Genomic DNA, 112867 nt, shown 5'->3' on the forward strand with positions numbered 1-112867 from the left:
AGCCCGTCCTCGTTGATGTGCACGCGCAGCTCGACGTCGAGGCGCTCGGGCACCTGGTCGCGGAAGGCGTAGGTCTGGCGGAACTCGAAGGTGCTGTCGATGTGCAGCAGCGGGATCGGCGGGCGCGCGGGGTAGAAGGCCTTCTTCAGCAGGTGCAGCAGCACCGTGCTGTCCTTGCCGATGGAGTACAGCAGCACCGGGTTGCGGAACTGCGCCGCCACCTCGCGGAGGATGTGCAGGCTCTCCGCTTCGAGGCGGTCGAGGTGGGACAGGGCCATGGGGGCGTCGAGGAAGGGGCCACGGCCCCGAGGACCGCAGTATCGGAATGCCGGCGCGAGCGCCGGAAATGCCCCACCTGCATGACGTGATGCCCGGCGAGCAGCGTCCTCAGGCGGGCTGGCGCCCGCGGAGCACCACGAGGGCCAGCACGCCCGCCACCACGCCCCAGAACGCGCTGCCAACACCGGCCAGCGTGACGCCGCTCAAGGTGACGAGGAAGGTGATGAGCGCGGCTTCACGATCCGCCTCGTCCTTGAGCGCCGCCTGCAGCGAGCTGCCGATGGTGCCGAGCAGGGCGATGCCGGCGATGGCTGCCACGAAGGCCTCCGGGAAGGCCAGCAGCACGCCGGCAACCGCGCCGCCGAACAGGCCGATGCCGATGTAGATGGCGCCGCAGGCCATGGCGGCCACGTAGCGGCGGCCCGGGTCTTCATGCGCCTCGCGGCCCATGGCGATGGCCGCGGTGATGGCCGAGAGGTTCAGCGCGAAGGCGCCGAACGGCGCCAGCAGCAGGGTGGCCGCACCGGTCATCGTGATCAGCCGCGAGATCGGCAGGCTGTAGCCGGCCGCGCGGATGGCCGCGACACCGGGCAGGTTCTGCGAGGCCATGGTGACGATGAACAGCGGCAGGCCGAGGCTGATGATGGCGGCGAGGCGCCACTCGGGTTCGACGACGACCGGCACCACGAGCGCGGCATCGATGCGCGGAAAACGCATCTGCCCCTGCGCGACGCAGAGGGCAACGCCGACGGCCAGCACGAGAAGTACGGCATAGCGCGGCATCCAGCGCCGCCCCAGCAGATAGGCGAGCAGCATGGCAACGACGAGCAGCGGCGCCTCGCCCGCGGCGTCGAAGGCCTGCAGCCCGAAGCGCGCGAGCACGCCGGCCAGGAGCGCCGAGGCGAGCGCCATCGGAATGCGGTCCATCAGTTTTGCGAACAGCCCCGTGGTGCCGGCGAGCAGGATCAGCGCGCCGGAGACGAGGAAAGCCCCGGTCGCTTCGGCCAGCGTGAAGCCGCCGGCCGCGGCCCCGGCCGCGAGCACGGCGGCGCCGGGCGTCGACCAGGCCACCATCACCGGCATGCGCAGCCACCAGGACGGCACCAGGCTGCACAGGCCCATGCCGAGGCCCAGCGCCCACATCCACGAGGCCAGTTGCGCCGGCGTGGCGCCCAGCGCCGTGGCGGCCTGGAAGACGATGGCCACCGAGCTGGTGAAGCCCACCAGCACCGCGACGAAGCCCGCGGTGAGCGCCGAAGGCGAGGCGTCGGCGAGGAGGTGGCGGCGCGCGAGGGCAGGCGGCGTGTCGTCAGGCATGGGCCGAGGATAGCCCCGTCGGCACATGCGCCGGGGTTATCACCGTATGCCGGCTTTCGCTTTCCGGCCGAACGCCTGCGGGTCGGAGACTGCCTCCTCGCTCTGGCCCACTGGCGCGCCCATGTCGCTTCCGTTGTCCCCGCCCCCCTCCGCCTTTCCCTTGCCGTTCGACGCCGAGCGCCGCGTCCTGCTGCAGCGCCTGACGGAGGGGTTGGACCCGGCCGCCCTGTGGTGGGCGTCGGGCTATCTGGCGGGCCTCGCGGCGCCGCAAGCCCGCGAGGGCGACGGCGTGCTGGCGGGCGCCACCGCCCTGCCCGGCCTCCCTGCGGCGCTGGTCCCCGCGGCGGCCGAGGTCGACACGCTGACCATCGTCTACGGCAGCCAGACCGGCAATGCGAAGCGTGCTGCCGAGTCCTTGCTGTCGGAAGCCGGTGCCCGAGGCTTGAAGGCCCGCCTGCTGCGCGCCGACGCCTATCCGCTGGCCGAGCTGAAGCGCGAGACGCAGCTCGTGGTGGTCATCAGCACGCAGGGCGACGGCGATCCGCCGGATGACGCGCGCGGCTTCGTCGAGCATCTCGTGGGCCGTCGCGCGCCGAAGCTCGAGGGCCTGCGCTTCGCCGTGCTGGGCCTCGGCGATTCGAGCTACGCCAAGTTCTGCGAGATCGGCCGCGTGCTCGACGCGCGACTGGCCGAACTCGGCGGGACGCGCCTCGCGCCCTTGGGCGAAGCCGATGTCGACATCGACACCGTGGCGGTGCCGTGGCGTGCGGACGTGCTGCGCGCGCTGGAGGCGCTGCGGCCGGCGCCGAAGGCCGAAACGCAGGGGCTTCAGGGCCTGCACGTCACCCTCGTCGATGGCGGCACATTGCCTGCGCTGGCAAGCACCGCCGCGACCCGCGATGCGCCCGTCTTCGCCGAGCTGCTGGCCAACGTGCGACTCACCGGCCGCGGCAGCGACCGCGACACGCGCCATCTCGAGTTCGCCATCGACCCGACGACGCTCGACTACACGCCCGGTGACGCCGCGGGCGTGTGGCCGCTGCAGGCGCCCGCGCTGGTCGAGGCGATCCTCGACGCCGCCGGCCTCGATGGCGACACCGTGGTGACGCAAGGCACCGAAACCCTGCCGCTGCGCCGCTGGCTGGGCGAACGCCGCGAACTCACGCGCCTGAATCGCCCGCTGCTGAAGGCGCACGCCGAGCGCAGCGACAGCGCGCGCCTCGCGGCAACCCTCGCGGATGCGACGGCGAGTGCGGCACTGCTGCAACGCACGCCGCTGCTCGACCTGCTGGCCGAGCACCCGGCGTCGTGGACAGCCGACGATCTCATCCGCTCGCTGCGCCCCTTGGCACCGCGGCTCTATTCCATCGCCTCCAGCCGCGAGGCCGTCGGTGACGAGTTGCACCTCACCGTGGGCCACGAAGTCTTCGAAGGCCGCGACGGCCTGCGCTACGGCGCGGCCTCGCACTACCTCGCCACGCTGAAGGAAGGCGACACGGCGCGCCTCTTCATCGAACGCAACGAGCGCTTCCGCCTGCCGGCGGATGCCTCGCGCGACGTGATCATGATCGGCCCTGGCACCGGCGTGGCGCCGTTCCGCGGCTTCGTGCAGCAGCGCGCGGCGACCGGCGCGAGCGGGCGTAACTGGCTGGTCTTCGGCACTCCGCGCTTCCGCAGCGATTTCCTTTACCAGGTGGAATGGCAGAAGGCGCTGAAGGCCGGCCAGCTCCATCGCCTCGACCTCGCATTCTCCCGTGATGGCGCCGCCAAGACCTATGTGCAGCACCGGATCGAAGAGCAGGGCGCCGAGCTCTGGCGCTGGCTGCAGGAGGGCGCCCACCTCTACGTCTGCGGCGACGCCACGCGCATGGCCAAGGACGTGCACGCCACCCTGCTGGCCATCGCCCAACACCACGGCGGCCTCGATGCAGACGCCGCCGCCGACTACTTCACCGGGCTGGAACGCACCGCCCGCTACGCCCGGGACGTCTACTGATGGCCACGCATTCCGTCGAAGAGATCAAGCGCCAGAGCGCCGGCCTGCGCGGCACGCTCGAGGCCAGCCTCGCCGATCCGGTCACCGGCGCGCTGCGCGATGACGACCAGATCCTCATCAAGTACCACGGCAGCTACCAGCAGGACGACCGCGACCTGCGCGAGGAGCGCCGCGTCGCCAAGCTCGAGCCCGCCTACAGCTTCATGATCCGCACCCGCACGCCCGGCGGCGTGCTGACGCCCACGCAGTGGCTGAAGCTGGACGGCGTGGCGAACGAGTTCGCCGAGCGCGGCCTGCGCATCACCACGCGCCAGGCCGTGCAGTTCCACGGCGTGATCAAGCGCGAACTGAAGGCCACGATGAAGGCCATCAACGCCGCGCTGATCGACACCCTCGCGGCCTGCGGCGACGTGAACCGAAACGTGGCCGTCGCGGCGAACCCGCAGGTCTCTGCCGCGCATGCCACCGTGTACGCGCAGGCGGCGGCGCTTTCGGAACACCTGCTGCCGAACACCCGCGCCTACTACGAGATCTGGCTGGACGAGGAACGCGTGGCCGGCGGCGACCCGGCGGCCGAGCCGATCTACGGCAGCACCTACCTGCCGCGCAAGTTCAAGATCGGCTTCGCCATCCCGCCAACCAACGATGTCGACATGTTCGCGCAGGACCTCGGCTTCGTCGCCCACCTCGAGGGCGATGTGCTCACCGGCTACACCGTGCTGGTGGGCGGCGGCATGGGCAGCACGCACGGCGACGCCGAGACCTACCCGCGCCTGGCCGATCCGCTGGGCTTCATCACGCCGGAGCAGCTGATCCCGGTCGCCACCGCCGTCGTCACCGCCCAACGCGACCTCGGCAACCGCACGGTGCGCAAGCACGCGCGGCTGAAGTACACGATCGACCGCGTCGGCCTCGAGGCCTTCCGCCGTGAAGTCGAAGAACGCAGCGGCATCACCCTCGCGCCGCCGAAGCCGCTGGCCTTCACCCACAACGGCGACCGCTTCGGTTGGGTCGAGGGCGAGGACGGCCGCGCGCACCTGACGCTGCGCATCACCGCCGGCCGCGTGCAGGACGGCGACACCGGCCTGTGGCAGACCGGCCTGCGCGCCGTCGCGCAAGCGCTTATCGAGGCCGGGGAAGGCGAGTTCCGCCTGACGCCGAACCAGAACCTCGTCATCGCCGGCCTCTCGCCTGTCGGGCGGGAGCGCGTCGATGCGCTGGTCACCACGTACGGCCTCGATCACTTCCGCCGCGCCACGCCGCTCGCCCTGAATGCGCTGGCCTGCGTGGCGCTGCCGACCTGCGCGCTGGCCATGGCCGAGGCCGAGCGCTACCTGCCGCGCGCGCTGGAGCAGGTGCAGGGGCTGCTGGACCGCCATGGCCTCCGCGAGGCCGACATCCACCTGCGCATCAGCGGCTGCCCCAACGGCTGTTCGCGCCCTTTCCTCGGCGAGATCGCCCTCGTCGGCAAGGCGCCCGGCCGCTACAACCTGATGCTCGGCGCCGACCATCGCGGCGCGCGCCTCAACGCGCTCTACCGCGAGAACGTCGACGAGGCGCAGATCCTCGCGGCCCTCGAACCGCTGGTCGCGTCGTATGCCGCGGATCGCCGAACGGACGAGCGCTTCGGCGACTTCCTCGTGCGCACCGGCGTCGTCGCCCCGAAACCCGGCCCCATCCCGCTGGTGCTGGCATGAGCGCGGACGGCGGCAACGCACGGCACCCGACACCACGAACGGAGCCCGTTGGTCTGGCCACGGCATGGGCTGACGACGCCGCGCTCGACGCGTTGAACGCCTGGCTCGAATCGCTCGACGCCGAGGGCCGCCTCGCCTGGGCCATCGCGAACACGCCCGGGCGCGCCGTGTTGTCGACCAGCTTCGGGGCGCAGTCCGCCGCGCTGCTGCACCTCGTCACCCGCCACGCAGCGGAGCTGCCGGTGGTGCTGGTCGACACCGGCTACCTGTTCCCCGAGACCTACCGTTTCGCGGATGAGCTCACCCGGCGGCTCGCCCTGAACCTGCACGTCGCTCGCGCCGAGGAGTCGCCGGCCTGGTTCGAAGCACGCCACGGCAAGCTCTGGGAGCACGGCCTCGACGGCATCGAGCGCTACAACCGCCTGCGCAAGCTCGAGCCCATGCAGCGGGCGCTCGACGGCTTGGGCGCCACGCTGTGGATCGCCGGCCTCCGCCGGAGCCAATCGAGCACCCGCGAAGACCGGCGCGTGCTGGAACGCGCCGGCACGCGCTGGAAGCTGCACCCCATCGTCGACTGGACCGACCGCGACATCGGCGTCTACCTCAAGACGCACGCGCTCCCGTGGCATCCGCTGTGGGAGCGCGGCTATGTTTCGATCGGCGACGTCCACACCACGCGTCCGCTATCGGCGGGCGTGGATGCCGAGGCCACGCGCTTCTTCGGCCTGAAGCGCGAATGCGGGCTGCATGAGGCCGCATCCGCCCCGGTCACCGGCTGATCAGTTCGCCGCGCATCCCTGCAGCCCACCCAGCGGCACCACCGCATCGTTCGCCACCCACGTCCCCGGCGTGCCGTTGGTGAATGCGGCATCGACGTTGATCCACGACAGCTGGCCGTCCACGAACTCGCGCCGAAGCACGCCCACCGTCGTCCGCTCCGGTGCTCCCGTCCGCACGCACAGCGGGCAGAACCCGCGCAGCTGCTGCAACGGTATCGCATCGTTCGCCGCACCCACGCCGCCGCGCTCGGCCACCAGGAAACGCGGCACCCCACGCGCCGAGTACGCGAACACCGCATGGAACTCGTAGTTCGGCAGCAACTGCACGCTGTAGCCCGTCCCCGATCGCGACGGGTCGAACCAGTGGCCGCTCGCATCCACCACGCGACCTCCGATGCTCGGGCAGCCGCGTCCGAAGCTCGAGAAGGGCTCGCTGCCCAACTCGCCATCCAGCACGTACGTGAACTGGAACGCATCGTTCGCCGTCGGCGTGATCGTCGCCCGCCCGACCTCGGTCAGGTGGTTGCGGCTGCCGTTCCAGCCCGAGCGGAAGATCGGCGCCGTCCAGATCCCGGTCGCCCCCGGCTTCGCGCCCTGCAGGTAGTACCAGACCGGCGCCCCGTCCTGCGTGTACGTGTACCAGAGCCCCGCCCAGTCCTCGCCCGCCGGATACAGGAACAGCCCGTGCCCCGAGCGCGACGGGTTGAAATAACCGCCCGGGCGGACCACCGGCGCCGGGGTCCCGATGAGGGTCTGCGCAGTGACCGTGACGGCGACCGGCCTGCCGCTCGATACGCCTGCCGTGAGCACCACGTACCACCGCCCCGGCGCCGGCGCATTGACGACGATATCGAGACTGTTGCCGCCGTCCCGGACGATCGATGCCGCATCTTCCGGCGGCGCGCGGGGGATGTTGGCCACATCGCCACTCGCTGCCGTCGGCACGCGACGAAGGCTCGCCCTGAGCGAGCCGCTGATGCCCGGCGGAAGCGCGGCGGAAAGGATCAACTGCGCGGTTCCGGGCGCAATGTCGACGAACATCCGATCGTGTGGCGCGAAGCTGCCCATGAGTGGCGCGTGCGACACGCCGGGGATGAGGGCAAATGGCGTCGCGGCGAACCAGTAAGACGACAGCGCCCCGGCCTCGGGCAAACGCAGGGCCATCGGAACATCCCCGAGCGACGGGCCATCGGCATTGCGCAAGCGAAGCCAGCCCACGGCCCCCTGCCCCAACGGCGTCGAATCGGCGCGCCAAGCCAGGCGAACCGGAAACGCTTCGCCCTCGGCGAGACGCGTGGGGCTTGTGGCCGTCACGCCGGGAGCGGCGCGGACGCCGTCGATGCCGCCGCGCAGCAGGGCGTAGCGCTCGGGGTTGGCACCGGGGTTCGACACCGCGATCAGGACCTCGCGTGGGCTGGTCGCCGTCTGGCGGATCGTCGTCACGCACGTCTCGCTCGCCCCCGTCGACGCCGACGAGCAGAGCAGCTCGTTGTCGCTGATGACGCCATTGGCGTCGGCGTCATACGCGACGTGCAGATCGAGGTCGGCGAGCGGGCTACCTTCCAGATGGGCGAGGATCGTGCGCGTCAATTCGCCGGTACCGGGGTCGAGTGCGGTGAGGGGCAAGCGCTCGTTCCATCGATAGGCAAATCGCGTCGGTGTGTTGGGCGCGACCTCGCCCCCCACGACTTCGCTGGGGTCGATGGCCCGCCACAGCGGCTCAACACGCGCGTCCGGCAAGGCCGGCAAACCGGAGAACACGACATCACGAAAGCCCGACGCGCTGTCGGCAAGCAGCGCTGTGGATGGCGAGGCCACGGGGCGGATCGGGATGTCGACCCTCGCCGCGATGCAGTTCTCGTCGAGGGTGCCGCACAGGCGATAGCGAAGGCGATCCACCTGCCCACCCCGCCCTGCGTGCGGCGTGTAAAGGATTCGATCGTCGGCTGGAGAGGCCGTGCCGCGGGTATCGACATCGGCGGTTCCCAAACGCGGGCCTTCGGTGATCTCGAGACGTCCGCCGGCATAGCGCGACGCCACGACCACGTCGTTGGCCAACACGTCGAGCGCGTTGGCACGGGGCAGCGGGGGCACGGGAAGGAGATCCGGCCGCGCCGCCGGGCTGAGGTCGACTTCGTCGTTGACGATGCGAAGTTCGACCGTCGGACTGCGCGCCACCAGCTCGCGCGGATCGGTGAAAGTCAGGTAGAAATAGCGCTCGGGATCCACGCGATCATTGCCGATGCCCTCGATGCGCACGGTGGCCGATCGGCTTCCGGGCAGGAAGACCACGCGCTGGCTCAGCGGCCGGAAATCCACGCCCTCGACGGCCGCGCCCCGCGGGAAACGAGGATCGAGCGCTTCGAGATCGGCGACCGTGTCGACGGTGATTTCCGAACCCCCGGGCGGTGCAGGGCGATCCAGCTCCAGCGTGATCGTCCAGCCCTCGCCCGGGGCACCCTCCAAGCGCCGAAGCATCGTCTCCGTCCCGTTGCAACACGGGGCTGGCGTCACGCCAACCACGGACAGCACGGGCACCGTCACGGCCGTCTCGTCGTCGAGCACGGTGAGGGCCACGTCGGGCGCGGGGGGAAGCCACGTCGCCACGCCGGTGAACTGAAGGTCGGCCGTGCGCGTGCCATTACGCTGGCGGTCGTCCCGAAGGCTGCTCCGAAGAAAGCCGATCCTCTGCCGCCGGCCCGTTTCGACCACCGACGATGACCAGACGGAAACGGCATCGTCGAAGCCCGGCCCCGAACGCAGTGACAGCGTGTAGGGCAAGGTTCCGCCGCCGGTGGACGAACGCTCGGCGAGCACGATGGGAATCCGCAACGATCCGGTCAGGCTTCCGGCGATCTCCCGCCCTTCGAGCAGCACGACGCGCTGCGGGACCGGTCTCGGCGGCGGATCGATGTCGACGATGACGCTGTGCGCGATGGACTGCGCGGGAAACTCGACGCGCACGTTCCCGAACCCCCTCGGCGAGGCGGAAATCGTGTAGGCCGAGCCGCGCCGCGCGAAGAAGTTGAACTGACCATTGGCCACTGGCACCGGCGTGAACCAGCGATCGCCCACCGAGCGGCGAACGCTGGCCTCGAGCGTCGGCGGGGCCACCGTTCCTGGCGGGTAACGGAAGGTGGCCGTGACCGCCACCCCCACCTCGGATCGCAGCGTGATCGACTGCGCGGCCTGGACGCGGGACAACGCGACGGCGCGATCGTTGAGCCAAGGCCCCGGGAGGCCGAAGAGGGAGAACTCCGGGGACAGGTTCCGTGGAATCCGGGCTTCGAACCGATACTCCGGCGCCGTAGCGCGCATGTCCAGCTGCTCAAGGCCTTCAAGGGACTCGAAATAGGCGCGGACCCCGACCTCGACCGGCGGAGTGACGCCCGCCTCGAACACGACGTTGCCGGCGATGGGGACGCAAACGACACCGGAGCTGCCGCAGTATCGGGAGTCTGCAGAGGACTGCGCCACCGCACTCGGCGATACCGCGAGAAGGGCCAACGCGCCCGCAAGCGCGATCAGGGGGGAACGCCAGTCCATGGACGCCATCACTCAGGGGGAAATGCGACCGGAACCTTAGCAGCCCCCGCCGCAAGGCTCTAGCGCGCCGGCATCACCCAACGGAACGTCAGGTTGACCCGCTCGCCCATCACGCCCGCCATCTTCGGCAAGGCGTGCTGCGCCACGCGCTGGCAGTCGCCACGCATCACCAGCAGATCGCCGTCGGCGAGGCGCCATTCCGCCTTCACGGCATGGTCGGCCCGCATCCGCAGCAGGAAGCGCCGCTCGGCCCCCAGGCTGAGCGACGCGATCACCGGTGCCGGTCCCAGTTCCGGTTCGTCATCGCTGTGCCAGCCCATGGAATCGCCGCCCGTCCGATACCGGTTGATCAGCACGCTGTTGAACGACGCCCCGCACGCCGCTTCGAGGCGCGGCAACAGGTCATGGATCGCGGGATGCCAGGGCTCGGGCTCGAACAGGGCACCGGAATAGCGATAGCGCGCCTTCGGATCGCCCATCCAGCAGCTCAATCGCGGCGAGTCGACCCAGCGCCCGAACATCCGGATGCGATGCACGGTCCACGGCACCTCCGCAACCAGGCGCGCCCGCAGCGCTGCGGCGGCGTCGCCCGCCAACCAGCGGCGCTCGAGGCGGACGCGCGTCGCCCAGCGGGCCTCCTCAGGCCCGGGCGGTGCCGGCTGATGTGGGAACAAATCGGCGATGGTCACGCCACGATCATCGCCGATGCCGGCGTGAACCCCGCGCGGTCGCGCGCCGCCGGCGCCCTGCCATGACAGCCCCCCCCTCCCCCGGCGACAATACGGGCCTGAATGGCCCAGCGCCCCACGGAATCCCCAAGGTCCCGCTTATGTCCGAACGCGATGTGATGGAGTACGACGTCGTCGTCGTCGGTGCCGGTCCCGCCGGCCTGTCCTTTGCCATCCGCCTGAAGCAGACGTCGCCCGAGACGACCGTCTGCGTCATCGAGAAGGCCTCGACCATCGGCGCCCAGGTCCTGTCGGGCGCCGTGATCGAACCCGGCCCGCTCGACGAGCTGCTGCCCGGCTGGCGCGAGAACCCGCCGCCGATCTGCGTGCCGGCCACCGACGACGAGTTCTGGTTCCTCACCAAGACCGGCGGCGTCAAGTTCCCCGTCGTGCCGCCGCAGATGGCCAACCACGGCAATTTCATCGTCTCGCTCGGCGCCACCTGCGCCTGGCTGGCCCCGCAGGCCGAGGCGCTGGGCGTCGAGATCTACCCGGGCTTCGCCGCCTCGGAAGCGCTGGTCGAGGACGGCCGCGTGGTCGGCGTCCGCATCGGCGACATGGGCGTGGCGAAAGACGGTTCGCACAAGCCGACCTACACGCAGGGCATCGACATCCGCGCCAAGCTGACCGTGCTCGCCGAGGGCGCGCGCGGCCATCTCGCCAAGCGCCTGATCAAGCAGTACGCGCTCGACGCCGAGTGCGACCCGCAGAGCTACTCGATCGGCATCAAGGAGCTGTGGCAGGTGCCGGAAGGCCGCGTCACGCCGGGCAAGATCGTGCACAGCCTCGGCTGGCCGGCCGATTCGAACACCTACGGCGGCAGCTTCCTGTACCACCTGACGGAAAACCGCATCGCGCTGGGCTACGTGTCGGGCCTCGACTACCGCGACCCGAACTACCAGCCGCACGAAGCGTTCCAGCAGTGGAAGCACCACCCGACAGTCAAGCCGCTGCTCGAAGGCGGCACGATCCTGTCGGCCGGCGCGCGCGCCATCGTCACCGGCGGCTACCAGAGCCTGCCGAAGACCGAGATGCCCGGCGCGATCCTGATCGGCTGCGATGCCGGCCTCGTCAACGTGCCGAAGATCAAGGGCGTCCACCAGGCAATCCGCAGCGGCATGCTGGCGGCCGACCACGTGGCCGCGAAGGGCCCAGTGGCGGATGGCTTCGACGCCGCGCTGCGCGCATCAGAGGCCTACGCGGAGCTCAAGAAAGTCCGCAACTTCAAGCCGGGCTTCAAGAAGGGCCTGTGGTTCGGCCTCCTGAACTCGGGCTGGGAAACGATCACCGGCGGCGCTTCGCCGTGGACGCTCAAGGTCTCGCCGGACTGGAGCAGCCTGACCAAGCTCTCGCAGCAGGAGTCGCCGAAGCGCGATTATGTCGAGCGCAGCCTCGCGCCGCGAGACCGCTTGGCGGGCGTGTACTTCGCCGCGACCGAGCACGACGAGGACCAGCCCGTGCACCTGCGCGTGGCCGACACCAACGTCTGCATCACGACCTGCGCCGAAGAGTACGGCAACCCCTGCACACGCTTCTGCCCGGCCGGTGTCTACGAGATCGTCAAGGACGAGGCCGGCTCGCGCCTGCAGATCAACGCCGCGAACTGCGTGCACTGCAAGACCTGCGACATCAAGGACCCCTACCAGCTCATCGACTGGGTGACGCCGGAAGGCGCCGCGGGCCCCAACTACCAGAACCTCTGAAGACCCCCCGAATGCCCACTTGGCTTGTCACCGGCGGCGCCGGCTTCATCGGCGGCAACTTCGTGCTCGAGGCGCGCCAGCGCGGCCTCGCGCGGATCATCAACCTCGACGCGCTGACCTACGCGGGAAACCGCGACACGCTGGCCTCGCTCGACGGCGACCCCGACCACGTGTTCATGCACGGTGACATCGGCGACCGCGCGCTGGTCTCGCGCCTGCTTGGCGAGCACGGCGTCGATGCGGTCATCAACTTCGCCGCCGAAAGCCACGTCGACCGCTCCATCGACGGCCCCGCCGCCTTCATCCAGACCAATGTCGTCGGCACGCTGGCGCTGCTGGAAGCCACGCGCGACTACTGGAAGGCGCTGCCGGCCGAGCGAGCCGCCGCGTTCCGCTTCCTGCACGTCTCGACCGACGAGGTCTACGGCTCGCTGGGCGAGACGGGCTACTTCACCGAAGAGACCCCGTTCGCGCCGAACTCGCCCTACTCGGCGTCGAAGGCGTCCTCCGACCATCTCGTCCGCGCCTTCCACCACACCTACGGGCTGCCGGTGCTGACGACGAACTGCTCGAACAACTACGGGCCGTTCCAGTTCCCCGAGAAGCTGATCCCGCTGATGATCCAGAAGCTGATCAAGGGCGAGCCGCTGCCGGTCTACGGCGACGGCAGCAACATCCGCGACTGGCTGTTCGTCGGCGACCACTGCGCCGCGATCCGCGACGTGCTCGCCCGCGGTCGCGTCGGCGAGACGTACAACGTCGGCGGCGATGCCGAGCGCCGCAACATCGACGTGGTGCACGCCCTGTGCGACGCCATCGATGTGCGCCGTCCGCGCGCCGACGGGCAGTCGCGCCGAGTGCAGATCACCTTCGTGAAAGACCGCCCCGGCCACGACAAGCGCTACGCCATCGACGCCAGCAAGCTGAAGCGCGAGCTGGGCTGGGCGCCGACGCTGAACTTCGAACAGGGCCTCGCGCGCACGGTCGACTGGTACCTCGCCAACGAGGCCTGGGTCGGCAAGATCCTCGACGGCAGCTACCGCCTCGAGCGCATCGGCACGCAGGGCTGAGGAGGCCGCCATGACGCAACGCAAGGGCATCATCCTCGCCGGCGGCTCCGGGACGCGGCTGTATCCGATCACCAAGGGCGTCAGCAAGCAGCTGCTGCCGGTGTACGACAAGCCGATGATCTACTACCCCTTGAGCGTGCTCATGCTGGCCGGCATCCGCGAGGTGCTGATCATCAACACGCCGCACGAGCAGGCCATGTTCAAGGCGCTGCTCGGGGACGGTTCGCAGTGGGGCATGCGCTTCGAGTACGTCGCGCAGCCGAGCCCCGATGGCCTCGCGCAAGCGCTGATCCTCGGCCGTGAGTTCCTCGACGGCGCGCCCAGCTGCCTCGTGCTCGGCGACAACATCTTCCACGGCAGCGGCTTCACCGAACTCTTGAAGCGCGCCGATACGCGCGAATCCGGCGCGACCGTGTTCGGCTACTGGGTGAAGGACGCCAAGGCCTACGGCGTGGCCGAGTTCGATGCGCAGGGCCGCGTGGTTGGCCTCGAGGAGAAGCCCGCGCGGCCGAAGTCGAACTACGCCGTCACCGGCCTGTACTTCTACGACGGCCGGGCGCCCGAGTTCGCCGCGGCGCTCACCCCCTCGCCGCGCGGGGAGCTGGAGATCACCGACCTCAACCGCCGCTACCTCGAGGACGGCTCGCTGCACCTCGAGAAGATGGGCCGCGGCTACGCCTGGCTCGACACCGGCACGCACGAATCGCTGCTGCAGGCCGGCAATTTCATCGAGACGATCGAGCAGCGCCAGGGCCTGCGCGTGGCCTGCCCGGAAGAGATCGCCTACACCCATGGCTGGATCAGCGCCTCACAACTGGAAGCCCTCGCCGCGCCGCTGGCGAAGAACGGCTATGGCCAGTACCTGCTTTCGCTGCTGACGCACGGCCCAGTGGCCTGAGGGAACCCCATGAAATTCATCGAGACCGCCCTGCCCGGCTGCACGATCGTCGAGCCCGCCGTGTTCGGCGACGCCCGCGGCGCCTTCTTCGAGAACTGGAACGCCGCGAAGTTCGCCGCGGCCGGCATCCACGCCCAGTTCGTGCAGGCCAACGTGTCGACGTCGACGCGCGGCGTGTTGCGCGGCCTGCATTACCAGTGGCCGAATCCGCAGGGCAAGCTGGTTCAGGTGCTCGAAGGTGAAGTCTGGGACGTGGCCGTCGACATCCGCCGCGGCTCGCCCACCTTCGGCCGCAGCGCCGCCGTGGTGCTCAGCGCGGAGAACCGCAAGCAGTTCTGGATCCCCGAGGGTTTCGCCCACGGCTTCGTGGTCCTGAGCGAACGCGCCACGTTCTCCTACCTGTGTACGGCGCTGTACGACCGCGAAGCGGACGCCGGCGTGCGCTGGAACGACGGACAGCTGGCCGTCGACTGGCCGGTCTCGGATCCCTCCCTGTCGGAGAAGGATGCCAAGGCGCCCTTCCTCGCCGACATCCCGGAGGCACGCCTGCCGGTGTTCGGCGCATGAGCGCGCACGCGTCGAATCCATGGATGCGTGGACCGGTGCTGTTGATCGGTGCCGACGGCCAGCTCGGCACCGAGCTGCGGAAGGCCTTGGCCTCGCGCGGCATCGCGCCCGTGATGAGTTCGCTGCACGGCACCCTGCCCGACGGTGGAACCGCGCACGCCTGCGATCTGTCGGCACCGGGCGCGCTCGCAGCCCTGGTGCGTGACATCGCGCCGACCGTCGTCATCAACGCCGCCGCCTACACCGCAGTCGACCGTGCGGAGTCCGAACCGGCGCTCGCAGCCCGCATCAATGCCGAGGCGGTGCGCGAACTCGGCGAGGCGGCGAACGTCCTTGGTGCGACGGTCGTGCACTACTCGACGGATTACGTGTTCGCTGGCGACGGCACCCGACCCTATCGCGAGGATGACGCGCCGGGCCCGGTGTCGGTCTACGGCCAGACCAAGCTCGGGGGCGAACAGGCCCTCGCCGCCAGCGGCGCCGACGCCGTGACCTTCCGGCTCGCCTGGGTGTACGCCGCGCACAGCGCGAACTTCCTCCGCACCATGCTGCGCGTGGGGTCGGAGCGCGACCACCTGCGCGTGGTGGATGACCAGGTCGGCGCGCCGACGCCGGCGCACTGGATCGCGGAAGGCTCGCTGCGCGCGCTGGAGGCCGGTGCGCGCGGCCTCTACCACTTGGCACCGCAGGGCCAGACCAGCTGGCACGCCTATGCCGAAGCGATCTTCGCGGGCGCCGTCGCGCGCGGGCTGTTGGCGAAGGCCCCGACCGTCGAGGCCATCCCGTCCAGTGCCTACCCCACGCCCGCCGCCCGCCCCGCGTGGTCGGTGCTCGACAGCTCGAGACTCGAGCGTGACGCCGGCGTGCGCCTGCCGGACTGGCGCGTCGGGCTGGACGAGGTGCTCGACCAGCTCGTCGCCGCGCCTCGCTGAAGCCCCGGCACGGGAAGGACCACGCCATGCGCATTGCCCTCGCCACCGCCATCGCCGCCTTCGCCCTCGACGAGGACCTGCCGCCGCTGCTCGACGCCCTGCGTGAGCGTGGCCATCTCGCCGAGGCCGTGGCTTGGGATGACCCCACCGTGTCGTGGTCGCGCTTCGACCTCGTGCTGCTGCGCTCGACGTGGAACTACACGGATTGCCCGGTCGAGTTCCTTGCCTGGTGCGATCGCGTCGCGGGGAGCACGCGGTTGCTGAACCCGCCGGACCTCGTGCGTTGGAACACCGACAAGTATTACCTCGCCGATCTCGCCCGCCAGGGCGTCCCGGTCATCCCTGCGCACTTCCTCGCCCCGGGCGACGACCCGGCGTCGTTCCCGGCGCACGCCGAGTTCGTGGTGAAGCCCTGCATCGGTGCCGGCTCGCGCGACACCCAGCGCTACACCGCCCCGAACCGCGCCGCCGCCATCGCCCACGCGAAGCGCCTGCTCGATGCCGGCCGCCATGTGCTGGTGCAGCCCTACCTCGAGGCCGTCGATACGGCGGGCGAAACCGCGCTGCTGTTCTTCGCCGGCCGCTTTTCCCACGCCATCCGCAAGGGCCCGCTGCTCGTCCGCGACGGCGAGGCGACCAGCGCCTTGTTTGCGCCCGAGGCCATCACGCCGCGCGAGCCGTCGTCCGCGGAGATCGAGGTCGCGCACCGCGCCTTGGCCGCGATTCCCGGCGGCGCCCCGCTGTATGCCCGCGTCGATCTGCTGCCGTCACCCTCTGGCCCGCAGCTGCTGGAACTCGAGCTCACCGAGCCCTCGCTGTTCTTCGCCCACGCGCCCGGCTCGGCCGAGCGCTTCGTCGCGGCGATCGAATCGTCCCTCGCCGGCTGAGCCGGCGCGCGCTCAGCCGCCGATCGCGTCGATCACCCGCTGCGCCAGCACCTCGGGCGTCGCCGCCGTCGTATCGAGCCGCAGGTCCGGCGCCTCGGGGCGCTCGTAGGGCGCGTTGACGCCGGTGAAGTTCGGGATCTTCCCGGCGCGCGCCTTGGCGTAGAGGCCCTTCACGTCGCGGGCCTCGCAGACCTCGAGCGGCGTGTCGACGAAGACCTCGACGAACTCGCCCGGCGCGAACAGGCTGCGCGCGGTCTCGCGTTCGCGGGCGTAGGGCGCGATGAAGCTGACCAGCACGACAAGGCCGGCGTCGACCATCAGCTTGGCCACCTCCGCCACGCGCCGCAGGTTCTCGACGCGGTCCGCCTCGGTGAAGCCGAGGTCGCGGTTGAGCCCATGGCGCACGTTGTCGCCGTCGAGCACGTAGGTGTGCCTGCCCTGGGCCACCAGGCCGCGCTCGACGAGGTTGGCGATGGTCGACTTGCCCGAGCCCGAGAGGCCGGTGAACCACACGCAGCGCGGCGTCTGGCTCTTCTGCGCGGCACGCACGGCCTTGTCGACGCTGAAGGCCTGCCAGTGCACGTTCTCGCCCCGGCGCAGGCCATGGCGCACCACGCCGGCGCCAGCGGTGGCGTTCGTCAGGCGATCGACGAGGATGAAGCCGCCCAAGGCGCGGGACTCGGCATAGGTCGCCAGCGGGATCGGCGCGGCGAGGCTCAGCTTCACCAGGCCGACGTCGTTCATCGCCAGCTGCTTCGCGGCCTCGTGCGCCTGCGTGTTGACGTCGATGCGGTGGCTGATCTCGGTGACCGTGGCCGCCACTTCACGCGTGCCGATGCGCAGCCAATAACCGCGCCCCGGAACGAGAGGCGCCTCGTCCATCCACACCACGTGCGCAACGAACTGGTCGCTCACCGGCAGAGCCGACGCGGTCGCGCTGATCACGTCGCCGCGCGACACGTCGCGCTCGCGATCCAGCGTGACGACCACGGCCTGCCCGGCGTGGGCCGCGTCGACCTCGCGCCCCCCCACCGCCACCGAGGCAATGACCGCCTCCTGGCCGGAAGGCTGCACGACGACCGCATCGCCCTTCGACAGACGGCCCTGGGCCAAGGTGCCAGCGTAGCCGCGGAAATCCTGATGCGGGCGCAGCACCAATTGCACCGGCAAGCGCGCGGCGCCCTGCGTGTCGAGGGCGGGAATCGGTGCCGCTTCGAGGTGCTCGACCAGCGTCGGCCCGACGTACCACGCCGCGCCGCCGCGTCGCGTCAGGTTGTCACCGGCCAGCGCCGAGACCGGGACCGCCTGCACGCGTTCGATGCCGACGGCCTCGGCCAGCGCGGCGTACTCGGCGTGGATCGCGGCGAACACGCCCTCGTCCCAACCGACGAGGTCCATCTTGTTCACCGCAAGGACGACCTGCTTCACGCCCAGCAGGGCGCAGATCCAGCTGTGGCGGCGCGTCTGCGGCAGCACGCCTTTGCGGGCGTCGACGAGCACGATGGCCAAGTCCGCCGTCGAAGCCCCCGTCGCCATGTTGCGGGTGTACTGCTCGTGGCCGGGGCAGTCGGCGACGATGAAATGGCGCTTCGGCGAACTGAAGTAGCGGTAGGCGACGTCGATGGTGATGCCCTGCTCGCGCTCGGCGGCAAGCCCGTCGACCAGCAGCGCAAAGTCGAGCGCCTCGCCCTGGGTGCCGTGCTTCGCCGAATCGCGCGCCAGTGCGGCCATCTGGTCGTCGCTGGCCTGGCGGGTGTCGTGCAGCAGGCGCCCGATCAGCGTGCTCTTGCCGTCGTCGACGCTGCCGCAGGTGATGAAGCGAAGGCGATCCATCAGAAGTAGCCCTCCTGCTTCTTCTTCTCCATCGAATCACCGGGCGCGTGGTCGATGACGCGTCCCTGCCGTTCCGAGGTCGTCGCCTGCTCCAGCTCGGCGATGATCCTGCCGACGGTGTCGGCCTCGGATTCGACGCCGCCGGTGAACGGCCAGCAGCCCAGGGTTCGGAATCGCACTTTGCGCAGCACCTCGCGTTCGCCCTCGCGCAGCGGCATGCGGTCGTCGTCGCGCATCAGCAGCACGCCGTCGCGCTCGACGACCGGCCGCTCCTTCGCGAAATACAGCGGCGGCAGCTCGATGCCCTCGCGCTCGATGTAGCGCCAGACGTCCATCTCGGTCCAGTTCGACAGCGGGAAGGCGCGCACGCTCTCGCCGGGGTGGATGCGGCCGTTGTACTGGTTCCAGAGCTCCGGCCGTTGCGCCTTGGGCTCCCAGCGCAGGGCGGCGTTGCGGAAGCTGAAGATGCGCTCCTTCGCACGCGACTTCTCTTCGTCGCGGCGCGCGCCGCCGATGGCGCAGTCGTAGCCGCCCAGCGCGAGGGCCTGCTTGAGCCCCTGCGTGCGCATCACCTCGGTGTGCACCGAGACGCCGTGCACGAAGGGGTCGATGCCGGCCTTCACCCCCTCCTCGTTGATGTGCACGCGCAGTTCGACGCCGTAGCGCGCCGGCACGGCATCGCGGAAGCGGTAGGTCTCGGCGAACTCGAACGTGCTGTCGATGTGCAGCAGCGGGATCGGCGGCGCCGCCGGGGCGAAGGCCTTGACCAGCAGGTGCAGCAGGGTCGTGCTGTCCTTGCCGATCGAATACAGCAGCACCGGGTTGCGGAACTGCGCCGACACCTCGCGCAGCACGTGGATGGCCTCGGCCTCCAGCCGGTCGAGGTGGCTCAGCGCCATGCGCGGGCCTCAGGCATGCCGGCCGTAAACGTCGTCGAGGCGCACGATGTCGTCCTCGCCGAGGTAATCGCCGCTCTGCACTTCGATCAGGGCCAAGGGCTCGGTGCCGGGGTTGCGCAGGCGATGGACGCTGCCTTTCGGGATGTAGGTGCTCTGGTTGCGCTCAAGCACGAACACGCGCTCATCGCAGGTGACCTCGGCCACGCCGTCGACCACGATCCAGTGCTCGGCCCGATGCGCGTGCTTCTGCAGGCTCAAGGATGCACCCGGCTTCACGACGATCCGCTTGACCTGGAAGTGCTCCCCCTTGTCGACGCTGTCGTAGTGCCCCCAAGGGCGGTACACCTGCCGGTGGTTGACGTGCTCGCCGCGGTCGGCGGCCTTCAGCGACTCCACGATCGCCTTGACGTCCTGCACCCGGTCGCGGTGCGCGACCAAGGTGGCGTCGGGGGTGTCCACAATCACGAGATCGCGCACGCCGACGGTGGCGATCAGGTGGTCGCCGACGGCGTGCAGCAGGCAGTCGCGGGTGTCGCGGGCGACGACGTCGCCGGTGACGACGTTGCCCTGCGCGTCCTGCGGGCCGATCGCCCACAGCGCGCTCCACGACCCGATGTCGTTCCAGTCGCAGTCCACCGGCACGACCGCGGCGCGGCAGGTCTTCTCCATCACCGCGTAGTCGATCGAATCCGACGGCGAGGCGGCGAAGGCCTCGCGGTCGACGCGGATGAAATCGAGGTCGGCCTTGGCCTTGGCGAGGGCCTCGCGGGCCGCGGCCAGCATGGCCGGGGCGTGCTCGGCGAGCTCCTCGAGGTAGCGGTCGGCGCGGAACAGGAAGATGCCCGCGTTCCACACGTAGCGGCCGTCGGCGAGGTAGGCATGGGCGGTCGCCGCGTCGGGCTTCTCGACGAAGCGCTCGACGGCGAACACGCCTTCATCGAGCGGCCCGCCGCAGCGGATGTAGCCGTAGCCCGTGTGGGCTTCCGTGGGCGCGATGCCGAAGGTGACCAGCGCGCCGGCCGTGGCCTGCGCCCGCGCCTTCTGCACGGCGGCGACCCAGCGCTCCGGTGCGCCGATGCGGTGGTCGGCCGGCAACACGAGCAGCAAGGCGGCCGGGTCGCGCTCCGCCACCTGCAGGGCGGCCAAGGCGATGGCCGGCGCGGTGTTGCGGGCCAGGGGCTCCAGCACGATGGCCCGAGGCGTCACGCCGAGGGCCTGCAACTGCTCGCCGGCGAGGAAGCGGTGGTCGTCGCTGGCGACCACGAGCGGCGCCGCGGCCCCAGGCACGCCGGCGGCCCGCTTCACGGTCTGCTGGAACAGGGTCTCCGGGCCCGCGAGGGCGAGGAACTGCTTGGGCAGGTTCTGCCGCGACAGCGGCCACAGGCGGGTGCCGCTGCCGCCGCTGAGGATGACCGGGACGATCATGCGCGCATCACGTGATTCGGAGGCGGGAAGGATAACGCGCCGGGACGGATTCCCGGCCGTTCAAGTCCTGAACACGGGGGTTTCCGGCTAAAATCGGCGGGCTTCCTTTCCACCGGCCGGCGCCCTGCCCCGGCCCGACATGAGTGCCCCCATGAAGATCCTCGTCGCCTACAAGCGGGTGGTGGACTACAACGTCCGCATCCAGGTCAAGCCGGACGGTTCCGGCGTCGTCACCGAGGGCGTCAAGCTCTCGCCGAACCCCTTCGACGACATCGCGCTCGAAGAAGCCCTGCGCCTGCGCGAGAAGGGCCTCGCCACGGAAGTGATCGTCGCCACGATCGCGCCGGCCGACGCCCAGGCCCACCTGCGCAACGGCCTCGCCATGGGCGCCAACCGCGCCATCCACGTGGTCACCGATGCGGCCGTGCAGCCGCTGACCGCCGCCCGCACGCTGCTCAAGCTGGTCGAGAGGGAGCAGCCGGGCCTGGTGATCCTCGGCAAGCAGGCCATCGACGACGACAGCAGCCAGACCGGCCAGATGCTGGCCACGCTGTGGGGCCGCCCGCAGGCCACCTTCGCCTCCAAGGTCGAGGTCGCCGGCGACGTCGCCACCGTCACGCGCGAAGTCGACGCCGGCCTCGAGACCCTCGAGGTCGACCTGCCGGCCGTCATCACCACCGACCTGCGCTTGAACGAGCCGCGCTTCATCAAGCTGCCGGACATCATGAAGGCCAAGAGCAAGCCGCTGGAGACGCTGCAGCTCGCCGACCTCGGCGTGGAAGCCGCGGATTTCCTGCAGACCACGCACTACGCCCCGCCGCCGAAGCGCACCAAGGGCGTGATGGTGAAGGACGTCGCCGAACTGGTGGCGCTGCTGAAGCAGAAGGGCCTGGCGTAAGGAACCCATGACCATGAGCAAGATCCTGATCGTCGCCGAGCACCTCGACGGCAAGCTGAACCCCGCCACCGCGCGCTGCGTCACCGCCGCGGCCAAGATCGGCGGCGAGATCCACGTGGCCGTGCTGGCCGCCGAGCCGGCCGGCATCGCCGCCGAGGCCGCGCGGATCGCCGGCGTCGCCAAGGTGATCACCGTCGCCCGCGCCGAGAACGCGAACGCGCTGGCCGCCGTACAGGCCCCGCAGATCGCCAAGCTCGCCGCCGGCTACTCGCACGTGCTGCTGCCCTCGACCACGTTCGGCAAGGACGTCGCGCCCTGCGTCGCCGCGCTGCTCGGCGTGGCCCAGGTCTCCGACCTGATGGCCGTCGACGGTCCGCACGCCTTCAAGCGCCCGATCTACGCCGGCAACGCCATCATCTCGGTCACCGCGCCGAGCGACCGCACCGTCGTCGCCACCGTGCGTCCCGCCTCGTGGCCGGCCACCGGCAACGGCGGCAGCGCGGCGATCGAAGCCGCGACCGTCGAGGTCCCCCTGCCGACGCACACGCGCTTCAAGGGCCTGCAGAGCGGCAAGAGCGACCGTCCGGATCTGCAGAGCGCCAGCAAGGTCGTCTCCGGCGGCCGCGCGCTGGGTTCGGCGGAAGCCTTCTCGATCATCTACTCGCTGGCCGACAAGATGGGCGCCGGCGTCGGCGCGTCGCGCGCCGCGGTCGATGCCGGGTACGTGCCGAACGACATGCAGGTCGGCCAGACCGGCAAGATCATCGCGCCGGAGCTCTACGTCGCCATCGGCATCTCGGGGGCCATCCAGCACCTGACGGGCATCAAGGACGCCGGCACCATCGTCGCGATCAACAAGGACGGCGACGCGCCGATCTTCGAGATCGCCGACATCGGCCTCGTCGGCGACCTGTTCCAGATCGTGCCGGAGCTCGAGAAGGCGCTGGGCTGAACCGCCCTCCGGGTCGCCGCTCCGGCGGCGATCCGGACGACGCCTCAGCGATACACCCAGAGCCGCGAAGCGACGAAGGCCACGGCCGCGAGGCCGAGGTCGACCACCGGCTTCAACCCCCAGGCCCAACCAAGGCCGCCGAGACCGTCGATCAACGCCAGCGCGGCCGTGCTGGCGGCGGTGAGCACGAGCCAGAGCAGCACGAAGCGCGCCAGGCTGCCGCGGCCGAGCCGGTGCGCCCCCTCCGGTTGGCGGAAGGTGTACGCGCCGTTGCCCACGTAGCCGAACATCGCGCCGATCGCGCGGGCGCCGGGGTTGGCGACCCACGTCGGCACACCGAGCGCGGTGAGGCCGACGTAGGCGCCCCAATCGACCAGCAGTTGCAGCACGCCGACGAGGGCGTAGCCCGAGAGTTGCCGCCCGCCCTCGCCCGACCGGAGCCAGCGCGCGCAGCGCTCCACCGCCCCCCTCATCGCCGCGTTTCGAGACGACGGCGCGAGGCGGACAGCAGCGGATGCAGCGCCCGCCGCGGCATGGTCCCGATGTCGTAGGCGAGGAAGGCGAGCAGGAACTGCAGGCCGCTCACCATCGCCAGCGCGGGCAGCATCACGGTGCCCACGGTCGCCGGGGTTCCCGACTGGATGGACAACAGCCAGTGGTAGCTCCCGAAGGCGATCGCGAAGCCGATCAGCAGGATCGCCGCCACCAGCTCCAGCGACGCGATGGACAGGTCGCGCAGGAAATAGTTGTACGACACGCGCTTGCCGAAGTTGCGCAGATGCTTCGCGCCGAACTCGAAGACCGCGCGGCGCACGTCGAGGTGGCTGGTCTCGTCGCCGTAGAAGGCATCCATCGGCACGTCGACCACGGCCGCGCGCAGGGTGCCGAGGCGGAACAGCAGGTCGGTCTCGAAGAAGTAGCGCCGGCTCAGGCTGTCGAGCGGCAGCAGGGCCGCGACCGGCACGCTCAGCGCCGTGTAGCCGTTGGTCGGGTCGAACAGGTCCCAGTAGCCGGTGCTCGCCTTCGCCATGAAGCTCAGGCCGAGGTTGCCCCAGCGCCGCACCCGCGGCATGCGGCGGATGTGCCGCAGGTCCCAGAAGCGGTTGCCCTTCGCGTAGTCGGCTTCGCCGCGCAGGATCGGATCGATGAAAGACGGCAGCAGCGCCGGGTCCATCTGGCCGTCGCCATCGATCTTCACCACGACGTCCATGCCCTCCTCGATCGCCGCCCGATAGCCGGTGACGACCGCGGCACCGACGCCGCCATTCTCGGCGTGGCGGATCACGCGGACGCGCGGGTCCGTGCCGTGCGTCGCGACGTGGTCGCCGCTGCCGTCGGGGCAGGCATCGTCGACGACGTAGATGCGCGCGACTTCAGGCCCGATGCGCTCGATCACGCCGAGGACATGGCGGGTGACCCGGTAGCTCGGGATGACCACGGCGACGCGCGGCGATGCGGAAACAACCATCGGACTGACTCAACCGTAGTAGCGGGCGACGAGCACCGGCAGCGTCGCGACGAGGGTATAGAGCGTGACGAGGATCGTGAAGCCCACGCCCACGCCGTCCGCGAACCGCCCGCCGTCGCCCTCGCGTGGGGCGGGAATGGCCATCGCGAGAGCCAACGCCGGCAGCAGGAAGTAGCGACCCTGCACGCCGTCGATGGTCGGCGATTCGAACGGCGTCCACATCAACAGCAGAAGCAAGGGAACGAGCAGGGCCGACCCGACCGCCAGCAGCCCACCGGCCGCGTGGGTCCAGCGGGCCCGGCGCCAGTCCGCGACCGCGAGGCTCCACGCCACGGCGAGGGCGAGCAGCACGCCCCAGGCGGCGTAGACGGGGTGTGGCAGCGCCGTGTCGAGCCAGCCCAGCACGCCGACGAAGGAGCGCCCCCAGAAGTCGGTGATGAGCGGCGTCGTCGCCGTCGTCCAGACGACCTCGAACAGCCGGGAAGGGTCGTTGGCATACGCCAGCAGCTTGTCGCCCGCCGACATCTCGGCGGTTTTCGAATGCAGCGTGGTGGCCAGCGCCAGGAGCGTCCAAGCCGCGATCATGGCAAGCGGCACCAGCCCCAAGGCGACCCGCCGCAGGGTGAAGCGACGGGCCATCAGCAGCGGCACCAGCAGCAGCGGCGCCATGTGGAAGCGGCAGCCAACGACTACCACGAGCAAGCCGCCCACGACGGCGATGCGCCGCAGGCTGGCCTCGGAACCGCGCGCCTCCTGCTCACGCCACAGGGCAAGCGCCAAGGCCGTCGCGCCGATGGACAGGGCGTCGATGCCCGCCCCCGCCCACTGGAACAGCGTCATCGGCAGCAGCAGCAGGGCCATCGCGGCCATCGACGGCCGCCAGCGCAGGAACGCGGCGAACAACAGCAGGGAGGCGACGAGACCCGACGCCAAGCGGGCGGCGCGGTACGAGGCGTCGACGCTGACCCCCAACGTTCGGCCGATCGCCAGGGCGGCGGCCTGGGGCAGGTAGATGACCGGAAGGTAATAGCCGGTGCCCGCTGCCCCGCTGAAGGTTTCCGTGCCGCGCCAGCCGAGTTCGACCGCCGCACGGCGGGCGTCGTCGGCAAGCCGCTGCCCCGCGTCGAACGGCAGGTGTTCATGCAGGGCCATGTAGGCCAGCAGCCCGTCATCGACCCAGAGGCCGGACACCGGGCTCGTCTCCGCGTCGAGCAGCAGGCGGCCCTTCGACAGGGCGTAGGCGCGTTCGACGTGGTCGAACTCGTCCGGCGACTGGAACGGCGGAACGACCGCAGCGAGGACAAGGGACGCGGCGAGGACGATGCCCGCGGACAGGGCGGCCAGGCGGCAGCGGTCGTCGGCGGCTGCCGACGCGGGGACCGCGGACGCCCGCACGCGCCGACGTCGCCAGAACACGACCACGGCGCCCATCAGCAGGAGGGCGACCGAGCCAACGAACAGCCGGTGGCGCGCGGCGCCGGGCACCGCCCGCTCGCGGACGATCGGCATGGGCGCCGATGTCGCCAAGACCGCGCCCGAGGGGTCGAGGAAACGAAGGATCATTGGCCCAGTCGGTACCGGGCCCTCGACAGCACGTTCGAAACGCCACCCCGACTCGAGGAGATCGGGCCGGCCCAGCGCCACGACCACGTCGGGCCGGCGCACGGTCTCGATGGCCACACGGCGCGCAACGCCCGCGTCCACCAGTTCGATCGCGGCCAGCGGTCGGGCGGGGTCCGCGGGCGCGAACCAGCCGGCACCGCGAAGCGTGCTGCCCGACGCCTCGAGCACGAGCTCATCGACGGCATGGGGCGCGGCGACGGCCGCCGGGGACGACAGCAGGACGCCGAGCGTCGCGAGCGCGCGCAAGGCCGAGCGGAAGAATCCATTCATCCCGGCAGTCTATCGCCCGGGCGGTCGCCCAAGCGCCTCCGCGATGCGCCCGCCGTCAAGCGTTCAGCGGCACGCCCGTCTTCGCGGCGACCTCGTCGCGTTCGACGCCCGGCGCCAGCTCGACCACGCGGAGGCCCTGCGGGCCGACATCGAACACGCCCAGTTCGGTGATGACGCGGTTGACCACGCCCACGCCCGTCAGTGGGAGCGTGCAGGCGGGCAGGATCTTGTGCTCGCCGCCCTTGGCCGTGTGCTCCATCAGCACGACGACGCGCTTGACCCCGGCCACGAGGTCCATCGCGCCGCCCATGCCCTTCACCATCTTGCCGGGCACCATCCAGTTGGCGAGGTCGCCCTGGTCGGTGACCTGCATGGCGCCGAGGATGGCGAGGTCGATGTGGCCGCCGCGGATCATCGCGAAGCTGTCGTGGCTGCCGAAGAAGCTGGCACCGGCGCGCGCGGTCACCGTCTGCTTGCCGGCGTTGATCAGGTCGGCGTCGACTTCCGATTCGGTGGGGAACGGGCCGATGCCGAGCAGGCCGTTCTCGCTCTGCAGCCACACGTCCATGCCCTCGGGGATGTGGTTGGCCACCAGGGTCGGCAGGCCGATGCCGAGGTTCACGTAGGCGCCGTCGGTGAGTTCGCGGGCGGCGCGCTGCGCCATCTCGTCGCGGGTCCAGGGCATGTCACTTCACTCCTTCGCGGATCGTGCGCTGCTCGATGCGCTTCTCAGGTTCGGCGTTCACCACGATGCGGTCGACGTAGATGCCCGGCAGGTGCACGTGGTCCGGATCGATCGCCCCGACCTCGACCAGTTCCTCCACTTCGGCCACGCAGACCTTGCCCGCCATCGCGCAGGCCGGATTGAAGTTGCGCGAGGTCTTGCGGAACACGAGGTTGCCCGCCGCGTCGGCCTTCCACGCCTTCACCAGCGAGACGTCGGCGTGCAGCGCGGTCTCCATCACGTACCAGTGCTCGCCGAACTGCCGCGTTTCCTTGCCTTCCGCCACGACCGTGCCGTAGCCGGTGCGTACGTAGAACGCCGGGATGCCGGCGCCGCCGGCGCGCAGGCGCTCGGCCAGCGTGCCCTGCGGATTGAACTCGAGCTCGAGTTCACCGGCGAGGAACTGCCGCTCGAATTCCTTGTTCTCGCCGACATAGCTGGAAATCATCTTGCGGATCTGCCGCGTGGCCAGCAGCTGGCCGAGGCCGAAACCATCGACGCCGGCGTTGTTGGAGATCGCGGTGAGGTTCTTGGCGCCCGAATCGCGCAGCGCGGCGATCAGCGCTTCGGGGATGCCACAGAGGCCGAAGCCGCCGACCGCGAGGGTCTGGCCGTCGGCGACGAGGCCGGCAAGGGCCTCGGCGGCGGAACCGTAGAGTTTGCTTCGGCGCGGGGCCTGCGCCGGATTCGGGGGCGTCATGCAATCGACCTGTCGAAACGGTGGGGGCCATGATACCGGCGCGGCCTCTCGCCGAGGACGCCCGCGGACTGGACGTTCGGGCTAGGCCCGCGAGTGCCGCCGCCTACCGCGGCGCGCGCGGCGGCGCGGCGAGCGCGAAGGGCGTCGAGGTCAGACAGAGGTTGGGGTTGTAAGCGCGGTCGTCGGCAAGGCGCGCCCCCCAGCGCTGCAGCATGAAGTCGACCTCGGCCTTGAATCGCGCCTGCTTTTCCGGCGTGTCCTCTTTGCCCCGCGAGGCCGACTCGTGGTGGTAGAGCTCGGCATGCGGCGTCCAAAGGTTCGCGTGCCCTTTCGCGTCGAGGCGGAGGCAGAAATCGATGTCGTTGAACGCCACGCCGAGCTGCTCGTCGAGGCCGCCGACCTCGTCCCACAGCGCGCGGCGCACGACGAGGCAGGCCGCGGTGACCGCGCTCAGGCGCTGCACCAGCCGCGCCCGGCCCATGTGCCCCCCCGTGCCGCGCGGCCAGCCGGCGTAGAGATGGCCAGCCACGCCCGAAAAGCCGAGCAGCACGCCGGCGTGCTGGATGCTGTCGTCGGGGTAGTAGAGCATCGCGCCGACCGCACCGATGCCGGGCCGCAGCGCCTGGGCCACCATCTCCTCGAGCCAGCCGGGCGTGATCACCTCGATGTCGTTGTTCAACAGGCAAAGCACGTCGCCGCTGGCATGGCGCACGGCGAAGTTGTTGATCGCCGAGTAGTTGAACGGATGCGGGTAGCGCAGCACCGTCACGCGGGGCTCGGCGGCCAGCGCCTCGAAGTACGCCAGCGTCTCGGGCTCGACGCTGTGGTTGTCGACGACGAGGAGCTCGAAGTCGGGATAGGTCGAACGCCGCAGCACGCTGTCCACGCACTGGCGCAGCAGGTCGACGCGATCGCGGGTCGGGATGACGAGGCTCACCCGCGGCGCGGGCGACGGCAGCGGGCGGCGCACGGCGAGGTGGCCGCCCGCGAGCACCTGCACCTCGGCCGCGATGCCCGCGCGCGCGAGGTGGTCGGCCACCGCCCGGCGGCCGGCGTCGACCACGTACGACTTCTCGGAGACCGCCAGCGCGGTCGAGCCTTCGATCGAACGCCAGTGGTAGAGCACGTGGGGCACGTGGACGACGTTCCCGGCGCCGCAGCGCTCGATGCAGCGCAGGGCCAAGTCCCAGTCCTGCGAGCCCTCGAAGCCCCGGCGGAATCCACCAACCTCGCGCATCAGCGCGGTGCGGTAGACGCCGAGGTGGGACACGCAGTTCTGCCCGAGCAGGAGGTCGGGATCGAAGCTCGGCTTGAAGTAGGGCTCGTAGCGACGACCGTTCTCGTCGATCTTGTCTTCGTCGGAGTACAGCACGCCCGCCGACGGATGGCGGGCGATCGCCTCGGCGATGTGCAGCAGGGCATCCGGGTGCAACTCGTCGTCGTGGTCGAGCAGGGCCACGAACTCGGCATCGACCAAGGCGAGCGCGCTGTTCGACGCCTCCGAGATGTGCCCGTTGGCCTCGCGGCGGACCACGCGGATGCGCGGGTCCGACGCCGCGGCCTCGGCCAGCACCTGGGCCACGTGCGGCGCCGGCGAAGCATCGTCGGCGATGCACAGCTGCCAGTGCGGGTACGACTGCGCGCGCACGCTGTCGATCGCCCGGCGCAGCCAGCGCTCCGGCGGGTTGTAGACCGGCATCAGCACGGCGATGGGCGGCCGCGCCCCCAGGGCCGCCACGCGACGCTCGGCGTCGGCCGACGGCAGCGGCGCGGCGAAGCGCCGGCACCAGGCGGTGTAGTCGTCCTGCCCATCGGCCTGCAGCGAGGCATACCCGCGAAGCAGGCGCTCTCCGGCGGCACCCACGCGGCCACGGGCGAGATCGCGCACGGTCGCCATCGCCAGCCGCCACGCCATCCGGCGACCGCCCGAGGGTGAGCGCGCGATGTCGCGCAGCATCCCGGCCATGGCCGCGGGACGATGGCGGCGGCGGAGGCGGAAACCCGAGGCTTCGAAGGTCGCCTCGACGGCCGTCGGGTCGAGCCGCAGCGCGCGCACCGCGTACTTGAAGCGCACCAGCACGTCGATCCAGCCGTCGACGTCGGGCGATCCCAACGGGATGCGTTCGAGCTCGGTCATCCCGCCGCCGTAGTCGGGGTACAGGCAGGGCGCGAGGATGGCGCCCTCCCGCGCCACGAGGCGGACGCGCAGGCGGAACCAGCCACCGGCGCAGGCGAAGGGCTGGCCATGGCGGACGACCAGGAACTGCGGGTCGCCCCCCTCGGCGACCCACACGCCCGGCTGGCCGGGAGCGGCCGCGAGATGGGCCAAGGGCTGCAGCACGAGGCTCACGGCGTGCCCTCGGGCGCGTCCGTCTCGCCGCGCCAACGGCGCCACCAGTAGCCGAACGTGCGGCGTCGCGTCCAGGCCAGCGTTTCGGTGGACTGCCGCGAGAGACGCGCCAGTGTCTCGCCGACCTCGCGCGCCCACGCGCCCTGCGCGACGGCAAGGGCCTCGACGCGGGCTTCGAGGGCGCGCAATCGCGCCGCGCCGACCGCCTCCTGGTCCACCAAGGACCAGAGCAGTTCCGGCAACCCCCGGGCGTGCAGCTCGAATCCGACCTCCAGCGGCCCCGTCCCGGCCATCGTCGCGTCGAGGCCGAGCTCGATCCACGGATCGTCGTCGATGGCCACGAGCACCAGGCCCTCGGCGGTCGGCCGCACGACGCCATTCGAGGCGAGGACCGCCGCCCCAAGGTCCACGACCGGCACGCCGCCCACGGCCAATCCACGGATCTCGAACACCCCGGCGCGATCGTCCGGGTCGAGGCGCAAGCGGTCGAGGCGCCCCGCGGGGCCGCCGGCCGTCGCGACGAAGCCGCCCCCGGCCAGGGCACGGGCGGCGCAGGACCGGTCCTCCGAATGCGCGGCATCGAGGGGCCGCCAGTAGAGACGCGGCATCGGCACCCGCGGCGGCGGCCTGCCCCACGCGTCGGTGAGGGCAAGCCCATCCCGCACCTCGCGCAACAGGCGCAGGGCGTCCTCGCGGCTGCGACCATCGCGCGCCCGGGCATCGCTCAATGCGGCGCGTGCGCCCTCGGCGTCCTCGCGCCAGCGGGCGCGGAAGGCATCGAAAGCCGCAGCGACCGCCGCGCCCTCGCCCGCCGTGCCGAGGCAACGCTTGGCGAACGCGTACACGCGGTCGACGGCCGCTTCGGCTTCGCCACCATCCGCGCGCTGCCGCCGCAGCCGGGCCTCGACCCCGGTGCCGCGCGCGGGGTCCGGGCGCAGCACGTCGCCGAGCCCCAGCACGTCAAGCGCGGCGTCGAGGGTGGCGTCCGGCGCGCTGAGAAGGTCCGCGAAATCGATGAAGACGCGGGACGCGCCGCGGGTGGCGTGCTCGGCCTCCAGCAGGTGTTCCAGCCACAGCTGCGCCGCGCGGTAATCGGACATGCCGTCGCGGGCGCGGAGCGATGCCGCGACCTCTCGCGGATCGCGCAGCACGATCAGGTAGGCGGGCCGCAGGCCGGCCTCCGCCATCGCCTGCGACCACTCCGGAACGAGCCGGCAGGCGCGCGGGTCCTTGACGACGGCGGGCTTCGACCGCCCGCGCAGTGCGCCGAACACCTCGCGCATCGTCGCCTGCGCGGCTGGCGCCCCCAGTGGGCGCGGCAGTGGACCGGGTTCGTCCCAGGCCAGGCCGGCCGAGGCCAGCAATGCGTCGCTGGCGGCGACCAGGCGCGCGTCCTCGAAGTAGCCGTTGGCGTTGTCCGAGGTCGAAGGCAGCAGGGCGTCGCCAGCGTCGGCACCGCGCGCGACGAGCGCGCCCGCCACCGCCGACGTGCCGCTGCGATGCATGCCCAGCACCACGAGGGTGGTGGGACGTTCCGTCGTGTTCATGGGGCCGCTCCAATGGCGAATTCGCAGGCCGGCTCGAGCGCGAGGTCGAAGAAGCCCGAGCGTCGCGTCGGCGAGGCCGTGGCTTCGATGCGGAAGGCCAGTGCATCGACGATGCGATGCAGGTAGGTCTCCCCCTCGCCGTCCACCCAGCCCACGCAGCCGGCATTGAGGAAATACGTGCCGGGCAGCAGTGCGGCCCGGAAGGGGAAAGCGACGTCGACCACGCTGCCCGCCGGCACCGCCTCGATGCCCTCGCCGTGGCCGTGCGAGTCGACGCCGCAGAGCTCCACGCCGCTGGTGGACTTGATCAGCATGCCGAAATGCACGAAGCGGGCGGCCTGGTCGAAATGGACGCGGAAACGATAGCGGTAGCACTCGCCGGGGGCGAGCACGTTCACTGGCTGGCCTTCGGCGTCCACCAGCCCGGGGGACTCGATGCGGGCACCGCGCGATTCGTAGTGCACCGTGCTTTCCGGCAGCAGGCCGGGATCGAAGCGGGCGCTGGCCGCCGGGGCGCCCTGCCCGGCCTCCGGCGCCGCCGGGCCCTCGTCGAGCGTCCCCGCGCGCAGCTCGGCCAGCAGGGCCGCGCGCCGCTCCGGCGCGCCGTAAAGCACCTTCTGGAAGGCCGCGACCACGGCCTTCGGCGCGCCCACCGCGAGCACCTCGCCGGCATCGAGCAACACGGCCCGATCGCAAAGCTGCACCACCGCCGCGGTGGCATGCGAAACGAACAGGATCGCCGCGCCACGCGCCTTCATCTGCTCGATGCGGGCGAAGCACTTGCGCTGGAAGGCCTCGTCGCCGACGGCCAGCGCCTCGTCCACGACGAGCAGGTCGGGCTCCACGGCGACGGCCACGGCGAAAGCCAGCCGCACGAACATGCCGCTCGAATAGGTGCGCACCGGCTCGTCGAGGTAGTCGCCGATATCGGCGAAATCGACGATGGCCTGGAAGTGGCGCTCGGTCTCGGCGCGGCTCAGGCCGAGCATCGAGGCGTTGAGGTAGACGTTCTCGCGACCGCTGAACTCCGGGTTGAAACCGGCCCCGAGCTCGAGCAGGGCGGCCACGCGGCCGCGAACCTCGACGCTGCCCTCGGTGGGCTCGAGCGTGCCGCAGACCATCTGCAGGAAGGTGGACTTGCCCGATCCGTTGCGCCCCAGCAGGCCGACGGTCTCGCCGGGCCGCACCTCGAGGTCGACGCCGCGCAGGGCCCAATGCGCCTGCGACCGGCCCGGCCCGCCCAGCAGGGCGAACAGGCGCCGCGAGGGGCTGGCAAAGCGCTCGTAGCGCTTGCCGAGGCCGCGGGCTCGGACCACCGGCTCAGAGGACATCGGCGAACCCCCGGCGGAGGCGCAGGAACAGCGCCGCCCCGACCGCGGCCACGACGAGGCCGATCCCGCCCTGCACGGCGAGCGCCGACCAGTCCGGCATCGCGCCCTCAAGAGCGACGGCACGCGCGGCATCGACGACGGGGGTCAGCGGATTGCCCTCGAACACGACGCGCCAGGCCTCGGGCACGGCATCCGGCGGGACGATGACCGACGAGAGGAACATCATCGCGGTGACCAGCGGCGGCACCACGTACTGCACGTCGCGCACGTAGACGCCCAAGGACGCGAGCGCCCAGACGAGGCCGAGGCAGAGCAGCAGCATCGGCAGCAGGACGACCGGCAGCAGCAGCAGGGTGGGCGGCGGCGTGCGGCCGACGATCACCAGCATGGCCGCCAGCACCAGCGCATTCGCGAGGAAGTGGAACAGCGCGGAGGCCATCACCGGCCAGGCCAGCAGTTCCACCGGGAACACCACCTTCTTGACGTAGCTGGCATTCGCGGTGACCAGCGTGGACGCCTTGCCGAGGCACTCGGCGAGCACGCCATGCACCATCAGGCCGACGAACAGGAGGATGGCAAAGCCCGCCGTACCTTCGGCACCGGGCCAGCGCGAGCCCAGCACTTCGCCGAACGCCAGCGTCAGCACGCCGAGCATCAGGAAAGGCTGCAGCAGCGCCCACAGCACCCCGAACGAGGCGCCGCGATAGCGCCCCGCGATCTCGCGCTTGCTGAGCTCCCAGGCGAGGGAACGCTCCCGCGCCCCGAGGGGCAGCAGCGAGGCCGCAGCCCTGCTCACCCGAGCGCCCGCTCCAGCTCGGCGCGCAGGTCGACGAGGTCCTCGATGCCCACGCTCAAACGAACGAGGTTGTCCGTGACCCCGAGCTTGGCGCGGCGCTCCTCGGGCACCGAGGCATGGGTCATCACCGCCGGGTGGTTGGCGAGGCTCTCGACGCCGCCCAGGCTCTCGGCGCAGGCGAACAGCTCGGTGCGCTCCATGAAGCGCTTGGCCGCGGCGAAGCCGCCCTTCAGCCACACGCTGACCATGCCGCCCGGGCCCTTCATCTGCCGCTGCGCCAGCGCGTACTGCGGGTGCGCCTTCAGGCCCGGGTAGGCCACGCGCTCCACCGCCGGGTGGCGCTCGAGGAACTCGGCGATGGCCTGCGCGTTCTCGCAGTGCGCCTTCATGCGCAGGTGCAGGGTCTTCAGGCCGCGGAGTGCCAGGAAGCTGTCGAACGGCCCCTGCACGCCGCCGACGGCGTTCTGCAGGAAGGTCATCTGCTCGGCGAGGTCGGTGCGCTCGCCGACGATGGCGAGGCCACCGACGATGTCGCTGTGGCCGTTGATGTACTTGGTCGCCGAGTGCATGACGATGTCGGCGCCGAGTTCGATCGGGCGCTGCAGCGCCGGCGAGCAGAAAGTGTTGTCGACGACGACGATCAGGCCGCGCTTCTTCGCGCGCTCGGCCACCGCGGCGATGTCGACCAGCTTCAGCGTCGGGTTGGTCGGCGTCTCGATCCACACCATCCGCGTGTTCGGGCGGATCGCCGCCTCGAACGCCTCGAGGTCGGACAGGTCGACCCACGAGAAGTCGAGGCCGGCGCTGCGCCGGCGCACGCGCTCGAACAGGCGGTAGGTGCCGCCGTACACGTCGTCCATCGCCACCACGTGGCTGCCGGAGTCCAGCAGCTCCAAGATGGTCGACGTGGCCGCGAGGCCGGAGGCGAAGGCGTAGCCGTTCCTGCCGCCCTCGAGGGCGGCCACGCAGCGCTCGTAGGCGAAGCGCGTCGGGTTGTGGCTGCGCGAATACTCGTAGCCCTGGTGGACGCCCGGGCTCTCCTGCACGTAGGTCGAGGTGGCGTAGATCGGCACCATCACCGCGCCCGTGCTCGGGTCCGGGCTCTGGCCGGCGTGGATGGCTTTCGTGCCGAAGCCGTAGGGTTTGTCGCTCATGGCAATCCTCGCGTGGGGCGCGCGCCGCGCGCCCTCAGGGCACCTTGCGGCGCAGGTAGTTCAGGAAATCGATGCGGGTGATCAGGCCGAGGAACTTCGGCCCGTCCATCACGATGGCCACGTGGCCGCGCTCGAACACGCCCATCAGGCTGTTGATCGGCGAGCGCATGTCGACCAGCTCGAGCTTGGTGACCATCGCCGTGGACACCGGGTCGCGGAAGCGCGCCTCGTCGGCGTGCACGTGCATCAGCACGTCGCTTTCGTCGAGGATGCCGACGATCCGCTCGTTCTCGATCACCGGCAGCTGCGAGACGTCGTACAGCTTCATGCGCTGGTAGGCGACGGTCAGCAGGTCGTTCGGGCTGACCACGATGGTGTCGCGCGCCGCGTAGGGGCGCAGGATCAGGTCGCGCAGGTCGCCGTGCTGCGGGCGGTCGAGGAAGCCCTGGTCGAGCATCCAGTAGTCGTTGTACATCTTCGACAGGTACTTGTTGCCCGTGTCGCAGACGAACACCACCACCTTCTTCGGCGTGGTCTGCTCGCGGCAGTAGCGCAGCGCCGCGGCCAGCAGCGTGCCCGACGACGACCCGCCCAGCACGCCCTCCTTCGCCAGCAGCTCGCGGCCGGCGAGCATGCTGTCGCGGTCGCTGACGGCGTAGGCCTTCTTGACGCGGGTGAAGTCCGAGATGTCCGGCAGGAAGTCCTCGCCGATGCCCTCCACCAGCCAGCTGCCCGACTTGGTGTCGAGGATGCCCTCGTTGATGTACTTGGTGAGGATCGAACCCACCGGGTCGGCCAGCACCAGCTCGACGTGCGGCGCGGCCTTGGCGAAGAAGCGCGACAGGCCGGTCATGGTGCCGGAGCTGCCGCAGCCGAAGACGATGGCGTCCATCCCGCCGGCGTCCTGCATCTGCTCCCAGATCTCCGGGCCGGTCACCGTCTCGTGCGTGAGCGGGTTGTCCGGGTTGCCGAACTGGTTGATGAAGTACGCGCCCGGCGTCTCCGCGGCGATGCGCGCGGCGAGGTCCTGGTAGTAGTCCGGGTGGCCTTTGGCGACGTCGGAGCGCGTCAGGATCACCTCGGCGCCCATGGCCTTGAGGTTGAAGATCTTCTCGCGGCTCATCTTGTCGGGCACCACCAGCACGAGGCGGTAGCCCTTCTGCTGCGCGGCGAGCGCCAGGCCGATGCCGGTGTTGCCCGCCGTGCCCTCGACGAGGGTGGCGCCGGGCTGGATCTTCCCGGCCTTCTCGGCGGCCTCGATCATCGTCACGCCGATGCGGTCCTTGATGGAGCCGCCGGGATTCATGCACTCCAGCTTGAGGTACAGCTCGCAAAGACCGGTGTCGAGCTTGCGGGCCTTGACGATGGGCGTCTTGCCGACGAGTTCGAGGACGCTCTGGTGGACGGGCATGGCAAAGGGGGCTCGAAAGGGTGGCGGATTGTACCAGCCGGCCTTGGCCACCCCTCAGCGGTGCAGCGGCCACCGCACGCGCTGCAGCGGCCGCTCGAACAGCCGCCACGAGGCCCACGACACCGACGCGGTGAGCACGGCGAACACCGCCAGGGCCGGCGCGCCGGCGAGGCCCATCGGGCCCGTCACGGCAGCGAGCACCGGCATGTGCCACAGGTAGGCGCTGAAACTCACCCAGCCCAGCCAGCGCAGCAGCGGCCACTCGAAGGGCCGGCGCAGCCAGGCCGGGCCGTGCACCACGGCCAGCAGCAGGGCCGACCACGCCACGGCGAAGAAGGCGAACCAGCGGTGGTTGAGGTCGGGCTGGAAGGCCACGAGGCCGGAGAGCGCCGCCACCGCCGGCACCGTGGCCACGATGGCCAGCAGCGCGGCGACGCCCAGCAGGCCGAAGCCGCGCACGCTGCGGTCGCTGTCGGCACCGCCATGCAGGGACAGCACCGCCGCCAGCCCCCCGGCGAAGAACAGCACGAGGTAAGGCCCGAGGCGAACGTCGTTCACCGCCGAGGCCTCGGGCGGCCACAGCTGCATGGCCGCGACCGAAGCGCACACCGCCAGGGTGGAGGCCAGCCAACGCCCGCCGGCGCGCTGCGCGCCGGCCAGGGCCGCCGCGACCAGCGGCAGCCAGAGGTAGTAGTGGAACTCCACCGGGATGCTCCACAGCACGCTGGCGCCCTCCTGCAGCAGCAGGTGTCGCCAAAGGCGCTCACCGTCCATCGGGTAGGGCCACCACGGGGCCATGCCGGCGACGGTCAGCGCCGCGCTCGCCAGCAACACCACGAGGTACAGCGGCCAGATGCGCAGCACGCGACGCAGCGCGTAATCGGCCCACGTCGCGCCGCGCCGCCAGTCGGCCGCCGGCCGCAGCAACAGCAGGCGCGTGAGCAGGAAGGCGCTGAGCACGAAGAACAGATAGACGCCGCTCTTGCCGGTGCCCGACAGGCTCAGGCCCGGCAGCACCGGCAGGCCGGCGTTGGCGAGGTGCGACAGCAGCACCACGCCGACGGCGAACCCGCGCAGGCCGTCGAGGGCGGGCAGGGTGTCGGCGCGTCGCGGCTCGGTCATCACGTGAACAAAGGTGGCCTTGGGCCGGCCCCGCATTGGACACTATGGGCCTCGAAAACGCACGGACGTGCCCGATGGAACGACACACCGCCCCTCTCCCCCCCCGACTTGCGCATGCCCTCGAGGCCCTTCGGCGTGGCGACCTCGCCACCGTGGAGTCCTTGTGCCGGCAGGTCCTGGCCGAATCACCGGGCGAGTTCCGTGCGGCCAGCATCCTCGGCGCGATCCTCACGGATACGGGTCGCGCCGACGAGGCTCTGCCCTTCCTTGAGCACGCCGCGCCGCACGAGCGGATGGCGCGCTACAACCTCGGCATCGCCTACCATGCCCTCGGTCGCCTCGAGAACGCCGCGGCCTGCTTCGACGCCGCCGTTCGCGCGAACCCGGACTGGGTGGACGCCCGCAACAACCTCGGGGCCACGCTGCTTGACCTCGGCTTCGCCCGCGGCGCCGTCGATGTGCTGCGCGAGTGCCTGCAACGCCCCGGCCTGACGCCGGGCATCTTCAGCAACCTGTTGCTGGCCATGCAGTACCTCCCCGAGGTGGCTCGCGACGAGCTCGCCAACCTGCACCGGCGCTACGGCGAGGCCTTGGCGGCCGCCTTTCCGCCCCTGCCGCCCGCTCCGGCCCGCGAACCGGGGCCGCTGCGCGTGGGCCTCGTCTCGGGCGACCTGCGCCACCACCCGGTCGGCCTGCTGCTGGAGGGCCTGCTGCCCGCCCTGCGCACCCGCGGGTGGTGGCTGGCGGCGTACAGCGCTCGTCCCGGCCTGCCCGGCGACCCGATGCCCGCTCGGCTCCAGGGCCACGTGGACCGCTGGGTGGACATCAGCGGCATCGACGACGTGGCCGCTGCCCACCGGGTGCGCGAGGACCGCATCGACGTGTTGATCGATCTCTCCGGCCACACCGGGCATCACCGCCTCGGCGTCTTCGCGCTGAAGCCCGCGCCCACCCAGCTCAGCTGGCTGGGCTACGGCGACAGCACCGGTCTCGCGACCATCGATGCCGTGATCACGGATGCGGTCTCCAGCCCGCCCGGCTCGGACGGCGAATACGTCGAGCCGCTGCTCCGCCTGCCGATACCACGCCTTCCGTTCACCGCGCCGAACGATGCCCCGCCCGTCTCGGAGCTGCCGTATGCCGCCGATGCGCCGTTCACCTTCGGCTGCTTCAACACCATCGCCAAGCTCAACCCGCGCGTCATCGGCGCCTGGGCGCGCATCCTCGCGGCCGCCCCGGAAAGCCGGCTGCTGATGAAAGGCCGCCAGTTCGACCACGGGGCGGCGCGCAAGGCGATCACCGACGCCTTCGCGCAGCGGGGCATCGGCGTGGAGCGCCTGCTGCTCGAGGGCTACACCCGTCGCGCGGAGTACTACACCGCTTTCCACCGCGTCGACGTCGCCCTGGACCCCTTCCCGTTCAACGGCGGCATGTCCACGCTGGACGCCCTGTGGATGGGGGTACCCGTCCTGAGCCTGCCCGGCCAGGGCATGTGGGCGCGGCAGGGCGCCATGATCCTCGGCGCCCTCGGCCTCGAGGATTGGCTGGCGACGGACGTCGATGACTACGTGGCCAAAGCCGTGGACGCCACGCGCTCGATGGCCGAACTGCGGAAACTGCGCCGGGGGCTCCGCAAGCGCGTCGGCGACGCGGCTTTCGCCAAACCCGAGGTGTTCGCCGAAGCGTTCTGCACGGCGGTCGAAGGGCTGCACCAGCGGCTCGGGGCGGTGCAGCGGCGCTGAGCCCCGCCGCCGCCGGGCCTCGCGAGTCGTCGATCACGGCCTCCGCGGACGGCAGCAAAGAGGCCCGCAACGCGGGCCTCTTCTTGGATGACAGGCAACAAAAGCGGCGCGGAACGAAAAAAGAAAGGCCCGCTTGCGCGGGCCTTTCGGGTGCTGCGACTAACCCGTGAGGATTAGTTGGTGCCCGGACGGACGAGCGCCGTGTTGGCGATCGAACCGGTGGCGCCGTTGACGATCTGGTACAGACCCTGGATCTGGGTCGTCGGAGCAGCCACCGAGATGTTCAGCGTGCCGCGCGGCTGGCCGGTGAAGGTCGCGATGTCAGCGGTGTTCAGCACGATCGTGCCGTTCGCCGGGACGGTGCCCGTGGCCGCCGTGCCGAGGGTCGCCGTGACGCCGGCTTCCGTCTGCGCGGTGATCGTGTACGGACGGGCCACCGAGCCGGTGTTCGTCAGCACGATGCGGCTGGTCCAGCCGGCCGGAACCTGGGCGAACTGGGCCTGCAGCGAGGTGCCGTTGCGCACGATGCTGCCGACAGCCGACGGGCCTTCGCCCGAAGCCGTGTAACCCGTTTCGCTCTGAGGAACAAGCGTAATCGTGTAATCCGAAACCGGGACAGCGACGCCCGCGCGCGGGGTGAAGCACAGGAAACCGTTGACCGCAGCGTCGCCCGTCACGAACGTAGCCGAGCTGCCCGTCAGGGTGTTGGCGTTCGTGATCGTGCCGGTGCAATCCTGGGCCGAGGCAATGAAGACGCGAGTCAGGGCGGTGCCGGTGAAGGTCCCGTTCGAGTTCGCGGCGGCCGAGAAGTCGCCGTCGATACGGTGCGCGGTGTCGGCGCCGAGGATCTCGGCGAGCGTGATCAGATCACCGTCGTTGGCGAACGGCGTCACGATCGTGGCCGAGTGAGCCGCGTTCAGGTTGAAGCGGACCTGGCCGATCCGGGCCGTCGCCGTATTCTGCGGGCCAGAGCCCACTGCCGGCTGCACGAAGCCAGCGAACGACGGCGAGGCCTCAACGTTGGCGGTCGAGGTGTTCGTGAGGTTGGCGTAGCGGTAGCTGTCAGAGAACGTGAAGTAAGTGCCAGACACCGAAGCAATGCGGCCAGCGGTACCACCAGCAGCGGCCTGCGACGGCAGGTCGTAGAGGCTGTAGGTGCACGAAACGGTGTCACGCGAAGTCAGCGTGCGCGTGCCCGCGATGGTCACTTCGGTGTCGTCAGCCACCGCACCGGAAGCCGTCAGCGAGAAGCGGATGATGTTCGTGCCATTGCCGTTCACGTTGCCCGGCGAGAGGTTGGTGCCGGTGATGTTCGCGTCCGTGGCAGTGAACTCGATGTTGTCCGAGCACTCGATACGGGCATAACGCACTTCCTGGTCCGAGAAGGCGTACCCAGTCTCAAAACGCAGGTTGAAGTCGGCATCCGCAGCGAGAGCGAGTTCGCCGTCGGTGAAGTTCACTTCGTTCGCGAGCACGCGGGGAGCCGGCGTGCTGGCACTGAGGTTGACCTGCGCCTGGGCGGCCGTGGCAAACAGGCCACCGACGATCGCTGCGGCGAGAATCTTCTTGTTGAGGGTCATTACGTTGTTACTCCTAAGCTTAGGGTTTTGACGCATCAGAACAGCACAACGTCCGGGCACCACCTAGCGCCTGCATGCATCATGCCGGCGCCGGCACGGGAGGAAAGTTGCCGCCGGGCCTCACTATGACAGAGAGATCCCGGTTTTGGCACCCACCTTCTGCGCATGCAAGAGCACCACGCAGTCCCCAAACGCCGGCCGATAGTAGTACGCGGCTTTTCAGGGCGTCAACGATTGTGGAGAAATTGTTAGCCGCAACCGTCACACATTTGAAAAACTCTTCCCTCTCAGCCACTTAGCGCCACGCGCAGCGAGACAGAATCAGCGCGGGATCTCGCCCAGACGCGACCGCAGCGCCTCGGTGATCTGCCGCGCCTGGGCGGCGTCCTCGATGACGTAGGGCGTGATCAGCACCATCAGCTCGGTGCGGTTGCCGGTGCGGCTGCGGCTGCGGAACAGCTCGCCCACCACCGGAATACGCCCCAGCCCGGGGATCTCCGAGCCGCCGGTCGTCGTGGTGTTCGAGATCAGGCCGCCCATCAGCGTCGCTTCGCCGTCCGAGACGCTCATGGCGGTTTGCAGCCGGCGCGAAAAGATGCTAGGCGACGAGATCGAGCTGGATTCCGTCTGCTGGGCCTCGCTGACCTCCTGGCTCACGGTCAGGTCGACGCGCTGGCTGGAGTGCACGACCGGCTGGATCTCCAGCAGCACGCCGGTCTTGCGGTACTGCACCTGCTGCAGGATCGACGGGGTCACGCCGCCGAGGTCGGGCGCCGTCGCCTGGCTGGTGAGGATGGGCACCTCGGTGCCCACGTCGATGCTCGCGCTCTCGCCGCTGCGCACCATCAGGCGCGGCGTGGAGAGGATGTTCACCCGGGTGCTGTTCTGGAACAGGTTCATCACCGCGCGCACTTGCCCGCTCGACGAGATCGGGCGCCACACCACGCCGCGGTTCGCCACGCTGCCGCCGTAAGCGCTCAAGCTGCCGCCGAAGTCGCTGATGCCGGCCTCGCGCAGGGCCCATTCCACGCCGTGCGAGAACTCGTCGGTGAGCGTCACTTCGGCCACCGTCACTTCCACCAGCACCTGGCGCGCCGGCTGGTCGAGGCGCGCGAGCACGCTCTGCAGGGTGCGCCAGCGGCTGGCCTCGCCCTGGAAGATGATGGCGTTGCGCTGCGGGTCGACGACGATGCGGCTGCCGTCCGGCGCCACGCTCACCGTGGCTTGCGGCGCGCTGCGGTTACCGGCGGTGGCGCTGCTGCCGCCGTCGATTCCGCCACCGCCCTGCAAGCCGCGAGAGCCCGAGGCCTCGGCCGAGCCCGTGCCGCCCGCTGCCCCGGCGGAAGGCGTGCCGCCAATCAGCGCTTCCATCGTCGTGCGCAGGCTTTCCGCCGTGGTGTGGCGCACCTGGTAGATGTAGGCGCCCGCCTGCGTGCCGCCGTCGTCGGCGGGCTGGTCGAGGGTCTCGGCCCACTGCGCCACGGCCTCGAGCGCGGCATCGGATTCGCTGAACACCACGAGGGCGTTGGCCGAAGCCACGGGCACGAGGGTCAGCACGCCGCCGGTGCCGTCGGTGCCGCGAAAGGTGAAGCCCTGCCCCACCAGCAGTTCGCGCAGCTCCTTGGCCAGCACGTCGACGCTCAGGTACAGCGGCGTGATGCGCAGCGAACGCTTCTCGCGCAGGCCCGTGCGATCGAGCAGTTGCACGGCCTCCATCGCCGAATTCACCAGCGCCGGCGGGCCGCTGAGCAGCAGGGCGTTGTTGTCGTCGAGCTCCGTCACTTGCAGCCCCTCGACCCGTCCGAACAGCGTGCGCACCTGCGCGCTGATGCGCGCGGGATTGGCCACATCAAGCGGCATGAACACGAAGATCGGGCGCTGCCCCGCCGGCACCTCGGGCAAGGCGCGGCCGGTGAGCAGCTGCGGCGTGTCCACCACGGCGCCAGCCTCGGCGGTGAAGCGCAGCCGGCCCTGCTCCGGCACCACGGCCACGCCATAGCGCTTCAGCACCTCCTCGGCGATGGCGTAGAGGCGGTTCGGCGGCTCGGGGTCGACGAGGCGCAGGCTGACGAGGTCGGGCTTGTCGCGCACCGCCTGCTCCACCTCGATCGAGAAGCCGAGCTGGTTGGCGAACACCTCGTCGATGAACGCCGTCAGGTTCGCGCCATCGATGGCGAGCGCCACCGGGGCACCGCCCGGGGCCACCGGGCTGCGGCGCGCATCGAGCACGCGGGCGGGCGGGGCTTCGGCGCGCGGGCCTTCGCTGATGCGCGAGCCGGCGGCGTCCTCGGCGGGCGCCTCGGTCGAGGCTTCCGGCGCGGGCAGGGGCGCACGCAGCGGCTCGGGCAGCGAGGGCGGCGAGGTGGCGCAGCCGGCGAGCACCAGCGAGAGCAGCACGGCGACAGTGAGGCGGGCGGGCATCAGCGGAGAGGGCATGGGGTCGTCCGGGTCACGGCAAACGGTTCAGGGCTGTCGCGCGTCGAGCAGGCGGGCCTCGTGGGCCGCGCCTTCGGCGTCGCGCCAGGCGGCGCGGGTGGGCGCCACGGCGGTGATTTCGGCGCCATCGGGGAGGCGCTCGCCCTCGGCGGCGCGCACGCGGCGCCCGTCGGGCATTTCGAAGAGGGCACGCCAACGGCCGGCCGCGCGGACGGTGCCGAGCAGGCGCGGCTGCGGGGCCACGGCCGGGCCCACGGGGGCGTCGACCGGCTCGGAGGCCCACACCGCCATGCCCCAGGGCGCGACGGGGGCGGTATCGAGCACCGGCAGGCGCCACGCGAGCGCCTCGGCCGTGGGCGGCGGCAGGCGCGTGGGCGGCGTGCCCACGAGGAAGAACGCGAGCGCGCCGGCAAGGGCCGCCACGGCGATACGACGGCACGCCGGATGCCGCGACGCCGCGCGGAACCACTCGACGAGGCGCTCGGCAGGCGCGCTCATCCGGCCACCTCGGCCTTGCGCAGATAGGCGCGCACGATCAGCTGCATCGGCGCCGGCGTGCCGTCGCGCACCTCGATGCGTTCGACGCGCAGCCACGGGCGCTGCGCGAGCTCGCGCAGCACGACCTCGATGGCCGCCGGCGGCGCGTTGGCGTCGAGCCGGGCCACCACCTGCCACAGGCCGGGCACGCCCTCGACCTCGATGGCGGCCTCGGAACGCACGCGCGGCTGGCCCAGGCCGGCCGAGGTGGCGATGCCGCTCAGCATCGCCTGCAGCTCGGCCTGCGCCTCGCCGGCGCCCGCCGCGGACGCCATGGTGCCCTCCATCGCGGCGAGCGCGTCGCGCGCCTCGGCGGCGCGGGCCGTCCATCCATCGTCAGCGGCGGCGCCCTCCAACCGGCCCAGGAGGGTGCGGTCGTCGAGGTAGCGTTCGATGCGTGCGCCGCGCGCGTCCGACAACGCGACGGCGGCATGCAGCAGGGCCACCAGCAGCGCGAGGCCGACGGCGATGCGCAGACGGCGGTTGGCGCGCCACTGCGCCTGCACGGACGACCAGGCCGCGCTCACGGCGCGGCTCCTTCCGACGGCATGGCCGCGTCGAGATCGACTTCCAGGAGCATTCGGCCGGTATCGCTGGGGTTGGCGACGATGCCGGCCAGCAGCGGGTGCTCGCGGAACGCCTGCACGAACACGCGGGGGTCGGCGGTCGCCGACTGCACCTCGACGCGCAGGCGGCCGGCGTCGCGGTACCACGACAGCAGGCGGGCGTCGTCGGGCAGGCCGCGCTTCAGGTCGACCAGCAGCGCGTGGTCGACCGGCGTGCGCGTGAGCTCGACGTAGGCGGCCATCCGGGCGTGCGCGGCCTCGGCGGTTTCGCGCGCCTCGATCAGCGGCATCGACTCGCGGCGCACGCGATCGAGCTCAGCGTCCTGCCAGCGGCCGGCGATCGCCCAGGCGGCGGTGGCGACCAGCTGCCAGCCGAGCACGAGGCCCACGACGATGCCCAGGCTGCGCCAGAACGCGCGTTCCAGCTGCGTCGCGGACCATCGGAGGCGCCCATCGGCGCGCCCCCACGGCGCGTCGGCGAGCGGCGGTGTCTCGATCGGCGGTGGCACGACATCGTCGGCGGGCAGCGAGGTGGCCCGCAGGAAGCGGCCCCAGGCGGCCGCATCCGGAGCGGACGGCCACCAGCGCGAGGCCAGCAGACGCCCGTCGCGCCACACCTGCCCCTCCACGCCCTCGCGCGTCGCCATCAGGCGCACGGCGTCCGCCGCGGCGGGGGCCGGGCGCAGGCTGGACTCGGGCACGAGGGTGGCGGCCGGGTCGACGCCGTGCAGGGCGGCGGGATCGACCAGCCACACCTGGGCGACGTCGTCCTGCCAACGCGCCACCCAGCGCCCCCCGTCGGACGGGAGCGCGCGCGAAGCGGCGAGCCGCAGGGCGGCGGCGCGCTGGTCGGCGGCGAGCTGGGGGAAGGCCAGGCGACGGTGTTCGGAAACGCTGCGCGGGACGACGACTTCGACGGGCCCCAGCCAGCCTCCCGGCTGGATCGCTTCGGCCTCAGCCCCGATCCAGCGGCGCGTCGGCGAAAAGAGGGCTTGGAATCGTCGGCGGAGCGTCATCGGCATCAGGGCGAGGGGCGCGGTAGACGGCATCGACAGTCCACGGCGCCGCTTGATCCGCCAAGGGCGTCAATCGTACATGGATGCGCCATGCCCTGCCTGAGGCGCCCCAGAACGCCAGTCGCCACGCGTCCGACGGCGCGTTGCGGAAATCGGTGTCGCGATCGCCGAGGAGGCGTGCCGACGTCTCCTCCTCGAACTGCCGCCCGGAAAAGAACAGGGCCTCGTCGCGGCGCGCGAGCCGGGCGCGGCAGACCGTGCCGCAGCGGTCGACGAAGGCCTCGAGCAACGGCAGCGGCGCGGTGTTGAGGTTCAGGGCACCGGCGTAGGCGCTGGTGGACCAATCCTGCGCGCGTGCCATCACCTCGGGCGGCAGCGCCTCCCAGCCAAGCACCCGGGGCAACTCGCGAGGGCTGAGCAGCGGGCGTCCGGGCGGCGCGGGGCGGCCGGCCCGTTCGTAGTCGCGCGATTCGGCGCCGTTGAGACGCTTGAGGTCATCGGGGTCGGTGTAGTCGACAAGACGGTCGACGAGGCCGGGCACGTCGCGCGCCGGGGCGCCGGCAGCGGCCAGCAGGCGCGGCACCGGCGAGGTTTCCGGGAAGGCCACCGGCACCAGGCCGGATTCGTCCTGGATGGCGAAGGTGATTCCGCCGAGCCCCCGGTAGGCACGCCCGTCGAGGCGCAGCTCGCCGCCGCGCGGCCGCTTGTCGAAGCCACCGAAATCGTCGAGGCGCCGCGCCGCGAGCTCTCCCTCCGGCATCGGCGTGAGCGGCTGGCCGGCCTGGGTGATCGGCACCGTCGCGGCGAGGTAGAGCAGCGTTTCGCGGGTGGACAGTGCGGCGATGCGGTCCTCGACCTCGGCGCGATCGAGCGTGGCCTCGGCGACGCGTTCGCGGGTCCAGAGCATCAGGAAGCCCACGCCGACCGCGATCGCGACCAGCATCCACAGCACCATCGCGAGGATGAAGCCCTGCTCGCGGGCCTGCGCCTCAGAACGCGGCATCGACCTGCTCCAGGCGGTCGTTCAAGGCGGGCGGCAGGCCGGCGGCAGGACCCACCGACGCCCACCACAGCCGCGCCCCCTGCTCCGTGCGCCAGCCGAGGCGCACGGCGCGCGGCAGGATCTCGGCCGGCTGCTCGGGCACCGGCCAGGTCTCGTGCCAACGGCCCGCCGCATCGAGGTAGGCGAAGGCCGCGTCCTCGAGGCCGGCGCTGGCGAGCGGCCAATCGGTCGCGCCTTCGACGTACACCAGTTGCCGGCCGCGCTCCGCGTCGACGAGGCGCCAACCGACGCGCGCCGCCGTGCCGGAACGCAGCGCATCGAGGCTCAGGAAGTCCATCGCCGTGGCCTCGCCGCGGAAGGCGGGCACCTCGCCCGGGCGGTCCGCGGCGGCCGCGGCCACCGCATCGCGGAACCAGCGCTCGTGCAGCGCCGCGACCCGTGCATCGCGCTCGTGGCGGAGCACGCGTTCGCGCAGGCCGAGCACGTGGACGAGCGACTGCATCAGCAGCGTGGCCACCAGTGCGATGACCACCAGCGTGACCATGGCCTCCAGCAGGCTGAAGCCGCGCTGGTTCACAGCGCCTCCGGGTAGCGCACCTGGCGCCAGCCGGCCTTGCGCACGACGAAGCGGTGATCGACTTGCGTGCCGATGAGCAACTCCACCTCGACGCGATACAGGCCCACCTCGAAAAAGCCGGGCTGCAGGTAGTCGGTGAGGCCGTCACGCGGCGGCTCGATCGGCGTGGCGGCCCAACGCATGCGAACCTCGCCCAAGGCCTCGTCGCCGGTGGGCTGGAGCATCGGATTGAGCGTTTCGATGCGCGACAGGGCGCTCTGCGTCGCCGTGTCGCGACGCGACGCCGCATCGACGCGTTCGATCGATCGCAGCGAGGCGTTGAGCGCCGCGAACAGGGCCATGCCCCCGGCGGCGAGGATGGCGAGGGCCACGATGGCTTCCAGGAGGGTGAAGCCGCGCTGCTCAGGGCGCATCCGGCCGCTCCACCACGCGGCAGTCGGGCGCGAGGGCCTCGAGGCGCAGGGCGAACCCCGGCCCCTGGGCCTGCAGCTGCGCACCACCACACCAGCCGTTGGCCGCGAGGTCCAGCGGCGTCAGCGCGACGACGCGCCAGCCCGACGGCCAGACGAGGCCGGGGCGTTCCACGAGGCTGCCCGCCTCCCAGCGCAGCGGCCTCCCGGCCTGCCGCGCCATCACCGGCAGGCCCTGCACGCGCCGCAACACGTCGTCGCGATCGCCCGCCGCCTGCACGCGATCGGCGGTGCGCGACAGCGACGGCGCGACCAGGCCGGCCGCGAGGCCGAGCAGCACCAGCACCACCAGCATCTCGAGCAGGCTGAACCCGCGCATCCGCGACGCGGCGACCTCAGTTCGCCGGAGGCAGCACGCCGAGGTCGGCGTCGTTGCCCTCGCCGCCCGCCGCCTTGTCGGCCCCGAGCGAGTACAGCGCGAAGCTCTGGCCATCACGCCCCGGGATGCCGTACTGGTAGGGCGTGTCCCACGGATCGAGCGGAACGGCCTCGTCCAGGTAGGGCCCGCGCCAGCGCTCGGCGGCGCGCGGATCGGCCGGCCTGGCGTAGAGCACGCCAAGGCCCTCGTCGACGGTGGGCAGGCGGCCCATGTCGAGGCGGAAGGTCTCGACCGCACCGCGCAGCATCTTGATCTGCGTTTCGGCGACACGCACCTGCGATCCCTCGAGCTGCGTGAAAAGCCGCGGCCCCACGAGGCTGGCGATCAAGCCGATGATGACGAGGACGACGAGGATCTCGAGCAGGGTGAAGCCGCGGGCGGCGCGAGGGGCATGGGGCATGCGATGGCTCACAAAGGCAGGTCGTTGACGCTGGTGATGGCGAGGATGACGGCGGTGACCAGCAGGCCGATGGCGCCGCCGATCAGGATGATGGCAGCGGGTTCGATGAGCTTCAGCGCGCGCTGCATCCGCTCGCGCCCGCTCGTCTGGTAGAGCCGCGACAAGGCCAGCAGCAGCTTGGGCAGTTCGCCCGAGGCCTCGCCCACCGAGACGAGGTCGTAGCCGCTGGCGTTCAGCGCACGGTGTTCGCGCAGGGCATGCGAGAGCGTCGCGCCCCCCCGCACCGAACGGGTCACCTGCGACAGTCGTGCGCGCAGGAAGGCCAGGCCGACCGCCGCGGCGGACAGATCGAGCGCGCGGGTCAGTTCGACGCGATTGGCCAGCAGCGTTCCGAGCGTGCCCGCCCAGCGCCCCACCTCCGACTCCATCAGCCACGGGCCCAACAGCGGGGCCTTTGCACAGGCCTCGAGGATCCGCTGGCGGACGGCATCACGACGAAGCAGCACCACCAGCCCGGCGATGAGCGTCGCGGCGGCCAACGCGACGAGGCCCAGGTGGTCGGCGAACCAGACGCCGCCACCGATCACCCAGCGCGACAGCGCCGGCAGCTGGTCGGCGCGCTGCGCGAGCAGGCCGCCGAAGCGCGGCACCACCCAAAGGAACACGATGCACACGGCGCCGATGCCGGAGGCCACCAGCACGGCGGGATACACCAGCGCCGAACGCACCTCCGCCTGCAGGCGCAGGTCGTACTCGTACTGCCGCGCGCCATCCTCGAGCGCCGGCCCGAGGCGACCGGTGAGCTCGCTCGCTTCGACCAGCTGCTGGATGTAGGGCGGCAGGTCGAGATCGCTGGCCGCGAGGGCCTGGGCGAAGCTGTCGCCGCGGCGCACCGCCTTGGCCATCGCGGCGAAGGCAGCGGTGATCTTCGGGTGGTGGCTCGAGTTCGACAGCGAGGTCAGCGCGGTGGCGAGGCTCACGCCCGAATCGACCAGCGTGGCGAATTCCTGCAGCACGAGCTGGAGTTCGCGAGGCGCCGGCGGAAGGCGATCGCGCCAGCCGTCGGCGACGGGCTGGTCGGGCTCGAGCAGCACCGGGGTCAGCCCACGGCGCAGCACCTCGCGGTCGGCGGCGCGCAGGTCGGCGGCCTCCAGCAGGCCGGAGACCTCCTGGCCACGACCATCGATGGCGCGGTAGCGGAAATTCACGACGATGCCGCCCCGACCTCGTCGGCGGCCTCGAGCGCGGCACCGGTGATGCGCACCACTTCATCCACGGTGGTCAGGCCGCGGAAGGCCTTCAACAGGCCGTCCTCGCGCAGGGTCAAGCTGCCCTTGCTGCTCGCGTGCCGGCGCATCTCGCCGGCGCTCGCACGCTGCATGACGAGGCCCTGCAGCTCGGGATCGACGTCGACGAGCTCGTAGATGCCGACGCGGCCGCGGTAGCCCGTGCCCTGGCAGGCCGGGCAACCGACGGCCTTGCGCCAGCGCGGCGTTTCGCCGGGCGCGAGGCGCGCGGCCGTGGCGGCGATGTCGGGATGCACGTCGGCGGGAGCGGCGCAGGCGTTGCAGAGGCGGCGCAGCAGGCGCTGGGCCTGCACGGCGCGGACGCTGGTGGCGACGAGGAACGGTTCGACGCCCATGTCGATGAGGCGGGTGAACGCGCTGACGGCGTCGTTGGTGTGCAACGTGGAAAACACCAGATGGCCGGTGAGCGCGGCCTGGATGGCGATCTCGGCCGTCTCGCGATCGCGGATTTCGCCGATCATCACCACGTCGGGGTCCTGGCGCAGGATGGCGCGCAGCGCACGCGCGAAGGTGTAGCCGATCTCGGCATTGGCCTGGATCTGGGTGATGCCCTTGACGCGGTACTCGACGGGGTCCTCGACCGTGATGATCTTCTCTTCGCGGTCGTTGATGCTCTCGAGCGTGGCATAGAGCGTGGTGCTCTTGCCGGAGCCGGTAGGGCCGGTCACCAGCACGATGCCGTGCGGCTCGGTGGCCCAGCGGCGGAACTGCGCGAGGTCGCGCGGCTCGAAGCCGAGCTTCTCCAGCGACAGGTCCTCGCGCTCCTTCGGCAGAAGGCGCATCACGATGGATTCGCCGTGCACGCCGGGCACGGCCGAGGCGCGGACATCGACCTCCTTGCCGCTGACGCGGGCGGAGAGCCGGCCGTCCTGGGGCAGGCGTCGCTCGGCGATGTCCATGCCGGAAATCAGCTTCACGCGCGAGGCCACCGCGGCGAACCGCGAGAGCGGCAGCTGAAGCACGGGATGCAGCACGCCGTCGATGCGGAAACGCACGCTGAAGCTGTCCTCCTCGGGCTCGACGTGGATGTCGGAGGCGGCACGATCCATCGCCTGCGCCAGCAGCGAATTCACCAACTCGATGACCGGCGCTTCTTCGGCGAGTTCGCGCAGGTGGCCGACATCGTCGTCCTCGGATTCGCCCGCGCGGTTCGCGCGCTGGAAGGCATCGACGAGGCGCTCGACGTCCTGCGCCCGGGCCAGCCGCCACTGCCATGGCGCCGCCAGCCGCTTTTCGAGCACCTCGTTGACGGTGGCATCGAGCGGATCGCGGGCGACCACGCACAGGGCACCGCCCGCCATACGCCATGCCGCCACGCCCTGGTCGACCCACCAGTCGACCGCGATGCCCGACGCGAACGCGCCGAGGCGGAAGGCCTCGTTGTCCTGCGGCCAATCGGCGGCGGCGAGCACCGGCATCGCCAGCTGCTCGGCGAGCACCGGCATGAGCGCCTCCTCCGACAGTGCGCCGAGGCGGACGAGGATCTGCCCGAGGCGTCCCCCGATCTGCGGTTGCAGGGCGAGAGCACGGGCCAAGTCCGCGGGCACGACGAGCCGGCGCTCGACGAGCAGGTCACCGAGCCGTCGTGGGCTCGGCACGTCGGGCATCGGGGCGGCGGGGGGGCGGAGGGCGTCGGCATTGGGCATCCCGCCATCTTAATGCCCCGCCGCGCGGGAGCCACCGGCCCAGAACAACGCGGCCCGCACGCAGCGGGCCGCCGTCCTTCCGTCGCCGCCACCGTCAATGTCGGGTTCGGGCGAACAACCGGGTGAGCCGGTCCTTCGCCAGCAGCTTTTCCTTCTTCATCCGCGCCAGCGTCACGTCGTCGATCGGGAGCACACCGAGCTCCGCGTCCATCACCTTGCTGTTCAGCTGCTGGTGGTGGCGGTAGAGCTGGCGGAACTCCGGATCGGACTTGATCAAGGCTTCGACATCGGCAGTGGATTGACCTTCGAACATTTCAGCGACCTCCTCGAACGCGAACGCCCCGGCTCGGCGGCACGGGGCGTTGGGGTTGGACTGCGGTCAGGTCGGGAAGGCTGGCCGCCTCGGGCCGCGGGCCACGCGCATCCCGGGCGGGACGCGGCAGCGGGGGCGGGATGAGGTCAGCGGTCATCGGCCTGGCTCGTTCTCCCGAAGGGAACAGCCCCTCGGGAACACGACGCTACGCCCGCCGATCCGGGGCGACAAGGGCTTTTTGCGGCCCCGACGCATCGCTTAACAACAGCGCTCGAAAGCCCTCACCCACCCCTAACGGGGTTCAGCCGGGTGAAGGCGGACCGGGCTCAGCGCACGGTGATCTCGACGCGACGGTTCAGGGCACGGCCTTCCGCTGAACCGTTATCGGCCACCGGGTCGGCGGCACCGCGGCCATCGGTGCGGATCGAACCGCTGGCGCCCGACTCCTTGAGGATGGCGGCGACGGCTTCCGCACGACGCAGGGACAGCGCCTGGTTGGCCGCGGCGGCGCCCTGGCTGTCGGTGTAGCCGACGACCTCGACATTGCGGCCGCCGATCTCCATGGCGAGGCGCCGCAGGCTGGCGTTGGCCTCCGTCGTCAGCGTGGCTCGGCCGCTGGCGAAGGCCGAGCCGGCCAGCGTGTAAACGGTGGCCGGCCCCACGTTGCGCGACGGCGGCAGCGGGGCATCCGCGGCCAGCGCCTCGGCCACCAGCGAATTGGCCAGCTCCGCCTCTTCGCGGGCGAGCGCGGCCTCGCGGGCGCGGCTGGCCGCCAGGCGACGCGCCTGTTCCGCATCGGCCTTGGCCTGCTCCGCCAGCGCGAACGTCTCGGCCGCCGCCATACGCTCGCGCTCGGCCTCCTCCTGGCGCGCCAGGTTCTGCATGCGCAGGCGCTCGGCGTCGCGCCGGGCGGCCTCGGCATCGCGGCGCGCGGCCGCCACCATGATCTGGTCGCGCTCGCGATCGAGATCGGTCGACTGGCGAGCCAAGGCATCGGCCTGCGCCGCGGCGACGGCCGCACGCACCCGCCGCTCGGCCACGAACCGGGCCGAGGCGACCTCCTTCGACTTCGCGAGGGCGAGGGCTTGCACGGCCTGCTGGGCCTTCAAGCGCTCCACGCCGCCCATGCCGGCGAGCTGGGCGTCGCGGTCGAGCCGGGTGAGTTCGGCCTGCAGGCGGGCAACGACCGGATCGATCTCGTCATCCGCGGACAGGGCCGGCGCCGCCAGCGCGACGGCCGCAGCGAGGGCGAGGCCGCGGGCCAGGGCGTGGAATCGGACAGGGTGGAAAGCGCGCATCGGATCAGTCTCCCTGGACCAGCAGACGGCGGCGCAGCTCGGCGTTGCGCGCACCTTTGGAATCGACCTCGGCCTCGAGCGTGGCACGCCGGGCTTCGGCGGCGGCGACCGCGGCCGCGGCTTCGGCTTCCCGAGCGGCGACGAGGGCCTCCGCATGGCGTTTGCGCGATGCGGCATCACGCGCGATGCCAAGGCGCTGTCGAGCCTCGTCGAGGGCCTGCTGCGCGGCACCGCGCGGCTCGAGGGCGTCGGCCGCGCGGATCGCACGATCCGCCGCATCGAGCTCGGCGGTCGGGGGCGGGACGCTGGCGCAACCGCCCAGCAGCACCGCGATGAGAAGGCCAGCGGCAAGGCCGGCGGGGGCATTTCGGGTCATGGGGGACGGGTCGCTTTTGGTGACGGAACGCGGCTATTCTCAAAAGCCTGACCCGGTAACGCAATGGCGCGAGGAGCCCACCCCCCATGGACATCGGCTACTTCCTGAAGCTGATGACGGAGAAGAACGCCTCCGACATGTTCCTCACCACCGGCGCCCCGGTGTACATCAAGGTCGAGGGCAAGCTCTACCCGCTGGGCAATACCGGCCTCCCGGCGGGCATGGTCAAGAAGATCGCCTACTCGCTGATGGACGAGGGCCAGGTGCCCCAGTTCGAGCGCGATCTCGAATACAACATGGCCATCGCCGTGAAGGACGCCGGCCGCTTCCGCGTCAACGTGTTCAAGCAGCGCGGCGAAGTCGGCATGGTCATCCGCGCCATCAAGAGCACGGTCCCCACGCTCGAGCAGCTGCAGCTGCCCCACGTGCTGAAGGACATCATCATGGAACCGCGCGGCCTCGTGCTCGTCGTCGGATCCACCGGCTCGGGCAAGTCGACCGCGCTGGCCTCGATGATCGACTACCGCAACACCAATTCGACGGGCCACATCCTCACCATCGAGGACCCGATCGAGTTCCTGCATACGCACAAGAAGTCCATCGTCAACCAGCGCGAGGTCGGCCTCGACACCCACGCGTTCCACAACGCGCTCAAGAACGCGATGCGCGAAGCGCCGGACGTCATCCTGATCGGCGAGATCCTCGACTCCGTGACCATGGAATCGGCCATCGCCTTCGCCGAGACGGGCCACCTCTGCCTCGCGACGCTGCACTCGAACAACGCCGACCAGACGCTGGAGCGCATCCTCAACTTCTTCCCCGAGGCCGCGCACAAGAACATCCTGATGAACCTGTCCTTGAACCTGAAGGCGGTCATCTCGCTGCGCCTCGTGATCGGCAAGGACGGCAAGCGCCTGCCGGCCTCCGAGATCCTGATCAACACCCCGATGATCCGCGACCTGATCCGCCGCGGGCAGATCCACGAGGTGAAGGAGGCGATGGAGAAGTCGCTGGAAGCGGGCATGCACACCTTCGACCAGTCGCTGTTCAAGCTCTACAAGGACGGCAAGATCGACCTCGAGGAAGCGCTGCGGAAGGCCGACTCGCGCGATGGCCTGGCCCTGCGCATCCGCCTCTCGGAAGGCGCGACCAGCGAGCACGATCCCTACGCCGACGTGTTCGGCGGCGCCGGCGGCGCCTTCGGCTGATCAGCCCGGCGGCGGGGCATCCGGCTGGGCTTCCGGCATCGCCCGCTGGAAGGCGTCGAGCGTGAGGCAGTGCGCGTCGATGCGCCGCACCGTCGGATAGGGGGCCAGGTCGAGCGCGAAGCGTCGGGCGTTGTAGACCATCGGCACCAGCAGGCAGTCGGCGAGGCCCGGGGACTCGCCATCGCAGAAGGCGCCCGTGGAGGGGTGTTCGGCCAGCAGCGCCTCGATGGCTTCGAAGCCCAGGGCCAGCCAGTGGCGGATCCATCCCTCCCGCTGCTCCGGCGTGGCCTTGAACTCGCGTTCGAGGTACTGCAGCACCCGGAGGTTGCCCAGCGGATGCATGTCGCAGGCGATGAGCTGGGCCAGCCCGCGCACGCGCGCCCGCTCGCGGGCCGTCGCCGGCAGCAGCGGGTGCTCGCTGAAGGTCTCGTCGAGATACTCGATGATGGCCATCGACTGCCGCACCAGGCGTTGGCCATGCTGCAGCGTGGGCACGAGGCCCTGCGGGTTGACCCGGCGGAAGGCGGCGCCGTGCTGCTCGCCGCCGTCGCGCACCAGGTGCACGGGCGCCAACTGGTAGTCGAGGCCCTTGAGGTTCAGGGCGATGCGCACGCGGTAGGCGGCGCTCGAGCGCCAGTACGAATACAGCCGCAACCCGCCGCTCACCATGGCATCGCCCTCCCCGGTCCGTCCTGGCCAGCCTAGCGTGGCCGGCTCAATCCTGCCGCTTCATCACCTGTTCGATGGCACCGAAGATCGTGCGCCCCTCGGCGTCGAGCATCTCGATGCGCACGGTGTCGCCGAACTTCATGAAAGGCGTCGACGGCTTGCCATCGCGGAGGGTCTCGATGGTGCGCTGCTCGGCGAAGCAGCTCGCGCCCTTGTCGGTGCTCTGGTTCGCCACCGTGCCCGAGCCGACGATCGTGCCGGCCGTCAGCGGCCGCGTCTTCGCGGCATGGGCCACGAGTTGCGCGAAGCTGAACTGCATGTCCTCGCCGGCTTCCGGCGCGCCGAACCACTGGCCATTGATGTGGGTCAGCAGCGGGCGGTGCACCTTGCTGTCCTTCCACGCGTCGCCGAGTTCGTCCGGCGTGACGAACACCGGGCTGAGGGCCGAGCGCGGCTTGCTCTGCAGGAAGCCGAAGCCCTTGGCCAGCTCGTTCGGGATCAGGTTGCGCAGGCTCACGTCGTTGACGAGGCCGACGAGTTGGATGTGGTCGGCGGCCGCTTCCGCCGTGACGCCGTGCGGCACGTCGTCGGTGACGATCACGACTTCGGCCTCGAGGTCGATGCCGTAGGCCTCGTCGCGCACCAGCACCGGATCGCGCGGGCCGTAGAAGCCGGCGCTGACGGCCTGGTACATCAGCGGGTCGGTGTAGAAGCTCTCCGGCACCTCGGCGCCACGGGCGCGGCGCACGCGTTCGACGTGCGGCAGGTAGGCCGAGCCGTCGACGAACTCGTAGGCGCGCGGCAGCGGCGCGGCCAGCGCGGCCATGTCGAGCGCGAACACGTCGAAGCCATCGATGGTCTGCGCGTTCGAACCGTTCAGGGCTTCCGATACGCCGTTGAGGCGCGGCGCCGTGTTCGACCAGTCCTCCAGCGCACGCTGCAGCGTCGGCGCGATGTGCGGCACGCGGACGCCGCGGGCGAGGTCGCGGGAGACGACGATCAGCGTGCCGTCGCGGCCGCCTTCCTTGAGGGATCCGAGTTTCATCGCTTGTCCTGGTTGAAGTGCTTCTGCAGGCCCTGCCAGCAGGCCACGTAGTTCCGCTGGCGGTGGGCCGCGGCGACCGCTTGGGCCGTGGGGCGCAGCACCGCGCGCGACTCGAACATGAAGGCCATCGTGTCACGGATGTAGTGCGGCTTGGAGGTGTCGGCCGCGCTCGCCTTCTCGAAGGTCTCGGCGTCCGGGCCATGACCGGTGAAGCTGTTGTGCAGCGAGGCGCCGCCGGGCACGAAGCCGTCGGCCTTGGCGTCGTAGGCGCCATGCACGAGGCCCATGAACTCGCTGGCCACGTTGCGGTGGAACCACGGCGGGCGGAAGGTGTCCTCCATCGCGAGGATGCGCGGCGGGAAGATCACGAAATCCATGTTGCCGACGCCGGGCGTGTCGCTCGGCGAGGTGAGCACGAGGAAGATGCTCGGGTCCGGATGGTCGAAGCTGATCGAGCCGATGGTGTTGAACCGGCGCAGGTCGTACTTGCAGGGCACGTGGTTGCCGTGCCACGCCACCACGTCCAGCGGCGAGTGGCCGATCGCGGCGCGCCACAGCCGGCCGTCGAACTTCGCCACCAGCGCGAAGTCGCCCTCCACGTCCTCGTATGCCGCCACCGGCGCGAGGAAGTCGCGCGGGTTGGCAAGGCCGTTGCTGCCGATGGGGCCGAGGTCGGGCAGGCGCAGGCCGGCGCCGAAGTTCTCGCAGACGTAGCCGCGGGCCTCGCCATCGGGCAGGTCGACCGTGAAGCGGATGCCGCGCGGGATCAGCGCGATCTCCTGCGGCTCAACCTCGAGCACGCCGAACTCGGTGCGGATCACCAGGCGGCCCTGCTGCGGCACGATCAGCAGCTCGCCGTCGGCGTTGTAGAAGTAGCGCCCATGCATCGAGCGGTTGGCCGCGTAAAGGTGGATGCCCACGCCCGCGCCCGTACCCGGGCCGCCGTTGCCGGCCATGGTGTACAGGCCGTCGAGGAAGTCGGTGGGCGCGACCGGAGCGGGAAGCGGGCTCCATCGCATCTGCTCCGGCGAGACCGGGCCGTCGCCGAACACGTTGTGGAACGTCCCTTCCGGCAGCAGTTCGAACGGCCCATGCATCGCGCTCGGGCGGATGCGATAGAGCCAGCTGCGGCGGTTCTGGTGGCGCGGCGCGGTGAACGCCGTGCCGGAGAGCTGCTCGGCGTAGAGGCCGTAGGGGCAGCGCTGCGGCGAGTTCCGGCCCACCGGCAGCGCGCCGGGCAGGGCCTCACTGGCGAATTCGTTGCCGAAGCCGGACTGGTAGGCAAGCGTCATGGCCGCGCCCTCAGAGCACGCCGCGACGCATCTGGTCGCGCTCGATGCTCTCGAACAGGGCCTGGAAGTTGCCCTCGCCGAAGCCTTCGTTGCCCTTGCGCTGGATGATCTCGAAGAAGATCGGGCCGATCGCGTTCTGCGTGAAGATCTGCAGCAGCTTGCGCGACTTCGTCTCGGGGTCGGCGTCGATCAGGATCTTGTTCTTCGCCAGGCGCGCGACGTCCTCGCCATGGTTGGGGATGCGCGCGTCGATCACCTCGAAATAGGTGTCCGGCGTGTTCAGGAATTCCACGCCCTGCGCGCGCATGGCTTCGACCGTGGCGTAGATGTCGTCGGTGAAGCAGGCGATGTGCTGGATGCCCTCGCCGTGGTACGCGTCGAGGTACTCGTTGATCTGCGACTTCGGGTCCGACGACTCGTTGAGCGGGATGCGGACGATGCCGTCCGGCGCGGTCATCGCCTTCGACACGAGGCCGGTCTTCGCGCCCTTGATGTCGAAGTAGCGGATCTCGCGGAAGTTGAACAGCTTCTCGTAGTAATCCGACCACTTCTGCATGTTGCCGAAGTAGAGGTTGTGGGTGAGGTGGTCGATGAAGGTCAGGCCGAAGCCGGCCGGGTTCGGATCGACGCCGGGGATCGCGACGAAATCGCGGTAGATGGCATCGACGCTGCCGTAGTCGTCGACCAGGTAGAGCATGCAGCCGCCGATGCCCTGGATGACCGGGCGGTCGATGGCCTTGGTGGCCTCGCGGGCGACGTGCTCGCCGCCGGCGGCCAGCGCCGCGGCCTGCACCTCGTGCGCGTTCTTCTGGAAGCGGATGGCGAATCCGCAGGCCGAGGGGCCGTGGGCCTTGGCGAAGTCGGCCGCGAAGCTGTCCGGGTCCTCGTTGACGAGGAAGTGCACCCCGCCCTGGCGGTACAGGGTGATCGGGCGCGTCTTGTGCCTGCGCACCGCGGTGAAGCCCATGGCGCGGAAGTAGGCGTGCAGCCGCTCACCCTGCCCGGCCGGTGCCGCGAACTCGACGAACTCGAAACCGTCGATGCCCATCGGGTTCTCGAAGGTGGTGACGTTCATGCCGAGGTTCGGCGCGGCGATTGCGGGAGAAGCGTTCATGGCATGCTCCGGTGCTGGGGACGGGACGGCAGGGGGATGGTTCGCCGCCCGTTATAGTTTCATTTGAAACCACGCGCAACTTGCGCCGCATTGCAGCATCCGATGCTCGACCTCGAACGCTTCCTGCCCTACCGCTTGTCCGTCCTGTCGAACCGCATCAGCGCCGACATCGCCCAGCTGTACGAGAGTCGCTACGGCATGGCCATCCCGGAGTGGCGCGTGATCGCCGTTCTGGCCAAGCGACCCGGCCTGTCGGCCACGGAAGTCGCCCAGCGCACCGCCATGGACAAGGTGGCGGTCAGCCGCGCGGTCTCCTCGCTGCTCGATGCCGGCCGCATCCAGCGCGAGATCGACGGCGACGACCGCCGCAAGAGCGTGCTGCGGCTCACAGAGGCCGGCAAGGCCGTCTACGAGGACATCGCCCCTCAGGCCCTGGCTTACGAGCAGCGCCTGCTCGGCGCCTTGCGCACCGACGAGCGCCAGGCGCTCGACCGGCTGCTCGCGCGGATGGAACAGCTCACCGCCGAGGCGGACCGCGCCGAGCGGGCTGCGCGCGCCGCTGCCAACGCGGCGGCCTCGATGCCCTGAAAGCCAGACGGCCCGGATCGCTCCGGGCCGTCCGCATTCCACCGTTTGCCGCGGCGCCTACTTCACGCCGTGCATCAGCTTCTGGATCAGCGGGGCGATCAGGAACAGCAGCACGCCGGAGCCCACCAGGGCCCAGAAGCCGAAGGTGTAGCCGGAGAGCGCGGAGTCCACGCTCATGCCGCCCTCGCCGCTGACGTGGCTGGCGAAGATGCCCGACAGGTTGTTGCCGATGGCGGTCGACAGGAACCAGCCGCCCATGCCGAAGCCGATCAGGCGCACCGGCGCGAGCTTGGTCACCATCGACAGCCCGATCGGCGACAGGCACAACTCACCGATCGACTGGATCACGTAGACCATGAAGAGGGTCCAGAACGGGATCTTCAGGGTGGCCGGGTCGACGAGGCTCGACAGCGCGAACATCAGGAGGAGGAAGGCGAGGCCGTTGAAGATCAGGCCAAGGCCGAACTTGCGCGGGATGGACGGGTTGGCGCTGCCCATCTTCACCCACAGCCACGCCAGCACCGGCGCCAGGGTGATGATGGCCAGCGAGTTCACCGACTGGAACCAGCCCAGGGGGAAGACCCAGCCGCCAAGGTCGCGGTCGACGATGTTCTGGGCGAGGAAGTTGAACGAGCTGCCGGCCTGCTCGAAGAAGCACCAGAACATCACGTTGAACGTGAAGATGATCAGCATCGCGATGGCCATGTCGCGACGCACCGCGCCGTCCTTGAACCCCTCGCGCAGGATCAGCACGCACAGGCCGATGAACAACGCCGTGAGGATCCACTGCAGCGCGCCCGCGCCGATCGAGAGCAGCAGGTACACCAGCGGGATGGCGACGAGGGCGCCGAGCGCCGTCGCCAGCACGCGGCCCTTGCCTTCGGCGCCCCCGGCGGGGCGACCGATGCCCTTGAGCTGGCTGCGACCGAACCAGAACCACACCAGGCTGATCAGCATGCCGATGCCCGAGGCGAGGAAGACGACCTTGTAGGCCGGCATCTCCGGCGTGCCGAACACGTGCTCGGCGAACCAGCCGGTGAGGATCGGGGCGATGAACGCTCCCGCGTTGATGCCCATGTAGAACAGGGTGAAGCCCGAGTCGCGACGTTCGTCACCCGTGGCGTACAGCATGCCCACCATGGTCGAGATGTTGGGCTTGAACAGGCCGTTGCCGACGATCACCGTCGCGAGGCCGACGTGGAACACGGTCTCGTTCGGCACCATGACGAGGAACAGGCCCGCGGCCATGATCACCGCGCCGAGGAGGATCGAGCGCTGGTAGCCGATCACTTTGTCGGCCACGTAGCCACCGAACAGCGCCGCCGCATAGACGAGCGCGAGATAGGCGCCGTAGAGGCTGCTGGCCGGCGCTTCGCCGGCGCCGTCGCCCTGGTAGAACTGCGCGACGATGTAGAGCGCCAGGGCCCAGCGCATGCCGTAGAAGGCGAAGCGCTCCCAGAACTCGGTCATGAAGAGCATCCAAAGCGGCTTCGGATGCCCCATCCGCTGGTCGAACTGGGGCGGGGCCCCGGACGGCGTGGTCGTTGCTGCACCGCTCATGCGGCCTTCCCCCTATGGCGTGGACGGCCGGCGGCGCACGGCCGCCGGGGCCGCGACTGTGTACCTTTTGTGAACGCGGCGTCAATGTGCCGCGAAGACCACCCGCCCGGGGCAACCTCCGCCGACCCGGCCGCGCCGCACGCGGCCCATCAGCCGCGTGCGGTGATCGACTCGAGTCCGTGGGCGCGCGGGCCGGACTCCGACCGCCAAAGCAGGAACGCGAACAGCAGGCCCAACGACGACAGCCCGGTGTAGAACCACATGCCGCCCGCATAGCCCGCGGGGTTTTCGGGTCCGGCCCTGCCCATGTCGTTGAGCAGGCCCACGACGAACGGCACCGCCGCCCAGCCGAGCTGCTGGCACACCGTCATCAGGGCGTAGGCGGAACCGAGCCGTCGCTCCTCGACGATGTACGCGACGCTTGGCCACATCACCGCCGGGATCAGCGAGAACACGGCGCCCAGCGCGAGGATCACCAGCAGCAGCGTCAGGGGCACCTCGGGGCCCCAAACGAAGGGCACCAGCTGGACCATCGGGCCGGCGGGCAGGTAGGTGACGGCGAGGAACAGCGGCAGCATCACCACCGAGCCGACGGCCATGAACAGCGAACGCCGCCCCACGCGGTCCACCCAGAGGCCGAACAGCGGCGTGAGGATGATCGCCGCGACCGGCAGCATGCTGCTCAACAGGCCGGCGGTCTGCCGGTCCATCGCGTGCGCCTGCTGGAAGTAGTCGATGGCGAAGCTGCGGAACGGGAAGACCGTCGAATAGAACACCACGCAGAGCGCCACGATGTACCAGTAGGACGGACTGAAGCGGTAGAGCTCGCTGAGCTTGAGCTTGTCCGTGGCGCTGGCCTGCCCCATGTTGAAGCGCTGCTCGGCGCGGCGCTCGAGCATGAAGTACAGGAACGCCGCGCCGAGGCCGGCCGACATCACGCCGGTGGCCAACCAGAGCGGGTCGTTCCAGTTCGAGTACAGCGGCTCGGCGAACGAGGTCGACCAGTCCGTCGAGGCGGAGCCGAGGCGCGAGATCGACAGGTTCAGGCCGAAAGCGAAGCTCAGCTCCTTGCCCTTGAACCACTTCGCCAGCACGGCGGTCACCGCCACGATCAGGGGTTCGGCGCCCATGCCGAGCAGGAAACGGCCGCCGAGCAGGCTGTTGAATCCGGTCGCCGAGGCCGACACCGCCGCCGCGACCACGCAGACCGCCGCGAAGACCACGATCGCTCGGCGGGCGCCGAAGCGATCGACGACATAGCCGCCGACCAGCAGCATCAGCAGGGCGGCGATGTTGTACGCGGTGGAGAGCTTGCCGATCTGGGCGTACGTGAAGCCCTCCTGCTCACGGAGCAGGTCGACCACCGGATTGAGCGCGTCGTAGACATAGTAGTTGCCGAACATCGCCAGGCTGGCAAACAGCAGCGCCAGCCAGCGGTAGGTCGGCGTGGGGCTGGGCAGGGATGCGGCGTGGGTCATGCGCGGCGGGCTCGACGTGAACAGGACCGCGACTTTAGCCGTTCCGGCCGCGGTTAGGATTCCGGGTCCCCGCCTGGACCTCCTTGCCCATGCTCCGAGCCTTCCGCGTCCCCGACACCCTGGTCCTGCTGTTCCTGATGATGGTGCTGGCGCTGGTCGCCACCTGGGTGCTGCCGCAGGGCAGCTTCGAGATGGCCCCGAACGAACAGGGCAGGCTGATGGTGGTGCCGGGCACCTTCACCGCGGCCGAGGAGCGCGTCTGGCTGTCGCCGGTGGTGCTGTTCACCGCCATCCCGCGCTCGCTCGCCTTCGCGCAGGACATCATCTTCTTCCTGCTGATCGTCGGCGGCGCCATCGCCGTGCTGCGCGCCACCGGCATGATCGACGCCGTGCTCGGCCGACTGTTCGCCCTGATCGGGCACTCGCCGGCGCTGCTGATCGTGTTCGGCACCAGCGCCTTCGCCGCCGGCTCGGCGAGCCTCGGCGTGTCCACCGAGTACATCCCGTTCGCGCTGGTACTGGTGTCGCTGTGCGTCGCGATGCGCATGGACGCCATGACCGCGATGGGCATCATGATCTGCGGCTACGCAGTCGGCTTCGGCGTCGCCTGGACCAACCCATACACGGTGCTGGTGGCGCAGAACGTCGCCGGGCTGCCGCCGACGTCGGGCTGGGAGTACCGGCTGCTGCTGTTCCTTCCCTTCGTCGCCGTGACCATCCACCACGTCTGGCGCTACGCCGCGAAGGTGAAGGCCGACCCCTCCGCCAGCCTGATGGCGGGCATCGAGGACGAACGCCACCGCGCCACAGCGGACTACCCGCCGCTGGACGCGCGCCGGCTTGCGGTTCTCGGCATCACGATAGCCGCCCTGGCCGCGATGGTCTGGGGCATCGCCGTGCACCGCTGGTACCTGACCGAGCTCGGCGCGATGTGGCTGGGCGTGGCGTTGCTGGCCGGCCTCGTCGGCGGGCTCGGCGGCGAGGAGACCGCCAAGCGCTTCGGCAAGGGCGCGGCGGAGTTGGCGGTGGTGGCCCTGCTGGTCGGCTTCGCCCGTTCGATCGCGCTGATCCTCGAGGAGGGACAGGTGCTGCACACCATCGTGCACGGCGCGTCGATCCCGCTCTCGACGGTGGGCCCGGAGCTGTCCGCGGTCGGCATGCTCGCCATGCAGACGGTGATGAACTTCTTCATCCCGTCGGGATCGGGCCAGGCTTTCGCGACGATGCCGATCATGGCGCCGCTCGCCGACGTGGTCGGCATCGAACGCCAGGTCGCCGTGCTGGCCTTCCAGTTCGGCGACGGCTTCTCGAACATGATCGTGCCGACCAACGTGATCCTGATGGCGATCCTCGGCGTCGTCGGCATTCCCTACGACCGCTGGTTCCGCTTCGTGTGGCCGTTGATGGTGAAGCTGCTGGTGCTGGCGGCGATCGCGCTGATCGCCGCCGTGCACTTCGGTTACGCCTGACGCGGCGCCTCGGGCACCATCGTCCGGCGGGGCGGTCGATCAGCCCGCTGCCGGCACGTACTCGTAGGTCGCACCGACGCCGAGCGGAATGCCAAGGGCCCAGAACAGCATCAGGAAGCCTGTCCAAGCCACGATCAGCGTGATCGAGTACGGCAGCATCAGCGCCACCAGCGTGCCGATGCCGGTGCTCTTCACGTACTTGCGGCAGAACACGACGATCAGCGGGAAGTAGGGCAGCAGCGGGGTGACGATGTTGGTGCTGCTGTCACCGACGCGGTAGGCGGCCTGCGTCAGGTCGGGCGACACGCCGAGCTGCATCAGCATCGGCACCATGATCGAGCCGATCAGCGCCCACTTCGCCGAGGCCGAGCCCACCAGCAGGTTCACGCTGGCCGTGAGCAGCACGATGCCGGCGAGCGTGACGCCCAGCGGCAGGCCCATTTCGCGCAACGCGTTCGCGCCCTTGATCGCCAGCAGCGCACCCAGGTTCGACTGCCCGAAGGCGTAGATGAACTGCGCGCAGAAGAAGGCCATGACGATGTAGTAGCCCATCCCCGACATGGCCTTGGACATGCCCTGCACGACGTCGCGATGGTTCTTCACCGTACCCGCCGCGACGCCATAGGCGATGCCCGGCAACAGGAAGAACACGAAGATCAGCGCGACGATCGACTGCATCACCGGTGCATTCGCGACCATCAGCGCGCGCACGCCCTCGGCGTCCGCCGGGCCGCGCCAAGGCGACTCCGGGGAGACCAGGCTGAGGGCGAACAGGCCGATCGCCGCGGCCATCACCGCGAACGCGACGCCGATGCCGCGCTTCTCGTGGGGCTGCAGCGGGTCCTGCGTCGGCAGCTCGGCCGGGTCGCCATCCACCGCGGTCGCCTTCAAGCGCGGCTCGATGTAGAGGTCGGTGAGCGCCCAGCCGACGAGGATGATCAGCGCCGACGAGGCGGTGGTGAAGTAGAAATTGTTGAGCGGGTTCACCGTGACCGAGGGATCGACGAGGTGCGCGGCGGTCTGCGTCAGGCCGGCCAGCAGCGGATCTAGGCTCGACGGAATGCCCATCGTGGCGCTGAAGCCACCCGACACGCCGGCGAACGCCGCGGCGATGCCGGCCAGCGGGTGGCGGCCGGCGGCATAGAAGATGACCGCACCGAGCGGGATGACCAGAACGTAGCCGGCATCGACGGCGATGTGGCTGAGGATGCCGACGGCGATCAGCGCCGGCGTGAGCAGCATGCGCGGGGTGATGGCCATCGCGCCGCGCAGTACGGCGTTGATGAAACCGGTGTGCTCCGCGACGCCCAGGCCAAGCATCGCCACGAGCACCACGCCCAACGGCGGGAAGCTGGTGAAGGTCGCGACCATCGTCGCGAAGAAAGCGGTGATCGAATCACCGGCCAGCAGGTTCTTGATGGCGATCGGCTGGCCGGTGCGCGGATCGAGCTCGCTGAAGGCGACGCCGGAGAGCGCCCAGCTCACGGCCCAGGCCGCGAACATCAGCAGCAGGAACAGCACGGCGGGGTCGGGGAGCTTGTTGCCGACGCGCTCGACGACGTCCAGCGCGCGGGTAACGAGGCCGCGCGACGGCGCGGGAAGGGCGGTATCGGTCATCCGGAACTCTCTGCTTGCAGCGGAGCTGCCGATGCTAGCAGCAGGCCCGGGCGGATGACGGACGGGCTCAGCCCTCGCCCAGTGCCGTCCGCACGTCGAACAGCTCCGGGAAGAAGGTCAGGTCGAGGGCCTGCTTCAGGAAGCCGGCGCCCGAGCTGCCGCCGGTGCCGGGCTTGAATCCGATGATCCGCTCGACGGTCTTCAGGTGCCGGAAACGCCAGAGCTGGACGTTCACCTCGAGGTCGACCAGCGACTCGCACAGGTGGTAGGCATCCCAGTGCGTGGCGGTGTCGGTGTAGATGCCGACCAGCACGGGAACGAGGTCGGGGCGGCGGGCATGCGGTTGCCGCACGTCGCGGGCCAGCAGGTCGGGCGGGACGGCATGGCCGCGGCGGGCGAGGAAGCGCAGCACTTCGTCGTACAGGCTGGGGGACTCATGGACCGCCACCAGTGCCGCGTGGTCGGACGGCGAGTGGGCGAACACCGAGAGCATCGCGGCGTTCTTGTTGCCCAGCAGGAACTCGATCATCCGGTACTGCAGCGACTGGAAGCCCGACGACGGCCCGAGGTGCGGACGGATCCCGGCGTACTCGCTCGGGGTGAGGGTCTCCAGGACGCTCCATTGCTCGATGAGCTGCTTCTGCACGTGCTTGACGCGGGCGAAACCCTTCAAGGCCCGGTCGAGGCGGTCGGCCCGCAAGTGGACGATCGCCGCCTTCAGCTCGGCGATGACCAGCTTCATCCACAGCTCCGAGGTCTGGTGCTGGACGATGAACAGCAGCTCATCGTGGTTGTCCGGCGCACTGCGGGGCTGCTGGGCGGCGAGGAGGACATCCAGCTGGAGGTAACCGGAGTAGCTGAGCCGATCGCGCAGGTCGGTGGTGATGCCGGCTTCCAGCGGACGCTGGTCGAGGGGGCGGTGGTGGTCGGGCATGCGGGCGTTTCGTGTGAAGGCGTGAAGTCTAGGCCTTGCGCAGGCTGGACGCCGGTCGCGGCGACGACCGCGGATGAATCATGGGTAAACAAAACGTCATCACGATCCGTAAACTGCGCGGCTCCGGCACGTTCCGGCGCCCCCCCTCACAGGACCCCATGATGCGGCCCACCCGCCTTCGTCCGCTGGCCGCGCTCTGCGCCGCCATCCTCGCCCTCTCCGGCCCCGCCGCCGCCCAGGTCGTCATCAGCCAGGTCTATGGCGGTGGCGGCAACAGCGGCGCCCCGCTGCGCAACGACTTCATCGAGCTGTACAACGCCGGCCCGACGGCGGTCAGCCTGGCCACCTACTCGGTGCAATACGCGAGCAGCACCGGCTCGACCTGGAACCGCACCAACCTCACCGGCACCCTGCAGCCGGGCCAGTACTACCTGGTCCAGCAGGCCGCCGGCACCAACACGGCGGCCGCGGCCCTGCCGACGCCGGACGCCATCGGCACGATCGCCATGTCCGGCACCGCCGGCAAGGTGGCTCTCGTGGGCAGCCAGGTGACGCTGGCCGGGACCTGCCCGGGCGCCGCCGACGCTGTGCTCGACTTCGTCGGCTTCGGCGGCGCGAACTGCTCGGAAACGGCCCCGACCGCCGCGCTCTCGAACACCACCGCGGCGATCCGCAAGGCGGCGGGCTGCACCGACAGCGGCAACAACAGTGCCGATTTCGATCTGGCCGCTCCCGCGCCGCGGAACACCGCGGTCGCCGCGTCGTCCTGCGGCGGCGCCGCCATCCCGGTGCTGACGATCGCCGACGCCGGCATCGAGGAAGGCGACGCCACCGGCAGCACGCTCCGCTTCACGGTGACCCTGAGCGCCCCGGCCCCGGCCGGTGGCGTGCGCTTCGACATCGCCACCGCGGACGGCACCGCCCTCGCCGGCAGCGACTACGCCGCGGCCTCGGCCACCGGCCTCGTGATCGCGGCGGGCGAACGCACGGCGACCTTCGACGTCGCGCTGGCCGGCGACACGGTCGTCGAGCCGGACGAAACCTTCCTCGTGCGCATCACCAACGTCACCGGCGCGGAGGTCGGCGACGCCGAGGCCACCGGCACCATCCGCAACGACGACATCGTCGTCGTGCCGATCCACGCCATCCAGGGCAGCGGTTCGATCTCGCCGCTCGACGGCCAGGTGGTCGTCACCGAGGGCGTCATCACCGCCCGCCGCAGCAACGGCTTCTTCGTGCAGACCGCCGATGGCGAGGACGACGGCAACGCCGAGACTTCGGAAGGCCTGTTCGTGTTCACCGGCAGCACGGTGATCCCGGCCGTCGCCGTGGGCAACCGCGTGCGCGTCTCCGGGCGCGTCGTGGACTTCACGCCGAGCAGCAACCCCAACCAGCGCCCGCTCACCGAGATCACCGGTGGCGGTGGCGTGACCGTGCAGGTCAGCCTGCGCGCCAGCGGCGTCGCGCTGCCGGCCCCGGTCGCCATCGACCCGTCGCTCGCGACGCCGACCAGCGCGCTCGAAGCCCTGGAGCGCTACGAGGGCATGCGCGTCAGCACCGGCCCGCTGGTGACCGTCGCCGCGTCCGGCGCGTTCCTGAGCGAAGCGAATGCCACCGTCACCGGCACCGACGGCATCTTCCACGCCGTGCTGCAGGGCGTGCCGCGCCCCTTCCGTGAGCCGGGCATCGCCGTCACCGACGTGATCGCCGCCACGGCTCCGCCCGGCGTGCCGCGCTTCGACACCAACCCGGAACGCCTGCGCATCGACAGCGACGCCCAGCTCGGCGCCGCCCGCGTGGCGGCCGATGCCGGCATCGCCCTGCCCTCGCTGACCGGCGTGCTCGACTACGGCAGCGGCGTCTACACCCTGCTGCCGGATCCGGGCCAGCTCGCCGGCGACGCCACCGGCCTGCTGCCGGGCGGCCCCGCGCCAAAGCCCGTCGCCGACGCGCCGGCCGACGCGATCAGCGTGGCCAGCTTCAACCTGCTGCGCTTCTTCGACAACGTGAACGACCCGGCCATCGGCGAGCCGGTGCTGACGACGGCGGCCTTCGAAGCCCGCCTGGTCGACACCAGCGAGGCGATCTGCCGCTTCCTCAAGACGCCGGACGTGCTGGGCGTCGTCGAAGTCGAGAACCTCGCCACCCTGCAGCGCCTCGCCGACGCGGTGAACAGCAACGTCTCCGGCGCCTGCGGCAGCAACCCGCAGTACGCCGCGCGCCTGCTCGAGGGCAATGACGTCGGCGGTATCGACGTCGGCGTGCTCGTCAGCGAGCGCGAGGTGCGTCCGGGCACGCCGCGCGTGACCGTGCTCGACGTCGAGCAGGTCGGCAAGGACGCCCGCTTCACCAACCCCGACGGCAGCAGCGAACTGCTGAACGACCGCCCGTCGCTGGCCGTGCGCACGCGCATCGCCTCGGCGAACGGCAACAGCGCGCCGCTGACCGTGGTCGTCAACCACCTGCGCTCGCTCAACGGCGTCAACGATGCCGCGCCGGGCTCGGCCGGCTGGACCACCAGCGGCCAGCGCGTGCGGGCCAAGCGTGCGGCACAGGCGGTCGGGCTCGCCCAGTGGATCGAAGCGCGCCAGCAGGCCGATGCCAGCGAGCGGATGGTCCTCGTCGGCGACTTCAACGCCTTCGAGTTCAGCGACGGCCTCGTCGATTCCATGGGCATCATCACCGGCCGTGAAGCCGGCCCCGGCACCGTGCTGGAGTACGCCGACAGCCCGGTGTCGCGCCCGCTCACCACGCTGACGACCCTGATCCCGCAGGCCGACCGCTACTCCTTCAGCTTCGAAGGCAATGCGCAGGCGCTCGACCACGTCGTCGCCAACGACGCGGTGTTCGCCTCGGCGCTGGCCGTGGTCACCGAGCATGCCGCGATCAACGCGGACTTCTCGGAGACGCGTTTCGGCCAGTCGGCCATCCGCACCTCGGACCACGACCCGGTGGTGGTGCGCCTCGTCGAAGGCGTCTTCCGCACGGCGGACCTCCACGTGACGGCCGAGGCCGCGGCCCTGGCCGCCACCGGCAGCGACCTCCCGGTGCGCGTCACGCTCGGCAACCGCGGCCCCGACGCCGCATCACGACCGCGCCTCCGTTTGGCGTTCGATGCCGCCCTCGACGGGGTTCGCGTCGCCGCGCCGCCGGCGTGGACGTGCGGCGCCTTCCGGACCGTCGGCACGACGACGGAAGCCGAGTGCAGCGCAGGCGCCCTGCCCAGCGGGACCGCGGTCACGGTCGAACTCATCGTGCCGGGGGCGGCGCTGCGGCGCCCGGGCGCGCTGGGCCTCCGTGCGACGGCCGACGCCGCGAGTGCAGACCCGGTGGCGGCGAACAACATCGCCGATGCGCGCACGACGCTCGCCCCGCCCGCCGATGTGGGGGTGACGGTCCAGGCCACGCCCCGGGGGGGCTCGCCGGTGGCGTTCTTCTCGGTGCATCCGGCGAATCGCGGCCCCGCCACCGCCCACGATGTGCGTCTGTCCCTCGCCTACCGCGGCCCGGCTCGCGCGCTGAATCCGGTCACGGCGGTGGGCTGGACGTGCGCGCGCGGCCCGCTGCCCGGCGGAGAGGAGGGCGTCGCGCTCGACTGCCGCCTCCTCTACCCGGCCATCCCTTCGCTGCTGCCGCCGATCCTGCTTCAGGCCGTGCCGCGAGACGGCCTCGCGGCGACGCCGGTCACGCTTGAGGCACGCATCCGCTCCAGCAGCCCGGACGTGGTGCAGGGCAACAACGTCGGCCGCGCCGAGTCGAGCGTGGGCGTCACGCGCCGCTGAGGGACTGCGGCGATGCAACACACGACGTCCGGCGATGCCGGGCGTCTTTCTTGCTGCGGCCGCGAGCGGGCCTTGTCCACCGCGCCTCCGTCCTGCTATCAAGCCGGTTCCTTGACGCGGGAGCCCAGCGGATGCGCACGGCGGCGACGTTCGAGATCGATTACGTCCAGTTCCTCGGCGAAGACGGACGCCTGCTGCGCGAGGACCTGCCCGAGTTCGCGAAGGACCCGAAGGCACTGGTCGCGCTGTTCAAGCAGATGCTGCTCGTGCGCGCCTTCGACACCAAGGCGGTGGCGCTGCAGCGCACCGGCAAGCTCGGCACCTACGCCAGCTGCCTCGGCCACGAGGCCACCCACATCGGCATCGGCAGCGCCATGCAGCTCGACGACGTGCTGGCGCCGAGCTACCGCGAGTACGGCGCGCAGTTCGTCCGCGGCGTGAAGCCGCGCGAAGTGCTGATGTACTGGGGCGGCGACGAACGCGGCAACCATTTCTCCGGCCCCGCGCACGACTACCCGTGGTGCGTGCCGATCGGCACGCAGTGCCTGCACGCGGCCGGCGCCGCGCTCGCCTTCAAGCTGCGCGACGAGCCGCGCGTGGCGGTGGCCTGCGTCGGCGACGGCGGCAGCTCCAAGACCGACACCTACGCCGCCATCAACTCGGCCGGGGCCTACGGCCTGCCCTTCGTGCTCTGCATCATCAACAACCAGTGGGCGATCTCGGTGCCGCGCAAGGCGCAAACGGGCGCGCGCACGCTGGCGCAGAAGGGCCTGGCCGGCGGCCTCGACTGCGTTCAGGTGGACGGCAACGACCTGATCGCCGTGCGTGCGGTGATGGACCACGCGCTGAAGCGCGCGCGCACCGGCCACGGTGGCAGCGTGCTCGAGTTCGTCACCTACCGCCTCGCCGACCACACCACCGCCGACGACGCCCGCCGCTACCGCCCCGACGAGGAGGTGAAGGCGGCCTGGACCCGCGAACCGCTGGTGCGCCTGCGCACCTACCTCACCGCGCTCGGGGTGTGGAGCGAGGCCGAAGAGCTCGCATGGCGCGAGGTCTGCAACGCCCGCGTCGACGAGGAGGTGAACGCCTACCTCGCCGTGCCACCGCCGCCCGTCACCGACATGTTCGACCACCTCTACGACACGCTGCCGCTGGATCTGGCGGCGCAGCGCGAGGACGCCATCGACTGGGAGAGCCGCCGATGAGCGCCGCGCCCACGATCACCCTCATCGAAGCCATCACCCAGGCCCTCGCCTACGAGATGACCAACGACCCGAGCGTGCTGGTGCTCGGCGAGGACGTCGGCGTCAACGGCGGCGTGTTCCGCGCGACCGCCGGCCTGCAGATGCGCTTCGGCATGGACCGCGTGCTCGACACGCCGCTCGACGAAACGACGATCGCCGGCCTCACCGTCGGCCTCGCCACGCAGGGCATGAGGCCGGTGGCCGAGGTGCAGTTCGACGGCTTCGTCTACCCGATGCTCGACCACCTCGTCTGCCACGCCGCGCGCTTCCGCAACCGCACGCGCGGCCGCCTCACCTGCCCGATGGTGCTGCGCGTGCCCTGGGGCGGCGGCATCCGCGCGCCCGAGCATCATTCCGAAGCCAACGAGGCGATGTTCACCAACGTGCCCGGCCTGCGGGTGGTCATGCCCTCCTCGCCGCAGCGCGCCTACGGCCTGCTGCTGGCCGCCATCCGCGACCCGGACCCGGTCGTGTACATGGAGCCGAAGCGCCTCTATCGGCAGTACAAGGAGGAGGTGCCCGATGACGGCGAGGCCCTGCCGCTCGACGTCTGCTTCGTCCTGCGCGACGGCACCGACGTCACCCTCGTCACCTGGGGGGCGCAGGTGAAGGAATGCCTCGAGGCCGCCGAGACGCTGGAGGCCGAGGGCATCAGCGCCGAAGTCGTCGACGTCGCCACGCTCAAGCCGCTGGATTTCGACACCATCCACGAATCGGTGCGCAAGACCGGCCGCTGCGTGATCGTGCACGAGGCCTGCCGCACCGCCGGCTTCGGGGCGGAGATCGCCGCGCGGCTGGCCGAACACGCGATGTACGACCTCGTCGCGCCGGTCGAGCGCGTCACCGGCTACGACGTGCCGATCCCGCTGTTCCGCCTCGAGATGAAGTACCTGCCCTCGGTCGACAAGATCGTGGCCGCCGCGAAGCGAACGCTCGCCGTCTCCTGACCCAGGACGCCCCCGCATGAGCACCACGCAGCTGTTCCTGTTGCCCGACCTCGGCGAAGGGCTCCCGGACGCCGAAATCGTCGAGTGGCATGTCGCCGTCGGCCAGGTCGTCCGCCTCGACGATCCGCTGGTGTCGATGGAAACGGCGAAGGCCGTCGTCGACGTGCCGGCGCCCTGTTCGGGCACCCTGCTGCGCGTGGCCGGCAAGGCCGGCGACGTCATCACCACCGGCGCGTGGCTGGCCGAATTCGAACTCGACCCGACCCTGCCGCAGCGCGCGGCGGGCCACGACACCGGGCATGCGCATGGCGGCGGGCACGCGCCCGCGCCGGTCGCGCCTGCGCCGAGGCCCGCCGCGGCGACCGTTCTGCCACCGATGCCGTCGCTCTCCGCGGCGGACCTGTCGAACGATCTCCCGGAAGGCGTGACGCCGGCCTTCGGCGGCGGCTTCACGAACGCCACGCCGGCGCTGGCCGCACCGGCTCCGGCCACCACCGCACCCTCGCCTGCCGCGGCGCGCGAGGACGCCGGCACCGTGGTCGGCGCCATGCAGGTCTCGAGTGAAGTGCGCCGCGAGGCGGCGGTGGCCGTCGGCGGGATCAAGGCGGTGCCCGCGGTGCGCGCGCTGGCGAAGAAGCTGGGCATCGATCTTGCCCGCGTCGCGCCGACCGGCGCCGAAGGCGTGGTGACCCTCGCCGACGTCAAGCGCGCGGCCGGGCGCGGCGACGCGACGCCCGCGGTATCGCCTCAGCGAGCGCCGGCCCTTCCGACCGCCGACGCCGGCTTCGACGTCGATGCGCCGATCCGCGGCGTGCGCCGCAACATGGTGCGCAGCATGGCCGCCGCGCATGCCGAAGTGGTCCCGACCACGCTGATGGACGATGCCGACCTGCACGCCTGGTCGCCGGGCGAGGACATCACCGTCCGGCTGGTCCGCGCCCTCGTCGTCGCCAGCGCGGCGGAGCCGGCGATGAACGCGTGGCTCAATGCGAAGGAGGGCACGCTGCGCCGCCATGCGCGCGTTGACGTCGGCATCGCCATCGACCATGCCGACGGACTGTTCGTCGCCAACCTGCGCGGCGCCGACCGCCTCGACGCCACCGGGATGCGTGCGGGCATCTCGCGGCTGCGCGATGGCCTCAGGGATCGCTCGCTGCCGGCGGAGGAACTGTCGGGCTACACGATCATGCTGAGCAACTTCGGCAAGTTCGCCGGCAAGTACGCCACACCGGTCGTGGTGCCGCCCTGCGTGTGCATCGTGGCGGCGGGCCGGCTGTACCACGGCGTGGTGCCGGTGCTTGGGGGCATCGAGACGCACCGCCTGATGCCGCTCTCGCTCACCTTCGACCATCGCGCCGCCACCGGTGGCGAGGCGGCGCGCTTCCTCAAGGCGATGGTCGACGATCTGCAGCGGGCGCGCTGAGGCACCCGCCGCGACCGCCCCTCAACCGACCTCGGCGGCGAGTCGCCCGAACGACACCGCCGAACGCCGCTGCTCGACCGCGCGCTTGCGCTGCTTCACGAGGCGCCTGAGCAGCTTGTGCAACGCACCGTCGATGGCCGGGCCGTAACCCTCGCTGCGCGCCTTGACCACCACCAGCCGGCCGTCGTGCAGCTTGGCCTGCACCTGACACTGGCGGTCGATGCCGCCCTTCGGGCCGTTGAGATCGACCAGCGAGACGACGAGGTCGGAAATCAGATGGGCAATGCGGCTGAGGTGGCGCCGGGCCCGACGCTGCAGCGCGTCGAGCGTGTCGGTGCCGTGGATGTCGCGATGGCTGAGCAGGGCGATGTGCATCGTTCGTTCCTCCGCGGTTGGGCAGCGACAGAGTGCCGCCGCGGGCGGGAGGTTCCCGTGACGCGCGCCGCGTTCAGCGAACCTTGACGAGGCTGAAGGGGTTCAGCCTTTCGCCGGGCAGGTGTTCAGGCCGATCAGCGGATACAGCGGGCAGAAACGGACGGCGGCCGTCGCCAGCGGAATGACGCCGACCCATGCCCAGACCGGCCCGCCGAAGGCGGCCCAAGCCACCAGTGCCACGCCCACCGCGGCGCGAAGGATCCGATCGATACCGCCGACGTTCGCTTTCATCGCGCAGGCTCCGTGTCGAGGGCGCCCCGGGACAAGGGCACCCCTGCAGCCTGCGTCCCTCCGCCCCGGGACAGCGTGACCTCGGTCAAATCCGCGAGGGCCGGCGGTCAGCGCAACGCCAACGGGATCGGCGCGGAACGCCGCCGCCAGAACCACGCGGCGGCCAGGACCACGAGGAATCCCTTGTAGGCGATCACCGAGGCCGCGATCTCCCGGACGATCGGATGGTGGCCGACGGGCTCGTAATGGAGGCCGAGGGCCATGCCGACCACGGACAGTGCCACGGCACCCGACAGGGCCGCGACGTCGAAGTGGCGCTTCGAAGCGAAACGCGGCGGCGCGGTACGCCAGTAGATCCAGCCGAGCACGGCGAACCAGGGCGCGAGGAGCAGGACGGCGAGGAGATTCATGCGCGCAGTGTGTCGAAGGCGATGTTCAGGGCGCGTCCTCGGCGAAGGCGGCGAGCGAACCCAGCACTTCGGCGAGGTCGACGCCGTCCTCCAGGCGCCCGACCCGCGTGCCGGCGAGGTGCAGGCCCTGTGCCGCCCCGTGCACCAGGGCCGCGCCTTCGGCCTTGAGCGTCGCGATCAGCTGCCCGGCGTCCTTCGGCGAGGCGTGGCCTTCGCTCTGCACCAGCACGCGGCCGTCGGCGTGCACGAGCTTGAAGTAGAAGCGGCCGTCGGCCTCGCGGTACTGCTTGAACGTCGGCTGCGCCGCCTTCGCGGCCTTGGGCTTCGGCGCCTCGACCATGGCGGCCGACAGTGGGCGCAGTCCCACCGCCGCGCGCAGGTCGCGGACCAGCGGCGTGGCGATGGCGCGCGCCTTGGCGGCACCGGCCTGCAGCGTGGCCTCGATCTCGGCGGGCTTCGCCATCAGCGCCTCGTAGCGCTCGCGCATCGGTGCGAGGTGACCGTCGAGCAGTTCGAACAGCGCCTGCTTGGCCTCGCCCCAGGCGAGGCCGCCGCGCAGTGCGGCGTGCATCTCGTCCGCCTGCCCCTCGGTGGCGAAGGCGCGGTACAGCGTGAACAGGTGCGAGGCCTCCGGGTCCTTCGCCTCGCCCGGCGCGCGCGAGTCGGTGACGATCGACGCGACCAGTTTCTTCAGCTGCGCCGGCGGGGCGAACAGCGGGATGGTGTTGTCGTAGCTCTTGCTCATCTTCCGGCCGTCAAGGCCGGGCAGCGTGGCCACCTGCTCCTCGATCACCGCTTCCGGCAGCACGAGGTGCTCGCCGTAGAGGTGGTTGAAGCGCTGGCCGAAATCGCGCGCCATCTCGATGTGCTGGATCTGGTCGCGGCCCACCGGCACCTTCTGCGCCTTGAAGGCGAGGATGTCGGCGGCCATCAGCACCGGGTACATGTAGAGCCCGGCGGTGACGCCGGCATCGGCATCTTCGCCCGCTGCCGTATTCACATCGACGGCGGCCTTGTAGGCATGCGCGCGGTTCAGCAGGCCCTTGCCGGCCACGCAGGTCAGGAACCAGGTGAGCTCGGGGATCTCGGGGATGTCCGACTGCCGGTAGAACCAGACTTTGTCCGGATCGAGCCCGCATGCCAGCCACGTGGCGGCGATCTCCAGCGTCGAGCGCTGCACGCGCGCCGGGTCCTGCACCTTGATCAGGGCGTGGTAGTCGGCGAGGAAGTAGAAGCTCTCGGTGCCGGGTTGGCGGCTCGCGGCCACCGCGGGGCGGATGGCGCCAGCGTAGTTGCCGAGGTGCGGGGTGCCGGACGTGGTGATGCCGGTGAGGATGCGGACAGGGGCGGTCATCGCACGATTTTAGCCTGCGGGCCGCTCCCGCCGCCCGCCCGGGCGGGGCTTCAGTTCTTGGCGTCCTCGGCGGTATCGCTCACCACCTCACCCGCCCGCTTCACGTCTTTGCCGATGCCGGCGATCGTGTTGCAGGCCGTCAGGGCGAACAGGGCGAGGCCGGCGAGGGCCATCAGGCGGATCGTCTTCATGTCGGTCTCCCAAGGGTGGTCAGGGCGGATGCCGAGTCTAGCGCGGCCCGCGCGGGACCGCGGCAAGGGCGGTTCAGTCGCGCATCAGGGTCGATTTGCCGAACAGGCTCTCGACGAGGTCCACGGCCAGCAGCGCCGTCTTGTTGTGGTCGTCGAAAGCCGGGTTCAGCTCGACGATGTCGAGCGAGCCCATGCGGCCGGTGTCGGCGATCATCTCCATCACCAGCTGTGCCTCGCGGTAGTTCGGGCCGCCGGGCACCGTGGTGCCGACGCCCGGCGCGATGCCGGGGTCGAGGAAATCGACGTCGAAGCTGACGTGTACGTGGGTCTCGCCGTCGATGCCGGCCAGCGCTTCGTCCATCGCACGCTTCATGCCGACCTCGTCGATGTAGCGCATGTCGTAGATGTCGAGGCCGTACTCCTTCACCAGCTTCTTCTCGCCGGCATCGACCGAGCGGATGCCGATCTGGCGGACGACCTCGGGCGTGATCGCGGGCGCGCTGCCACCGAGATGGGTGAGCTCCTTGGGCCCGAGGCCGCACAGGCAGGCCACCGGCATGCCGTGGATGTTGCCGGAAGGCGTCACGTCCGAGGTGTTGAAGTCGGCGTGGGCGTCGAGCCAGATCACCCGGAGCTTCTTGCCCACGCGCCGGCACCAGCGCGCCACCGCGGTGATGCTGCCGAGGCCGAGGCAGTGGTCGCCGCCCATCAGCACCGGCAGGTTCCCGGCATCGAGCTCGGCCTCGACGGCGCGCATCGCCGCCTCGTTCCATTCAACCACCTGCGGGAGGTGGCGGTAGCCGTTGAGCGGCGGCAGCCAGGGGTTCATCGGGCCCGTGAGGTTGCCGCGGTCTTCGACGGTGACGCCGCGATCGCGCAGGGCCTCGGCGATGCCGGCGACGCGAAGGGCCTCGGGGCCCATCACGGCCCCACGGTGGCCGGCGCCGATGTCGGTGGGCGCGCCGATCAGCGCGACGGTCGGGAAACGACTCATGCACAACTCCTTCGTGTGCGTCGTCGTTCGGCCGGACGGCGCTTACGGCGGAGGTGGTGCCGACAGTCCGGATCGAACGGACGACCTACCGCTTACAAGGCGGTTGCTCTACCAGCTGAGCTATGCCGGCGCTGGGCCCCACAGTGTAAACCAGCGCCGGGGCGCGTCCGTGCGCCCGCCAGCCAGCCGCTCAGGCGAGCGCCTCGACGGCAGCTTTCGCGGCCTCCAGCGCCGCCTGCCGCTGGCTCGGCCCCAGGGCAAGCCCTTCGGCACGCACGACCTCGATGCGGGGGATACCGAGGAAGGCGAACACCTGCCGCAGCAGGGCCTCCTGGAAATCGGCGGGGCTGGCATCGCCGTAGACGCCGCCCCGCGTGCTGGCCACGAGGACCCGCTTGCCGCCGGCCAAGCCGACCGGCCCCTCGGCGGTGTAGCGGAAGGTGGTGCCCGCCACCGCGATGCGATCGATCCACGCCTTCAGGGTGGAGGGCACGCCGAAGTTGTACATCGGCGCACCGACCACCAGCACATCGGCCTTGAGGAACTCCGCGAGCACCGCGTCCGCGAGGCGCGTTTCGGCAGGATCGGTCTTGGCCAGGCTGCCACCGGTGAGATGCGGCACCGGTTGGGTATCGAGGTCGCGGTAGACCACGTCGGCGCCGGGATGACGGGCGAGAAGCCGGCGGACGATCGCGGCGGTCAGCTCGCGGCTGGCGGAAGCGGCGCCGAGGGCGCTGCTGTCGAGATGCAGGATGTTCATGGACGGCTCCGGGTCGAGGGACCGCAAGGGTGGCGACCCGGACGGGAGGAATAAACCGGGCGTGGCGACACGCTGCGTTTCAGCGGCAAGACGCGGTTCCTGCGCAGGACGCCGGTCAGAAACAGGGAATCGGCCGGGCCTGCCAGTTGCCCGCCCCCAACGGGGTGCGCCAGTCGTAGTCCACGGCAACCGCGATCTCCAGCCACCACTGTGGTCGATCCTCGCTGGCCGCCTCCATCACCGCGTCGATACCCAATGCTTCCACTTCGGCGAGACGGGTTTCCGCGTTCTTCTGCTCGCGGAAAAGGCCGAGGGAGACGGTGTTCTCGCCGGGACCCGCGGTGACGACGTAGTAATCGCGGATGCCCTGTGCGGCCAGCGCCCGCGCCTTCGCCAGCGCATCACCGCGGGTGGCGGCCGCCGGCACGTAGACGCGCCAGCCGCGCGAGCTCTGGACCTGCGCCTCGCGGTACTGCAGCTTCCCGACGCTCGCGCCGAGTGCGTCGACGGCGCGGCGCAGGGCGGACGGCGTGTCGAAGGGGCCCACGGAGAGGCAAGCCGGGGCGGCGTCCATGCGGGTCGGGGCAACGGCCAGTTCGGCCGTCGCAGGGAGCGACTCGGGCTCGGCTTCGGCCAGCAGCGTCAGACCGGGCACCCCGGCGTCGGTGGCCGGCGGGGCGGCCGCGTGCAGGGGCGCGTGCAGCCCCCACCAGAGCGCCGCAGCGAGGTTCAGGCACAGCAGGATGATCAGGGCGCCGCGGGAAAGCATGTCGGCAGTGTAGCCGCGCCGGCCGGCGCCGGTTCAGCCGGCGGCGAACCCGGCGTAGACGCGCAGACCTTCGAGCACCATCGCCTCGCGATGCACGACCTCGACGGGCAAGCGGCGCGCCAGCGCTTCGGCGAACGGGCCGGCGTCGCCACCGCCGACGAGCAGGGCGGGCGCACGCCCAAGGACGTCGCGGGCGTCGTCCCAGGCCGTGAGCACCAGGCCCAAGGCCTGCCCCCGCGTACCGGCCGCCACCGCCTCGGGCGTGTCGGCGCCGAAGGGGGCCGTGGCCGTCGCTTCACCCCGATCCAGCGCCGGGAAGCGTTCGGCCAGCGCCTGCCGGGCATGGACGGGCGCGATGCCGATCAGGCCGCCGTGGTGCCGGCCGTGGGCATCCAGGAGGTCGACGGTGATGGCGCTGCCGAAGCTCACCACCAGCTGGTCCCCGCCCCGCTCGCGCGCCGCGAGGAGGGCCAGGAAGCGATCGATCCCCAGCCGCCCCGGGTCGGCATAGGCGATGCGCACCCCGGCGAATTCCGCACGCGTGACGGCACGGCGAGGCGTCGGCCCGCCGGCCTCGAACGCGGCCTCCACGCGACGACGGATCGGTTCCGGGGCGACACTGGCGAGCCAAGCGGACTCGCCAGGGCCGTGGCCGGCGAGCACGTGGCGGAGGGCGTCGTCGAAGCCCGGCTCGCCATGGGCCAGCGCGATGACCGGGCCGACGCCCGCCGCCCCGGCGCGCGCGAGCTTGAGTCGGGTGTTTCCGAGGTCAAGCAGCCACACGGACGCTGACCTCGCCGGCGTGGTGGATCCGTTCGCCATCGGCATGCCGGACGCGCAGGCCGCCGCCCGCGTCGATGCCCATGGCCACGCCGTCCTCGACGCGATCGCCCGCCAGCACGCGCACCGGGCGCCCGGCAAGGGCATCGAAGCGGCGCCAATCCTCGGCGAAGGCGGCGAACCCTCCCCGCTCGAACTCGGAGAGGGCCGGCAGAAGCGCGCGCAACAGGGCCGCCAGGACGTCGGGCCGCGTCGCCGCGGGCACGCCCGCACGACGGAGATCGGTCCATGGCTGCTCGACGCCCGGCATGGCGTCGACGGCGAGATTGACGCCGATGCCGATCGCCACGGCCTCGCCGCGCGCCTCGACGAGCACCCCGGCAAGCTTCGAATCGGCGACGACGAGGTCGTTGGGCCACTTCACGCGCACTGCGGCCGCGCCCAACGACTGCAGGGCGCGCGCCGCGGCGATGCCGATGGCCGGGCCCAGCGGTGCCAAGCGCATCGGCGGCAAGACGAAGCGGCGCAGCACGGTGACGGCCAGCGCGCCCTCGGGATCGGTCTGCCAGGTGCGCCCCCGTCGCCCGCGGCCCACGGTCTGGCGGTCCGCGACGAAGACCGCCGCACCGCGCGCCGGCAGGGCACTGCCGAGGGCCCAATCCTGCGTCGACTCGACCGTACCGGCGTGGTGGACCGCGACGAGCTCCGCCAGCGTCGCCTCGTCGAGCGCGAGCACGCGTTCGTCGAATCCCTCAGCCACCGGAACGGACCCAAAGCCGGGCGAGCAGGCGTGCCTTCTCGAAGCGGTATTCGGTGCCGGCACGCAGTCGCTGGAGGTTGGCGCGGTGCGTCCAGGCAAGCAACGCGGCCACCGCCAGGGCGAAGGCAAGCGACATGCCGGAACGGCCGTCGAGCAGCGCCCACAGCGGCAGCGCCAACCCGGCGACGACGGTCGAAAGTCCGACGTAACCGGTCGAAAGCAGCACCAGCAGCCAGACCCCCAGCAAAGGCACCAGCGCGATCGGCCAGATCACCGCGAGGCCGCCGACCAGGGTGGCCGCGCCTTTCCCGCCACGGAACCCGTGGAACACCGGCCATACATGGCCGACCGCCGCCAGCAGCGCGCCGAGCATCTGCATCGCCGTGTCGCCACCGGCCGCACGCATCACCGCCACGGCCGCGACGCCCTTGCCGATGTCGATGAGGACGGTACCGAGCGCGAACGCCCAGCCCTGCGTGCGGAAAGCATTCGTTCCACCGGCGTTGCCACTGCCCTGGGTGCGGATGTCGACGCCGCGCAAGGTGCCGAGCCACAGGCTGCCCGAGATCGAACCGAGCAGGTAGGCCGCGACAGCCGCCGCGGCCGGCATGGCGGCGCTCACGACGCCACCGGTTGCAGGCAGGCCACCAAGGCCCCCGGACCGGCGTGCGCACCCACCGCCGGACCGGTCTCCACCAGCCAGCCTTCGGCGACGTCGAGACGCGCTTGCAGGGCGGCCAGCAGCGCCGCGCCGTCGCCTGACGCATCGCAGTGGCCGACGATCAGGCGCCAGCGGGTGCCCGCGGGCACGTGGCGGGCCACGTAGGCGGCGAAGCGCTCGGGCGCGCGCACCGAACCGAACAGCGCGGCGCAAGGCTTCAGCCGGCCCTCGGGCACGACTTTGGCGATGGGCGTGGCGCGCAGCACCGACGCGATCCATCCGGCCCAGCGCGGCACACGGCCACCGCGAACGGCGTGGCGGATGTCACGGGCCAGGGCGAACGTCAGCGTCATCGGCCTCAGGGCCGCCAGGTGCGCGAGCACTTCGGCGGCGGTGGCCCCGGTCGCGGCTTTCTCGGCGGCCGCGATGGCCAGCAGGGCCTGCCCCCCGGCCGCGTTCGCGGTGTCGAACACATGGGTTCGCGAGGGGTCGCCGCGTTGTGCGGCGGCTTCCGCCGCCTGCAGCGTCCCGGAGACCGCACGCGACAGCCCGACGTACACGACGTCGGCGTGGTGCGACAGGAGGAAGTCGAACTGGCGGCGGAAATCGCCGACCGGCGGCTGGCTGGTGCGCGGCAGCAGATGCTCGTGGCGCAGGCGAGCGTAGAACTCGGCCGGGCTGATGCCGACCCGATCGAGGTAGTCCTGCTCGCCGAAATTCACCCGCAGCGGGATCACATGCAGGTCGAGGTCGTCGGCCAAGCCATCCGGCAGGTCGGCGGAACTGTCGGTGACGACCACGCAGCGGCCCGGCGCGCTGGCCGTACGCGCCTGCGCCAGCATGTCGTCGGCCTTGGTCGATTCGACGCGTCCGAAACGGCACAACGCCTCGAACATCGCCGACGGACGCGCGACGTGCGCATGCACCTTCACCCGATGCGCGCCGCCAGCCACGACGACGCAATCGGCCCCGAGGTCGGACATCGCCGCCTGCAGCCCTGCGCGGTCGAGGCCCTCGCCGACGAGCAGGCATTCCGTGCACCACCGGTGGCGGGGATCGACGTCGTCGAGGGCCGCGTGGAGAGCGTCATGCACGTCGCCGATGTCGGGATCGACGGGGTCGTCCGCCGCCTCCGGTGGGCGGGCAAGGCCGCGACGGGCAAGGAAATCACCAATGCCCTCCAGCAGATCGACGAAACCCTGTGCCCCGGCATCGACGACGCCCGCCTTGCGCAGCACCGGCAGCTGGTCAGGCGTGCGCTCCAACGCCAGCCGGGCCTGTGCCAGGGCCGACTCGAACCAGGCCCGCGGCTCCTGTCGTTCTCCGTGCTCGGCGGCCTGCGCCAGCGCCTCGGCGAAGGCGTGGATCACGCTGATCATCGTGCCTTCCTTGGGCTCGGCCATCGCCGCGCGCGCCGAGCGCGACGCGGAGCGCGCGGCCTCGGCGAGCGCCCGGGTGTCGAGCGACGCGCGCGAACCGACCGCGTCGGCGAGGCCACTGAAGAATTGGGCAAGGATGGCACCAGAGTTGCCGCGCGCGCCGTCGATGGCCTCGTCACCGACCCGGCGCAGGAGCCGCCCCACCCCACCTGCGCGGCGTTGGAGGGCCCCGGTGAGCACGCTGCTGAGCGTCAGCGCCAGGTTGTTCCCGGTGTCGCCGTCGGGCACCGGGAAGACGTTGATCTTGTTCAACGCGTCCCGGCGGGCGATGACCCGCCGCGCGCCGGCGATGAGGGCATGCCGAAGGGCCGCGGCGCGGATGGGTCCGGCGACGGTCAGCGGGGCGGGAAAGGGGGTGGTTGCGGACATACGCCGGAGTCTGGGGGAATGCCCCACTGTTCGGCATGCTGCGCGACAGCATCCGCCGGGGCAATCCACCCTCATGCACGGCTTTCACCGGCCGCGTATGATCCTGCGACGGATTCGTCGGGTCGTGCATCCACGAACCAGCCTACCCCTCGGGACACTGCCATGATCCGCGCCGCCTGCCTGTCGCTCGCCCTGCTGGCCTTCCCGATGGCCGGCGTCGCCGCCCAGCCCGCGACACCCGCGCCGGCGGTGGACGTGGCCGAAGGCTGTGACGCGAAGGCCGCCAGCGCGCCGGCCGCCGAAGCGGCCTCACCGACCGATGCCCCGGTCCGCAACGCGGAAGTCGCGCCCGCCCGCCCCGCCAGCGTGCGCAGCCCGGGGGGCGTCCGTACCGCGACCCCGCGCTGGAACCGCCTGCTGCCGGGCATGTTCCGCTGACCCGCCCCCCGCGCCCGCATGCCTTGGGCCTGGTGGCGTCGCTGGGTCGCGCCCTCCCCTGAAGTCGACGACGGCCGCTGGGCAGCGCTGGTCGGTCGTGCGCCGCTCGTGCGCGGCCTCGACCCCGCGCGCCAGCAGCGCCTTCGGCAGCTCGCCGCGCGGTTCCTCGCCAGCAAAGCGATCTCTCCCGCCCACGGCCTGCAGCTGGACGACGGCGACCACCTGGCCTTGGCGGCCCATGCCTGCCTGCCGCTGCTGGGCATCGGCGAAGCCGGCCTGCGCGGCTGGTCGGAAGTCATCGTCCATCCCGGCGCGTTCCGCGTGGAGCACGGCCGCCACGGCGCGCCGCACGAGATGGATGAACTCGAGGTCGTCGAGGACGGCTTCGAGGATCGGGAGGGCGAGAGCTGGCAGTACGGCCCGATGGTGTTGAGCTGGGCCGACCTCTCGGCGGAAATGGCGGCCCCGGAGCCGGGCTACCAGCTCGTGGTGCACGAAATGGCGCACAAGCTCGACGCCCTCGACGGCGTGATGGATGGCACGCCGCCGCTGCCACGCGACTGGCAGCGCGACTGGGCCCGCGATTTCGGCGCCGCCTTCGAAGCGCTGAACGCCGAGCTGGACGCGATGGGAAGCGACGACGAGGGCGATGCGGAAACCGCGATCGATCCCTACGCCGCCGAGGCACCCGAGGAATTCTTCGCGGTATGCAGCGAGTACCACTTCACGGCGCCCGACGTCCTGCGGGACGCCTATCCGGCCGTCGCCGCGCATCTCGAGCGGTTCTACGGGCCGTCGCCGGCCCTCGCTCCCGCGCGGCACGAGGCGCCCATCGGCTGAGCCGCGAACGCGTCAGACCTGCGGCGGGAACCTCGCGACGAATCGCGCACCACCAAGCTCGCCGGAGCGTTGCACCGTCAAGGCGCCCTGGTAGGCGGCGACGATGTCCTGCACGATCGACAGGCCGATACCGTGGCCCTGCACCCGTTCGTCGCCGCGGACGCCGCGCTGCAGCACGCGGTCGATCTGGTCCTCGGCGATGCCGGGGCCGTCGTCCTCCACCGCGAACTCCACGCCGCCGCGCTTGCCCGCCGGCGCCGGCAGCGTGGTCACCTGCAGCACGACGCGGCGCTTCGCCCACTTGAAGGCGTTCTCCAGCAGGTTGCCGAGCAGCTCCTGCAGGTCGCCGAGCTCGCCGTGGAAGCGCGCCGCCGCGTCGATGTCGAACTCGGCCAGCACGCCCTTCGTCGCGTAGATCTTCTCGAGGCCGAGCACGATCTCCTCGGCCGTACCCTCGATCTTCAAGGGCGCGGAGTACAGCACGTGGCCGGAACGCGCCGCGCGGGACAGCTGGTAGCCGACGATATCGTTCATGCGCTGCACCTGGGTGCGCACGTCCTCGCGCAGCTCGTCGCCCGTCGCGCCTGCCTCCAGGCGGCTCTGCAGCACCGCGAGCGGCGTCTTCAGCGAATGCGCGAGGTCGCCCAGCGTGCGCCGCACCTGTTCGAGGTTGCGGCGCTCGGAATCGATCAGCGCATTGATGCTTTCTGTGAGCGGCTGCAGCTCGCGCGGATGCTCGTCGACGAGTCGCGCGACGCTGCCCTGTTGCACGTCGGCCAGCGCCCGCTCGACGCCGGCCACGGGGCGCAGGCTCCAGCGCAGCGCCAGCGCCTGCACCAACGCCAGCACGATGGCCGCAGCACCCAGCCAGGCCCACAGCGTCCGACGGAACACGCCCACCTGCCCGGCCACGTACCCCGCGTCCTCGTAGAGGGCGAGCGTGAGCTCGAGGTCGCCGCGGCCGGTTTCCCAGATGGTGGTGAGCGAGTAGCGATAGACCGCCAGCGGATTGCCGCTGGACTCCGTCGCCTGCAGCGGGCCTTCGAAGCGCCCCGCACCGGGCGTTCCGGTCTCCGGTGGCGGGAGGATGCGGCCAAGTGCTGACGCCGACTCCCAGCGCAGGCCTTCGCCGACGACACCGGCGTACAGGCCGCTGCCGGGCCGGTCGAAGCGCGGGTCGGGCGGCACCTGCGGCATGACGATGGCGCCGGAGCGCAGCACTTCCGCGCCGTTGAGGTAGGCCTTGGCGAAGTTCTCCAGCCGCTCGCGCTGGCTGTTGAGCGCCGCTTCGGTGAACGCGCGGTCCAGCGCGTAGCCCGTCAGGCCCAGGAAGGCCACCAGCGCAAGGCCGGCGGCCAGCAGCTGGCGCGCCTGCAGCGAAAGGCGGCGGCGCGCCACGCCCAAGCGTGCTTACTCGTTGCGCGGGATCGCGAAGCGGTAGCCGCGGCCGCGCACGGTCTCGATCGGCTTGAGCTCGCCGTCCGGATCGAGCTTCTTGCGCAGGCGGCCGATGAAGACCTCGAGCACGTTCGAATCGCGGTCGAAGTCCTGCTGGTAGATGTGCTCGGTGAGGTCGGCCTTCGAGACCAGCTCGCCGGCGTGCAGCATCAGGTACTCGAGCACCTTGTACTCGTAGCTCGTCAGGTCGACGGCGCTGCCACCGACGGTCACCGTCTGCGCGGAGAGGTCGAGCTTGACCGGGCCGCACTCGAGCGAGGGCTTGCTCCAGCCGGCGGCGCGGCGCAGCAGCGCATTGATGCGCGCGAGCAGTTCCTCGACGTGGAAGGGCTTGACGAGGTAGTCGTCGGCGCCGGACTTGAGGCCTTCGACCTTGTCCTGCCACGACGAGCGCGCGGTGAGGATCAGGATCGGGAACTTCTTGCCTTCCGAGCGCAGCGCGCGGACGAGGTCCATGCCCGACATCTTCGGCAGGCCAAGGTCGATGATCGCCATGTCGAACGGCACTTCGCGGCCGTTGTAGAGGCCCTCCTCGCCATCGCCGGCGGCGTCCACCGCGAAGCCTTCGCGCTTCAGTCGGGCCGCGAGGGTTTCACGCAGCGGGGCTTCGTCTTCGACCAGCAGGATGCGCATGGACTCTCCTTGGGCAAGCCGGCGCTCAGGGCCGGTGATCAGTCACGGTCGCCGCGCTCGACGGGCGGCAGGGTTTCGGGGACATCGAGGTCGGCCGGCGTCGGCGCGTCGAACCGCTCGAGACGCTCCTCGCTGGGCCCGCGGAGGCGATCATCGCGGGAGCCGATGCCGCGCGGGGCTTCGAGGGACGCGCGGCCCGCGCCCGCCTCCGGATCGGCGAAGGGATCGCGCAGGGCATCGGACCGCGCCTCGCGCCACGCCTCGCGGCGGCGCTCGTGCGGATCATCGCGCATGATCCGCACGCGGCCGTCGGGCGTCAGCACCTTGAGGCGGTAGACCTCGCGACCATCCCGCTGCATGGACTCGGCGCGCAACACCTCGCCCCCGGTCTGGCGCTCGGCACGCAGCACCGACTCGGGCAATTCGGAGCGACGCGCCTCGACGGCGGACGGTGCCCCGTGCTGCGCATGCGCCGCGCCGGCCGCGAGGGCCAGCACGACGAGCAACAGCGGGGAACGGGAGGCGAGCATGGGCGGAGGATAGCCGTGCTGGCGCGGAAGGGGCCAGCGATGCGCCGAAGTCTGGTCGCGACGGAGTGAATTGCCTCTTAACCCGGGAGGCAGGCGACGACCGCCGTTCAGAAGATCTCGCCGACGCAGCAGCGCAGCGAACCGCCGGCCTTTTCGATCTGGGGCAGAGGGACCGCGTGCAGCGTGAAGCCGGCGTCGCGGAAGGCCGCCCGCTCGCGGTCGCCAAGCGCCGCCGAGGCACGTGCGCTGAGGAAGGCGGCGTCCGCCGCCACCGCCAGCCCGTTGCCGGCATACGCGAGGCGCGCGTCGCGCCCGAGGGCGACGGCGTGCGGGGCGTGGAAGTCGAGGATGGCGTGGACGACGGCAGGATCGGCGAAGCCGTCCGGGCAGGCCACGGCGAGTCGACCCGCGTAGATCTGCAGCAGGACGTTGGTGTGGTACTCACCCGGCGCGAGGTCGAAGACCAGCATCGCGTCGAGCCCGAAGGCCGCGTGCATGGCCGCCGCGCCGGTGGCGTCGCAGCGCTCGGACAGTCCGCAATAGCCGATGTTCCGCGCGCGATCGATGACCAGCGAACCGGTGAGCTCGGCGATGCCGGGCTGGCGCGAGAGGTCGATCTCGCGCCGGCCCAGCGCTTCGGTGAAGAAGCCGCGGATGTCGGCACGCCCGGCCTCGCGCTGTCGTACCGGATGCTTCATGTGGCCGATGACGAGGCGGCCGGGGGCGGTGGCGAACACGTTGTTCGGGAACACGGCGTCCGGCGTCGCGGCATCGCCCGGGAAAGTGATGGCCGGCACGTGGGCCGACAGCGCCGTCGCCAGGGCGCGGTGCTCGGCGAGCGCGGCCGTGGCGTCGATGGGCTCGGCCATCGCCATGTAGGCGTTGTCCTGCGCCGATTCGGCGGCCAGCGACATGCCCTCGGGCGCGACGAGGAAGACCGCCTTCGGCACGGCCCTCGCGGGATTCGGCGCGGCGTGCGCGGCGAAGGTGAAGAAACGCTCCGGATCGCGGGTGATCATGCGGCGGCCTCGTGCTGGCGGGTGGCGGCGAGCGCGCGTTCGAGCAGATCGAGGCCGGCGCCGGCCTTCGGCGCCCCTTCGCTGAGGACCTGGCGGAACGCGCGCCCCCCGGGCTGGGCGTGGAACAGGCCGAGGACGTGGCGGACCAGGTGCTTCAGCGCAACGCCGCGGACGAGCTGCGACTCGACGTACGGGAACCAGGCACGCAGCAGGGCCTCGCGCGTGCGCAGGGGCTCGCCTTCCAGCGCCACGGCGCATTCATGCAGGCGGTAGGGCTCATGGTAAGCGGCACGCCCGACCATGACGCCATCGACATGCGACAGCTGCGTGCGGATGTCGTCGAGCTCGCGCAACCCGCCGTTGATGGCGATGACGAGGTCCGGACGCTCGCGCTTCAAGCGGTGCACCCAGTCGTAGCGCAGCGGCGGGATCTCGCGGTTCTCCTTCGGCGAGAGGCCCTGCAGCCAGGCCTTGCGGGCGTGGACGACGAAGCGACGGCAGCCCGTGGCCGCCACGGTGTCGACGAAAGCGCGGAACACGTCGTAGTCCTCCACCTCGTCCACGCCCAGACGGCATTTCACCGTCACCGGCACACGGACCGCCGCCTGCATGGCAGCGATGCACTCGGCCACCAACGGTGGCTCCTTCATGAGGCAGGCGCCGAAGCGCCCCGCCTGCACGCGGTCGGACGGGCAACCGACGTTGAGGTTGATCTCGTCGTAGCCCCAATCAGCGCCGATCCGGCTGGCCTCGGCCAACGAGCCCGGATCGCTGCCGCCGAGCTGCAGCGCCACCGGATGCTCGCTGGCATCGAAGCCCAGCAGGCGCGCGCGGTCGCCATGGATCACCGCCTGCGCGTGGACCATCTCGGAGTACAGCAGAACGCCCGGCGCCAGCACGCGATGGAAGCTGCGGCAATGCGTGTCGGTCCAATCCATCATCGGCGCGACCGAGAGGCGCGAGCCGGTGACCGGCGGGTGGGCGTCGTACGAGGGCATGCGGGACGATCGGCGGCAAAGCGACATGATGCCTGAGCGCCCCGGCGACATCGCTGTGGCCTGCCCGCGACTTCGCTTATCGTCTGCGGACGCCATCCTGCCCTGCCTGCCGGTCGACCATGCCTCGCCTCGCGGCCCGCCGTCTCGTCGCCCCGCTGCTGCTGGCCGCTTTCACGCTGCCCGCAGGCGCGTCGCCCGTCGCCTCCCGCCCCGCGCTGGACCTGCAGCATTACGGACTCGACGACGGGCTGTCGCAGAACGCGGTGAACGCCTTTGCCCAGGACGGCCAGGGCTTCCTGTGGATGGCCACGCAGGACGGCCTCAATCGTTTCGACGGCCAGGGCTTCGCGGTGCTGCGCGAAAGCATCGACGAGCGTGCGGGCCTGTCCAGCAGCAGCGTCGATGCGCTCGCGATCGACGATCGGCAACGCCTTTGGATCGGCACCAATGACGGCGGCCTCGACCGGCTCGACCTGCGCACCGGCCACCATGAGGCGTTGGGCGAGGCTGCGGCGGCCCATCCCACGGTGCAGGCGATCGCCTTCGACGGCCGCGGCGGCGCATGGCTGGCCACACCGCAGGGCCTCGCGCACCTCCGCGATGGCGACCGTGCTGGCACGCCGGTGCTCAACGGCGCCGGCATCACCGCACTGGTGACGACGGCCGACAGCGGGACACTCGCCCTCTCCGCTGATTGCGGCCTTTGGCGCCTGGGCGCCGATGGCGCGACGGCGATTGCCCTCATTGCGCCGGAGCGGGCGCGCTGCGTGGCGATGGCTCCGCGCGGAGAGGGGCTTGTCATCGCGACGAGCCGCCATGGCCTGCTCGCCCTGGATCGGGACGGGCAGGCGGCGGGGCGCTGGCCCAAGGCCGATTTCGACGGCGCCCGCGACGAACTCGCCAGCGTGCATACGTGGCGCGATGGCTCGACCTGGATCGGGACATCGACCGGCCGCTTGTTCCATCTGCCCGCAGGGCCGGGCGGCCGTCCCGAGCCGCTGGCGCTGCGGACGGCGATCGGCGCCGCGGTCTCGGGCTTCTTCGAGGACCGCGATGGCGGGCGCTGGCTCGCCACCCTCACGAAGGGTGCGTTCCGGATACGTGCGCTTTCGGCCGTGGTCCGCAACGACACGCTGGCCCTGCCTTCGACGCTGCCGAACCGCAGCATCCGCTCGCTGTGGCGCGACGCCTCGCGCACGCTGGTCGGCACGGACGCCGGGCTCTGGCTGCGGCAGGCCGACGGACGCTGGGAGGACGTGGGCGCATTCTCCGGAACCGCGATCCGCCGCATCACGCCCAGCGGGCGCGATGGCTGGTGGATCGGCACGCACCGCGGCCTCTGGCATCTCGATGCCGACGGGACCGCCGAGGAAGCCGACGCGCCCCTGCCCGACCCGCGGGTGCTCGACATCCTCGTGGACGATGGCGGGCTCCTGGTGGCCACGCGAGGCGGACTGGCACGCTTCGAGGGCGATACGCTGCGCCCCCTGCCGGTACCCGAGTCCCTCCGCGGCCTGGTGCTGACCGCGCTTCGACGCGATGTCGACGGCTCGCTATGGGTGGCGAGCAACGAGCGCGGCGCCTTCCGCTGGCGACCGGACGGGCGGGTCGAGCAGTGGCATACCGGCAACGGGCGCCTGCCGCACGACTCGATCTGGTCGCTGCATGGCGATGCGGACGCGCTGTGGTTCGGCAGTTTCTCCGGCGGGCTCGTGCGGGTGGAGAGGTCGACCGGCGCGGTCCGTCGCTACACGGACCGCGAGGGCCTGTCGAACAACGTCGTCTACCGCATCGAACCCGACGCCGCCGGCCGCCTCTGGCTCAGCACCAATGCCGGGCTCAGCGTGCTCGATCCGGGCACCGGCATCACGCAGCGCGTCGACCGTGGCGATGGTCTTTCGAACCGCGAGTACAACAGCGGCGCGAGCACCACGGATGCCCTCGGCTGGCTTTACTTCGGCGGCACCGAGGGCGTGGACGTGGTCGATCCCGCGGCGTTCCGGCCTTCGATGCGCTCGGTGAACCCGGCTTTCGCCCGCTTCCGCCGTCTGGGCCACGCCGTGGGCTCGGACCCGGCCCCGGGCTTCGACCTGTTCCTCGACGACGCCATCCACCTCGGCCACCGCGACCGGGTGGTGGCGATCGACCTCGTGGCCCTCGACTTCGACGCCCCCGGGACGGCGCAGGTGCGCTACCGCATGGCCGGGGTACTGCCGGACTGGGTGACGCCCGGACGTGCGACGGCCGAGGTGCTCTTGGCCCAGGTGCCTCCCGGAACGCACGTGCTCGAAGTCGAGGCCGCCGGACGGGACGGACGCTTCGGCCCCGCGAGGGCGCTGCGGATCGAGATCTCGCCCCCACCGTGGCTCAGTCCCGCCGCGCGCGCCGCGTACGTGGTCATGGCGCTGATGGCGGCATTCGTCTCGGCCTTCGCCCTGCGGGCACGTTCGCGTCGCAAGGCGAACCAGATCGCCACGCTGAACCGGCTGGTGGAGGAGCGGACGGCGGAGATCGCCCGCGCCAACGAACGTTTGCAGGCCATGAATGGGCAGCTGCAGCAGCTCAACCGCGTCGCCCCCCTGACCCGCGTCGCCAACCGCCGGGAGTTCATGCATTGGATGGAGCGCGAAGGCAGTCGGATGCTCGCCGCACAGGCCTCGGGCGACACCCGCGGGGCGCTCGTGTTCTTCATGGTCGACATCGACGACTTCAAGCGCATCAACGACCAGCACGGCCACCACGCCGGGGATGCGGTGCTGGTCGAATTCGCGTCGCGGCTGGATGCGCTGCGCGGGCCCGCCGACCTTCTCGTGCGCTGGGGTGGCGAGGAATTCCTCTACGCCCTGCACCTCGACGACCTCGAAACGGCGTCTACCAAGGCCGGACAGCTCTGCGACGCGGCGCGCGGCAAGCCCTTCGCACTCCCCAGCGGGCAGTCGCTGCGGGTGACCTGCTCGGTCGGTTTCGCCCCTTGGCCTTGGGCGCGGACGTGGCCGACCCTCGGCGACAGCGAGCAGAGCATCGGCCTGGCTGACCGCGCCCTGTACCGGGTCAAGGCAGGCGGCAGGAACGGCTGGGCCGGGCTGGTGCCCGGACCGGACGCCGATCGCGCCTCGGTTGGGCGCATCCTCGCCGGTGAAACCGAGCACTGGCCGGAAACCGTGCTCCGAACGCTGCGCTCCGTACCCGCCGTGGCACCCTAGGTCCGCGAGCCGACCCAGCGCGCGATGTGGGCGTGCATCGCCGCGAGGCCGTCCGTGAGTGCCGCAGGGCCGGGCTGCAGGATGATCGGCGACTTGATCTCGAAAAGCTGGCCGTCGCGCACGGCGGAGACGCCGTCCCACCCGGGGCGCGCGGCCACGGCGCCGGGCTGGAACTTCTTGCCGCACCAGGAGCCGAACACGACCTGCGGGTCGCGGGCGAGGATGGCCTCGTCGTTGGCGAGGATGCGGTGCTTTGCCAGCGATTCCGCGGCGAGCTCGGGGAAAAGATCGTCGCCGCCGGAGATCCGCACGAGCTCGGCCACCCACTGGATGCCGCTGATGCGCGGCTCGTCCCATTCCTCGAAGTAGACGCGCGGACGCACCGGAAAGTGCGCCGCCCGCGCCGCGACCGCGTCGACGCCGCGCTCGAGCGCATCGGCGTAGGCCTCGGCCTTGGCCGCCGCGCCCACCATGGCGCCGAGGCGGCGCACGTAGTCGAGGATGCCGGCGACCGAGCGGTGGTTGCTGATCCACACCTCCACCCCGCGGCGCACGAGCTCGGCGGCGATGTCGGCCTGGATGTCGGAGAAGCCGATGGCGAGGTCGGGCTTCAGCGCGAGGATCTGGTCGACCTTCGCGCTGGTGAAGGCACTGACCTTGGGCTTCTCCTTGCGCGCCCGCGGCGGGCGCACGGTGAAGCCGCTGATGCCGACGATGCGGTCCTGCTCGCCGAGGGCGTACAGCACCTCGGTGGGCTCCTCGACCAGGCAGACGATGCGACGGGGGCCACGCATGCGGGTCGACGCCTCAGTGGCCACCGGAGATGGTTGCCGCGGCGCCGGCGCCCGCCGGGGCCCCGGCCAGCGGCACGCGCTTCACCGCCATCCAGGCGATCGCCGACAAAGCCGCCGTCGCCGCACCGACCAGGAAGACGCTGCCCTTGTCGGGCAGGTGTTCGATGAGCATGCCGACACCGAGGCTGACGGCCAGCTGCGGCAGCACCACGCTGAGGTTGAACACGCCCATGTACAGGCCGATCCGGGCCGGCGCGACGCACTGCGAGAAGATCGCGAACGGCAGGCTGACGATGGCGCCCCAGCCGAGGCCCATCACCGCCATGCCCACGTACACCATCGCCGCCGAAGTGCCCGCGATGTAGACGAAACCGAAGCCCAACGCCATCAACGCCAGGCTGGCGGCATGCACGTGCACCTCGCCGAAGCGCCGCGCCAGCGGGTTCAGCAGCAGCGCGGGTACCAGCGCACCGACGGCATTGAGGACGAGGAACGACGTCGACATCAGGCGACCGGTACCGTCGTCGTCGAGGCCGGGGAAGCGCTGCTGCACGAAGGCGATCATGTAGACGAACATCGTCTGCACGCCGATCCACGACAGCGCATGCGCGGCCAGCACCTTGCGGAAGGCCGGCAGGTCTTCGCGCGCGGTGTTCGGCGCCGGCTGTTTCTCCATCAGCGCGTGCACGAGGAAACCGATCGCGAGCGCGGCGAACCCCGCCTCGATCCACATCGGATGGTTCGCGTTGCCGGTGAGCTTCAAGCCCATGGCCACGACCGCGTAGATCGCGAACGGCCACAGCGGCCGCATCAGCAGCAGAACGGCGCCGAAGCCGAGCTTTGGCGCACGTGCCTCCGCGGCCGCCGCTTCCGCGCCGGCGAGCGCGCGCGGCTCGGTGATCAGCATGGGGGGCACCAGCGAGAACAGCAGCACCAGCACGGCGCCGAAGTAGATCAGGGCGACGTTGCCGAAGATCGCGCCGACGGCATAGGCAAGCACGCCGAAAGTGCCGGAAACGGTCTGCATCCAGGTGTACGCCGCGGTGCGCTGCGGGCCCTCCGGCGTGACGTCGGCGATCAGCGAGCGCGTCGGGTTGAAGCTGACGTTGATCGACAGGTCGAGGGCCAAGGCGACGGTGATCGCCACGCCGAGGATCGCATCGAGGCCCAGGGTTTCGTCGATCAGGCCGATCGACGGCAACGCCATCAGCGAAAGGGCGGTGAGAAGGCCGCCGACGAGGATGAAGGGTCGGCGCCGCCCGCCCCAGAACCACACCTTGTCGCTGACGATGCCGATGAGCACTTGCCCGAGGATGCCGGCCAATGGGCCAGCGGCCCAGACGATGCCGATCTCGTGGATGTCGAGCTGGTACTTGGTGCGCAGCAGCCAGCTGAGCGCGGAAATCTGCACGGCCAGCGCGAAACCCATGGCCGTGGACGGCAGGCCGAGCAGCATGAGGAACGGCAGCGACAGCCGTTGTTGCATCTGCAGCATTGGAGCGATCCCTCCCGGAGCGTCGGCGGAGCCTACCGGTCGGGGGCGTGCAGCGACAGGGGCCGGCGCGACCCGACCCCCAACTCAGCGCGACAGATGGGCCAACGCGTCGGCATTGGCCTCCCAGTTGCGGCCGTCGAAGGGCTCCACCGTGATCGACGCGATCGTTCCTTCGTCGAGGCAGCGCACGTTGACGTCGATGCCGTCAGGGTTGCTGCGCGGCACGTAGAAGCTCTTGATGCCGCAAACCCCGCAGAAACGGTGCCGCGCCACGCCGCTGTTCCACAGGTAGTCGACGAGCCGGGCCTCGCCCGACAGCAGGCGGAAGCGCGCCGCCGGGACGATCAGGTGCAGGAACCCGGCCTTGCTGCAGATCGAGCAGTTGCAGTCCTGCACCACGAGGTCGGCAGGCGCGTCCACTTCGAAGCGCACGGCGCCGCAGTGGCAGCCGCCGCGGTGCGTGACGTGCACCGTGTCCGCGAGCTCAGCCACCACGGCCGTTACCGCGCCCGTTGCCGTTCCCATGATCTTTGCCGCCTTGCCCGTTGCCACGCCCCTCGTTGCCGCGCGAGGGCCGTGCACCCGCATCGCCGCCGCGCGAAGGCGGGCCGCCGGCGCGGCCCTTCATGCGGCCGTTGCCCTGACCGACGCCGCCCTTCAAAGCATGGAAGGCCTCCGAGCCCGGACGGATGCCGAGTTCCTGCGCCAGCGCACCCCAGCCGCGGCCTCGGCCGCGCATTTCACGTTCGTAAGCGTCCGCGACAAAGGCGCAGGGGCGGCCCAACTGGCGCGCGATCAGGCAGGCGTAATAGACATCGCCGGGCGCCCAGCCGCGATCGACCACCATCCCCTGCACGTAGTCGCGCGGCGCGCCCGTGCTGACCACCACCTCGTCGACGTAGCCGTCGAGATTGCCGCGCGCGAAGACGTTGACGTCGCCGAGCTGGGCGTCGATCCACGCGTCGCCGCTGCGCGGATTGAAACCGAACGCGTAGTCGTCGGCGAGGGCCGGCGTGGCGGCGAGCACGAGAGACATCGCCAGCAGCAGGGCTCGGGGCATGCGTGACATCGGCGACTCCTCGAAGCGCGGTAAAGAAACGATGACGATGGCGGAAACGGGAGAAGGCGAGCTTCAGAGCCGCTGCAGGCGGGCGCCGTCGGGGTCGAGGACCCGGCCTTCGGCGTCCACCGCCTGCAGCGAACCATCAGCGTGGCGGAACCAGCGTTGACCGGACTCGAGGAGCATCAGGCAGCTGCCGGCGATCCCGCCGACGCGGCAGGTGTCCTCGCGCCATTCGCCGGCGATCTCGAAACCCACCGCGTCAGCAGCGCCGAGGTAGGTCTCGACGAGACGGTAGCGCCCGGCGGCACCCGACTCGCGCTGCAGTTCGAGTGCCATCTCGATGCCCTCGCAGTCGGCGCAGGGCAACACCCCAGACCAAACCCCTTCGAAGTCCTCCGGCAGGGCGGCGAGGGCGCCTTCGGCAGGCGCGTCCGCCCCGGCCTCGGAAGGCGCGCCACCGGGGGTGCAGCCTGCGAGGGCCGCGGCCAGCGCCACGGCGACGAAGAAAGAACGAACGCGGCGCAGGAAGGTGTCCATGACCCGATGGTAGCGGCCAACCCCGCTTCGCGGCGTCATCCGTTGGACGCTGGCCCCCGCCAGGAGCCCGTCATGCGAACCGACCCCACCGCAGCCTTCGCCCCCTTGCCCGCCGGCTTCCGCCTGCCGCGCAGCGTCGCCATCGCCCAGACCGGTGCTCCGCAGCACCACGATGGCTCGACCGATGCCGGCGCCACCCCATGGGCGACCCGCCTTCGGCGCTGTCGCGATGTCTTGAGGGCGAGGTGGAACTGCTGATCCTCGTCGGCGCGGACGGACGCCCCGAAACGGTGACGATCACGCGCAGCAGCGGCCACGGGGTGCTGGACCGTGCCGGCCTATGCCCGCGTCCCCGTGCGCTTCACCCTGCCTTGACGGGATCGGCGTCGTTCGCGTCGGGCGCACCGGCATCGATCGATTCCGGCGACAGGGGGAGGAGGATCGATGCGCCTCGACCGGCCACGCTGGCGCGCCCGAAACGCGCGACACACTGCGCCTCCCCGGCCTCGCGTTCGTCGGCCTCCAGCGGCGCGCGGGTGTCACCCTGGTCGCCGGACGGGTCGTTCAGCGCCCTGGCGAGGTCGTCGGCGAAATCACCGGCGAGCTGGTAGGCATCACCGATACGCGAAACCTTCGCGTCCTCGGTGATCGCGCCGGCGCCCTCGGCCCAACGCAGGACGACGACCTCCTCGCGGTCCGCGCGCACCGCGCCGTCGGCGGCGAACCCGCCAAGACCGGCGGGAAGGCGGAACGGACCGGGAACGAACACGCCGATCAGGGCCGAGGCGCCGGCAGCGCCGGACGAGGTCGGCGCGATGGCGGTGACGACGATCTCGATCTCAAGGTCGGGAGACGCCGGCTCGATGCGATAGCGACGGGCCAGCTGGACGCAGGTGTCGCGGGCCGCTCGGTTCGCCACCAGCGCGGCCTGTTCCGGCGTGATGCCTTCGCCGGCCGCCCCCTCGGCGATGCGCACGCGGGGAAGGCCGACGCTGCGGGCCGCGAGCACCGCATCGGCATCGACGAAGCGTTCGGCCTTGGCATACGTCTCGTCCTTGACCAGGGCCATCGGCCGATCGGTCCGTATGCCCTCGACAGTGGGCTTCGGCGCGGACGCGCAGGCCGTCAGGACGAGGGCGGCGAACAAGGGGGCGAACGAACGGAACAGCATGGCGGAAGATCCGGAGGGCCGAGCGGCAAGCGTGCCGATCGAAGGATGCAGGACGCGTGCGGATCCGGTGGCCACCCGGTGAAGGTCGTGTCGCAACCCGTGAGAGTGCCCCGTGCGCCAATGCCCGTGCTCCCGGCCGGCACGGCCGAGGGCACGGCAACCGCCTTCACACCGCGCCGCTTGCATTCCGACGAAGAACCACACAAATTTGTGGCATGACGCTCACCGACCGCCAGCAAGCCATCCTCGACTTCCTCCGCGACCATCTCGCGGCGGAGGGCCGTCCGCCGACGCTTGCCGAGATCGCGCAGGCCTTCGGCTTCCGGCAGGCGCGCAGCGCGCAGGACCACCTGCAGGCACTGGCCGCCAAGGGAGTGATCGAGCTGGTGCCGGGCGCCCGCGGCATCCGCTTGCTCGACGACGACGGCGGGCCGCTTCCCGCCCCCGCGGGAGCGGCGGCGGGACTGGCGGGCTTCGGCGGTGGGGCGGCCGCGAATGCGCCGCACCTCCTCGCCCTGCCCCTGCTGGGACGGGTGGCCGCGGGCCGACCCATCGACCCGCAGGCCGATTACGAAGGCCAGATGCTGCTGGACCGCGCGCTGTTCTTCCCGCAGCCCGATTACCTGCTGCGGGTGAAAGGCGACTCGATGGTCGACGACGGCATCTTCGACGGTGACCTGATCGCCGTGCGGCGCACGCCGGATGCCGACAACAACCAGATCGTCGTGGCGCGCATCGATGGCGAGGTCACGGTGAAACGCCTCAAGCGCGGCAAGGGCCGAGTGCTGCTGATGCCGCGCAACCCGAACTACGCCCCGATCGAGGTGCCGGAGCAGGCCGACTTCGCCATCGAGGGCCTGTATTGCGGGCTCGTGCGCCGCGGCTGAGTCGCGCCAGCCGGGCCCCAGCGCCGCCTTCGCCCCACCCGCCCCGCACACCACGCCACCGGAGTCCCATCATGCACCTCATCCGCACGCCCGACCTCGCCACCCTGCTGTTCGCGCTCTCGCTCTGCGCGGTCTTCGGCGGCCTTTTCGCCTGGGTGCTGAGCGTCCCGTTCTGGCTCGGGTTCGCCATGGTGGGCGCCGGCCTGTTCACGATCGGCCTGCAGCGGCAGCCGCCGCGCCCGGCATCGCGACGCCGCTGGCAGGCCCACGTCCCGCACTGAGGCGATCCCAACCAACCGCGGATCATCCCGGCCCGCAGCGGCACCCCGGCGGCCTCGTCCCCGACGGGGTGCCCTGCGGATCAGGAGGCCGAGTCGGACGTGGCGACAAGCACGTTCCGTTGGGCATCCAACGGCACGGTCCAGTCCGCGATGTCGGGCAGCGTCTCCCAAGCGTGGCGTGACACCCGTTCGAAGAACAGGACGAAGCGCTCCACCTCGACCCGGGTCATCGTGCGACGCCCCGGATTCGCTTCCGCCAAGGTGAGCTCCTGCTGCCACCGCCAGAGCGGGACCTGCTCGAACCCCGGGCCGCGCAAGAACAGCAGCGCCCCGAGCTCCGCCCACAGGGGCGCGTAGCCGGCGAGCGCCGCATTGCACCAGCGCCGCCAAACGCCCTCGCGGTCCTCGTCGCGCTCCAGCGCATTGATCGGCACGACCAGCTCGCCTCCGGCTTGCGGCGGCACCTTGTGGAACCAGCCCTCGAACAGCACCAGGTCGGGCACGCCGTCCAGCCGCTTCCACTCGCCCTCCGGCAGGCGCCGGTCACTGATCTTGTCGAAAGCCGGCAGCCGTGAGCGGCCTGCGCGCAGCGCGCCAAGAGTCACGAGGCCGAGCTCCACATCGTGCGAACCCGGGGGGCCACGCGTGGCCATCAGCGGATGCACCTCGCGCCCGAACCGCTGCCGTTGCGGCTGGTCGAGGTAGAGATCGTCGATCGACAGCACGACGGCGTGCAGGCCGCGCGCTTCGGCCAGGGCCGCGACCTGCGCCGACAGCGTCGACTTGCCGGTTCCCTGCAGTCCGGTGATGCCGAAGACACGGCAGGGGCCCGGCAGCGCCAAGGCGCGGTCGAGGACCTTCGCGACGAAGGCCGGGGGGTAACCGGTTCCGACGGGTTTCAGCGCGGCCATGCGGCGGGATTGAGCGAGGTCATGCGCACATCGCGCGGGGGCGGCGAGAATAGCGCGGTCCGCCAACGCACCGAGTGCCCGCCGTGAGCCACGCTCCCAACGACACCCCCGTCGACCCGCTGCTCGCCGAAGCGATTGCGACCTTCCGCGAGCTGCTCGCGGAGGCCGCCGCCGCCGGCGATCCCGAACCCACGGCGATGACCGTGGCCACCGCCGACGCCCGCGGCCGCCCGTCCGCGCGCACCGTGCTGCTGAAGCACGCCGACGACCGCGGTTTCGTCTTCTACACCAACTTCGATTCGCGCAAGGGCCGCCAACTCGCGGCCAACCCGCAAGCCGCCCTGCTGTTCCTGTGGAAGACCCTGCGCGAGCAGGTGCAGGCCAAGATCGAAGGTACGGTCGAGCCGGTCTCGGCCGCCGAGGCCGACGCCTACTTCGCGAGCCGCCCGCGCGAGAGCCAGATCGGTGCGTGGGCTTCGCTGCAGTCGCAGACGCTGGATTCGCGCGAGACGTTCGAGGCCCGCATCGCTGAATTCACCGCGAAGTTCGACGGTGGCCCGGTGCCGCGGCCGCCGCACTGGTCGGGCTTCCGCGTGGTGCCGGAGATGATCGAGCTGTGGTACGGCGCGAAGTACCGGCTGCACGAACGCCAGCGCTACGCCCGGGTGGACGGTCGCTGGACCAAGCGGATGCTCTATCCCTGATGTCCCGGGGACGGGCGGCGCCCGGGAGGCGCCGCGCATCGTGACCGGCGTCGTCGCTACAGCACCGCCGGGTCGAGGTCGCGGCACAGCGGATCGACGCTGGCGAAACGCGCCAGCACCGCGTCCTTGGTGGGCAGCTCCCAGTCAATGAAGTAGCGCGCCGCAGCGACTTTGCCTCCGAGCATGGCGCGGCGCAGGTCGCCGGCGGCGAGCGCGCGGTTCGCGGCGAGCGCCTGGTCCAGCCACAGCCACGCCACGACCGCATGGCCCATCGCGTCGAGCAACAGATAGGCGTTCGCGAGCGCGAGTTCGAGGTCGGTCGCGGCGACCTTGCCGGCCTTCATCACTGCCGGGCCGAGGGCCGCCCAACGCGCCGCCAGCGCCTCGGCCAAGGGCGCGAGCGCAGCGTCAGCACGCGCGGCGGCGAGCGTCGCCTCCACGCGCTTCGACAGCAGGCCGAAGGCCTTGCCGCCGTCTCCGAGCAGCTTGCGGCCGAGCAGGTCCATGGCCTGGATGCCGTTGGTGCCTTCGTGGATGGCGTTGATGCGGTTCTCGCGCCAGAGGCGCTCGACCGGGAAATCGCGGGTGTAACCGGCGCCACCGTGCACCTGGATGGCCAGCGAGTTCGCCTCCTGTCCGTAATCGGATGGCCAGGCCTTGACGATGGGCGTCAGCAGGTCGACCAGAGCCTGCGCGGTCGCGTCGCCGCCGTGCTTGGCCTCGTCGACCAGGCGACTGGCATAGAAGCACAGCGCGAGGCCGCCCTCGGCGAAACTCTTGGCCTTCAGCAGCATGCGGCGCACGTCGGCGTGCTCGATGATCGGCACCATCGGCGTGGTGGCGTCGCGCTCGCCGGGCCTGCGGCCCTGCCGACGCTCCTTCGCATAAGCGAGTGCCGCGCGGTAGCCGCCGTAGCCGGTCATGGCCGCGCCGATACCGACGCCGATGCGCGCCTCGTTCATCATCACGAACATGCCGCGCAGGCCGTCGTGCGGCGCGCCGACGAGCTCGCCGATCGCCGGTTCCTCCTCGCCGAAGCCGAGCAGGCAGTTCACCTGCCCGTGCGTGCCGAGCTTGTGGTTGAGCCCGATCAGGCGCACGCCGTTGCGCGCACCGGCCTTCCCTTCGGCATCGACATGGCGGCGCGGCACGATGAACAGGGAGATCCCCTTGGTGCCCGCCGGGCCGCCGGGGATCTTGGCCAGCACGAGGTGGACGATGTTCTCGGCGATCTCGTGGTCGCCGCTGCTGATCCACATCTTGTTGCCGCGGATGGCGTAGCGGCCGTCGGGCAACGGCTCGGCGACGCAGCGCAGGTCGGCCAGCGAGGAACCCGCCTGAGGCTCCGACAGGCACATCGTGCCGAACCAGCGGCCCTCGTTCATGGCCGGCAGGAAGCGGCGCTTCTGGTCCTCGCTGCCGACTTCGCGGATCAGGTTGGCGGCCGCCTGCGTCAGGAAGGCGTAGCCATTGGTGGCGACATTGGCGCAGCTGAAGAGGCCGCCGAGCGCCGCGACGAAGGTGTACGGCAGGCCGAGCCCGCCCTCCTCGGCCGGGGCCTCCATGCCGAAGAAGCCGGCCTCGCGATAGGCCGCGAGCGCTTCGGCGATGGCGGGCATCAGTTCGACCTTGCCGTCCACGAGCTTCGGCGGGTTCTGGTCGGACGCCGCCGCATGCGGCAGGAAATGCGACGCGGCGAGGTCGAGCGCGGCATCGAGCATCGCCACGCCGGTGTCACGGTCGACGTGGGCGAAGGCCGGCATCGCGGCCAAAGAGTCGGCCTGCAGCCAGTCATAGAGCCAGAAGTGCAGGTCGTCGCGGGGTGGGAGCATGGGATGGGGGAACCGGTCGAGAGGAAAGAGAAAAGAGGAGCGAGGGACGAAGAGCGGGGCCGAGGCGCCACGCCGGGGAGCCGGAGCATCGCCGATCAGGCGGGCGGCGTGGCGTAGCCCTCGCGCCAACTGGGGAAACGCGGCTTCCAGCCAATGCCGCGAAGCCGCGCATTGGACACGCGCTTCCCGGTGACCGGACCCGATGCCGCGCCAAGCGCAGGCAAGCCGAGACGCGCGCGAAGACCGTCGACGACCTCGTGCTCGAACGCGGGCACATCGTCATTGCCGCAGTAGACGCGGGCGATGCGCAGCGGTTGAAGCAGATGCAGCAGCGCGCCGGCGACGTCCTCGACATGGATGCGGTTGGTCCAGCGCGGCTCGCCGGGTTCGTCGCGGCGCGCGCGGTGCCACATCCGCTCGCGGCCCGGGCCATAGAGGCCCGAGGCGCGGAAGGCCGCGGCGTCGGGATGGGCATCGAGTTCGCGCTCGGCCTCGAGCAGCACGCGGCCGTTGAAGGCGTTGGCATCGGCAGGCGTGTCTTCGTCCACGGTGGCACCAGCGTCTTCGGCGTACACGGCCGTGCTGGAAACGAACAGCACGCGGCCGATCTCGGCGCGATCCAGCAGGCGTCGCAGGCCGTCGCGGTACAGCGCGCGGTACGCGGCCTCGGTGCGCTCGTCGGGCGCGGCGCAGAACACCAGGGCGTCGAGCCGCTTTGGGATCGTCGCGAAACCCTCGCCGCTGCGCAGGTCGGCGCGGAGGGCGCGGATGCCGGGCCCCATCGCCACCTCGCGACGGCGCAGCGCCAGCGCGTCGAACCCGTTCGCAGCCGCCAGGGCGGCGAGACGCGAGCCGGTGTCGCCGGCGCCGGCGATCAGCAGGCTGCGGCGGGTGTCGTGCAAGGCGGGCATGCGGGCGCGGTCGCTCGGCGATGAATTGGCGGGAAGCCGATGCTACCGTTCGCGCATGAATCCCGCGGTGAACCTCGTGCTCGTCGGCCCCATGGGCGCCGGCAAGACCTCCATCGGCAAGCGCCTCGCCGAGCGCTTCGGCCTTGCTTTCGTCGACCTCGACCACGCCATCGAAGCGGCCACCGGCGTGCGCGTGGCCGACATCTTCGAACGCGAAGGCGAGGCGGGCTTCCGCGATCGCGAGGCGCGTCAGCTCGCGATCGAACTCGACGGCGAAGACAAGCTGCTCGCCACCGGCGGCGGCGCCGTGCTGCGCGAGGAGAGCCGTCGCCTGATGCGCGAACGCGGCTACGTGCTGCACCTCGCGGTGTCGGTCGAGGAGCAGCTCCGGCGCCTCGCCAACGACCGCGTTCGCCCGCTGCTGCAGCGCCCCGACCGCGAGGCGGTGCTGCGGACGATGGCCGCCACGCGCGCGCCGCTGTACGACGAAGTGGCCGACCTGCGCTTCGACTCGAGCGGCCTCACCCCCGCACAGGCCTGCGAAAAACTCATCCCGCAGCTCCGCGACCGCTGGCTGCGGGCGAGGGCCGCCTGATGCGCACCGTCGACGTCGAACTGGGCGCGCGCCGCTACCCGATCCACATCGGCCCCGGGCTGCTGCAGGACGCGCCGCGCCTCGCCGCGCTTGCGCCCGGCCGCCACGTGCTGGTCGTCAGCGATGCGAACGTCGCGCCGCACTACCTCGCCCGCGTCGAGGCCGCGTTCGCCGGCAAGCGCGTCGCCCACCACGTGCTGCCGCCCGGCGAGCAGGAAAAAACGCTGGCGCGCTTCGGCGAGCTGATGACGGCCCTGGCCACCCTCGGCGCCAGCCGCGACGCCACGCTCGTGGCCCTCGGCGGCGGCGTCATCGGCGACATGACCGGCTTCGCCGCCGCCTGCTGGATGCGCGGCGTGCGCTTCGTGCAGCTGCCGACCACCCTGCTGGCGATGGTCGATTCGTCGGTCGGCGGCAAGACCGCCGTCGACCTGCCGGAAGGCAAGAACCTCGTCGGCGCGTTCCACCAGCCGTCGGCAGTGGTGGCCGACACCGACACCCTCGCGACGCTGCCGGACCGCGAGCTGCGCGCCGGCCTGGCCGAAGTGATCAAGTACGGCGCGCTCGGCGACGCGGCGTTCTTCGACTGGGTGGCGGCCAACGCAGCCGCCCTGCTCTCGCGCGATGCCGAGGCGCTGGCCCACGCCATCGCCACCAGCTGCGCGCACAAGGCCGGCATCGTCGCCCGCGACGAGACCGAGACTGGCGAGCGCATGCTGCTGAACCTCGGCCACACCTTCGGCCACGCCATCGAGGCCGAGCAGGGCTTCGGCGGCCTCGTTCACGGCGAAGCCGTGGCCGTGGGCATGGTGCTGGCCGCGCGACTGAGCGCTGAACTCGGTCTCGCGCCCGCCACGGACACGGAGCGGCTGGTCGCCGCACTCGACGCCCTCGGCCTGCCCACCGCGTTGCCCGCCGGCCTCGATCCCGATGCGCTGCTCGCGCGCATGCGGCTCGACAAGAAGAACCTGAGCGGCACGCTGCGGCTGATCCTGTGGCGCGGCATCGGCCAGGCCTTCGTCGCCACCGGCATCGACGAGGCCGAGGTTCGCCGCGTGCTGGCGGCCTCGTAGACAGCGTCCTCACGATCGGGCTGGCGCCTTGCGCACCGGCCACGGCACCATCTGCACCAGACCCCCGAGCGTGCTCGACATGAACGACCTGCTGGCCCGCGTGGCCGACACCCTCGCACGGTCGAACGGGCTCGAGTCCCTCACCCGCCCCCTGCTCGAACTGCTCGAACAGGTCAGCGGGCTGGAGTCCACGTATCTGACGACCATCGACGACGCCGCGGGCTCGCAGCACTTGCGTTTCGCCCGGAACGCCGGCGATCTGACGATCCCCGAGGGCATCGAGGTGCCTTGGAGCGATGCACTGTGCCAGCGCGCGATCGCGCAGAACATCGCGTACACGGACGACGTGCCGGGCCTCTGGGGCGACTCGGCGGCGGCCCGCGAGCTCGGCATCACCACGTACACGACGACGCCCGTGCGCGGCCAAGACGGCCAGCTCCTGGGCACGCTGTGCGCGGCGAGCCGCGAGAAGCGACCGTTGGCGCCCGGCACGCGGGACGTGCTGGACATGTTCAGCCGCGTGATCGCCCAGCAGATGGAGCTGGAGGCCCTGCTTCGCCGGCTGCACGCCGCCAACGAGGAACTCACGACCCAGGCGTCCACGGACGCCCTGACCGGCCTGCACAACCGGCGCGCGATCCGCGACGCCCTCGCGGAACGCCTGCGCCGGGCCGACGTCACGGGGCGCCAGATCCACGTGGGCTTCGTGGACCTCGATGGCTTCAAGGCGATCAACGACACGCATGGCCATGACGCGGGCGACCAGTTCCTCGCCGCCATCGCCACGCGACTGCTCGCGTCGATGCGCCCGGGGGACATCGTCGGTCGCTACGGCGGCGACGAGTTCGTGGTGGTGTTCGATGCGCCGGCCGACGGCGGCAGCACGGCGCAGCATCTGCGCGAACGCCTCGAAGCCAGCACCCGCGGCCGTTTCGAGCTGGGCGGCGCCGGGATCGACTACGCCGGCGCCAGCGTCGGCGTGATCAGCAGCGTCGCCGGCGACACGGACATCGACGGGCTGGTCGCCCGCGCCGATGCCGCGATGTACGCCCGGAAGCAGGCGCGGCGGGAGACGCGCTGAACCCGGGCCCCGGGCCTACACTGCGGCCATGGACTGGCTCGACGCCCTGCCCGACACCCGCGTGCTGCGCGACCCCGCGCAGACCGCCGCCTTCCGCCAGGACGAGTCGCACGTGCGCGGCCCCGAACCGCTCGCCGTGGTGAAGCCCCGCGGCCGCGAGGCGCTCCGCGAACTCGTGCGGCGCGCCGGCGACGAGGGCTTCACCCTGGTGCCGCGCGGCGCCGGCAGCGGCAAGGCCGGAGGGTGCGTGCCCGATGCCCGCAGCGTGGTCGTCGACCTCTCCGATTGGCCGGGCGCCATCACCGTGAACCCCGCGAACCTCACGCTGTCGGCGCCGGCCAGCGCCGGGCTGGCCGCGGTGAAGGAGCACGCCGATGCGCACGGGCTCTGGTACCCGCCGGACCCGAACTCCTGGCCGCTGTGCAGCTTCGGCGGCTCGCTCGCGACGAATGCCGGCGGCCCGAACGCCTGCAAATACGGGATGACGCGGCGCTGGGTGCTGAGCGTCGAGACGCTGATGGCCGACGGCGAGCTGCACCGGTTCGGCATCGATTCGGTAAAGCAGAACACCGGGCCGAACCTCGCCCAGCTGATGGTCGGCAGCGAAGGCGTATTCGGGATGATCCTCGGCGCCACCGTCGCCCTGCTGCCTCGGCCGCGGGATTACCTCACGCTGCTGCTGCCGCTGCCCGACATGGCCGCGCTGCCCGGGCTGCCGGCACGCCTGTTCGCGGCGGGCTTCCTGCCCTCGGCGCTGGAGTTCTGGGACTCGGCGGTGCTCGCCGATCTGCGCCAGCACGGCAGCGACGACGCCCGCCGCCTGCCCGGCGAGGCGCTGGTGCTGCTGGAGTTCGACGACCCCGGGTGCTCGCACACCGGCTTCCTCGAGCCCCTGCTCGACGCGCTCGGCCCGCTGGCGGCGGACGCACAGGTGGCCACCACCGGCGCGCAACGCGACGCGCTGTGGGCCGTGCGACGCATGACCAGCGTGCACCTGAAGCAGCGGTTCCCGAAGAAGGTCAGCGAGGACGTCGTCGTGCCGCGCGACCGCCTGCCCGAGTTCTTCGCGCGGCTCGCCACGCTGGACGCGAAGACGGTGAGCTACGGCCACCTCGGCGACGGCAACCTGCACGTGAACCTGCTCCACGCCGGCGAGCTGGACGGCGGCGCCCTCGACGCCGCCCTCGACCCGCTGTTCGCGCTATGCATCGAACTCGGCGGCACGCTGTCCGGCGAGCACGGCATCGGCCTCGCGAAGCGCGACGCGTTCCTGAAGCACGGCGATCCCTTCGCCATCGCGGCCCTGCGCGGCATCAAGCAGGCGCTCGACCCGAAAGGCGTGTTCAACGCCGGGAAGGTCTTCTGAGGCATTTGAACGCGTAAGCGTCAATCGCGCCTGCCTCGCGTTGCGGCAGGCCGCTCTCCGCGGACTCGGGGCTGTCCTGCCCCGAGCCGCGCGCTCGCCATCCCTGGCTCGCTTGTCGCTGGCCTGCCACCCCGCGGACGCGGCGCTCCGCCACCAGCGCCGCACGAACCCGAAAGATCGGCGGCGCGCGAGCGCTGAAGGTTCAGCGAACTTGCCGCTCCGCCTCGAGTTCGCCGCGCGAGCGTCGAGGCCGGCACGCGAGGCGAATAATTAGCCCCGGCCAGATCATCAGGCGCAAGCCGCGAAGCGGTGGCGCAGGATGCGCCATCGGCCCAAGGGGCAGGACGCCCCCTTGGGGCCGACCGCCGGGCAGGCCACCGCCAAGGTGACGGGGCGGGCCAGCCGAGCGCGCCGGCGTCGGCGCTGGGCGCTCGCGCAATCCGCGCCCTGCCAAGCGCGATAATGCGCCGACCACGGAGACCCGCATGCCCTACACCCCGATCATCGGCACCCTCGGCTACGTGCTCTCGCCGGACGGCACGCACGTGCTGATGGTCCACCGCAACGCGCGGCCCGGCGACGAACACCTCGGCAAGTACAACGGCCTCGGCGGCAAGCTCGAGGCCGACGAGGACGTCGCCGCCGGCATGGCGCGCGAGATCCACGAGGAAGCGGGCCTCACCGTCACCGCGATGGAGCTGCGCGGGACCATCAGCTGGCCGGGCTTCGGCAAGAACGGCGAGGACTGGCTCGGCTTCGTCTTCCTGGTCACGGCCTTCGAGGGCGAGGCGCCGACGCGGAATGTCGAAGGCGACCTCGAATGGGTGCCGCTCGACCGCCTGATGGACCTGCCGATGTGGGAAGGCGACCGGCATTTCCTGCCGCTGGTGTTCGACGGCGACCGCCGGCCCTTCCACGGCGTGATGCCCTACCGCGAGGGGCGGATGGTGAGTTGGGCCTACTCGCGGTTCTGAGGCGAGACTTGCCGGGCGCGCCGCCACGCCCTAGCGTGACGCGGACTCCCTGCGCGGACCGACGCCGATGGCGCTGTTGATCGACCTTCTGCTCGCCTTGCTGTGGGTCGGCGGCAGCATCGCCCTGGTGCTCGCCGTGCATGCGGCTGGTCGGCGATGGATGGCGCCAGCGCCCGCACCGGAAGGCACGCCGCCTGCGGCCGACGGCCATGACCACCCGCCGGTGGTGCGCGATGCAGCGCAGGTGGTCGGGCTGCGCACCGCGGCGCTGTTCGGCGTGATCCTCGCGATGGTCTACGCGCAGGAACTGGGCCAGTACCAGCAGGTGCGCGAGGGCCTCTCCCGGGAGGCGGTGGCCATCGCCGATGTCTTCCATGACGCCGGGCGCTACGGCGGCGAGCTTGCCGGACCGGTGCAGGCCGCCATGCGCGATTACGTGCGCCACGTCGTCGAGCGCGAGTGGCGGCTGCTCGGCACGGAAAGGCGCCTGTCGCGCCGCGCCTGGGACGCCCGCGAGCGCGCCTACACGGTGGTTCTCGACGCCGTGCCCGCGACGCCGCGCGACGTGGCGCTGCGCGAGCGGATGCTGGCCCGCCTCGGCGTCATCGCCGAGCATCGCCACCTGCGCGAGGAGTGGGCCGAACAAGGCTTCGGCGTGGTGTTCTGGCTGCCGGCGCTGGCCGGGCTGGTGCTGGTGACCTTGCCCCTCTGCGTGTTTCCACCGACGCGGCAAACCCGCCTGCTGCTGGCGAGCTTGGGCGCTTACGCGGGCCTCGTGCTGTTCTTCGTGCAGGCGTTCTCCAGCCCCTTCACCTACCCGCTGCACGATCCGCCGGGCGCCTTCGAGCGCTTGCTGGAAAACGACTTCGACGCACGGGCCCCGTGATCGGCATCAGCCCCAGCGCGCGAGGACGCCCGGCACCTCGCCCGCGTCCGCCACGCTGGCGAAGCGCGCGTGCGCCGGGTCGATCTCGGCACGGTCCAGGGCCCACACCAGCGGGTACGGCACGTGGATGCCCCAGCCGCCCAGCGCCAGCACCGGGGCGATGTCGGACTTCTGCGAGTTGCCGACCATCGCGAACGCGTCCGGCGCGACGTCGAACTCCTTGAACAACCGCGCGTAGCTCTTTTCGTCCTTCTCGCTGACGATCTCGATCCGCTGGAACAGGTCGGCCATGCCGGAGGCGGCTACCTTGCGCTCCTGGTGGAACAGGTCGCCCTTGGTGATCAGCACCACGCGGTGCGTCGCGGCCACCGCTTCGACGGCGGCACGAACGCCCGGCAACAGCTCGACCGGGTGTTGGAGGATCGTTTTGCCCAGGCCGACGATGCGGTGCAGGTCGGCGGCGCTGATGCGCTCGCCGCTGAGGGCGATGGCAGTCTCGATCATCGAGAGCGTCATGCCCTTGGCACCGTAGCCGAACAGCTTGATGTTTTCGCGCTCGGTGGCGAGCAGGCGCTCGTGCACCCCGGCATCGGCGAGGTCGACGTAGCCGCCGACGATGCGCTCGAACTCGGCGTGGGCCTCGTGGAAATAGGTTTCGCTGTGCCAGAGGGTGTCGTCGGCGTCGAAGCCGACCAGGGTGATGCGCGGCATGCCGGGGGTCCATCGGAAGAGGGCCGGGCAGTTTAGGCCGAGCCCGGAAGCGATGGGATCGACAGAATTGACAGCGCTCGACATCTTCATGGGCGCGGGACGGCCCGCGGGCCGTTACGCTGGCCTCCCCTGCCCGTCCGAGCCCCCCCCTTGGCTTTTCCGGATGTCCTGACCATCGTCGCGATCGCCGCCGGCAGCAACCTGCTGGTCGGCGGCTTCATGGTCTTGATGCATCGCAGCAAGCCGAACTCGGGCTATTTCCCCCTGCTGGCGATCGGCGCGATCGCCGCGGCGCTGGGCTGGGGGCTGTATGCAACGCGGCTGCTGGACTGGAGCCCGTGGGCGAGCTTCGTGGCCGCCAACGCCCTGATCACGCTCTATCCGGCCCTGCTCGTGCTCGCTCTGCGTCGCCACCTCGGACGGCGCCGCCACCCCCACTGGACCCGCGCCGTCGCCCTGGCCTTCGCCGTGTTCCTGGTGCTCCTCGCCCTGGGCCAGGACGCCTCCCGCAGCACGCGGATCTTCGTGGTCAGCGGTGGCAACGCGCTGTTCTTCCTGGCCAGCCTGGCGGTGCTGCTGAAGCATGGGCGCCCTTGGGACATGGCGCGGGGCGTCATCACCGCCACCGTCGGCATCACCGCGTGCATCTTCACGCTGCGCATGGGGGCGGTCGTGGCCCTCGGACCGGAGGACGCGGCGCAGGAGATGCTGATCGGCCTCGCGCTCGTCGTCCCGGTGTTCGCCAGCTTCGTGCTCGGCCTCGCCTTCCCGGTGGCCGAATTCGCCCGCGACGAGCGGCGCATGGCCGATCTTTCCGAGCGAGACCCGCTCACCCGCCTTCCCAACCGCCGATTCGCCCTGCGCGCGCTCAAGCAGCGCGTGACCACCACACCGCCCCGTCCCTTCGCGGTGGTGTTCGTCGACCTCGACGGCTTCAAGCGCGTCAACGACAGCCTCGGGCATGCCGTCGGCGACGACCTGCTGGTGCAGATCAGCCAACGGCTGCTGCCGGGCATGGGCGACCACGAGCTGCTGGCGCGGCTCGGTGGCGACGAGTTCCTGCTGGTGTTCGATCTGGAAGGGCAGGCCCTGCCCATCGAAGCCCGCGTGCAGCGGCTGCTGGATCGTCTGGGGCCGCCGTTCCGTCTCGGCGACCGCGAGATCCACATCGGAGCGAGCGCAGGCATCTGCCTGTTCCCGGACGAGGCGTCGAGCGTGAAGGAACTGATCCGCCATGCCGACGCGGCCATGTACCGCGCCAAGGACGCGGGCCGAGGACGCGCCTGCCGCTACACCCCGGACCTCGGGCTGACGCTGATGGCGGAGATGGAACTGGAGGCGCAGCTCCGCGACGCGATCCGCTCGGACCGGCTGGTCGTCGACTACCAGCCCCGGATCGCGCTGTCGACGCGGCGCATCCATGGCGCGGAAGCCCTCGTGCGCCTCGCGCTCGAGGACGGGACCACCGTGGCACCGGATCGGTTCATCGCGCTCGCGGAGCGCACCGGGCTGATCGTCCCTCTGGGACGTGCGGTGCTGCAGCGGGCTTGCGATGACGCGGCGCGATGGTGGGCCAGCGGCCATCGACCCCGCGTCTCGGTGAACCTGTCGCCGGTGCAGCTCCGCGATCCGCGCCTGCTCGATGACGTGCGCGACGCGCTGCACACCAGCGGCTTGCCGGCCGCGGCGCTCGAACTCGAACTGACCGAAACCGCGCTCATCGAGGATCCGGCCCTCGTCGCCGAACGCATGCACGCCCTTCGCGCCTTGGGCGCGACGCTCGCGCTCGACGATTTCGGCATGGGTTATTCCAGCCTCGCGCATCTGCTGCGTTTCCCCATCGACGTGATCAAGATCGACCGCCACTTCATCTCGCGCATGGCCACTGACGCCGATGCCAGCGCCCTTGTTGTCACGCTCATGGACCTCGGGCGCCGACTCGGCATGGCCGTGGTCGCCGAAGGCGTGGAGCGCCCCGACGTGCTCGAAGCCCTGACCCGGCTCGGCTGCCGCGAGGCGCAGGGTTTGCTGCTCCACGCGCCGATGTCCGCGGGCGCCTTCGCCGTACTGCTGGAGCGCGAAGCCCTCGCGCCGGCAGGCTGACCCGATGGCGACGCTGCGCGCGCCCGGCCTTGTCGATGCGCTGGTCGCAGCGCTGCTCCGGTGCATCCTGCGGCTGGTGGTCAGGCCGACGCTGGCTCCGCAGGTCCCGATCCCCTCGCAGCGCCAGCGGCTGCAGCGTCTCGTGCCGTTGAATCGACGCCCGCGCGACGTCCGCGTCGAGACGGCCGCCCAGGGCGGCGTACCGGGCGAGTGGCTCCATCCACCGCAAGCGCCCGTGAAGGCGGGGCGTGTGCTTTACCTGCATGGCGGTGCCTTCTGCGTGGGCTCGCCCGCCACGCATCGCGCGCTCACGGCAAGACTCGCCCGCGACCTCGGCCTCCCGGTGTTCGCGGCCGACTACCGGCTGGCGCCGGAACATCCGTTCCCCGCCGCGCTCGACGACGCGCTGGCGGCCTATGGCGCGCTGGCCGCCGGCGGGCCGGTGATCGTCGCCGGAGACTCCGCCGGCGGCACCCTGGCCCTGCTCCTCGCGCAGGCACTGCGCGACCGCGGGGCGACACCGCCCGCCTCCCTCCTGCTGCTGTCACCCTTGGCGGATCTCACCCTCGCCGACCTGCCGGACGACATGCCGGGCGAGGCCCTGTTGTCGCGCCCTTGGGTGGCCGCGTGCATCGATCATTTCCGCGCGACGCTGTCGGTCGACGACCCCCGCGTGTCGCCCATCCATGGCTCGCTCACCGGCTTGCCGCCGACGTTCGTGCAGTGGGGCAGCGATGACCTTTTCGCGCCCGGATGCCGGCGTCTGGTCGAAGCGCTGCGTGCCGCCGGCGTGGACGCGCGGGCCGACCTCACCCACGGCCGTTGGCATGTCTTCCCGATGCATGCCGGCACGCTGCCCAGTGCCGATGCCGCGATCGCCCGGATCGCACGCTTCGCTGTCCCGCCGCTGGAGGCCGCGACCCCGCCGCGCAGCACGCGGCACGACGTCGTGGTGCTGGGTGCCGGCATGTCGGGCCTGTGCGCGCTGCGCACGCTCAAGCATGCCGGGATCCACGACGTGGTCGCGCTCGAGAAACAGCCGGGCTTGGGCGGCACCTGGCGGGACAACCGCTACCCGGGCGCGCAAGTCGACGTGCCCGCGCCCGCCTATGCGTTCTCGTTCGCGCCGAATGGCGGTTGGTCGCAGCGCTTCGCCGATGCCACCGAGATCCACGCCTACCAGGAGGCGCTTGCCGCACGCGAAGGCCTGCTCGGCCACCTCCGACTGGGCACGTCGCTGGTTTCCGCCACCTGGGACGACGCGGCGGCGCTTTGGCGATTCAAGACATCGAAGGGCGACACCCTCGAGTCGCGCTTCTTCATCTGCAGCACCGGGCCGCTCAGCCAGCCGCGCTGGCCGGCGATCCCCGGGCTCGACGATTTCGCCGGCCCGATGCTGCATACGGCGCGCTGGCCGGAGGACGACCGGGCCCTCGACGGGAAGCGCATCGGCGTCATCGGTACCGGCTCCACCGCCGTGCAGCTCATCCCGAAGCTCGCGGCACGCGCCTCCCGGCTCGTGGTGTTCCAGCGCACGCCGAACTGGGTGTTGCCCAGGCTCGAGCGCCGTTACCGCTGGTTCGACCGTGCGCTGATGCGTGTGCCGGGCTATGCGCCCGCGGTGCGCCTTGCTTGGGCCGCCTTGCTCGAATGGGGGCGCCGAGGCTTCGACGAGGGGACGGCGGCGCGACGGCTGATGCTGTCCCTCGCGCGCTGGCAACGGCGTCGGCAATTGCCGCGGACGCCAGAAGGCGACGCCCTTTCCGCCGCCCTCGTTCCACCCTACCCGCTCGGCTGCAAGCGGATCATCTACGCCAACGACTACTACCCGACCCTCGCCCAGCCGCACGTCACACTGGCCACCGAGGGCATCGCCCGGATCACCGCGAGCGGGATCACCATGGACGATGGCCGCGAACACAGGCTCGACGCCCTCGTCTGCGCGACGGGGTTCGAAACGGTGAACCTGCTGGAATCGATCACCATCATCGGCCGGGAGGGGCGCACCTTGTCGGAGGCGTGGCGGGCGGGACCGGTCGCCCTCCACGGCATCGGCGTCGCCGGCTTCCCCAACCTGTTCCTGATGCTCGGGCCGAACACCGCCACCGGCCACACCAGCACCCTGTTCTACATCGAGGCGGCCGCTCGCCACGCCCTCGCGGTGATGCGGCGCGTGAGCGGAGGCCAGGGGCGCTGGGCCGCGGTGAAGGCCGAGGCCATGGCCGCGCACGATGCCTCCCTGCAGGCGCGTCTTCGCGGCTCGGTCTGGACCCAGTGCCGGAGCTGGTACCGGATGGAC

Annotated in this window: 103 protein-coding genes and 1 tRNA gene (2 of these 104 cut by a window edge); 34 read left to right on the forward strand and 70 right to left on the reverse strand. The window is 71.1% G+C overall.

Features of this window, described 5'->3' with window-relative positions; translation table 11 throughout:
* Together cysD (ACYVAK_RS01925) and ACYVAK_RS01930 are read right to left on the reverse strand one after the other, a co-directional pair.
* Positions 1–278 carry the 5' portion of a sulfate adenylyltransferase subunit CysD gene (cysD, locus tag ACYVAK_RS01925; protein WP_461057430.1) on the reverse strand. Its footprint begins 622 nt before the window's first position, so 278 of the gene's 900 nt are visible here — the first part of the coding sequence; its start codon is at positions 276–278; its stop codon lies beyond the left edge, outside the window.
* 109 nt (positions 279–387) lie between these two features.
* Complete coding sequence (locus ACYVAK_RS01930; RefSeq protein ID WP_461057432.1) at positions 388–1596, reverse strand: benzoate/H(+) symporter BenE family transporter; 1209 nt, start codon at positions 1594–1596, stop codon at positions 388–390.
* A 121-nt stretch (positions 1597–1717) separates the two neighbouring features.
* Between ACYVAK_RS01930 and ACYVAK_RS01935 the strand changes: the two genes are divergently transcribed.
* From ACYVAK_RS01935 to ACYVAK_RS01945, 3 genes are read left to right on the forward strand one after another with little or no spacing between them, the layout of a single operon-like run.
* Positions 1718–3592, forward strand: coding sequence for an assimilatory sulfite reductase (NADPH) flavoprotein subunit (locus ACYVAK_RS01935; RefSeq protein WP_461057434.1), 1875 nt, complete (start codon positions 1718–1720; stop codon positions 3590–3592).
* Positions 3592–5289, forward strand: a complete 1698-nt coding sequence (gene cysI / locus ACYVAK_RS01940) for an assimilatory sulfite reductase (NADPH) hemoprotein subunit (RefSeq protein WP_461057436.1) — start codon at positions 3592–3594, stop codon at positions 5287–5289. The genes ACYVAK_RS01935 and cysI overlap by 1 nt, the downstream gene beginning before the upstream one ends.
* Complete coding sequence (locus tag ACYVAK_RS01945; protein ID WP_461057438.1) at positions 5286–6068, forward strand: phosphoadenylyl-sulfate reductase; 783 nt, start codon at positions 5286–5288, stop codon at positions 6066–6068. The genes cysI and ACYVAK_RS01945 overlap by 4 nt, the downstream gene beginning before the upstream one ends.
* Here ACYVAK_RS01945 and ACYVAK_RS01950 read toward each other — a convergent pair whose 3' ends face one another.
* Together ACYVAK_RS01950 and ACYVAK_RS01955 are read right to left on the reverse strand one after the other, a co-directional pair.
* Positions 6069–9614: a hypothetical protein gene (locus ACYVAK_RS01950; RefSeq protein ID WP_461057440.1), complete on the reverse strand. Its 3546-nt coding sequence runs from the start codon at positions 9612–9614 to the stop codon at positions 6069–6071. It abuts the gene before it with no gap.
* 59 nt (positions 9615–9673) lie between these two features.
* Positions 9674–10210: an alpha-ketoglutarate-dependent dioxygenase AlkB family protein gene (locus ACYVAK_RS01955; protein ID WP_461058610.1), complete on the reverse strand. Its 537-nt coding sequence runs from the start codon at positions 10208–10210 to the stop codon at positions 9674–9676.
* A gap of 233 nt (positions 10211–10443) precedes the next feature.
* Here ACYVAK_RS01955 and ACYVAK_RS01960 point away from each other — a divergent pair, with 233 nt between their 5' ends.
* The 6 genes from ACYVAK_RS01960 to ACYVAK_RS01985 are packed head-to-tail and all read left to right on the forward strand — an operon-like array spanning position 10444 to position 16399.
* The gene (locus ACYVAK_RS01960) at positions 10444–12045 is read left to right on the forward strand and encodes an electron transfer flavoprotein-ubiquinone oxidoreductase (protein WP_461057442.1); all 1602 of its coding nucleotides are present in this window, start codon (positions 10444–10446) and stop codon (positions 12043–12045) included.
* Between the two features lie 11 nt (positions 12046–12056).
* Positions 12057–13115, forward strand: coding sequence for a dTDP-glucose 4,6-dehydratase (gene rfbB, locus ACYVAK_RS01965; RefSeq protein WP_461057444.1), 1059 nt, complete (start codon positions 12057–12059; stop codon positions 13113–13115).
* Positions 13116–13125: 10 nt separating this feature from the next.
* Positions 13126–14013, forward strand: coding sequence for a glucose-1-phosphate thymidylyltransferase RfbA (rfbA, locus tag ACYVAK_RS01970; RefSeq protein WP_461057446.1), 888 nt, complete (start codon positions 13126–13128; stop codon positions 14011–14013).
* A 9-nt stretch (positions 14014–14022) separates the two neighbouring features.
* A complete protein-coding gene (gene rfbC, locus ACYVAK_RS01975) occupies positions 14023–14580 on the forward strand; it encodes a dTDP-4-dehydrorhamnose 3,5-epimerase (RefSeq protein ID WP_461057448.1) in 558 nt (185 codons plus the stop codon).
* Between the two features lie 23 nt (positions 14581–14603).
* Complete coding sequence (gene rfbD, locus ACYVAK_RS01980) at positions 14604–15512, forward strand: dTDP-4-dehydrorhamnose reductase (RefSeq protein WP_461057450.1); 909 nt, start codon at positions 14604–14606, stop codon at positions 15510–15512.
* A gap of 26 nt (positions 15513–15538) precedes the next feature.
* Positions 15539–16399 carry an ATP-grasp domain-containing protein gene (locus tag ACYVAK_RS01985; protein WP_461057452.1) on the forward strand — a complete coding sequence of 287 codons (861 nt, stop codon included), beginning with the start codon at positions 15539–15541 and terminating at the stop codon, positions 16397–16399.
* Between the two features lie 12 nt (positions 16400–16411).
* Here the strand turns inward: ACYVAK_RS01985 and cysC are convergent, their stop codons facing one another.
* The 3 genes from cysC to ACYVAK_RS02000 are packed head-to-tail and all read right to left on the reverse strand — an operon-like array spanning position 16412 to position 20556.
* Positions 16412–18232: an adenylyl-sulfate kinase gene (gene cysC, locus ACYVAK_RS01990; RefSeq protein ID WP_461057453.1), complete on the reverse strand. Its 1821-nt coding sequence runs from the start codon at positions 18230–18232 to the stop codon at positions 16412–16414.
* Positions 18232–19131 (reverse strand): sulfate adenylyltransferase subunit CysD, encoded by a 900-nt coding sequence (gene cysD, locus ACYVAK_RS01995; RefSeq protein WP_461057455.1) that lies wholly within the window; start codon positions 19129–19131, stop codon positions 18232–18234. The genes cysC and cysD (ACYVAK_RS01995) overlap by 1 nt, the downstream gene beginning before the upstream one ends.
* A 9-nt stretch (positions 19132–19140) precedes the next feature.
* Positions 19141–20556, reverse strand: a complete 1416-nt coding sequence (locus tag ACYVAK_RS02000) for a mannose-1-phosphate guanylyltransferase/mannose-6-phosphate isomerase (protein WP_461057456.1) — start codon at positions 20554–20556, stop codon at positions 19141–19143.
* A 151-nt stretch (positions 20557–20707) separates the two neighbouring features.
* On the opposite strand from ACYVAK_RS02000, the gene ACYVAK_RS02005 reads away from it, so the two are divergent.
* Together ACYVAK_RS02005 and ACYVAK_RS02010 are read left to right on the forward strand one after the other, a co-directional pair.
* The gene (locus ACYVAK_RS02005) at positions 20708–21454 is read left to right on the forward strand and encodes an electron transfer flavoprotein subunit beta/FixA family protein (protein ID WP_461057458.1); all 747 of its coding nucleotides are present in this window, start codon (positions 20708–20710) and stop codon (positions 21452–21454) included.
* 13 nt (positions 21455–21467) lie between these two features.
* Positions 21468–22406: an electron transfer flavoprotein subunit alpha/FixB family protein gene (locus ACYVAK_RS02010; protein ID WP_461057460.1), complete on the forward strand. Its 939-nt coding sequence runs from the start codon at positions 21468–21470 to the stop codon at positions 22404–22406.
* A gap of 44 nt (positions 22407–22450) precedes the next feature.
* On the opposite strand, the gene ACYVAK_RS02015 is transcribed toward ACYVAK_RS02010, so the two are convergent.
* From ACYVAK_RS02015 to ACYVAK_RS02070, 12 genes are all read right to left on the reverse strand, one after another.
* Complete coding sequence (locus ACYVAK_RS02015; RefSeq protein WP_461057462.1) at positions 22451–22879, reverse strand: GtrA family protein; 429 nt, start codon at positions 22877–22879, stop codon at positions 22451–22453.
* On the reverse strand, positions 22876–23874 hold the full coding sequence (locus ACYVAK_RS02020; RefSeq protein WP_461057464.1) for a glycosyltransferase family 2 protein: 999 nt from the start codon (positions 23872–23874) through the stop codon (positions 22876–22878). The genes ACYVAK_RS02015 and ACYVAK_RS02020 overlap by 4 nt, the downstream gene beginning before the upstream one ends.
* A gap of 9 nt (positions 23875–23883) precedes the next feature.
* Complete coding sequence (locus ACYVAK_RS02025) at positions 23884–25767, reverse strand: DUF2142 domain-containing protein (RefSeq protein ID WP_461057466.1); 1884 nt, start codon at positions 25765–25767, stop codon at positions 23884–23886.
* Positions 25768–25822: 55 nt separating this feature from the next.
* Positions 25823–26452, reverse strand: a complete 630-nt coding sequence (locus ACYVAK_RS02030) for a CoA transferase subunit B (RefSeq protein WP_461057468.1) — start codon at positions 26450–26452, stop codon at positions 25823–25825.
* A gap of 1 nt (position 26453) precedes the next feature.
* On the reverse strand, positions 26454–27191 hold the full coding sequence (locus tag ACYVAK_RS02035; RefSeq protein WP_461057470.1) for a CoA transferase subunit A: 738 nt from the start codon (positions 27189–27191) through the stop codon (positions 26454–26456).
* A gap of 103 nt (positions 27192–27294) precedes the next feature.
* Positions 27295–29541, reverse strand: a complete 2247-nt coding sequence (locus ACYVAK_RS02040; protein WP_461057472.1) for a glycosyltransferase family 2 protein — start codon at positions 29539–29541, stop codon at positions 27295–27297.
* On the reverse strand, positions 29538–31088 hold the full coding sequence (locus ACYVAK_RS02045; RefSeq protein ID WP_461057474.1) for a sulfotransferase family protein: 1551 nt from the start codon (positions 31086–31088) through the stop codon (positions 29538–29540). The genes ACYVAK_RS02040 and ACYVAK_RS02045 overlap by 4 nt, the downstream gene beginning before the upstream one ends.
* Positions 31085–32419: an ABC transporter ATP-binding protein gene (locus ACYVAK_RS02050; protein WP_461057476.1), complete on the reverse strand. Its 1335-nt coding sequence runs from the start codon at positions 32417–32419 to the stop codon at positions 31085–31087. Before ACYVAK_RS02050 ends, ACYVAK_RS02045 begins: the two co-directional genes overlap by 4 nt.
* Positions 32409–33215 carry an ABC transporter permease gene (locus ACYVAK_RS02055; RefSeq protein ID WP_461057478.1) on the reverse strand — a complete coding sequence of 269 codons (807 nt, stop codon included), beginning with the start codon at positions 33213–33215 and terminating at the stop codon, positions 32409–32411. The genes ACYVAK_RS02050 and ACYVAK_RS02055 overlap by 11 nt, the downstream gene beginning before the upstream one ends.
* Complete coding sequence (locus ACYVAK_RS02060) at positions 33212–34369, reverse strand: cystathionine gamma-synthase (RefSeq protein WP_461057481.1); 1158 nt, start codon at positions 34367–34369, stop codon at positions 33212–33214. Before ACYVAK_RS02060 ends, ACYVAK_RS02055 begins: the two co-directional genes overlap by 4 nt.
* 34 nt (positions 34370–34403) lie before the next feature.
* Complete coding sequence (locus tag ACYVAK_RS02065; protein WP_461057483.1) at positions 34404–35780, reverse strand: pyridoxal-phosphate dependent enzyme; 1377 nt, start codon at positions 35778–35780, stop codon at positions 34404–34406.
* Positions 35781–35834: 54 nt separating this feature from the next.
* On the reverse strand, positions 35835–36902 hold the full coding sequence (locus tag ACYVAK_RS02070) for an acyltransferase family protein (RefSeq protein WP_461057485.1): 1068 nt from the start codon (positions 36900–36902) through the stop codon (positions 35835–35837).
* Between the two features lie 74 nt (positions 36903–36976).
* Here ACYVAK_RS02070 and ACYVAK_RS02075 point away from each other — a divergent pair, with 74 nt between their 5' ends.
* The gene (locus tag ACYVAK_RS02075; RefSeq protein WP_461057487.1) at positions 36977–38644 is read left to right on the forward strand and encodes an O-linked N-acetylglucosamine transferase, SPINDLY family protein; all 1668 of its coding nucleotides are present in this window, start codon (positions 36977–36979) and stop codon (positions 38642–38644) included.
* 173 nt (positions 38645–38817) lie between these two features.
* Here ACYVAK_RS02075 and ACYVAK_RS02080 read toward each other — a convergent pair whose 3' ends face one another.
* The 15 genes from ACYVAK_RS02080 to ACYVAK_RS02150 all read right to left on the reverse strand — a co-directional run bounded on the left by ACYVAK_RS02080 (position 38818) and on the right by ACYVAK_RS02150 (position 52548).
* Positions 38818–40224, reverse strand: coding sequence for a hypothetical protein (locus ACYVAK_RS02080; RefSeq protein ID WP_461057489.1), 1407 nt, complete (start codon positions 40222–40224; stop codon positions 38818–38820).
* A 321-nt stretch (positions 40225–40545) separates the two neighbouring features.
* Complete coding sequence (locus tag ACYVAK_RS02085; RefSeq protein WP_461057491.1) at positions 40546–42660, reverse strand: secretin N-terminal domain-containing protein; 2115 nt, start codon at positions 42658–42660, stop codon at positions 40546–40548.
* A 27-nt stretch (positions 42661–42687) separates the two neighbouring features.
* Positions 42688–43158: a hypothetical protein gene (locus ACYVAK_RS02090; RefSeq protein WP_461057493.1), complete on the reverse strand. Its 471-nt coding sequence runs from the start codon at positions 43156–43158 to the stop codon at positions 42688–42690.
* A complete protein-coding gene (locus ACYVAK_RS02095) occupies positions 43155–43724 on the reverse strand; it encodes a hypothetical protein (protein ID WP_461057495.1) in 570 nt (189 codons plus the stop codon). The genes ACYVAK_RS02090 and ACYVAK_RS02095 overlap by 4 nt, the downstream gene beginning before the upstream one ends.
* On the reverse strand, positions 43721–44779 hold the full coding sequence (locus ACYVAK_RS02100) for a hypothetical protein (RefSeq protein ID WP_461057497.1): 1059 nt from the start codon (positions 44777–44779) through the stop codon (positions 43721–43723). Before ACYVAK_RS02100 ends, ACYVAK_RS02095 begins: the two co-directional genes overlap by 4 nt.
* A complete protein-coding gene (locus ACYVAK_RS02105) occupies positions 44718–45782 on the reverse strand; it encodes a type II secretion system minor pseudopilin (protein WP_461057499.1) in 1065 nt (354 codons plus the stop codon). The genes ACYVAK_RS02100 and ACYVAK_RS02105 overlap by 62 nt, the downstream gene beginning before the upstream one ends.
* Positions 45769–46359 carry a prepilin-type N-terminal cleavage/methylation domain-containing protein gene (locus ACYVAK_RS02110; protein WP_461057500.1) on the reverse strand — a complete coding sequence of 197 codons (591 nt, stop codon included), beginning with the start codon at positions 46357–46359 and terminating at the stop codon, positions 45769–45771. The genes ACYVAK_RS02105 and ACYVAK_RS02110 overlap by 14 nt, the downstream gene beginning before the upstream one ends.
* A complete protein-coding gene (locus ACYVAK_RS02115) occupies positions 46356–46772 on the reverse strand; it encodes a prepilin-type N-terminal cleavage/methylation domain-containing protein (RefSeq protein WP_461057501.1) in 417 nt (138 codons plus the stop codon). Before ACYVAK_RS02115 ends, ACYVAK_RS02110 begins: the two co-directional genes overlap by 4 nt.
* Entirely contained in the window at positions 46762–47148 is a 387-nt protein-coding gene (locus ACYVAK_RS02120) for a prepilin-type N-terminal cleavage/methylation domain-containing protein (protein WP_461057503.1), read from the reverse strand. Before ACYVAK_RS02120 ends, ACYVAK_RS02115 begins: the two co-directional genes overlap by 11 nt.
* A gap of 16 nt (positions 47149–47164) precedes the next feature.
* Complete coding sequence (gspG, locus tag ACYVAK_RS02125; RefSeq protein ID WP_461057505.1) at positions 47165–47608, reverse strand: type II secretion system major pseudopilin GspG; 444 nt, start codon at positions 47606–47608, stop codon at positions 47165–47167.
* Between the two features lie 8 nt (positions 47609–47616).
* Positions 47617–48816, reverse strand: coding sequence for a type II secretion system F family protein (locus ACYVAK_RS02130; RefSeq protein ID WP_461057507.1), 1200 nt, complete (start codon positions 48814–48816; stop codon positions 47617–47619).
* Complete coding sequence (locus ACYVAK_RS02135) at positions 48813–50561, reverse strand: GspE/PulE family protein (protein WP_461057509.1); 1749 nt, start codon at positions 50559–50561, stop codon at positions 48813–48815. The genes ACYVAK_RS02130 and ACYVAK_RS02135 overlap by 4 nt, the downstream gene beginning before the upstream one ends.
* Before the next feature lie 94 nt (positions 50562–50655).
* Positions 50656–50874, reverse strand: coding sequence for a YdcH family protein (locus tag ACYVAK_RS02140; protein ID WP_461057511.1), 219 nt, complete (start codon positions 50872–50874; stop codon positions 50656–50658).
* 326 nt (positions 50875–51200) lie between these two features.
* The gene (locus ACYVAK_RS02145) at positions 51201–52172 is read right to left on the reverse strand and encodes an OmpA family protein (protein WP_461057513.1); all 972 of its coding nucleotides are present in this window, start codon (positions 52170–52172) and stop codon (positions 51201–51203) included.
* Positions 52173–52176: 4 nt separating this feature from the next.
* Complete coding sequence (locus ACYVAK_RS02150; protein WP_461057515.1) at positions 52177–52548, reverse strand: hypothetical protein; 372 nt, start codon at positions 52546–52548, stop codon at positions 52177–52179.
* 86 nt (positions 52549–52634) lie between these two features.
* Between ACYVAK_RS02150 and ACYVAK_RS02155 the strand changes: the two genes are divergently transcribed.
* A complete protein-coding gene (locus ACYVAK_RS02155; RefSeq protein ID WP_461057517.1) occupies positions 52635–53756 on the forward strand; it encodes a PilT/PilU family type 4a pilus ATPase in 1122 nt (373 codons plus the stop codon).
* Here the strand turns inward: ACYVAK_RS02155 and maiA are convergent, their stop codons facing one another.
* Genes maiA through hppD form a run of 4 tightly spaced genes read right to left on the reverse strand, consistent with a single transcriptional unit; the run spans position 53757 to position 57876 of the window.
* Positions 53757–54425 (reverse strand): maleylacetoacetate isomerase, encoded by a 669-nt coding sequence (gene maiA / locus ACYVAK_RS02160; RefSeq protein ID WP_461057519.1) that lies wholly within the window; start codon positions 54423–54425, stop codon positions 53757–53759.
* A 46-nt stretch (positions 54426–54471) separates the two neighbouring features.
* Positions 54472–55470 (reverse strand): fumarylacetoacetate hydrolase family protein, encoded by a 999-nt coding sequence (locus ACYVAK_RS02165; RefSeq protein WP_461057521.1) that lies wholly within the window; start codon positions 55468–55470, stop codon positions 54472–54474.
* Positions 55467–56762: a homogentisate 1,2-dioxygenase gene (hmgA, locus tag ACYVAK_RS02170; RefSeq protein WP_461057523.1), complete on the reverse strand. Its 1296-nt coding sequence runs from the start codon at positions 56760–56762 to the stop codon at positions 55467–55469. Before hmgA ends, ACYVAK_RS02165 begins: the two co-directional genes overlap by 4 nt.
* 10 nt (positions 56763–56772) lie before the next feature.
* Positions 56773–57876, reverse strand: a complete 1104-nt coding sequence (gene hppD / locus ACYVAK_RS02175) for a 4-hydroxyphenylpyruvate dioxygenase (RefSeq protein ID WP_461057525.1) — start codon at positions 57874–57876, stop codon at positions 56773–56775.
* Between the two features lie 102 nt (positions 57877–57978).
* On the opposite strand from hppD, the gene ACYVAK_RS02180 reads away from it, so the two are divergent.
* Positions 57979–58464, forward strand: coding sequence for a MarR family winged helix-turn-helix transcriptional regulator (locus ACYVAK_RS02180; RefSeq protein WP_461057527.1), 486 nt, complete (start codon positions 57979–57981; stop codon positions 58462–58464).
* Between the two features lie 57 nt (positions 58465–58521).
* Here ACYVAK_RS02180 and ACYVAK_RS02185 read toward each other — a convergent pair whose 3' ends face one another.
* Positions 58522–60024: a peptide MFS transporter gene (locus ACYVAK_RS02185; protein ID WP_461057529.1), complete on the reverse strand. Its 1503-nt coding sequence runs from the start codon at positions 60022–60024 to the stop codon at positions 58522–58524.
* Positions 60025–60173: 149 nt separating this feature from the next.
* Positions 60174–61502 carry an MFS transporter gene (locus ACYVAK_RS02190; RefSeq protein WP_461057531.1) on the reverse strand — a complete coding sequence of 443 codons (1329 nt, stop codon included), beginning with the start codon at positions 61500–61502 and terminating at the stop codon, positions 60174–60176.
* 89 nt (positions 61503–61591) lie between these two features.
* Between ACYVAK_RS02190 and ACYVAK_RS02195 the strand changes: the two genes are divergently transcribed.
* Positions 61592–62971, forward strand: a complete 1380-nt coding sequence (locus tag ACYVAK_RS02195; RefSeq protein WP_461057533.1) for a YfcC family protein — start codon at positions 61592–61594, stop codon at positions 62969–62971.
* 39 nt (positions 62972–63010) lie between these two features.
* Here ACYVAK_RS02195 and ACYVAK_RS02200 read toward each other — a convergent pair whose 3' ends face one another.
* On the reverse strand, positions 63011–64588 hold the full coding sequence (locus tag ACYVAK_RS02200; RefSeq protein WP_461057535.1) for an AbgT family transporter: 1578 nt from the start codon (positions 64586–64588) through the stop codon (positions 63011–63013).
* A gap of 67 nt (positions 64589–64655) precedes the next feature.
* Positions 64656–65522, reverse strand: coding sequence for a tryptophan 2,3-dioxygenase (locus ACYVAK_RS02205; RefSeq protein WP_461057537.1), 867 nt, complete (start codon positions 65520–65522; stop codon positions 64656–64658).
* Between the two features lie 161 nt (positions 65523–65683).
* On the opposite strand from ACYVAK_RS02205, the gene ACYVAK_RS02210 reads away from it, so the two are divergent.
* The 4 genes from ACYVAK_RS02210 (at position 65684) to ACYVAK_RS02225 (ending at position 72921) form a co-directional block, all read left to right on the forward strand.
* Positions 65684–69304: a lamin tail domain-containing protein gene (locus ACYVAK_RS02210; RefSeq protein WP_461057539.1), complete on the forward strand. Its 3621-nt coding sequence runs from the start codon at positions 65684–65686 to the stop codon at positions 69302–69304.
* A 131-nt stretch (positions 69305–69435) separates the two neighbouring features.
* Positions 69436–70512 (forward strand): pyruvate dehydrogenase (acetyl-transferring) E1 component subunit alpha, encoded by a 1077-nt coding sequence (gene pdhA / locus ACYVAK_RS02215; RefSeq protein ID WP_461057541.1) that lies wholly within the window; start codon positions 69436–69438, stop codon positions 70510–70512.
* On the forward strand, positions 70509–71498 hold the full coding sequence (locus ACYVAK_RS02220; RefSeq protein WP_461057543.1) for an alpha-ketoacid dehydrogenase subunit beta: 990 nt from the start codon (positions 70509–70511) through the stop codon (positions 71496–71498). Before pdhA ends, ACYVAK_RS02220 begins: the two co-directional genes overlap by 4 nt.
* A gap of 16 nt (positions 71499–71514) precedes the next feature.
* A complete protein-coding gene (locus ACYVAK_RS02225; protein WP_461057545.1) occupies positions 71515–72921 on the forward strand; it encodes a dihydrolipoamide acetyltransferase family protein in 1407 nt (468 codons plus the stop codon).
* A gap of 21 nt (positions 72922–72942) precedes the next feature.
* On the opposite strand, the gene ACYVAK_RS02230 is transcribed toward ACYVAK_RS02225, so the two are convergent.
* The 13 genes from ACYVAK_RS02230 to ACYVAK_RS02290 form a co-directional block, all read right to left on the reverse strand.
* Positions 72943–73296: an HPF/RaiA family ribosome-associated protein gene (locus ACYVAK_RS02230; RefSeq protein ID WP_461057547.1), complete on the reverse strand. Its 354-nt coding sequence runs from the start codon at positions 73294–73296 to the stop codon at positions 72943–72945.
* A gap of 102 nt (positions 73297–73398) precedes the next feature.
* Positions 73399–73587 (reverse strand): YgaP family membrane protein, encoded by a 189-nt coding sequence (locus tag ACYVAK_RS02235; protein WP_461057549.1) that lies wholly within the window; start codon positions 73585–73587, stop codon positions 73399–73401.
* Positions 73588–73694: 107 nt separating this feature from the next.
* Positions 73695–73997 (reverse strand): hypothetical protein, encoded by a 303-nt coding sequence (locus ACYVAK_RS02240; RefSeq protein ID WP_461057551.1) that lies wholly within the window; start codon positions 73995–73997, stop codon positions 73695–73697.
* Positions 73998–74022: 25 nt separating this feature from the next.
* Complete coding sequence (locus ACYVAK_RS02245) at positions 74023–75351, reverse strand: tryptophan--tRNA ligase (RefSeq protein WP_461057553.1); 1329 nt, start codon at positions 75349–75351, stop codon at positions 74023–74025.
* Between the two features lie 50 nt (positions 75352–75401).
* On the reverse strand, positions 75402–75542 hold the full coding sequence (locus ACYVAK_RS02250; protein WP_461057555.1) for an entericidin A/B family lipoprotein: 141 nt from the start codon (positions 75540–75542) through the stop codon (positions 75402–75404).
* A 73-nt stretch (positions 75543–75615) separates the two neighbouring features.
* Entirely contained in the window at positions 75616–76536 is a 921-nt protein-coding gene (rocF, locus tag ACYVAK_RS02255) for an arginase (protein ID WP_461057557.1), read from the reverse strand.
* Positions 76537–76590: 54 nt separating this feature from the next.
* Positions 76591–76666: transfer RNA gene (locus tag ACYVAK_RS02260), tRNA-Thr, on the reverse strand.
* A 60-nt stretch (positions 76667–76726) separates the two neighbouring features.
* Entirely contained in the window at positions 76727–77296 is a 570-nt protein-coding gene (locus ACYVAK_RS02265) for an FMN-dependent NADH-azoreductase (RefSeq protein WP_461057559.1), read from the reverse strand.
* A gap of 115 nt (positions 77297–77411) precedes the next feature.
* Positions 77412–78065, reverse strand: coding sequence for an SPOR domain-containing protein (locus ACYVAK_RS02270; protein WP_461057561.1), 654 nt, complete (start codon positions 78063–78065; stop codon positions 77412–77414).
* Positions 78066–78098: 33 nt separating this feature from the next.
* A complete protein-coding gene (locus ACYVAK_RS02275; protein ID WP_461057563.1) occupies positions 78099–78848 on the reverse strand; it encodes a type III pantothenate kinase in 750 nt (249 codons plus the stop codon).
* A complete protein-coding gene (locus ACYVAK_RS02280) occupies positions 78835–79605 on the reverse strand; it encodes a biotin--[acetyl-CoA-carboxylase] ligase (RefSeq protein ID WP_461057565.1) in 771 nt (256 codons plus the stop codon). The genes ACYVAK_RS02275 and ACYVAK_RS02280 overlap by 14 nt, the downstream gene beginning before the upstream one ends.
* The gene (gene plsY / locus ACYVAK_RS02285) at positions 79598–80227 is read right to left on the reverse strand and encodes a glycerol-3-phosphate 1-O-acyltransferase PlsY (protein ID WP_461057567.1); all 630 of its coding nucleotides are present in this window, start codon (positions 80225–80227) and stop codon (positions 79598–79600) included. Before plsY ends, ACYVAK_RS02280 begins: the two co-directional genes overlap by 8 nt.
* The gene (locus ACYVAK_RS02290; protein ID WP_461057569.1) at positions 80224–82074 is read right to left on the reverse strand and encodes a DegV family protein; all 1851 of its coding nucleotides are present in this window, start codon (positions 82072–82074) and stop codon (positions 80224–80226) included. The genes plsY and ACYVAK_RS02290 overlap by 4 nt, the downstream gene beginning before the upstream one ends.
* Positions 82075–82236: 162 nt before the next feature.
* On the opposite strand from ACYVAK_RS02290, the gene ACYVAK_RS02295 reads away from it, so the two are divergent.
* Both ACYVAK_RS02295 and ACYVAK_RS02300 read left to right on the forward strand, forming a co-directional pair.
* Complete coding sequence (locus ACYVAK_RS02295; protein WP_461057571.1) at positions 82237–82512, forward strand: hypothetical protein; 276 nt, start codon at positions 82237–82239, stop codon at positions 82510–82512.
* An 18-nt stretch (positions 82513–82530) separates the two neighbouring features.
* Positions 82531–83352 carry a M90 family metallopeptidase gene (locus tag ACYVAK_RS02300; protein ID WP_461057573.1) on the forward strand — a complete coding sequence of 274 codons (822 nt, stop codon included), beginning with the start codon at positions 82531–82533 and terminating at the stop codon, positions 83350–83352.
* Between the two features lie 12 nt (positions 83353–83364).
* Here ACYVAK_RS02300 and ACYVAK_RS02305 read toward each other — a convergent pair whose 3' ends face one another.
* The 5 genes from ACYVAK_RS02305 to dusA form a co-directional block, all read right to left on the reverse strand.
* Complete coding sequence (locus tag ACYVAK_RS02305; protein WP_461057575.1) at positions 83365–84750, reverse strand: ATP-binding protein; 1386 nt, start codon at positions 84748–84750, stop codon at positions 83365–83367.
* 12 nt (positions 84751–84762) lie between these two features.
* Positions 84763–85443 (reverse strand): response regulator transcription factor, encoded by a 681-nt coding sequence (locus tag ACYVAK_RS02310; protein ID WP_461057577.1) that lies wholly within the window; start codon positions 85441–85443, stop codon positions 84763–84765.
* A 38-nt stretch (positions 85444–85481) separates the two neighbouring features.
* A complete protein-coding gene (locus tag ACYVAK_RS02315; RefSeq protein WP_461057579.1) occupies positions 85482–85973 on the reverse strand; it encodes a PepSY domain-containing protein in 492 nt (163 codons plus the stop codon).
* 107 nt (positions 85974–86080) lie between these two features.
* Positions 86081–86992 (reverse strand): arginine deiminase-related protein, encoded by a 912-nt coding sequence (locus ACYVAK_RS02320; RefSeq protein ID WP_461057581.1) that lies wholly within the window; start codon positions 86990–86992, stop codon positions 86081–86083.
* Positions 86989–87990: a tRNA dihydrouridine(20/20a) synthase DusA gene (gene dusA / locus ACYVAK_RS02325; RefSeq protein WP_461057583.1), complete on the reverse strand. Its 1002-nt coding sequence runs from the start codon at positions 87988–87990 to the stop codon at positions 86989–86991. Before dusA ends, ACYVAK_RS02320 begins: the two co-directional genes overlap by 4 nt.
* Positions 87991–88109: 119 nt before the next feature.
* Here dusA and ACYVAK_RS02330 point away from each other — a divergent pair, with 119 nt between their 5' ends.
* Positions 88110–91193, forward strand: a complete 3084-nt coding sequence (locus ACYVAK_RS02330) for a diguanylate cyclase (RefSeq protein ID WP_461057585.1) — start codon at positions 88110–88112, stop codon at positions 91191–91193.
* Here the strand turns inward: ACYVAK_RS02330 and ACYVAK_RS02335 are convergent.
* The 5 genes from ACYVAK_RS02335 to ACYVAK_RS02355 form a co-directional block, all read right to left on the reverse strand.
* Entirely contained in the window at positions 91190–91987 is a 798-nt protein-coding gene (locus ACYVAK_RS02335) for an ABC transporter substrate-binding protein (RefSeq protein ID WP_461057587.1), read from the reverse strand. The genes ACYVAK_RS02330 and ACYVAK_RS02335 overlap by 4 nt on opposite strands.
* A 13-nt stretch (positions 91988–92000) precedes the next feature.
* The gene (locus tag ACYVAK_RS02340; protein WP_461057589.1) at positions 92001–93482 is read right to left on the reverse strand and encodes an MFS transporter; all 1482 of its coding nucleotides are present in this window, start codon (positions 93480–93482) and stop codon (positions 92001–92003) included.
* An 84-nt stretch (positions 93483–93566) separates the two neighbouring features.
* Positions 93567–93974 (reverse strand): GFA family protein, encoded by a 408-nt coding sequence (locus tag ACYVAK_RS02345; protein WP_461057591.1) that lies wholly within the window; start codon positions 93972–93974, stop codon positions 93567–93569.
* Complete coding sequence (locus ACYVAK_RS02350) at positions 93967–94542, reverse strand: hypothetical protein (RefSeq protein ID WP_461057593.1); 576 nt, start codon at positions 94540–94542, stop codon at positions 93967–93969. Before ACYVAK_RS02350 ends, ACYVAK_RS02345 begins: the two co-directional genes overlap by 8 nt.
* A 72-nt stretch (positions 94543–94614) precedes the next feature.
* On the reverse strand, positions 94615–95082 hold the full coding sequence (locus tag ACYVAK_RS02355; protein WP_461057595.1) for a copper resistance protein NlpE N-terminal domain-containing protein: 468 nt from the start codon (positions 95080–95082) through the stop codon (positions 94615–94617).
* Positions 95083–95154: 72 nt separating this feature from the next.
* Here ACYVAK_RS02355 and ACYVAK_RS02360 point away from each other — a divergent pair, with 72 nt between their 5' ends.
* On the forward strand, positions 95155–95340 hold the full coding sequence (locus tag ACYVAK_RS02360; protein WP_461057597.1) for a hypothetical protein: 186 nt from the start codon (positions 95155–95157) through the stop codon (positions 95338–95340).
* A 103-nt stretch (positions 95341–95443) separates the two neighbouring features.
* Here the strand turns inward: ACYVAK_RS02360 and ACYVAK_RS02365 are convergent, their stop codons facing one another.
* A complete protein-coding gene (locus ACYVAK_RS02365; RefSeq protein WP_461057599.1) occupies positions 95444–96253 on the reverse strand; it encodes a DUF3313 family protein in 810 nt (269 codons plus the stop codon).
* A 215-nt stretch (positions 96254–96468) separates the two neighbouring features.
* Here ACYVAK_RS02365 and lexA point away from each other — a divergent pair, with 215 nt between their 5' ends.
* Both lexA and ACYVAK_RS02375 read left to right on the forward strand, forming a co-directional pair.
* Positions 96469–97140: a transcriptional repressor LexA gene (gene lexA / locus ACYVAK_RS02370; protein ID WP_461057601.1), complete on the forward strand. Its 672-nt coding sequence runs from the start codon at positions 96469–96471 to the stop codon at positions 97138–97140.
* 71 nt (positions 97141–97211) lie between these two features.
* Positions 97212–97421, forward strand: coding sequence for a hypothetical protein (locus tag ACYVAK_RS02375; RefSeq protein WP_461057603.1), 210 nt, complete (start codon positions 97212–97214; stop codon positions 97419–97421).
* 80 nt (positions 97422–97501) lie between these two features.
* Here ACYVAK_RS02375 and ACYVAK_RS02380 read toward each other — a convergent pair whose 3' ends face one another.
* Positions 97502–98332: a kinase gene (locus ACYVAK_RS02380; RefSeq protein ID WP_461057605.1), complete on the reverse strand. Its 831-nt coding sequence runs from the start codon at positions 98330–98332 to the stop codon at positions 97502–97504.
* 119 nt (positions 98333–98451) lie between these two features.
* On the opposite strand from ACYVAK_RS02380, the gene pdxH reads away from it, so the two are divergent.
* Complete coding sequence (gene pdxH / locus ACYVAK_RS02385; RefSeq protein ID WP_461058612.1) at positions 98452–99036, forward strand: pyridoxamine 5'-phosphate oxidase; 585 nt, start codon at positions 98452–98454, stop codon at positions 99034–99036.
* A gap of 56 nt (positions 99037–99092) precedes the next feature.
* Here the strand turns inward: pdxH and ACYVAK_RS02390 are convergent, their stop codons facing one another.
* Positions 99093–100868, reverse strand: a complete 1776-nt coding sequence (locus tag ACYVAK_RS02390) for an acyl-CoA dehydrogenase (RefSeq protein WP_461057607.1) — start codon at positions 100866–100868, stop codon at positions 99093–99095.
* A gap of 95 nt (positions 100869–100963) precedes the next feature.
* Positions 100964–101779, reverse strand: a complete 816-nt coding sequence (locus tag ACYVAK_RS02395) for an NAD-dependent epimerase/dehydratase family protein (RefSeq protein WP_461057609.1) — start codon at positions 101777–101779, stop codon at positions 100964–100966.
* A 55-nt stretch (positions 101780–101834) separates the two neighbouring features.
* Here ACYVAK_RS02395 and ACYVAK_RS02400 point away from each other — a divergent pair, with 55 nt between their 5' ends.
* The 6 genes from ACYVAK_RS02400 to ACYVAK_RS02425 all read left to right on the forward strand — a co-directional run bounded on the left by ACYVAK_RS02400 (position 101835) and on the right by ACYVAK_RS02425 (position 107754).
* Positions 101835–102374 (forward strand): shikimate kinase, encoded by a 540-nt coding sequence (locus tag ACYVAK_RS02400; protein ID WP_397573047.1) that lies wholly within the window; start codon positions 101835–101837, stop codon positions 102372–102374.
* On the forward strand, positions 102374–103447 hold the full coding sequence (gene aroB / locus ACYVAK_RS02405; RefSeq protein ID WP_461057611.1) for a 3-dehydroquinate synthase: 1074 nt from the start codon (positions 102374–102376) through the stop codon (positions 103445–103447). The genes ACYVAK_RS02400 and aroB overlap by 1 nt, the downstream gene beginning before the upstream one ends.
* 79 nt (positions 103448–103526) lie before the next feature.
* Positions 103527–104528, forward strand: a complete 1002-nt coding sequence (locus ACYVAK_RS02410) for a GGDEF domain-containing protein (protein WP_461057613.1) — start codon at positions 103527–103529, stop codon at positions 104526–104528.
* 28 nt (positions 104529–104556) lie between these two features.
* A complete protein-coding gene (locus tag ACYVAK_RS02415; protein ID WP_461057615.1) occupies positions 104557–105894 on the forward strand; it encodes an FAD-binding oxidoreductase in 1338 nt (445 codons plus the stop codon).
* Between the two features lie 485 nt (positions 105895–106379).
* Complete coding sequence (locus ACYVAK_RS02420) at positions 106380–106868, forward strand: NUDIX hydrolase (protein ID WP_461057617.1); 489 nt, start codon at positions 106380–106382, stop codon at positions 106866–106868.
* A gap of 67 nt (positions 106869–106935) precedes the next feature.
* Positions 106936–107754 carry a bestrophin-like domain gene (locus ACYVAK_RS02425; RefSeq protein WP_461057619.1) on the forward strand — a complete coding sequence of 273 codons (819 nt, stop codon included), beginning with the start codon at positions 106936–106938 and terminating at the stop codon, positions 107752–107754.
* A 6-nt stretch (positions 107755–107760) separates the two neighbouring features.
* Here ACYVAK_RS02425 and ACYVAK_RS02430 read toward each other — a convergent pair whose 3' ends face one another.
* Positions 107761–108465, reverse strand: a complete 705-nt coding sequence (locus tag ACYVAK_RS02430; RefSeq protein WP_461057621.1) for an HAD family hydrolase — start codon at positions 108463–108465, stop codon at positions 107761–107763.
* Between the two features lie 150 nt (positions 108466–108615).
* On the opposite strand from ACYVAK_RS02430, the gene ACYVAK_RS02435 reads away from it, so the two are divergent.
* Both ACYVAK_RS02435 and ACYVAK_RS02440 read left to right on the forward strand, forming a co-directional pair.
* Complete coding sequence (locus ACYVAK_RS02435; RefSeq protein ID WP_461057623.1) at positions 108616–110568, forward strand: putative bifunctional diguanylate cyclase/phosphodiesterase; 1953 nt, start codon at positions 108616–108618, stop codon at positions 110566–110568.
* A 4-nt stretch (positions 110569–110572) separates the two neighbouring features.
* Positions 110573–112867: the 5' portion of an alpha/beta hydrolase fold domain-containing protein gene (locus ACYVAK_RS02440; protein ID WP_461057625.1), read on the forward strand. Its footprint extends 93 nt past the window's final position; only the first 2295 of its 2388 coding nucleotides appear in the window; its start codon is at positions 110573–110575; the stop codon falls past the right edge of the window.

Source organism: Silanimonas algicola (assembly GCF_054777375.1).

Excerpts from the sequence above, each read along its gene's own strand:
- ACYVAK_RS01985 (WP_461057452.1), top strand. The coding sequence starts at position 15,539 with ATGCGCATTGCCCTCGCCACCGCCATCGCCGCCTTCGCCCTCGACGAG.
- ACYVAK_RS02220 (WP_461057543.1), top strand. The coding sequence starts at position 70,509 with ATGAGCGCCGCGCCCACGATCACCCTCATCGAAGCCATCACCCAGGCC.
- ACYVAK_RS02290 (WP_461057569.1), bottom strand. The coding sequence starts at position 82,074 with ATGTCCGCAACCACCCCCTTTCCCGCCCCGCTGACCGTCGCCGGACCC.
- ACYVAK_RS02315 (WP_461057579.1), bottom strand. The coding sequence starts at position 85,973 with ATGCTCGCCTCCCGTTCCCCGCTGTTGCTCGTCGTGCTGGCCCTCGCG.
- ACYVAK_RS02100 (WP_461057497.1), bottom strand. The coding sequence starts at position 44,779 with ATGACGCTCCGCCGACGATTCCAAGCCCTCTTTTCGCCGACGCGCCGC.
- ACYVAK_RS02000 (WP_461057456.1), bottom strand. The coding sequence starts at position 20,556 with ATGATCGTCCCGGTCATCCTCAGCGGCGGCAGCGGCACCCGCCTGTGG.
- ACYVAK_RS02225 (WP_461057545.1), top strand. The coding sequence starts at position 71,515 with ATGAGCACCACGCAGCTGTTCCTGTTGCCCGACCTCGGCGAAGGGCTC.
- rfbA (WP_461057446.1), top strand. The coding sequence starts at position 13,126 with ATGACGCAACGCAAGGGCATCATCCTCGCCGGCGGCTCCGGGACGCGG.
- ACYVAK_RS02190 (WP_461057531.1), bottom strand. The coding sequence starts at position 61,502 with ATGACCCACGCCGCATCCCTGCCCAGCCCCACGCCGACCTACCGCTGG.
- cysI (WP_461057436.1), top strand. The coding sequence starts at position 3,592 with ATGGCCACGCATTCCGTCGAAGAGATCAAGCGCCAGAGCGCCGGCCTG.
- ACYVAK_RS02060 (WP_461057481.1), bottom strand. The coding sequence starts at position 34,369 with ATGAGCGACAAACCCTACGGCTTCGGCACGAAAGCCATCCACGCCGGC.
- ACYVAK_RS02030 (WP_461057468.1), bottom strand. The coding sequence starts at position 26,452 with ATGCCCTGGACCCGCGACGAGATGGCGCAGCGCGCCGCCCGCGAACTC.
- ACYVAK_RS02150 (WP_461057515.1), bottom strand. The coding sequence starts at position 52,548 with ATGACCCGAAATGCCCCCGCCGGCCTTGCCGCTGGCCTTCTCATCGCG.
- ACYVAK_RS02395 (WP_461057609.1), bottom strand. The coding sequence starts at position 101,779 with ATGCCCGCCTTGCACGACACCCGCCGCAGCCTGCTGATCGCCGGCGCC.
- cysD (WP_461057455.1), bottom strand. The coding sequence starts at position 19,131 with ATGGCGCTGAGCCACCTCGACCGGCTGGAGGCCGAGGCCATCCACGTG.
- ACYVAK_RS02020 (WP_461057464.1), bottom strand. The coding sequence starts at position 23,874 with ATGGTTGTTTCCGCATCGCCGCGCGTCGCCGTGGTCATCCCGAGCTAC.
- maiA (WP_461057519.1), bottom strand. The coding sequence starts at position 54,425 with ATGGTGAGCGGCGGGTTGCGGCTGTATTCGTACTGGCGCTCGAGCGCC.
- ACYVAK_RS02320 (WP_461057581.1), bottom strand. The coding sequence starts at position 86,992 with ATGATCACCCGCGATCCGGAGCGTTTCTTCACCTTCGCCGCGCACGCC.
- ACYVAK_RS02115 (WP_461057501.1), bottom strand. The coding sequence starts at position 46,772 with ATGCGCCCTGAGCAGCGCGGCTTCACCCTCCTGGAAGCCATCGTGGCC.
- pdhA (WP_461057541.1), top strand. The coding sequence starts at position 69,436 with ATGCGCACGGCGGCGACGTTCGAGATCGATTACGTCCAGTTCCTCGGC.
- ACYVAK_RS02205 (WP_461057537.1), bottom strand. The coding sequence starts at position 65,522 with ATGCCCGACCACCACCGCCCCCTCGACCAGCGTCCGCTGGAAGCCGGC.
- ACYVAK_RS02250 (WP_461057555.1), bottom strand. The coding sequence starts at position 75,542 with ATGAAGACGATCCGCCTGATGGCCCTCGCCGGCCTCGCCCTGTTCGCC.
- ACYVAK_RS02265 (WP_461057559.1), bottom strand. The coding sequence starts at position 77,296 with ATGAACATCCTGCATCTCGACAGCAGCGCCCTCGGCGCCGCTTCCGCC.
- ACYVAK_RS02310 (WP_461057577.1), bottom strand. The coding sequence starts at position 85,443 with ATGCGCATCCTGCTGGTCGAAGACGAAGCCCCGCTGCGTGAAACCCTC.
- ACYVAK_RS02180 (WP_461057527.1), top strand. The coding sequence starts at position 57,979 with ATGCTCGACCTCGAACGCTTCCTGCCCTACCGCTTGTCCGTCCTGTCG.
- hmgA (WP_461057523.1), bottom strand. The coding sequence starts at position 56,762 with ATGACGCTTGCCTACCAGTCCGGCTTCGGCAACGAATTCGCCAGTGAG.
- ACYVAK_RS02155 (WP_461057517.1), top strand. The coding sequence starts at position 52,635 with ATGGACATCGGCTACTTCCTGAAGCTGATGACGGAGAAGAACGCCTCC.
- ACYVAK_RS02235 (WP_461057549.1), bottom strand. The coding sequence starts at position 73,587 with ATGAAAGCGAACGTCGGCGGTATCGATCGGATCCTTCGCGCCGCGGTG.
- ACYVAK_RS01945 (WP_461057438.1), top strand. The coding sequence starts at position 5,286 with ATGAGCGCGGACGGCGGCAACGCACGGCACCCGACACCACGAACGGAG.
- ACYVAK_RS02185 (WP_461057529.1), bottom strand. The coding sequence starts at position 60,024 with ATGAGCGGTGCAGCAACGACCACGCCGTCCGGGGCCCCGCCCCAGTTC.
- ACYVAK_RS02005 (WP_461057458.1), top strand. The coding sequence starts at position 20,708 with ATGAAGATCCTCGTCGCCTACAAGCGGGTGGTGGACTACAACGTCCGC.
- ACYVAK_RS02200 (WP_461057535.1), bottom strand. The coding sequence starts at position 64,588 with ATGACCGATACCGCCCTTCCCGCGCCGTCGCGCGGCCTCGTTACCCGC.
- ACYVAK_RS02090 (WP_461057493.1), bottom strand. The coding sequence starts at position 43,158 with ATGAGCGCGCCTGCCGAGCGCCTCGTCGAGTGGTTCCGCGCGGCGTCG.
- ACYVAK_RS02035 (WP_461057470.1), bottom strand. The coding sequence starts at position 27,191 with ATGACGCCCCCGAATCCGGCGCAGGCCCCGCGCCGAAGCAAACTCTAC.
- ACYVAK_RS02050 (WP_461057476.1), bottom strand. The coding sequence starts at position 32,419 with ATGTCCTCTGAGCCGGTGGTCCGAGCCCGCGGCCTCGGCAAGCGCTAC.
- ACYVAK_RS02355 (WP_461057595.1), bottom strand. The coding sequence starts at position 95,082 with ATGGACACCTTCCTGCGCCGCGTTCGTTCTTTCTTCGTCGCCGTGGCG.
- rfbC (WP_461057448.1), top strand. The coding sequence starts at position 14,023 with ATGAAATTCATCGAGACCGCCCTGCCCGGCTGCACGATCGTCGAGCCC.
- ACYVAK_RS02245 (WP_461057553.1), bottom strand. The coding sequence starts at position 75,351 with ATGACCGCCCCTGTCCGCATCCTCACCGGCATCACCACGTCCGGCACC.
- ACYVAK_RS02365 (WP_461057599.1), bottom strand. The coding sequence starts at position 96,253 with ATGCTGTTCCGTTCGTTCGCCCCCTTGTTCGCCGCCCTCGTCCTGACG.
- ACYVAK_RS02375 (WP_461057603.1), top strand. The coding sequence starts at position 97,212 with ATGCACCTCATCCGCACGCCCGACCTCGCCACCCTGCTGTTCGCGCTC.
- ACYVAK_RS02425 (WP_461057619.1), top strand. The coding sequence starts at position 106,936 with ATGGCGCTGTTGATCGACCTTCTGCTCGCCTTGCTGTGGGTCGGCGGC.
- gspG (WP_461057505.1), bottom strand. The coding sequence starts at position 47,608 with ATGCCCCATGCCCCTCGCGCCGCCCGCGGCTTCACCCTGCTCGAGATC.
- ACYVAK_RS02140 (WP_461057511.1), bottom strand. The coding sequence starts at position 50,874 with ATGTTCGAAGGTCAATCCACTGCCGATGTCGAAGCCTTGATCAAGTCC.
- lexA (WP_461057601.1), top strand. The coding sequence starts at position 96,469 with ATGACGCTCACCGACCGCCAGCAAGCCATCCTCGACTTCCTCCGCGAC.
- ACYVAK_RS02295 (WP_461057571.1), top strand. The coding sequence starts at position 82,237 with ATGATCCGCGCCGCCTGCCTGTCGCTCGCCCTGCTGGCCTTCCCGATG.
- ACYVAK_RS02420 (WP_461057617.1), top strand. The coding sequence starts at position 106,380 with ATGCCCTACACCCCGATCATCGGCACCCTCGGCTACGTGCTCTCGCCG.
- ACYVAK_RS02270 (WP_461057561.1), bottom strand. The coding sequence starts at position 78,065 with ATGCTTTCCCGCGGCGCCCTGATCATCCTGCTGTGCCTGAACCTCGCT.
- ACYVAK_RS02010 (WP_461057460.1), top strand. The coding sequence starts at position 21,468 with ATGAGCAAGATCCTGATCGTCGCCGAGCACCTCGACGGCAAGCTGAAC.
- rocF (WP_461057557.1), bottom strand. The coding sequence starts at position 76,536 with ATGAGTCGTTTCCCGACCGTCGCGCTGATCGGCGCGCCCACCGACATC.
- ACYVAK_RS02070 (WP_461057485.1), bottom strand. The coding sequence starts at position 36,902 with ATGACCGAGCCGCGACGCGCCGACACCCTGCCCGCCCTCGACGGCCTG.
- ACYVAK_RS02350 (WP_461057593.1), bottom strand. The coding sequence starts at position 94,542 with ATGCCCCGAGCCCTGCTGCTGGCGATGTCTCTCGTGCTCGCCGCCACG.
- ACYVAK_RS01935 (WP_461057434.1), top strand. The coding sequence starts at position 1,718 with ATGTCGCTTCCGTTGTCCCCGCCCCCCTCCGCCTTTCCCTTGCCGTTC.
- ACYVAK_RS02025 (WP_461057466.1), bottom strand. The coding sequence starts at position 25,767 with ATGAATGGATTCTTCCGCTCGGCCTTGCGCGCGCTCGCGACGCTCGGC.
- ACYVAK_RS02080 (WP_461057489.1), bottom strand. The coding sequence starts at position 40,224 with ATGACCCTCAACAAGAAGATTCTCGCCGCAGCGATCGTCGGTGGCCTG.
- aroB (WP_461057611.1), top strand. The coding sequence starts at position 102,374 with ATGCGCACCGTCGACGTCGAACTGGGCGCGCGCCGCTACCCGATCCAC.
- ACYVAK_RS02330 (WP_461057585.1), top strand. The coding sequence starts at position 88,110 with ATGCCTCGCCTCGCGGCCCGCCGTCTCGTCGCCCCGCTGCTGCTGGCC.
- ACYVAK_RS02105 (WP_461057499.1), bottom strand. The coding sequence starts at position 45,782 with ATGCCGCGTTCTGAGGCGCAGGCCCGCGAGCAGGGCTTCATCCTCGCG.
- ACYVAK_RS02045 (WP_461057474.1), bottom strand. The coding sequence starts at position 31,088 with ATGAACACGACGGAACGTCCCACCACCCTCGTGGTGCTGGGCATGCAT.
- ACYVAK_RS02335 (WP_461057587.1), bottom strand. The coding sequence starts at position 91,987 with ATGCGTGGCCCCCGTCGCATCGTCTGCCTGGTCGAGGAGCCCACCGAG.
- ACYVAK_RS02410 (WP_461057613.1), top strand. The coding sequence starts at position 103,527 with ATGAACGACCTGCTGGCCCGCGTGGCCGACACCCTCGCACGGTCGAAC.
- ACYVAK_RS02230 (WP_461057547.1), bottom strand. The coding sequence starts at position 73,296 with ATGCACATCGCCCTGCTCAGCCATCGCGACATCCACGGCACCGACACG.
- ACYVAK_RS02400 (WP_397573047.1), top strand. The coding sequence starts at position 101,835 with ATGAATCCCGCGGTGAACCTCGTGCTCGTCGGCCCCATGGGCGCCGGC.
- ACYVAK_RS02340 (WP_461057589.1), bottom strand. The coding sequence starts at position 93,482 with ATGCTGCAGATGCAACAACGGCTGTCGCTGCCGTTCCTCATGCTGCTC.
- ACYVAK_RS02195 (WP_461057533.1), top strand. The coding sequence starts at position 61,592 with ATGCTCCGAGCCTTCCGCGTCCCCGACACCCTGGTCCTGCTGTTCCTG.
- ACYVAK_RS02135 (WP_461057509.1), bottom strand. The coding sequence starts at position 50,561 with ATGCCCAATGCCGACGCCCTCCGCCCCCCCGCCGCCCCGATGCCCGAC.
- ACYVAK_RS02065 (WP_461057483.1), bottom strand. The coding sequence starts at position 35,780 with ATGCCCGTCCACCAGAGCGTCCTCGAACTCGTCGGCAAGACGCCCATC.
- rfbB (WP_461057444.1), top strand. The coding sequence starts at position 12,057 with ATGCCCACTTGGCTTGTCACCGGCGGCGCCGGCTTCATCGGCGGCAAC.
- ACYVAK_RS02165 (WP_461057521.1), bottom strand. The coding sequence starts at position 55,470 with ATGAAACTCGGATCCCTCAAGGAAGGCGGCCGCGACGGCACGCTGATC.
- ACYVAK_RS02085 (WP_461057491.1), bottom strand. The coding sequence starts at position 42,660 with ATGCCCTCTCCGCTGATGCCCGCCCGCCTCACTGTCGCCGTGCTGCTC.
- ACYVAK_RS01950 (WP_461057440.1), bottom strand. The coding sequence starts at position 9,614 with ATGGACTGGCGTTCCCCCCTGATCGCGCTTGCGGGCGCGTTGGCCCTT.
- cysC (WP_461057453.1), bottom strand. The coding sequence starts at position 18,232 with ATGGATCGCCTTCGCTTCATCACCTGCGGCAGCGTCGACGACGGCAAG.
- ACYVAK_RS02075 (WP_461057487.1), top strand. The coding sequence starts at position 36,977 with ATGGAACGACACACCGCCCCTCTCCCCCCCCGACTTGCGCATGCCCTC.
- ACYVAK_RS02380 (WP_461057605.1), bottom strand. The coding sequence starts at position 98,332 with ATGGCCGCGCTGAAACCCGTCGGAACCGGTTACCCCCCGGCCTTCGTC.
- ACYVAK_RS02415 (WP_461057615.1), top strand. The coding sequence starts at position 104,557 with ATGGACTGGCTCGACGCCCTGCCCGACACCCGCGTGCTGCGCGACCCC.
- ACYVAK_RS02145 (WP_461057513.1), bottom strand. The coding sequence starts at position 52,172 with ATGCGCGCTTTCCACCCTGTCCGATTCCACGCCCTGGCCCGCGGCCTC.
- dusA (WP_461057583.1), bottom strand. The coding sequence starts at position 87,990 with ATGCCCTCGTACGACGCCCACCCGCCGGTCACCGGCTCGCGCCTCTCG.
- hppD (WP_461057525.1), bottom strand. The coding sequence starts at position 57,876 with ATGAACGCTTCTCCCGCAATCGCCGCGCCGAACCTCGGCATGAACGTC.
- ACYVAK_RS02360 (WP_461057597.1), top strand. The coding sequence starts at position 95,155 with ATGCGAACCGACCCCACCGCAGCCTTCGCCCCCTTGCCCGCCGGCTTC.
- ACYVAK_RS02390 (WP_461057607.1), bottom strand. The coding sequence starts at position 100,868 with ATGCTCCCACCCCGCGACGACCTGCACTTCTGGCTCTATGACTGGCTG.
- rfbD (WP_461057450.1), top strand. The coding sequence starts at position 14,604 with ATGCGTGGACCGGTGCTGTTGATCGGTGCCGACGGCCAGCTCGGCACC.
- ACYVAK_RS02120 (WP_461057503.1), bottom strand. The coding sequence starts at position 47,148 with ATGCGCGGGTTCAGCCTGCTCGAGATGCTGGTGGTGCTGGTGCTGCTC.
- ACYVAK_RS02430 (WP_461057621.1), bottom strand. The coding sequence starts at position 108,465 with ATGCCGCGCATCACCCTGGTCGGCTTCGACGCCGACGACACCCTCTGG.
- ACYVAK_RS01930 (WP_461057432.1), bottom strand. The coding sequence starts at position 1,596 with ATGCCTGACGACACGCCGCCTGCCCTCGCGCGCCGCCACCTCCTCGCC.
- ACYVAK_RS02210 (WP_461057539.1), top strand. The coding sequence starts at position 65,684 with ATGCGGCCCACCCGCCTTCGTCCGCTGGCCGCGCTCTGCGCCGCCATC.
- ACYVAK_RS02015 (WP_461057462.1), bottom strand. The coding sequence starts at position 22,879 with ATGAGGGGGGCGGTGGAGCGCTGCGCGCGCTGGCTCCGGTCGGGCGAG.
- ACYVAK_RS02300 (WP_461057573.1), top strand. The coding sequence starts at position 82,531 with ATGCCTTGGGCCTGGTGGCGTCGCTGGGTCGCGCCCTCCCCTGAAGTC.
- ACYVAK_RS01960 (WP_461057442.1), top strand. The coding sequence starts at position 10,444 with ATGTCCGAACGCGATGTGATGGAGTACGACGTCGTCGTCGTCGGTGCC.
- ACYVAK_RS02240 (WP_461057551.1), bottom strand. The coding sequence starts at position 73,997 with ATGAATCTCCTCGCCGTCCTGCTCCTCGCGCCCTGGTTCGCCGTGCTC.